Below are 109694 nucleotides of genomic sequence, written 5' to 3'. Positions count from 1 at the left end.
GTAGTACGGCGCGGGGCCGTCCGGGTACACGTGGGTGAACCGGCAGGTCACCACGCCCGCGCCGCAGATCTCGGCGATCGCCGCGTTCGCGGCCGTCGTGACCGCTTCGTGCAGGGACTCGAACGCGTCCCAGGTGCAGGCGGTCTCGAAGGTCTCGACCACCATCGACCGACGGGCGAGGGCGTCGCGCTGGTACGGCATGCGCAGGAACGCTGAGCGCCACGTCGAACCCGACTCGCCGCGGCGGGCGGTGACGGTGCCGCCGTGGTCGGCGGTCAGCTCGAGCGCGCGGTCCAGCCAGGCGTCCACCGGATGGTCGGCGGACTCGAACGCAAGCAGCAGCAAACCGTCCGCCTGGACGCCGGTGTTGAGGAACGCTTCGGCGGCGTCGAGGAGCCGGCAGTTCGCCGGGTACAGGCCGGACTGGGCGATCGCCCGGGTCGCTTGCACCGCGTCGGAGTACCGGGCGAAGCTGACTGACGCTTTCGCTTGCCAGCGAGGGCGTTCTTGCAGGCGCATCCAGGCTTCGGTGATCACGCCGAGGGTGCCTTCCGAGCCGAGGAACAACCGATCCGGCGACGGTCCGGCCCCCGATCCGGGCAGCCGCCGCGACTCGCTGACCCCGGCCGGGGTCACGACGCGCAGCGATTCGGCGAGGTCGTCGATGTGCGTGGCCAGCGTGGCGAAGTGGCCGCCGGCTCGGGTCGCGAGCCAGCCGCCGAGCGTGGAGTGCGTGAACGACTGGGGGTAGTGCCGCAGCGTCAGCCCGTGCGGGCGGAGCTGGTCCTCGAGCGCCGGTCCGTACACCCCGGCCTGGATCCGCGCGGCGCGGCTCGTCCGGTCGATCTCCGCGACCTGGTCGAGGCGGCCGAGGTCCAGCGACACCGCGGGCGCGGGGAACCGTGGCTCGATGCCGCCGACGACGGAACTGCCGCCGCCGTAGGGGATTACCGGCGTGCCGTCGGTGGAGCACCAGTCCAGGAGATCGAGCACGTCCTGCTCGGATTCCGGACGCGCGACGACGTCCGGCACCGCTTCGACCCGACCTTCCAGGTTCCGCACGACGTCGCGGAACGCCTTGCCGCGTGCGTGCGACAGCCGGTCGGTCTGGTCGGTTGAGCACAGCCGGGCCAGTGCGGCGGGTGGGCGGAGGCGAGACGGTGGCACCGGCAGGTCGTCTGGCGGGGGCGGGGCGTGGTCGGTGAAGTCGTGGGCGGGCAGGAAGGCGGCCGTGCGCGCGACCAGCGCATCTGTTTCTTCGGCGGTCAGTGCTTCCTCGACGTCGCCCCAACCCCACCAGGACCGTGTCATCCGTCTGCTCCCTTCCGAATTGACCCTTGAGTAACTTACTCTAGGGTAATAGGCATTGAGGAGGAAAGATGAGCGTGTTGACCGCTGCCGCGCCGTTCGTGGTGAACAAGCTGCTTCCTCGCTTCGACCAGCGGATCGAGGAGTCCGCGAAGCCGTTCGACCGGCCCGGCCTGCTGCGGCCGCATCCGGGCTCGCGGACCTGGGCGTGGACGCATTACGGCATTTTCGTGCCGGAGCTGCCGCGGCCGCACCGCTACCTCAACACCATGACCCTGATCGGCAGCACCGGCGCGGTCTGTTTCGACAACGACTACCTCGCGACCTCCGACGCCCGCCGCACCACGACCGTTCTCTCGTCCACCGCCGCGCCTGGGCATCATCACTACCGGGCTTACGACTCGCGCACTGAATGCCGGTTCGCCGAGGACGGTTCGCGGCTGGAGTGGGATTCGGATCTGGCTATCGAAGCAGCGCATCCGTCGTATCAGGTGCACGCGCGGTACGACGGGTTCTCGGCGGACCTGGAGATCACCGCGACGTCGCAGGTCTCGTGGTTCGTGCGCAATCCGGCTTACGACCACTTGAGCCTGCTCGCCACCTTCACCGGGATGATCACTGACGACACCGGTGAGACGGAAATCGGCGGTCTCTGCACTGTGGAGTACGCGCGATCTCTTTCGCCGCAAGCACTTCGGCGTTCGCCGTTGCCGCAGCGGTTCAAGCTGCCGATTGACTTCTTCACCTATCAGATCATCAATCTCGATGACCGGACGCAGCTTCTGCTCACCGATGTCCGCGCGGCTGGGGCGACGGCTTGCCGGCTGGCGCATCTGCGCACGCTCGACGGTGATGCGGCGGTGTTTCGGGAGGTGCGGGTCGAGGTGGAGCATCGGGCTGAGCCGGAGGTTGATCCGCGGGGGCGGGAGATGCGGGTTCCGGAGCGGTTCCGGTGGACGGTGCGGGACGGCGCGGAGGAGGTCGTGGCGGTGGAGGCGGTTGTGGACAGTCCGCTGCGGTACGGCCATGGGCGCGGTTATGTCGGTGCGTACACGTATTCCGGCGCGTTTCGGGGGCGGCCGGTTTCGGGGAGCGGGTACTTCGAGTGGGTGGATTGCGAGGTCAGCCGCGCAGGGAGGTGAGGATGCGGGCGCAGCGCTGAGTGGTGGTTTCGGCGGGTTCCTCGGGGTGCTCGAGCCACCAGTTGACGGTGGCGGCGACCGCGCCGTACCAGATGCGGGCGAACAGCGAGGCGTCGGCGGGGTCGGCGAAACCCGCTGAGGCCAAGGCTTCCTGGGTGCCTTCGGCACCGAGTGTGGAGAGTTTGCGGCGGTAGGAGCGGGCTGCTTCGTCCACTGCGGAGCCTGGGGGCAGCGTCGGGTCCCAGAGGACGGCCCAGTCCAGGCGACGGGGTTCCAGAGTGCGGAAGATCGCTTCCAAGGTGCCTAGGGCGCGGGTGAGGCCGGTGCCGGTTTGGGCTTCGGTGACGGCGTCGACCAGCGGGGCTGCGCCTCGGTGGAGGCAGGCCAGGTAGAGGCCGTCTTTGGACTCGAAGTAGCCGTATACCAGGGGTTTGGAGATTTCCGCTCGGCGCGCGATGGCGGCTACTGAGGCGTGGGCGTAGCCCTGGGTGCCGAACTCCTGGACGGCGGCGTCGAGGATCAGCCGCTCCCGTTCGGGGCGCGGCATTCCTTTGCTGCCTGCTGGGTTTGGCACGTTGTTGAGCATAGCTGATGGGGGCTTGGTCTATTGTGGACGGTTGGTTCGCCGGGGGGTTCGGCTCGTCGCCTGGCGGCGACATTGCGCTCGTTAGGGGGCCCGCCACCCCGAAGTTTTATTGTGCTGACGGTCGGTGGGTGCTTGTCAAGGCGGGAAAGATGCCTTGACAAGCACCCACCGACCGCAGTGGGGCTTCGGATCGGGGTTGGGGGCGGTGTGGGTGCCTCGACGTTGGGTGCATCGGTGCGGTTTCGTTGGTGGCGGGGCTTGCGCCCCAATGTGGCGTTGGGTGCATGTGATGCACCCAATGTGGCGTTCGGTGCGTTGAGCGCACCCAATGCCGCATTGGGGCGCATCCCGGTGGGTGCGGGGCGGGCGAGTGGGTCGTGAAGGGGTCCTTGAGGGAATCTGGGTCCGTGAAGGGGACCCTCACGTACCGGCCACTGGTCGTGAGGGGAACCTGAGGGAATCAGCGGCCGTGAGGGTGGCCCCACGAACCTCACCGGAGTGGGGGTGCGCGGATTGGCAAGACCTCTGCCTGCGATGACAAGGCCCTCAGCGTCTAGCAAGCGACACTGGGTCGCTGCGGGGCAAATGGGCGCCTTGTAGCGGATCGGGAGGCCTGGATGGCACAGCAGTCGACACCGGAGGCTGTCGGAGGGCAGCTGCGCGCTAACGCGCTTGGGACTGGCGGGATTGCGTTTCTCGTGCTCGCTGCGGTCGCGCCGTTGACCGGGATGGTGGTGATCGCGGGGCTCGGGATCGCGCTCGGCAATGGCGGCGGGATGCCTGCATCATTCCTGATCGCGGGGATTGTGTTGCTGTTGTTCGGGGTTGGCTATGCGCGGATGAGCCGGTACGTGTCCAACGCTGGTGGGTTCTACGCGTATCTTACTGCGGCCTTAGGGCGTCCGGCGGGGTTGTCCGGGGCGTTTGTGGCGTTGGCTGGCTACAACTGTTTCGTCGCGGGGGCGGTGGGGACCTCGGGTGCGTTGACGGGCGGGGTGGTCAACCGGGTCTTTCATTTGGACTTGCCGTGGGAGTTTTGGGCTGCGTTGTCCGTCGTCGCGGTGTTTTTGCTGAGTCGTCGTGGGGTGGACGTTTCGGCGAAGGTGCTTGCGGTGTCGCTGATTCTTGAGGTCAGCATTCTGGTTGTCTTCGACGTTGCGGTGCTCGTGAAGTCTGGGTATTCGCTCAGCGCGTTGTCGCCTGCCGTTGTCACGTCTGGGTCTATCGGGCTTGGATTGTTGTTTGCTGCCACGTGCTTTATCGGGTTCGAGGCGACTGCGTTGTTCAGCGAAGAAGCGCGCGACCCGAACAAGTCGGTGCCGCGCGCTACTTATATAGCGGTGATCGCGATTGGGGTTTTCGCTGCGATTACCTCGCTTGCGCTGGTCAGCGCGATCGGCGTGGGGAACGCGAAAGCCGTGGCGCAGGATCATCTCGCGGCGGGGGACCTGCTCTTGGCTACCTCGCAGGACGTGCTCGGGACCGTGCTTACCGATGTCATGCAGTTGTTGCTTGTGGTGAGTCTGTTCGCCGCATTGCTGGCTTTGCACAACTCCGCTAGTCGGTATATCTACGCGCTTGCTCGGGACGGTGTGCTGCCGAAGGTGTTGGGGCGTACGGTTTCTGGTACGCCGCGTAACGCCAGTGCGGCGCAGATCGGGTTCGCGACGGTTGTAGCGGCGATCTTCGCGGTGCTGGGGCTTGATCCGGTCGCGTTCTTGACGTCGTCGATGACTGGGTTCGGGACGTTGGCGATCCTCGTGTTGCAGGCGATGGCGTCGATCGCGGTGGTGGTGTTTTTCCGGCAGCGGCGGGATCCGCATTGGTGGAGCACGTTTGTCGCGCCGGGGCTTGGCGGGGCTGGGCTGATCGGCGTGATTGTGCTGGCGGTGCTGAATTTTCCGACGATGGCCGGGTCCGACGCGGCGTGGATCGGGTTGTTGCCGTGGCTGCTGCCGATCCTGATTGTCGCAGGGCTGGCGATGGCGGAGTATCTGCGACGCAAGCGTCCGGAGACGTATGCGGCGCTCGGGCCGGAGGTGCATTGAGTCCGCAGTGGACTCAGCTTTTCTCCTTGGTGCGGTCGTGCGCCCAGCCGGCGAGGACCACCCCGGCGAGGGTCAGCACTACCAGTGCGGCTAATTGTCCGCCCCAGCCGCCGGGGACCCAATCAAGTGCGCCCCACAATTGGCGCGCGTCGTGGTCGAAGAAACTGCGGATCGCGGCCTGTGCGGATACGACGGTGATCACCATGCCGACGATCTGCACTGCTGAGTAGCCGCCCTTGCTCATGTGTTCTCCCTGAGTCGTGGTGCTCCCAGTGTGTCGGCCGCGGCTACGGTGCGCATCGGACCTGCGGAGCGAACCGGGGCCGACCAAAGTCGAGGGGTACTACTTTGGTCTAGGGAGCGGGGTGTGCCGAGGGCGGCTGCACGGCGGGGGCGGATCGGCGAAGATGGGCTGGTGATCGTTTCGCAGGTCAAGCTCAAGCCGTGGCAGCAGGGGTGGCGGCTGGCCGTGGCCGCGCTGCTCGGCGTGGTTGCCTGGGTGGCGGTCGCGTCTCATCTGCCCGCGGGATCCGACGACCCGCGGATCGGGTGGCTGATCTTCGGCGACCCGATCGTCGGGCTCGGCTGTCTGGTCGCGTCGCTGTGGCGGCGGAAGTATCCGCTCTCGATCGCGACCGGGGTGATCATCGTCTCGGCGGTGTCGACGTCCGCCGGGGGAGCCGCGCTGCTGGTGCTCGGGTCGCTCGCCACTCGGCGCCGGCTGTTCGAGACCACCTTCATCGGGCTGGCGTGCGTCGCTACCGCGGCGGTCACCGAAGGGCTCTACCCGCGCGGTTCCGACCCGGACCCGTGGTGGTGGTCCATTTCGTTCATCGTGCTGGTCACCGGCATCGTCGTGGCGGTCGGAGCGGCGATCGGGGCGCGGCGCGAGGAGTTGCAGTCGCTGCGGGAACGCGCGGAGAGCGCCGAACGCGAGCAGGTCGCGCGGGCGGCCGAGGCGCGCATTGTCGAGCGGCACCGGATCGCGCGCGAGATGCACGACGTCCTCGCGCACCGGGTGTCGCTGGTCGCGATGCAGGCCGGCGTGCTGGGGCATCGCGCCGATCTGCCGCCTGACCAGGTGTCGCTGCTGGCCAGGGGGATCGCCGACGGTGCGCATCAGGCGTTGGAGGAGCTGCGGGAGGTGCTCGGGGTCCTGCGGGCCAGTCCGGGCGGGCTTGAGCCGCCGCAGCCGTCGCTCGCGAATCTGCCCGCGCTGGTCGCTGACGCGCGGGCGCTCGGGGTGCAGGTCAGCTATACCCCGGAGGCGGTCGGGAATCCGCCGGATCTGCTGGCGCGCACGGTGTACCGGATCGTCCAAGAAGGACTGACCAATGCCGGGAAACACGCGCCTGGCGCCGACGTGTGTGTCACCGTGGAGGGCGGGGAGGGCGAGGGGCTGCGCGTGACGGTGCGGGATTCCGGCGCGACCGAGAACGTGGCGCCGCCGCCGTCCGCCGGGTTCGGGTTGCTGGGGCTTGCCGAGCGGGTCGAGCTCGCCGGTGGCGACCTTGACCATCACGCGGACCCGGACGGCGGGTTCGTGCTGACCGCGTGGCTGCCGTGGCCTGCCCGCGGCGAAGGGAGCGAGTGAGTGGACCGGGTGCGGGTCGTGATCGTCGACGACGATCAGCTGGTGCGGATGTCGTTGCGGCTCATGCTCGACGGCGAAGCCGACCTGGAGGTCGCCGGCGAGGCCGCGGACGGCGACGCCGCGATCGCCGAGGTCCGCCGGCTCCGGCCGGACGTCGTGCTGATGGACGTGCGGATGCCCGGCCGCGACGGGCTGAGCGCGACCGAAGCCATCCTCAGCTGGCCGGACCCGCCGCGGATCCTCGTGCTGACCACCTTCGACTCCGACGAGATGGTGCTCGGCGCGCTGCGCGCCGGGGCGCTCGGGTTCGTCCTCAAGGACACCCCGCCGCCGGACATCCTGGCCGCGGTGCGCGCGGTCGCCGACGGGAACCCCGCGCTGTCCCCGACCGCCACCAGCCGCTTGATCACCGCGGCGATGGGGCCGCAGTCGTCGGGGAGCCGGCGTGCCGCGCGCGAGGCGGCGCGGGCGCGGCTGGCCGCGTTGACCGAACGCGAACGGGACACCGCACGGGCGATCGCGGAAGGGCTGTCGAACGCCGAGGTGGGCGCGCGGCTGCACATCAGCGTGGCGACGGTGAAGGCGCACACGAGCAGCCTGTTCGCGAAGCTCGGCGTGGTGAACCGGGTGCAGATCGCGCTCGTCGTGCGCGACAGCGAGGAATAACCGGAAATCCGCAGTGCCTGGCACGTATTCCGGAATGAATGCGCAGGATGCGAATCTATTCTCGTAATGAGGAATATTCCTGCGGCAATTTACGCTATTTGTCGGAGTGAATCACCTTCGCGCTTCGGTACCATCTTGGCGGCAAAGTCCTTTTTCGCGGACGAATGCAACGAAAGAGGAGCGATGACTTTCGCTGACAACACCGACCCGTTGACCACCGCGGCGGGCGCGCCGGTCACCGACAACCAGAACAGCCTCACCGCGGGCGCACGCGGTCCGGTTCTGCTCCAGGACCTCTGGCTGGTGGAAAAGCTCGCGCACTTCGACCGCGAGGTGATCCCGGAGCGGCGGATGCACGCCAAGGGGTCCGGTGCGTTCGGCAAGTTCACCGTCACCCACGACATCAGCCGCTACACCAGGGCCGCGCTGTTCAGCAAGGTCGGCAACGAGGTCGAAACGTTCGTGCGGTTCTCCACCGTCGCCGGGGAGCGCGGCGCCGCCGACGCGGAACGCGACATCCGCGGGTTCGCCGTCCGGTTTTACACCTCGCAGGGCAACTGGGACCTGGTCGGCAACAACACGCCGGTCTTCTTCCACCGCGACCCGCTGAAGTTCCCCGACCTGAACCACGCGGTGAAGCGCGATCCGCGGACAAACCTGCGCAACGCGGAGAACAAGTGGGGCTTCTGGACCAATCTTCCCGAGGCGCTGCACCAGATCACCATCGTGATGAGCGACCGCGGCATCCCGAAGACCTACCGGCACATGCACGGGTTCGGTTCGCACACGTTCAGCCTGATCAACGACGCGGGTGAGCGGCATTGGGTGAAGTTCCACCTGCGCACCCAGCAGGGCATCGAAAACCTGACAGACGCGGCGGCGGACGCGCTCATCGGCGAGGACCGCGAATCGCACCAGCGCGATCTGTACGACGCGATCGAACGCGGTGACTATCCTAAGTGGACGCTCTATGTGCAGCTCATGCCGGAGGCGGACGCGGCGACCTATCGGTTCCACCCGTTCGACCTCACGAAGGTCTGGAGCAAAAAGGACTATCCGCTCGTCGAGGTCGGCGAGCTGGAGCTGAACCGCAATCCGGAGAACTACTTCGCCGACGTCGAACAGGCCGCGTTCACCCCGGCCAACCTGGTGCCGGGGATCTCGGTCAGCCCGGACAAGATGTTGCAGGGCAGGCTGTTCTCCTACGGCGACGCCACCCGCTACCGGATCGGCGTGAACCATCACCAGGTTCCCGTCAACTGCCCGCGAGGCGCGGCGCTCGTCAACACCTACCACCGCGACGGCGCGATGCGCGTAGACGGCAACCAGGGCGGAGTGCCGGGCGTGCAGCCGAACTCCTTCGGGCGGTGGACGGAGCAGCCGCAGTACGCGGAGCCCGCCGGACCGGGCGGCGAGGTCGCGGACCGGTTCGACTATCGCGAGGACGACGACAACTACTACGAGCAGCCCGGAAACCTGTTCCGGCTGCTGGACGAGGGTGCGCGGCAGCGGCTGTTCGAGAACACGGCGCGAGGGATCAAGGGCGCGCGCAGGGAGACGGTCGAGCGGCATATCGACAATTGCGCCAAGGCGGATCCGGCTTACGGCGCTGGGGTGCGGAAGGCGTGCGAGGAGATCGGGGCGTTGTGACCGGTTGGCACGGCTGAGGCGGCGCAGTTGTCAGGCGTTTGCCTGCTCGCGCCGGTCGAGGCCGGGTTCGTGCGCGGGCATGCGTGCCGCCTCGAGGTGAGGGCTCCTTGTCACCAGGATAAGCGACAGCACGGAAGAAGGCCGGGACCAAACGGTCCCGGCCTCCTCCCTCGCCAGTTGGCTCAGACGAGTTTCTGCGCTTCGAGCAGCGTGTCTCGCAGGATCTGTTCGATCTCGTCGAACTCCGCCTGCCCGGCGATCAGCGGAGGAGCGAACTGGACGACGACGTCGCCCCGGTCGTCCGGACGGCAGTAGAGGCCGCGGTCGAACAGCGCGCCCGGCAGGAAACCGCGGACGAGGCGTTCCCGTTCGTCGGCGTTGAACGTCTCGCGGGTCGCCTTGTCCTTGACCAGTTCGACGGCCCAGAAGTACCCGTCGCCGCGGACGTCGCCGACGATCGGCAGGTCCAGCAGTTTGTCGAGCGTCGAGCGGAACGCGTCCTGGTTGTCCAGTACGCGCTGGTTGAGGCCCTCGCGTTCCATCAGGTCGAGGTTCGCGAGCGCGACCGCGGCCGACACCGGGTGCCCGCCGAAGGTGTACCCGTGCGGGAAGGCGACCTTCGAGGCGAGGAACGGCTCCATCACCCGGTCCGACGCGATCAGCGCGGCGATCGGGCTGTACCCGGAGCTGAGGCCCTTGGCGCAGGTCAGCAGGTCCGGCCGGAGCCCGAACTTCTCGCTGGCGAATGTCGCGCCGTGCCTGCCGAACGCGCAGATCACCTCGTCGGCGACCAGCAGGACGTCGTGCCGGTCGCAGATTTCCCGCACGCGCTCGAAGTACCCGGGCGGCGGCGTGAGGCAACCGCCGGAGTTCTGCACCGGTTCGAGCACGACCGCGGCGACCGTGTCCGCGCCCTCGAACAGGATCGCTTCCTCGATCCGGTCCGCGGCCCAGCGGCCGAACGCTTCGAGGTCGTCGGCGAACTCCGGATGCCGGTACAGGTTGGTGTTCGGCACGCGGAACCCGCCCGGCGCGAGCGGCTCGAAGTCCTTCTTCATCGCGGGCAGCCCGGTGATCGCGAGTGCGCCGTGCGGGGTGCCGTGGTAGGCCACCGCGCGGCTGATCACCTTGTGCTTGCCGGGTTTTCCGGTCAGCTTGAAGTACTGCTTGGCGACCTTCCACGCGGACTCGACCGCTTCGCCGCCGCCGGTGGTGAAGAAGACGCGGTTGAGGTCGCCCGGCGCGAGATGCGCGAGCCGTTCGGCCAGTTCCGCCGCGGGTTTCGTGGCATAGCCCCAAATCGGGAAGTAAGCCAGCTCGTTCGCCTGCTGCGCGGCGACCTCGACGAGCTCGCGACGGCCGTGTCCGGCCTGCACGACGAAGAGTCCGGCCAGGCCGTCGAGGATCTTGCGGCCGCGGTCGTCCCACACGTGCACGCCCTCGCCGCGGGTGATCACCGGGACCGGCGAGTCCGGGTAATTCCCCATGCGGGAGAAGTGCATCCACAGGTGCCGGGCTGCTGCCGACTGAGTGTCCATTGCAGATCCCTCTCAGACGTTCTGCGGGAAACCGAGGTCGAGCCCGCCCTGCTCCGGGCCGGGCCAGCGAGTGGTGACGACCTTGGCGCGGGTGAAGAAGTGCACGCCCTCGCCGCCGTGCGCGTGGGTGTCGCCGAACAGCGAGTTCTTGCGGCCGCCGAACGAGTGGTAGGCCACTGGGACCGGCACCGGCACGTTCACGCCGACCATGCCCGCCTCGACGTCGGCGGAGAACCGGCGGGCCGCGCCGCCGTCGTTGGTGAAGATCGCCGCGCCGTTGCCGTACGGTCCGGCGTTGATCAGCTCGATCGCGTCGGCGAACGTTTCCACCCGTACCACGGAAAGGACCGGGCCGAAGATTTCGTCGGTGTAGATCGGCATGTCCGGGCGGACGTGGTCGAACACCGTGGGGCCGACGAAGAATCCCTCGCCGTCCGCGTCGAACTCGCCTTCGCGGCCGTCCAGGACCAGCGTCGCGCCGGCTTCCGCACCGGCGGCGATGTAACCGGAGACCCGGTCCTTCGCGGCGGCGGTGACCAGCGGGCCCATGTCGCAGGAGCGGGTGCCGTCGCCGGTCACCAGCGTCTTCGCGCGGTCGGCGATCCGCGGCACCAGCGCGTCGGCGACGTCGCCCACCGCGACCACGACCGAGACCGCCATGCAGCGTTCGCCCGCGGACCCGAAACCGGCGCTGACCGCCTGGTCGGCGACCAGGTCGAGGTCGGCGTCGGGCAGCACCACCATGTGGTTCTTCGCGCCGCCGAGCGCCTGGACGCGCTTGCCGTTCGCGGTGCCGGTCTCGTAGACGTACTGCGCGATCGGCGTCGATCCGACGAACGAAACCGCCTCGATGTCCGGGCTGTGCAGCAGCGCGTCGACCGCGGTTTTGTTGCCGTGCAACACGTTGAACACGCCTTCGGGCAGACCGGCTTCGCGCCACAGTTCGGCGATCCAGTTCGCGGCGGTCGGCACCTTCTCCGACGGCTTCAGCACCACGGTGTTCCCGGCAGCGATCGCGATCGGGAAGAACCACATCGGGACCATGGCGGGGAAGTTGAACGGCGAGATGATCGCGACCGGACCGAGCGGTTCGCGCAGCGACGTGACGTCGATGTCGGTCGACGCGTTGGCCGTCGCCGCTCCCTTGAGCAGTTGCGGGATGCCGCAGGCGAACTCGACGACCTCCAGTCCGCGCGCGACCTCGCCCGCCGCGTCGGACAGCACCTTGCCGTGCTCGGCGGTGATGATCTCGGCGAGTTCTCCCGACCGCGCGTCGAGCAGTTCGCGGAATCGGAACAGCACCCGGCTGCGCTTGGCCAGCGACGTCTTGCGCCAGGCGGGGAACGCGGCCTTCGCGGCGGCGATCGCGGCCTCGGCGTCCGCGGCCGAGCCGAGCGGCACGCGCGCGGTGACCTTCCCGGTCGCCGGGTTCGTGACGTCCCCGTAGCCGTCCGGCGAGCCTGCTGTCTCGCCGCCGGCGATCCACTGGGACAGCGTCGGCACGGAATCGCTCATCGAGCCACCTTTCTTCCTGGTATTCGCCCTCTGAGGGTCCCTCTCGGACGGGTCTGGGGTAACCGACGGATCGTCACGTTGTTGACCCCTGGCTTTACATTTCGTCGGGTTATGCTGCGCAGGTGGACCTGACCCTGCGAGACGTTCTCGAGTTGCCCGTGATGGCCGCCGGGGTGCCGGTCGTCCGCTCCGCCGCGGACGCGGTCGACGTGCCGGTGCGGTCGGTGCACGTGAGCGAGCTGAGCGACGTCGCCGGGACGCTGACCAGCGACGTTCTGGTGCTCTCGATCGGGCGCGCGTTCGCCGAGCCGGGCTTCGACCCGGTGGCGTACGTGCGTTCGCTGCGCGACGCCGGCGCGATCGGGCTGGTCGTGGACCCGTGGGAGCGGCCGAAGGCGCTGCCGAGCGGGTTGGTGCAGGCCGCGCGGGCGGCCCGGTTCCCGCTGGTGGAGCTGCGGAGCACGATCCGCTTCATCGAGGTGACCGAGATCGTGCACGCGAGGATCGTCAACGCGCACTACGAGCGGTTGCGGCTGGCCGAGCGCGCGCACGAGGCGTTCAGCACGGTCGGTTCGGCGTCGCAGGCGCCGGACGCGGTCCTCGGGCACGCGGCGGACCTGATCGGGCTGCCGGTGGTGCTGGAGGACCGGACGCACCGGGCGCTCGCGTTCGCCGGGGCCGGTTCGGCGGAATCGCTGCTGCGCGACTGGCCTGCCCGGTCGCGCCGGGTGCCGTTTTCCGCGGCGACCGCGGTCGGCGGTCCGGAGGGCTGGATGTGCACGCCGGTGGGGCCGCCGCGCGAACGCTGGGGCCGGCTGGTCGTGCCCGCGCATTCGGCAGAGCAGCCGTCGGCGTGGATGGTGCTCGAACGCGCGGCGGAGGCGCTGACCGTCGGGAAGCTGCTGGAACGCTCGCCGTTGTCAGTGGAAATCGAGGCGCAGGGCGATTTGCTGCGGGACCTGCTGCATGGCGCGGACGAGGGTTCGGTCCGCGCGCGAGCGAGGGCGTTGGGGCTGGCCGCGGCGGCGTACTACACGGTGCTGGTGTGCCGTCCGGCTCGGGCCGGGCAGGAGCGGGCGCTGCTGGACGCGGTGCTGACCAGCGACGGAATCGGCGGGGTACTGGCGGAAGGCCGGGTGGCGGCGGTGTTCCCGTGTTCCTCGGTGGCTGCGGAGAAAGCGTTGCTGGAGCGCGTGGTCGCTGGGGTTCCGGCTGGCTTGGCGGCGGCGTTCGGGGCGGCCGGGCCGGTGCGCCGGCTCGGTGAGCTACCGGCGGCGCTGCAGGAGGCGGTGCACGTCGCGGATGTCGAATCGCCTGGTACGCCTGGACTTCGGCGGGCTGGCGACCTGGGTGTGCGGGGGTTGTTGTGGTGGCTGCGGGAGCATCCGCGGTTGCACGAGTTCACCGAGGCGCAGCTGCGGCCGTTGCTGACGTTGCCGGAACCGCGGGCCAGCCGGGCGTTTGCGACGTTGCGGGCGTTTGTCGAGTCGGGGTATTCGATGACGGAGTTCGCGAGGGCGTTGAATCTGAGTCGTCCGGCGGCGTATTCGCGGTTGGGGACGATCGAGCGGTTGCTGGGTGTGGATCTGTCTGATTCGGATACTCGGCTTTCGTTGCATTTGGCGGTTTTGGCGCACGGTGGCCGGGGTTTAGCTTCCGGCTCCCCAGCGCAGTGAGAGGCGGTCGGCGGCGCGTTCATGCTGCCGAGGATGGTTGCGCGGTCGATGACGACGATCGTGCGGTCCGGGGTGCTCGTGGTGCGCTCGCTGACCAGGACTGGGGTATTCGATGACGGAGTTCGCGAAGGCGTTGAACCTGAGTCGTCCGGCGGCGTATTCGCGGTTGGGGACGATCGAGCGGTTGCTGGGTGTGGATCTGTCTGATTCGGATACTCGGCTTTCGTTGCATCTGGCGGTTTTGGCGCACGGTGGTCGGGGTTCAGCTTCCGGCGCCCCAGCGCAGTGAGAGGCGGTCGGCGGCGCGTTCGGTGCTGATGTGCATCATGCTGCCGAGGATGGTCGCGCGGTCGATGACGACGATCGTGCCGTCCGGGGTGCTTGTGGTGCGCTCGCTGACCAGGACCGGGGTGGTGACCGGTTCGTCGAGCAGGCGGGCGAGCTTGTCGTCGAGCGCGTCTGGGCGGATGGTTTCGGCGGCGCGGTCCACCACGACGTCCAGTTCGGACAGTGCGGTGTAGAGCGACACGGCGGCGAAATCGGTGTCCCGCAAGCGTTCCCCGTGCGGGGGAGCGATCCACGACACCTGGTGGATTGCCCTCCGGCCGCCGAACTCGCGCACTCGTTCCAGCCGCAGGCCGGAATCGGTCGCCCGGGCCTGCAGTCGTGCGGCGACGCGAGTGGGCAACCGGCGTACTGCCTGGCTGACGACCTCGGTGCGCACGACGTAACCCTGATCGCGCAAGTCCTCGGTGAAGCTGCGCAAGGAGCCCAGCTGGTACGAGGCCGGCGTCGGCGCCACGAAGGTGCCTCGGCCGGGTTGTTGCACGATCAGGGCTTCGTCGCTGAGTTCGCGCAGCGCTTGTCGCAGCGTCATGAGCGTGACGCCGTAGGACGCGCTGAGCTCCCGCTGCGGCGGCAGGGCCTCGCCGGGCGCGTACTCCCCGGCGCGGATCTTCGCGGCGAGATCCGCGGCGATCGCTCGGTATCGGGCCATGCGCGTCCGTTCTGGTCCGGTTCTGCGGGGACCAGCGGATTCTAGTCCAGCGCGGCCCGCATGGTCGCGACGTACTCGCCGACCTCCGCTGGACCGGCACCGTCGAGCACCCGCCGCATGATCGCCGCGCCCACGATCACGCCGTCGGCCACGCGGGCGGCCTCGGCGGCGTGTTCCGGTCGCGAGATGCCGAAGCCGACCAGGACCGGCAGGTCGGTGGCGTTCTTCAGCCGGCGCGCCAGGTCGATCGCGGAGGCGGGTAGGTGGTCGCGTTCGCCGGTGGTGCTCATCGACGAGACGGCGTAGACGAAACCTCGGCTGCGCGCGGCGATCTCGTGTGCGCGGTCGGCTGGCGTCGCGGGGGAGACCAGGAGTGCCAGGTCGATTTCCTCCTCGATCGCGGGTACTTCCTCCAGCGGAAGGTCCGGCACGATCAGACCGTCGACTCCGGATTCCTTCAGTTCGGCGCAGAAACCCTTGCGGACGGCCAAGTTGGCGTAGGTGCTCACGATGACCGGAACGTCCACTGTGGTCTCGGACAGTGCATTGAGGACGCTGCGCGGAGTCGTTCCGTTGGCGAGAGCGACGTTGGACGCCTCCTGAATGGTCACGCCGTCCAGGGTCGGATCGGAGAAGGGGATACCGACTTCGATCGCGTCCGCACCGGCTTCGACCAGCGCCGGAAGATATTCTGTCCACTGTGGAGTAACGCCGCCGGTGATATACGGCATCAGGATTTTGCGGTCGGTTTTCATGCGCGGGACTCCTCGGCGCGGGCAATGAGCGTGGCGATGTCCTTGTCGCCACGACCGGACAGGGTGAGCAGCACCGTGGAACCCGCCGGAAGATCCGGCGTGCCAGCGGCTTCGGCCACCCAGGCAAGCGCGTGCGCGGATTCCAGCGCCGGGATGATTCCCTCGGTCCGAGCCAATTGCGCGGCCGCGGCGACCGCTGCTTCGTCGTTGACCGCGAAGTACTGCGCCCGGCCGAGGTCGCGCAGGTGCGCGTGTTCCGGCCCGACACCGGGATAGTCCAGCCCGGCCGCGATCGAATGGGCTTCGAGGATCTGCCCGTGCTCGTCCTGGAGGAACAGCGACCGCGAACCGTGCAGCACCCCGGCCTGGCCGGACGTCGCGCCCGATCCTCCGATCGCTTCCACTCCGACCAGCCGGGCGCTGGTGTCGGCGAATCCGGCGAACGTGCCCGCCGCGTTGGATCCGCCGCCGACGCACGCGACGACGAAATCCGGCACGGTCCCGTGCTGTTCGCGGGCTTCGTCGCCGATCACGCGCTGGAATTCCCGCACCATCCACGGATACGGATGCGGTCCGACGACCGAGCCGAGGCAGTAGTGCGCCTCCTCGGTCGAGCTGACCCAGTGCCGCATCGCCTCGCTGGTCGCGTCCTTGAGCGTGCGGCTGCCGGAGCTGACCGGGACGACCTCCGCGCCGAGGTAACGCATGCGGAACACGTTGTGCGACTGGCGTTCGACGTCCTGTTCGCCCATGAACACCGTGACCGGCAGGTCGAGCAGCGCGCCCGCGGTGGCCGTCGCGACGCCGTGCATCCCGGCCCCGGTCTCGGCGATCAGCCGCTGTTTGCCCATCCGCTTGGCGAGCAGCGCCTGGCCGACCGCGTTGTTGATCTTGTGCGACCCGGTGTGCGTGAGGTCTTCCCGCTTGAGCGCGACGGTCACGCCGAGTTCCGCGGACAGCCGTTCGGCGGGCGTCACCGGCGTGGGCCTGCCGACGTGCCGGGCGAGCATCGTCTGGAGCTGCTCGCGGAAACCGGGGTCGACCCAGGCCTTCTCGAACGCCTCGGCGACTTCGAGGCAGGCGGGCACCAGGGATTCCGGCACCCAGCGCCCGCCGTACTCCCCGAAGCGTCCTTCCTGGGGTGGGGTGCGCATGAGCGGCTCCTTAGAGTTCTATAACTGTCTCCACTGTTATAGAACTCTTGACGACGGAGCGCAAGCCCGTCAGCGCTGCCGCAGCACTTCGACCCCGTCGCCGTCCAGGTCGTCGAGGAACCGGGAGCGGCCGGTCATGGCCATGATCAGGGCGAGGGTCGGGCCCGACACGAGGGGTCCCGAGCCGCCGGAAAAGTCACTGTCGGTCGCTTCGAGACGGAGGCCGCGGACGCGTCCTTTGGCGAGCACGACGAGGTCGGAGCCGAGGTAGTAGCGGGCCACCGCGGTGAGCGTGTCGATCGGATACTCGCGGCGGATGCCGAGCGGACGGCGGATGTCTTCGCCGTGCACGACCGTCTCGCCGAGCATCGCCACGACCGGCAGCGGCGGTTTCGTCGTGCTGGTGACGACCCGGCGGAAGCGGGCCAACGTGTCGGCCGGGCTGTCGCCGAGGTGCTCGGCCAATCGCATCGCGACCTGCCGATCGAAGTCGAACCGGCAGCGGAGCACGCCCGCCATCCAGCGCAGCGGCGTGAGCGACGCGCCCGCGGTGAGGTGGGCCAGCACCTCGCGGACGGAGAGCCCCTCGCACAGCGAAGGCGTGCTCCATGCGGCGTCGGACAGATCGTCGGCCAGTGCGGCGCGTTCGGCGTGGATCTGCGGCCAAGTCGCGGTCATTCCAGGTCTCCTCGGTAGTCGTTGCCAGGTGAGACCGGCCGGATGCGGCAGAATCGTCGGTCGTGGGGGAATTTTCTTCAGAAGCCACGTTCACCCGTGCGGTGGCCCCGTTGCGGGTGGAATTGCGTGCGCACTGTTACCGCATGCTCGGCTCGATCCACGACGCCGACGACGCCGTGCAGGAGGCATTGCTGCGAGCGTGGCGCGGGCTGGCCGGGTTCGAGGGCCGCAGTGCGCTGCGCACCTGGCTGTACACAGTCGCCACGCGGACCTGCCTGGACCTCATCGAGCAGCGCGGCCGCCGCGCACTGCCGGTCGACCTGGGCCCGGCGAGCGAGCACGTCGTCCTCGACTCCGCCCCGCGTACCGACGTGGCTTGGCTGGGCCCCTGCCCCGATTTCCCCGCGGCCAGCTGCGAACAACGCGAGGCGGTCGAGCTGGCTTTCGTCGCCGCGTGCCGCCATCTGCCGGGCAACCAGCGGGCGGCGCTGCTGCTGTTCGACGTCCTCGGCTTCTCCGCCGCCGAGATCGCCGCGATGATGGAAACGTCCGTGACCTCGGTGAACTCCGCCCTGGCCCGCGCCCGCCGGACCGTCGCGGCGCACGTTCCCGCCCGGACTCAGCAGCAGATCCTCGGCGACTCCCGCCTTCAAGACCTGGCGACCGGGTTCGCGACCGCCCTTGCCGAAGGCGACGTCGACGGTCTGGTGAGCCTGCTGACCGAGGACGTCACCTGGTCGATGCCGCCGCTGCCGCACTGGTACCGCGGCCGTGCCGCCGTCACGGAGTTCGCCTTCCAAGTCCCGATGACGCGCTGCCCGAGCTGGCGCTTCCGGCTGACCAGAGCGAACGCCCAACCGGCCGTGGCGTTCTACCTCGGCGGTTCGGCGACTGTCCCGCACGAGGCGTGGTCGATCACCGTGCTGACCCTGCGGGACGATCGGATCTGCGACCTCACGTCCTTCCTCGGCGCGGAGCATTTCCCGGCCTTCGGACTGCCCGCCACGGTCACGCCTTAGGCGCGGCCCGCACGTGCGCGCGCTGCCCCTGCCGTCCGATCAGGCACAGGTACTCCACCGGTTCCGCCGACGCCGCGCCGAACCAATGCGGTAGCCGGGTGTCGAATTCCGCAGCCTCGCCCGGAGAAAGCGTCATGTCGTGCTCGCCGAGCACCAGTCGTAACTGTCCATTGAGGACATAGGTCCACTCGTAGCCCTCGTGCGTCCTGGGATCGGGTTCCTGCTTTTTCCGTTGTCCGGGCAGGATGAATTTGTACGCCTGGATCCCGCCCGGACGGCGCGTGAGCGGCAGGATCGTCACGCCGTCGGCACAGCTGATCGGGCGGAGGTGGATGCGCGGGTCGCCGGTTTGCGGGGCGTCGACCAGTTCGTCGAGGGTCACGCCGTGCGCGCGGGCCAGCGGCAGCAGTTGTTCCAGGGTGGGCCGCCGGTTGCCGGATTCCAGTCGCGACAGCGTGCTGGCCGCGATGCCGGTCTGCGCGGCCAGTTCGGCCAGCGTGACGTCCCGCTTCCGGCGCAGCTCGCGCAACCGGGGGCCGACTGCGTCCAGGGCTCGGTCGTCGTCCATTTCCCGAGTTTGACAGATTGGCAAGCTTCCTTGCCAGATGTGCCGGAGGGTTTGCAAGGTGGAACCGGGAACCCCAGGAAAGGAACCGTTGTGCCGCACGCATTCGATCAGTCCTATTGGGACGAGCACTGGCATGGTGCCGCCGGACACGCGCAGCTCGAACCGCATCCGCAGCTGGTCGAGGAGGCGGGGAAGCTGTCGCCGGGACGCGCGCTGGACGCTGGCTGTGGCGAAGGAAACGAGGCGATCTGGCTCGCCGGGCACGGATGGCAGGTGACGGCGGTCGACCTGTCCGAGGAGGTGCTGCGGCACGCGCGCGACCGGTCGAGCGAGGTCGAGTGGGTGTGCGCTGACCTGCTGAAATGGACCCCGGACGGGCAGTTCGACCTGGTCGCCACGCACTACGTGCACGCGGCGGGCCCGCTGTTCGAGCGGCTCGCGGAGTGGGTCGCGCCGGGCGGGACGTTGCTGGTGGTCGGGCATCACCACGGGGAGATGCATCCGCCGGAGTCGACGATCACCGTCCAGGACGTCGGTCTGGATCCTGGGCAGTGGGAGATCACGGTCGCGGAGAACCGGACGCGGAAGGTGCATGGCGGGGAATTGCACGACACGATTCTCTGTGCTCGCAAGGTTTCTTCGCCGAACGCGTAATCGGTGGCGGACGGTGGCGATTCGGTAGTGCACTGGAGTGGTGGCGGCGTATGACGCGATCGCGGACTGGTACGAGGAGGAGTTTCTCCGCGCCCAGCCGGTGAACCCCGGGGCGAGCGCGCTGCGGGATCTTCTCGGCGAAGGCAGCGGGGTGTGCCTGGAATTCGGCTGCGGTACCGGCGTGCACGCGGACCTGGTGCGGGAGTTGGGCTGGACACCGCTCGGAGTCGACCTGTCCCGCGGGATGCTGCGGCACGCCCGGGCTCGGCTGCCGACCGCCCGGGCCGATGCCGCCCGGTTGCCGATCGGGGACCGCAGCGTCGACGCGGTCGTTTCGGTGCTGGTGCACCGATCGTGCTGGCGGTGCGTGCGTTCATCGGCGCGGCAGAATCCGGAGAACAACCATCGCGCCGACAGTGAGCACCAGAATCCCTCCGCACGCCAGCGCGAGTGCGTGCAGTGGTGAGCCGGGCAGGGCGGAGTAGTAAACAGCGCCAATCACCGCGACTCCCAGTGCTCCGCCGATCTGTTGCCCAGTCGCCAGCACGCCGGAGGCCATCCCGGCGTCGGCGCGGGGGACGGCGGCCAGCACGTGGTTCAACAGCGGCGGGACGAGCAAACCCTGACCTGCGCCGATCAAGGCGAGCGCGGGAGCGAAGGACCAGGGGGTGGTCGAAAGCGTGATCAGCACGACGTAGCCGAGCCCGGCAGTCGCAGCCCCGAGGAGCGGCGCGAAGGGCACCCGGCTGCCGAGCAGGCTCAGCGCGAGGAAGGCGGCGGCGAACGGCAGGTACGTGAGCGCGGCGTCGAGCGGGCTGAGGCCCAGACCGTCTTGCAGGGCAAGGGAAAGCACGAGAAAGAAGGAATTGATCCCGGCGTAGGTCAGCAGGACGAGGCCCATGCCGAGACTGAATTCGCGCTGTCGCAGCAGTCCCGGGCGAACCAGCGGAGCGGGGACCCGGCGTTCGACGGCCGTGAAGACTCCGAGTGCGACGGCGCCGCCGGCGAGGCTGCACCAGGACCACAGCGGCCAGCCCGCTTCTCGGCCGGTGATGAGTGGCAGGACGAGCAGGGTGAGTGCGACGGTCAGCACGGCGGTGCCGCGGAGGTCCAGTCGTGCGGTGCCGTTCGGCTGGGTTCGCGGCAGGAAGCGGGCGGCGAGAGCGAGGGTCAACAGTCCGATCGGGACGTTGACCCAGAAGATCGCCCGCCACGGGCTGCCGAAGAGGTTCGCGGTCACGAGGATCCCGCCCAGCAGCTGGCCGGTGACGCCGGACAGTCCGATGACCGCGCCGAGCACGGCGAACGCTTTCGAGCGCTGTGGGCCGGGCACGACGACGTGGATCATCGCGAGGACCTGCGGGAACATCGCCGCGGCGCCGAGTCCTTGGACGAACCGCGCGGCGACCAGCCATCCCGCGCCGGGAGCGGCGGCGCACGCGGCCGACGCGCCGGTGAACAGCAGCAGCCCGGCCAGGAACACCGGTTTGCGGCCGCGGAGGTCGCCGAGCCGGGCGAACGTGATGAGTGCCACGGCGTACGCGAGCTGGTAACCGGCGAGCAGCAGCTGGAGTTCGGCGGGCGAGGCGCCGAGGTCGGACCGGATGGCGGGGGCGGCGACGAACACGATGAAGGTGTCCAGCACCGCCATGAAAACGCCGGCCAGCAGGATCGCGAGCGCGCGCCAGTGCGGGGAAACGGAGTGCATGGCTTGATCGTCGGCAGCGGGCCGGACGCGGGGGTAGCGGGCGAATATGCTGGTATCGCCACTACCAGGACCGGAAAGGAACGCATGTCGTCTGCATCGCGCCGGCGCGCGCTCGCGGACTTCCTGCGTTCGCGGCGCGATCGGCTCACCCCGGCAGAGGTCGGTCTTCCGGCGGGGCCGCGGCGGCGCGCGCCGGGGTTGCGCCGGGAGGAGCTCGCGCAGCTGGCCGGGGTCAGCGTCACTTGGTACACGTGGCTCGAACAGGCTCGGGACATCACCGTCAGCAGGCAGGTCCTGGCCAGTCTCGCGCGGGAACTGCGGCTCTCCGACACGGAACGGCAGCATCTGTTCGCTCTCGCCGAGGAGCCGCCAGACCATCCCGCGGAGTCCTCGCCGCTGATGCTGCAGGGCATGGTCGACGCACTGGACCCGAACCCGGCGTACGTGCTCGACCCGCATTGGGACTTCGTGGCGTGGAACCGCGCCGAGGCCGCGCTGATCGGCGATCCGGCGCTGTTGCCCGACGGCGAGCGGAACCTGCTGTGGCTGGTGTTCACCGTGCCGCGGATCCGCACGCTGCTGGTCGACTGGCCGGGGCAGGCTCGAAATCTCCTCGCGCAGTACCGCGCCGACGCCGCGACCCGGGCCGAGGACGCGCGTTCGGCTGAGCTGGTGCGGGCGCTGCGCGAGGCGAGCCCGGAGTTCGCCGAATGGTGGGCCGCCCACGACGTCGCGCCGTTCACCGGCAATCGGCGCGTTTTCGATCATCCGCGCGCCGGGGTGCTCGCCTTCGATTACGTGAAACTGTCCACTATGGACGACACCGGCCGGAAGCTGTTCACCTGCTTACCCGCGGATCCGGAGACCGCCGCGAAGCTCCCATCGCTCGTGGCGTGAAATTCGGATGCGCGCCTTCTCGCGGACGCCTACCCTGGTGATCGTGATACAGCACCAGCTCTACCTCTGAGGGATCACCGCCTCCACCGGTACCGCGCGCGTTCGCGGCACCGGCCCTCGTCCTTGTTGCTGATCACGTTTCATCGGAGGCATTTCCCTCATGACATCTCCGCTTTCGCCTGCGCTCGTGCGTACGGCGCATGTCCGGCTGTCCGACGTCCACGTCTCCTTCGGCGGCCGCCCGGTGCTCGCCGGGGTCGATCTGGTCGCGGCGGCCGGCGACCGGGTCGCCATTGTCGGCGAGAACGGTCGTGGCAAGACCACCTTGTTGCGCGTGCTCGCCGGGACGCAGCCAGTCGACCGCGGCGAGGTTCGCCGCGCGGGCCCGATCGGTGTTGCCGACCAGCAGATTCCCTGGGGAGACCAGGAAACCGTCGGCGATCTGATCGACCTCGAACTGGCGGCCGTGCGCAATGCGCTGGCCTGTTTGGAAGCCGCGACGACCGCGCTCGCCGAAGGGCAGCCTGGCGCGGACGACGCGTTCGCCGCCGCGCTCTCGGCCGCCGAAACGCTCGACGCGTGGGATGCGGACCGGCGGGTCGAGGTCTCGCTGGCCGCGCTGAACGCGGTCGACGACCGGAGCCGCCCGCTCGGCACGCTGTCGGTCGGGCAGCGGCATCGGGTCCGGCTGGCGTGCCTGCTCGGCGCGGGACATTCCGTACTGTTGCTGGACGAGCCGACCAACCACCTCGACGCGTCCGGGCTCGCGCACCTCACCGAACGGCTGCGCGCGTACCCGGGCGTGGTCGTGCTGGTGAGCCACGATCGTGCGTTGCTTGCCGACGTTGCCACGTCCGTGCTGGACCTCGACCCGTCGAGCGACGGTCGTCCGCGCGGCTACGGCGGCGGCTATTCGGCGTACGTCGAGGCCCGGCAAGTCGAACGGGCTCGATGGGAGGCGCTGCACGCCGAGCAACTCGTGGAACGGCAGCGGCTCGCGGACGACCTTTCCGCCGCACAGAACCGATTGCGCGACAACTGGCGTCCGGAAAAGGGCCACGGCAAGCACACCCGCGCGACCCGGGCACCCGGTCTGGTCCGTGCCGTGCACCGGCGGCAGGAGGAGTTGAACGCGCACGTCGTGGCGGTTCCGCCGCCGCCCGCGCGGTTCGCCATGCCGGAACTGCCGCAGCACCAAGGAACCGTCGCGTTGCGGGCAGCCGGGGTGACCGTCGCCGGACGGCTGGACCATCCGGTCGACCTGACCCTCGGCGGCGCGGACCGGCTCGTCGTCACCGGCCGGAACGGGGCCGGAAAGTCGACGCTGCTGGCGGTGCTCGCCGGAACGCTGGAGCCGACGTCGGGCACGGTCACGCGCGCCCGGTCGGTGCGGATCGGCTGGCTGGGCCAGGAATCCGCCCTGCCGGCCCGGCGGACCGCGGCCGAGCTCCTGGGCTCGGCCGACCTGGGCTTGCTCAGCGGCTACGACCGCCACCGCCCGATCGCCGAACTGTCGACCGGAGCCCGGCGGCGGCTGGATCTGGCGCTGGTGCTGGCCGCGCGCCCGCAGGTACTGCTGCTGGACGAGCCGACGAACCACCTGTCGGCAACGCTGGTCGACGAACTGACCGACGCCCTGCACTCGACTCCGGCGGCAGTGGTGGTGGCTACGCACGACCGGCAGTTGTTGCGCGACACGGCTTCCTGGCCGCGGTTGGCGCTCTGACGCGGTGGGCGCGAGGTAACAGCGGTGAAACATCCGCAGGGCAGTCTGGGGCAATGCCTCTGCTGATCGAGCGTGCTGACTTCGCGGACCCGCAGCTTCGGCGGTTCCTGCAGGCACACTTGGACGACCTCGCGCCCACCTCCCCGGCCGAGAGCAGGCATGCCCTCGACCTGGCCGCGCTCCAGCGTCCCCACGTCCGGCTCTGGACGGTCCGGGACGACCGGCACCTCGTCGGCACCGCCGCACTGGCGACGCTGGAGCCGCGGCACGAGGAACTGAAAAGCATGCGGACCGACCCCGCCCGACGCGGGCAAGGCATCGCTCGCACACTCCTGGACTACCTGCTCCAGGACGCCAAAGACCGCGGCATCGAGCGCGTCTCCCTGGAAACCGGCAGCATGGACTTCTTCGCCCCGGCCCGCGCCTTGTACACGCGAGCGGGCTTCACCCCGTGCGCGCCGTTCGGAAGTTACCGGGACGACCCGAACAGCACCTACCTGTCTCGCCGCCTCTGAAGCTGTCACAGATTTTCCGCGACCGGTGTCCATCCGCTGAAAACCCCGAAAGCGGAGGAGGACAGCATGACGACGACAGTGCTCGGTGCGGGATACGCCGGGGTCATGGCCGCGAACCGGCTCGCTGGGCGCGGCGAGGAAGTGGTGCTGGTCACGCTGAACGCGTGGTTCGTCGAGCGAATCCGGCTTCATCGCGTGGCCACCGGTCTCCGGGAGAACGCCCGGCTCGACCTGGAGACCGTGCTGAACCCGGTCGTCGAGGTCGTCCAGGACACCGTGACGAAGATCGGCGAAGACAAGATCCAGCTCGCCTCCGGCGAGAACCTGCCCTACGACACCCTCGTCTACGCGGTCGGATCCGGGACCAGCGTCCACAACGGCACCTACCGGATCGTCTCCGAGGAGGAGACCGACCGGCTCCGCACCGCCCTCGCCGAGGCACCGGACGCGCCGGTCATCATCGTCGGCGCGGGCCTGACCGGCGTCGAGCTGGCTGGGGCGCTGCGCGAAGCCGGACGCGCGGTAAAGCTGGTCTCCACCGCCCCGGACCGCCGCGCGATCCGCGCGCACCTGCGGTTTCTCGCCAAACAAGGCGTCGAGATCGAACTCGGCCGACGCGTCGATCCGGCCGAGCTCGACGGGCTCGTTGTGGACACCACCGGCTTCACCGTGCCGAGTCTCGCCGCCGATTCGGGACTTCCGGTCGACGAATTCGGCCGGTTGCTGGTGGACGAGCAGCTCACTGTCCCCGGGCACCCGAACATCCTCGGCGCGGGCGACGCCGTGCACACCTCCTTCCGCGCCGCGTGCGCGACGGCGCTGCCGATGGGCGCGCACGTCGCCGACGTCATCACCGCGCGCCGCGAAGGGCAGGCCGGGAAACCGTTCCGGATGGGCTACGTGCTCCAGTGCACCGACCTCGGCAGCGGACGCGGACGTGTCCAGTTCCTGCACCCGGACGACACCGAGCGCGCGATCGCGATCGACGGGCGCGCGGGCGGGCTCGTCAAGGAGACGATCTGCCGGATGACCGTGCGGTGGCTGAGCCAGGAACGGGATCGCGCGGGCCGGTACTCGTGGCCGGCCGGCGCCTAGACTTGGCCGCCATGGACCACGGCGACGTCTTCACCGCGCATCGGCCGACGATGCTCGCCGCCGCCTTCCACATCACCGGATCGCGGTACGACGCGGAGGACGTCGTGCAGGACGCGTGGGAAACCTGGTCCCGGGTGGACCTCGAGACGGTCCGCGTCCCGCACGCGTTTCTGTCGGTGATGGTCTCGCGCCTGGCGCTCAACGCGGTCCGCGCGCAGCGGCGCCGGCGCGAGAACTATCCCGGTCCTTGGCTGCCGGATCCGGTGGTCGAGGGGGATTCGCCGGAGTGGGAGGTGCTGCATCGCGACGGTCTGGGCCAGGCGCTCGACTTCGTGCTCAGCACGTTGACCCCGGAGCAGGCCGCGGCGTTTGTCTTGCGGAAGGTGCTCGACGTCGACTATCCGTCGGTCGCCGAGGTGCTGGAGACAACGCCCGCGGCGGCCCGCCAGCTCGTCTCGCGCGCGCAACGGGCGGTGACCTCGGCGATCGGGGATTCCTTGCCAGATCAGGGGAATCGTGACGCTGAGGCGCTGGCGACGCTCGCCGAGGCGGTGTTGTCCGGCGAGATCGACAAGGTGGCGGCGTTGATCGCGCCGGACGCGGTGCTGTACTCGGACGGTGGCGGCAAGGTGCTTGCCGCGCGCAAGCCGTTGTTCGGCCGGGACCGGATCGCGCAGTTCCTCATCGGGATTTCCACGATGGAGGAGGTGACGATCGTGCCCGCGATCATCAACGGCGGCCCCGGTGCGGTCTTCCTTCAGGACGGCAAGGCGACGACCACAGTCACTGTCCGCGCGGGCGATGCCGGTGTGTCGACGCTGTGTTTCGTGCGCAACCCCGACAAGCTGACCGAGATCACTCTCGCCTAGCCGCGATCCCGTCGTACATCATCCGCCGCACGGCCACGCTCACCCGGCGCTGCTCCTCGGGGTCGGGGTTGCGCAGCGAAGCGATCGCCGACGCCAGGATCATGCCGTTGATCGCCCGCGCGCTGTTCTCGATGTCGAGATCTGCGCGCAGGTACCCGAGCTCCACGCCGTGCGACAGATACGCCGCGGTCAGTTCCGTGGCCAGCTCGAAGAAGTCGAGTACGCGCGCGGCCATCGCTTTGTCGATACCGGCGGCCTCGAACAGCAGCAGCCGCGGCACGCGCGGGTCCTCGCCGAAGATCTGCGCCAGCGCGTCGCCGATCCGGGCGGTCTGCTCGCGGTAGGCGTCCAAAGTAGACACCGCGTCCGGCGCGTTTTCCGCGGTGAGCGCGGTGACGATGCGGGCGACCAGGTCGTCGATGACGTGGTCGACGATGTCGCGCTTGTTCTGGAAGTAGCGGTAGAAGGTGCCGTGCCCGATGCCGAGCTTCGTGGCGATGTCGGAGATCCCGGTGGCGTGGTAGCCGAGGTCGGCGAAGCAATCGAACGCCGCGTCGATGATCTCGCGGCGCAGTTCCTGCTTCTTGCGCTCGGCTCGGGTGGTGCGGGGGCTCTCCTGGGCTGTCACGCACTGCAGTGTATTGCCAAGTCCGGCCAAGTGACATACCGTTCCGTTACTGACAAGTAGTTCCGGACGAGAGGTCGGACATGGACGCGCAGTACGACGCAGTCATCGTCGGCGCGGGCTTCGGCGGCATGGGGGCGGCCATCCAGCTCCGCCGCCTCGGCTACCGCGACCTGCTGATTCTCGATCGCGAGGACGACCTCGGCGGGACCTGGCACGTGAACCGGTACCCGGGGCTGGCCGTCGACATCCCGTCGTCCACCTACTCCTACTCGTTCGAACCCAATCCGTACTGGTCACGGCTGTTCGCGCCGGGTGCGGAGCTGAAAAAGTACGCCGAGTGCGTCGCCGACAAGTACGGTCTGCGGGCCTCGATGCGCTTCGGCGCCGTCGTGACCGGCGCGACCTGGGACGGCTCCAGTTGGCGGATCAGCATCGAAGGCGGCGAGACGGTCACCGCGAAGTACCTGCTCACCGCCACCGGCTTCCTGTCGCAGCCGAAGATGCCGGACATCGAGGGCATCGACCGGTTCGCGGGCAAGGTCATCCACACCACGAAGTGGGACGACAGCTACGACCTGGCCGGCAAACGCGCCGCGGTGATCGGCACCGGCGCGACGGCCGTCCAGCTCATCCCGGAGATCGCCAAGGTCGCCGCGGACCTGACGGTGTACCAGCGCACGCCGATCTGGGTCAGCCCGAAGCCGGACTACGCCGTGCCGAAGCCGCTGCAGCAGGCGTTCGCGAAGCTGCCGCTGGTACAGCGCGCGGTACGGCTGGCGGGCAGCTCGGTGCTGGAACTGATGATGATCTCCGGCGTGGTGCAGTACCGGCAGTTCCGCGGCGCCAACCGGATCGCGGAACGCTGGTGCCGCGCGCATCTGTACCGCCAGGTCCGCGACCCCGAACTGCGCAGCAAGCTGACGCCGGACTACTCCTTCGGCTGCAAACGGCCGACGTTCTCCAACGACTACTTCCCGGCCTTCACCCGCCCGCACGTGCACCTCGAAACCACGAGCATCGAACGGATCGACGAAACCGGGATCGTCACCGCGGACGGCAAGCGCACCGAGATCGACACGCTCGTGCTGGCCACCGGCTTCAACCTCTGGGACGTGAACTTCCCGGCGATCGAGATCATCGGACGCGACGGCAAGAACCTCGGGAAGTGGTGGCGCGACAACCGGTTCCAGGCGTACGAGGGCGTGACCGTGCCCGGGTTCCCGAACCTGGTTTCGCTCAACAGCCCGTATTCCTACAGCGGGCTCTCGTACTTCACGACCATCGAATGCCAGATGAAGCACATCGACCGGCTGTTCAAGGGGATGCGCGCCCGCGGTTCGGACGTGTTCGAGGTGACCCAGCGGGCGAACGACGAGTTCCTCGGCCGGATGAAGCACAAGGTCGGGCACTCGGTGTTCGCCCTCGGCCAGTGCGCGACGGCCAACAGCTACTACTTCAACCAGCACGGCGAGGCGACCCTGCTCCGGCCGACCTCGACGATCAGCGCCCACCGCGAGGCGGCGCGGTTCCCGTTGGAGGACTACAGCTTCGCCTGAGCCGAGGGTGATTTACGTTCGCCAAGGGAACCCGCTGCTCGCGCGCGGCGTCAGTGTGGCGTGAAGACTGAGCAAGACGTCATGGCCAGCCTCCGCGCGCAGGCCGAACCCGTTCTCGGCAAGGGCGCGGCGGCGCGGATTCGTGCGTTCGAGAACGGCGACCTGTACGTCGAGGCGCGCACCGCTTCCACGCTCTGGGCATGGCTGGTCGACTTCCTCCTGGTCACCGGTCTGTCGGCGGCCGCGGCAGTGGCCTACTACTTCAAGTCGAACGCCTTCGACGCCGCCGTCGGGGCGAGCGTGATCGGGGTGGCGGGGCTGATCGTCGTGCCGCTGCTGTACGGCTGGTTTTACGGCAACGGACGCGGCCTCGGCGCGCTGTTCAACGGGATCCGCCTGGTCCGGCTCCGCGACGGCGGCCGGATCGGGCTCTGGAAGGCGGGCTGGGCGATGCTGATCCGCACGCTCGGTTTCGTGGTCATCGCGCTCGGGGTCCTGAACGGGGACACCACTGTGGGGAGCGGGGTGCGCACGCACCTCGACATCCGCGAGACCGAGCGGCTCCGCGCGGCCGGTTTCGTCCGGAAGCAGTGAGCGGGTATCAGGTTCGCGCGGTCGCGGACACTCCCGAGCAACGGCTGCGCGACTACACGACGCGGCTGCAGGCGATCGTCACCACCCGGCGGGTCTACCGGGTGATGACGGCCAGCCTCGCCGGGCTTTTCGGCGTCAGCGGGATTCTGGTCGGGGTGCTGGCTCATTCCGCGGCCGGAGGATTCAGCCTGGCGGGCGGCGGCGTCTTCTTCGCGGTGCTGTGGCTCGGCGGAGTTTTGATCTGGCGGGGCAGGCCCGCGACCGAACGCGCGTTGAACCCGGGTTCGCGCCCACCTGCTGGTCGTACGCCGGGGAATGTGCGGGGCGCTTTCTTTGCCGCAGCAGGGATGGGCTGTCTAGCCGCTGTCGTATGTGGACTGTCCTTTATGTCCTCCCCGCCGCCGGACGCTGAGTTGAAGCTGGCGATCATCGGGCTCGGCACCTTCGTGGTCTTCGCCGTTTTGTTCGTGCCGCCGGGATATGTCTACGCGCAGTCCGACCAGTACTTCGAGAAATGGCTCAACCGCAACCGCGCGGCTTACGAGGCGGCTCTAAGGCGTACGACGGCGCAGCGTCGCCGCTCCGAGACCTAGTGCCAGTACCGCGCAGCCGAGCACGACGAGGATGTTGCGGGTCAGCGTCATCGTCCAGTCCGCGCTGTGCGTCACCTGCGTGAGCGCTTCGACGGCGTAGGACAGCGGCATCACGTCGGACAGCCAGTGCAGCACCCAGCCCATCTGGTCGCGCGGCTGGAAAAGCCCGCACAGCAACGTTTGCGGCAGCACGAACAGCGGCATGAACTGCACGGCCTGGAACTCGCTCGTCGCGAACGCGCTCACGAACAGGCCGAGCGCCATGCCGAGCAACGCGTCGAGCACGGTGATCAGCAGCAGCGACCACACCGAACCGGCCACCGACAGCCCCAGCCACCACAGGCTGACCGCCGTCGCGACCGCCACCTGCAGCACCGCGACCAGCCCGAACGCCAGCGCGTACCCGGCGAGCAGGTCGAATTTCCCCAGCGGCAGCGTCATCAGCCGCTCCAGGGTGCCCGCGGTGCGTTCGCGCAGGGTCGTGATCGACGCGATCAGGAACATGATCACGAACGGGAACACGCCGAGCAGCGCGGGCGCGATCCGGCTGAACGTCTCGGCCGAGTTGAAGACGAAGCGCAGCAACACCATCAGCAGCGTCGGCACCAGAATGAGCATCACGACGGTGCGCGGATCGTGCCGCAGCTGGGCGAGGATGCGGCGAGTGGTGGCGAAAGTGATCGAGACAGTCATCGCTGGGCCTTCACCAGGTGCAGGAACGCGCGTTCGAGGTCTTGTTCGCCGGTGGCCGCGCGCAGGGCGTCCGGCGAATCGTCGGCGAGCAGCGCGCCGTCGCGCATCAGCAGCAACCGGGTGCAGCGGGCGGCTTCGTCCATGACGTGGCTGGACACCAGAAGCGTGGTGCCCTCGGCGGCGAGCCGATGGAAAACGTTCCACAAATGCTCGCGCAGCAACGGATCCAGCCCGACGGTCGGTTCGTCGAGCACGAGCAGTTCGGGCGAGCCGAGCAATGCGACGGCGAGGCTGGCCCGGCTGCGCTGGCCGCCGGAAAGCCGCCCGACCAGCGCGTCGGCGTGCGAACCGAGGCCGACCTGTTCGATCGCCTCGGGCACCGACCGGGACGGCGCGCCCAGCACGGAGGCGAAGTAACGCAGGGATTCGGCGACCGTGAGGTCGGCGTAGACCGCTGGCGCCTGCGTGGCGTACCCGATCCGCTTGCGCAACCGACGGCTCCCGGCCGGTTCGCCGAGCACGGTGACTGTGCCGCCGTGGGTCACCTGCACGCCGACGACCGCGCGCATCAACGTGGTCTTCCCGCAGCCGCTCGGCCCGAGCAGCCCGGTCACCGAACCGGGCTCGACGCGGAAGCTCACGTCGCGCAGCACCTCCCGGCCACCGCGGACGACCTGCAGGCCGTCGATGACCACCGCGGAATTAATCATGCGGTTAATTCTGCGCGCGCGGAATTTCGGTGTCAAGGCCGGGGAGGTCGGAAGGCGGAGCGCGGATCAGGCCTGGTCGACGTACTGCTGCACGGCAGGAGCGATCAACCCGACCACGTCCTCGTGCGCAGCCCGCGCGAGCGGCTCGACCTGCACGACGTACCGGACCATCGCGAGCCCGACGAGCTGCGCGGCGATGCCGGTGACCCGCAGCGGCGGGATGTCGAGTGCGTCGGCGATCTTGTCCAGCAGCGCGCCCTGGATGAAGCCGCGCAGCATGTCCGCGGCCTGTTCGGTGGTGGAGACCGAGCGCAGCACGCCGAAGAACGCGTCGCGCGAAGCCGGGGTTTCCCAGAGGGTCAGGAACAGCCGGACGAGCCGTTCGCCCACCTCGGAGCGAGGGCCGTCGAGGATCGCGGCGACTACGACGCCAGGGTCGGCCGGAAGGTGCAGCGCGGTCGCGAAGACCTGGTCCTTGCTGCCGAAGAAATGGTGCACGAGCGCGGGATTCACGCCCGCCTCCGCGGCGATCGCGCGGATCGTCGCGCCCTCGTACCCGTTCCGGCCGAACAGGTCCCGCGCGGCGGCCAGAATGGCCTCCCGCGTTTCGGTCTGCCCGGGGCGGCGTCCCGTCCGTGCCATCGGCGTCCTTTCGTCCGCTCCAGTATCGCGGGACCATGGGCGGTACAGCTGGCTGTACCTGATCTGTACCCCGCGCGGGATCGCCGGTCGTCCCGCCGGGGCCTTAGGTTCGGGCGACCGGGAGGGCAGGGGGGAGCGGGGATGGACGGGACGGCGGTGCACGAGACAGCGGTCCGGGTGCTCATTCGAGCCTCGGATCCCCTTACCGACAACGGGATCCGGAGCTGGCTGCAGGCGCGGCCGGAGTTTTCCGTCGTGACTGACGAGGTGGACGTGATCATCGTCGCGGCCGAGCTGCTGTCGGTGGAGGTGACGTCGGCGTTGCGCGGGCTCAAGGCCACTGTGGACGCTCCGGTGGTGCTGCTCGTCGACGAGCAGGCGGCGGGCTCGGCGGTGCTGACCGCGGTGGAGTGCAACGTGGTCGCCCTGCTGAATCGCGAGCGCACGTCGAGCGAGCAGCTGGCCGCCGCGGTGCTGACCGCTTCACGCGGCGGCGGGATCCTGCCCCCGGCGGCGCTGGGCACGCTGCTCAGCCATTTCCGCCGGCCGATCGAACCGCGGCCGAAGCACAGTTCCGGCCTGACGCAACGGGAAATCGACGTGCTGCGGCTGCTGGCCGAAGGCCTCGACACGGCGGAAACCGCGGAGAAAATCAACTTCTCCGAACGCGCGGTGAAGAAGGTGATCCACGATCTGTCGCAGCGCCTCGAGTTGCGCAACCGGACGCACGCGGTCGCCTACGCGCTCCGGAACGGCGCGATCTGAGGGGCGTTCAGATGATGCCCGTCCGCAGGGCGTACGCGACCGCGTGCGAGCGGTTTCGCAGATCGAACCGCACCAGCAGCGTGCTGATGATGTTCTTGATCGTCCGCTCCGAATACGCCATCCGGTCGGCGATTTCGACCGTGCCGAAACCGTCCGCGAGCAGGCCGAGGATTTCTACCTCGCGGCTCTGCAGCCGGTGCCGGTCGAGGAAGCCGCGCGGGTACCTGACCTCGCCCTCGCTGGTGTGGAACTCGTTCGTCAGCCGGGTCGCGCGGACGTCTTCCGGCTCGGCCGCCGGCACGCGGGCGGCCAGCGCTTCGAGGATCTTCTCGCGCGTCGCGGAACCGCGGTACAGCGCCGCGGACAGGCCGAATCCGCCGAGCCTGCCCAGTTCGGCCTTCTCGATCCGGTCCGCGACCAGCACCGCGCGCACGTCCGCGACGAGCGCGGTCCGCCGGATCCGCGCCAGGTCGGCCAGGGTTTTCTCGCGGACCTCCGGCACGATCACGAGCAGGACGTCCGCGCGCGGGACTTCGCTGGGAGCCATCACGGCGTACCGGGGCGTGCCGCGCAGGTAGGCGGCGGCTCCTTCGCCGCTGATCGGGTCGTTGGCGATGATCGCCACTCGCTCGGGCAATGCGCTCATGTCAGCTCACAGACCAGTCGTTCCGCGCCGCATCCTCCGCTGAGCCGAGGATCCGCGATCCAGCGCGCGAGGTCGATCCCCCGCGCTGCCCGGGCGCGGTAGTGCCTGCGGTACCTCAGCAGCAGTTAAGGACTTAATCGAACGTTAGTGCTTGTAACCTTAGTTGCACGATAGCACTAGACGGGAGTCCAGCGGTGGTAATTGCCCGCACGACCGGGTGGCGTTCACGCGATCCGGTCCTGCGGGCCGACCACGGGGTCAGGCGAGCGCCTGAGCAGGGGGAAGCCGCGCCGCCCGCATCGCCGGATACGCCCCGGCGATCGCGCCGACCGCGGCCGAAACCGCCACCCCGCCGGCGAGCGCGACCGGCGGCAGCACCGCGGGCCAGCCCTGGCTGAGCGCGTACCCGGCGGTCGCGCCGACCCCGAGCACCACCCCGACGAGCCCGCCCAACCCGGACAGCAGCACCGATTCGGCGAGGAACTGCCCGCGGACCTGGCCCCTGGTCGCCCCGAGCGCGCGGCGCAATCCGATCTCGCGTCGGCGCTCCAGCACCGAGATCACCATCGTGTTCGCCACGCCGACGCCGCCGACCAGCAGCGCCACCCCGCCGAGGCCGAGGAAGAGCGCGCCGTAGGTGTTCTTCGTCAGCTGCTGCGCGGCGAGCGCGTCGGACGGCCGCTCGACCGCCACCTCGTTCGGCGCGGCCGGGTTGATCGTCGCGGCGAGCACCGAACGGACCGCGTTGACCTGCGATTCCCGCGCGCGCAGGTACACCGTGCTCGGATGGCCGTCGAAGCCGAAGACCTGTTTGGCGACGTCCCAGCCGATCAGCACCGACCGTTCGACCTCAGGCGCGAGCGGCATCGGGGCGAGAATCCCGACGACGCTGAACCACGCCGAACCGATCAGGACCTGCGGCGGACGCGCCGGATCGAGGTGGTCGATGCCGAGCCTCGACGCCGCTTCCGACCCGAGCACGACCGCCGGGAAGCGCTGGTTCGCCGGGCCGAGGAACGTCCCGGTCCGGACCTTCCCGCCGAGCACCGGCAGCAGATCCGGCCGCGCGGCGAACACCGAAACACCCGCCGAATCGTCCTTGCCGACCCGGTCGTTGCGGTACACCTTGGCGTTGACCTTGCCGACCTCCACCGCCCCCTCGACCGGCGCGATCCGCCGCACCATCGGGACCGCCGAGTCGGGCAGCTTCGCCGAACCGCCCATGAGTGTCTGCCCGGCCTCGGCGCGGAGCAGATTGGTGCCCATCGCGGCGAGCTTGTCCTGCAGTGCTTGGTCCGCCGACGCCGGAATGGCCAGCACGGCGACCATCGCCGCGACCCCGATGGCGATGCCGAGCGCGGACAGCATCGCGCGCAGCGGGCGGGTGCGCATTCCGTGCGCGCCAAGGGAAAGCAGATCGGCGGGACCGAGCCGGGTTGGGCTGGGTGGGGCTGGTGCGGTCATTGGGGTGCTCCTGCCAAGTGGGTCGTGCTGTTGGCAGGGGGGTGCGGGGCTTTGGTGCGGGGTGGGGCGGGCTGTTTCGGGCTGGGTGCGGTCATTGCGGCGTTCCCGGCGGGTGCGGTGGTGGGGTCGGGTTGGGCGTCGGCGGGCGCGCGGGAGGTCGGCGGGGCCGGGCTGGGTGCGGTCATTGCGGCGTTCCGGCCGGGGCGGTGGTCGTGTCGGCGGCTGTGCGGCGGGTCGGCGGGACCGGGCTGTTTCGGGCTGGGTGCGGTCATTGGGATGCCTTTGCCGGGTGCGGTGGTGGGGTGGAGTTTGCGGTCGACAGCAGCGTGCAGCAGGTCGGCGGCACCGAGCCGATCCGCTCCGGGCGCGCTCATTGCGGCACCGCCAGGTCGGCCGCACCAGTGTCGAGGCGTAATTCCCCGTCGAGGATCTCGATTCGCCGCGGCATTCCGGCCGCGATTTCCCGGTCGTGCGTGATCAGCACGACCGTGGTGCCGCCAGCATTGAGCTCCGCGAGCAAGGACAGCACCGCCGCGCCATTGCCGGTGTCGAGGTTTCCGGTTGGTTCGTCGGCGAGCAGGATCGGCGGCGTGTTCACGACCGCCCGGGCGATCGCGACTCGCTGCCGTTCGCCGCCGGACAGTTCGCCTGGCAGGTGTCCGGCGCGATGTCCGAGCCCGACCCGGTCGAGGGCCTCCAATGCGCGCGTTCGGCGTTTTCGTTTCGGGACTCCGCTGTACAGCAGGCCGCTGCACACGTTGTTCACCGAGGTTTCGCCGTCGTCCAGGAAGAACTGCTGGAACACGAACCCGATCCACCGCGAGCGCAGTGCGGCGAGTTTGCGGTCGGACAGCTGAGCGACGTCGTGTCCGCGGATCTCGATCCGGCCTTCCGTCGGACGGTCGAGCGTGCCCATCAGTTGCAGCAGCGTGGATTTTCCCGAACCGGACGGTCCGACGATCGCCGCCATCTCTCCGTCCGAAAAGGACAGTGAGACATTCCGCAATGCAGGCACGTTACCGCCGTAGGTGCGCGACACCCGATACGCGGCCAGCACGGGGATCATGACGTCGTCACCACCCGCTGGCCCGCGTGCAGACCGGCGGCCTTGACCTCGACCTGCCCGCCCGAAAACAACCCAGTCTCGACGCCGACCAGCCGCCGCTTGCCCTGCTCGTCGACCTCGACCGCGTATCCGCCCTCGGCGAGCGCGACCAGCGCGCCGACCGGCACCACGAGGACGTCCTGGTGGACCTCCTTGGTGAACCGCACCGATACCGGGACATCGACGACGTCTCCGGCAGCAGCCGGGTCGTCCACCTGGATCTGGACAGTGACCTTCGCCTTGCCGGTTTCCTTGTCCTCCGCGGCGGTGTCGCCGAGATCGGTAATCGTGCCGGTCAGCGTGCGGCCGTTGAGCGAGACAGGCACCTTCGCGCCCTTGACCGCGACGCTCTGCTTGGTCGCGTCCAATTCGGCCTCCACGACGCGGGCCGTGCCGGTGTACTTGAAAACCTCGCCCGCGCCGGGGCCGCCGAGCTGACCGGTCACCGACGACACCCGGATCTCGCCGGGGGCCAGCACGACGTCGGCCGGATCGAAGGTCCCGGTCTGCGCCAGGCCGAGCGATTTCTGCCAGCGTTTGAGCGCGGTCGCGGTCGCGGAGGTGAACTTCTCGTCCGGAGTGCCGAAACCGCCGTATCCCAGTGCTTTCAGGTTCTCTTCAAGCTCTTTGACGTCCGGTCCTTTGTCCACGCCGTCGTTCAGCACGCGATAGAACGGCAGAGTTCCGTAGAACAGCGGCACCGGCTTGGCGTCCACTGTGTACGCCGTCTTGCCGCGGCCGAGCACGTCGCCCCGGCCGGGCAGCCAGGTCACCGTGCCGTTCTTCTTGCCGCTCAGCGCGGATTCCTTGCCGTAGCCGAGTTTTCCGGTCGCATTCTCCTCTTCCTTCAAGTCCGATTTGGTCACTTCGGCGGTCGCCACCGGCTTCGCCGCCGCGGCTGGTTCGCCGCCGGAGGCGACGTGGGTCAGCACGACCGCCGAGGTCGTGCCGAGCACGACGACCGTCGCTCCCGCGGCGATGAACCAGCGTCCTCGTTTCCCGGTCACTTTCCGGCCATTCCCATTCCGCACGCCTTGAGCGCTTCCTCGAATTTGGTCCCGTCGTCCTTCATCGGCAGCGCCTGTGCGCCGCCGTTCGCGTCCGGATCCGGCATGTCGACGCCATGCTCGCGCATGCATTTGGCGTCCTTCCGGGCCTTGTCCAGTTCCTCCGGCGTGAGCTTCTTCGGCATTCCGCCGCCCGGCAGCAGCTTCTTGCAGGCGTCGAGGGCCGCCATGGTCTTGGGATCGTTGGAGAAATTGATGGTCGGGGCTTCGTTCTCGCCCGGATCCGGTGTGTCGACGCCGTGTTCGCGCATGCATTTCGCGTAGGCGCGCATCGCGTCCCGGTCCGCCGCGGGATCGGCTTTTCCGGCGGCGGCGTCCTGCTGCGGGCTTGCCTTCGGACTGGAGATCGACGGCACCTGCGGCGCGGTTTCCCCGGACGAACACCCGGTGAGCAGCCCCAGCGCCAATCCGGCTCCGACAGCCGCCAGACGTGTTTTCCGCATCGGGATTCTCCTTGGCTCGGGCGGGTCGTTCCCGCCGGTGGCCCAGTAGTACCGACGCGGCGATACAGGCTCGTTAAGCGATCTTGTTTATCCTCTCCTTATGCCCGGATAGGACAGACTGTCGGCAGCCACGACCTGGGAGGACCCCTTGGCCGAGAAGAGCGCAGGCCCGCGCCGGGGGCCGCTGCGGCTGTCCGTGCGGACCCGGCTCACCGCGCTGTACGGCGGGTTCTTCCTGCTGGCCGGGCTCGTGCTGGTGGTGGTGACCTACACCGTCGTCAGCAATGAACTGCCCGCGCCCGCGCAGTATCTCGGCGACGGAGCCTCGCTGAAGCTGAGCCAGGTCGCCGCCGACGTCGAATCGGTCCCGATGGAGGCGACGACGATCCCGATGCAGACCGTCCCTGCCTCCGCGGAGAAAGTGGCGACTGCGGTGCTCACCGATTACCGCAGCTCGACAATGTCCACTTTGGTCCTCGCGTCGGCGATCGCGCTGGTGGTCACCGCCGCGCTGGCGTTGCTGTTCGGCTGGTTCATGGCGGGACGCGCGCTGCGGCCGTTGCACACGATCACCTCGACCGCGCGGCGGCTCGAAGCCGGGAAGCTCGATCAGCGCATCAACCTCGACGGCCCGCGTGACGAATTGAAGGAACTCGCCGACACTTTCGACAGCATGCTGGACCGTCTCGCCGGTTCGTTCGACAGCCAGAAACGGTTTGTAGCCAACGCTTCCCACGAGTTGCGCACTCCGCTCGCGGTGCAGCGGACGCTGATCGAAGTCGCGTTGGAAAACCCCGATGCCGGGCCGGTGCTGACCAAACTGGGTGCGCATTTGCTGCAGACCAACGAACGCAGCGAACGGCTGATCGAAGGGTTGCTGGTGCTCGCGCGCAGTGATCGCGGCCTGAGTGCCCGGGCTCCGGTGCGACTGGACAAAGTGGTCCGTTCCGTAGTGAAACTCACCGCCGCGCAAGCGAAAGAGGCTGGCGTGACCGTGGAGACCCGACTGCGCGCACGTACGGTGATCGGCGATGCCGTGCTGCTCGAACGCTTGGTGCTGAACCTGGTGAGCAACGCGATCAGCTACAACATTCCGGACGGCTGGGTGTCGATCACCATCGGCGCGACACCCGCCCTGAGTGTCCGCAATTCCGGGTCCAATGTGGACGAAAACCAGGTCGCGGGCTTGTTCGAACCCTTCCGGCGGGGAAAACCGGATCGGACCGGAGCGGCTGACCATTCCGGACTGGGGCTGTCGATTGTGCGTTCCGTCGCTCGCGCGCACGACGGGGACGTCTCCGCGCGGGCGAATCCGAACGGCGGTTTGACGGTCGAGGTGCGGCTGCCCGCTTGATCCTTATCTCGCCTTTATCGCCGTTCAGGGCATGATGATCGAATGCGGGTACTGATTGTCGAGGACGAGCCGCTCCTCGCGGATTCGATCGCCGAGGGGCTGCGCCGCTATTCCATCGCGGTGGACGTCTGTTACGACGGCGGCGAGGCCCTCGAACGCGTCGCCGTGCACGCGTACGACGTCGTCGTCCTGGACCGGGACCTGCCGACCGTGCACGGCGACGAGGTCTGCGCGGCGATCGTCGACGCGGGCGGCGAGACCCGGGTCCTCATGCTCACCTCGGCCGCCGACGTCACCGACCGCATCGAAGGACTCAACCTCGGCGCGGACGATTACCTGACCAAACCGTTCGTCTTCGCGGAGCTGGTCGCCAGGGTGCACGCGCTGGCCCGCCGGGCGCGTCCGGCGCTGCCGCCGGTGCTGGAGGCGGCCGGTCTGGTCCTCGATCTGCCCCGGCACCAGGCCTCCCGCGACGGCCGCTTCCTGCCGTTGTCGCCGAAGGAGTTCGCGGTGCTGGAGGTCCTGATGCGGGCCGACGGGACGGTGGTGAGCGCGGAGCAGTTGCTGGAAAAGGCGTGGGACGAGCACGCCGACCCATTCACCAACACGGTGCGGGTCACGGTGATGACGTTGCGGCGGAAACTGGGCTCGCCGCCGGTGATCGAGACGGTCGCCGGAGCCGGATACCGGCTGGCCGCCACACCCGCCTAGCCGCGCCGCCGTTCCGTGAAGGGCTCCTTGACGGAATCAGATTCCCTCAAGGAGCCCTTCACGGACGTTCCGGGACCGGTCCCCTCCGCGCCGGGCTAGGTTTGCCGCCTCGGTGGCGAAGGAGGGGCCTGGTGACGGAGCGAACGGTCGAGCGGACGAGGCGGTTACCGGCGGGCGCGGCACTCGCGATCGGGTTCGCGGTACTGGTCGCCGTCCGCGAAACGGTGTTCCTGATCTGGCCGTCCGCCACAGTGGACTCCGCCCAGCCGAGCGGCCGCTGGGACCCGGTCGACGCGCTGTCGTTGATCGCGATGTACGTGCCCGCCGACGACGGCACCCTTTCGGCCAGCATGCTCGGCGGACTCGTCAGCCAGGTCCTCTGCGGAGTGTGCTGCCTGGCCGGCGCGATGCTGCTGGCGCTGCGCAACCCGCTCGGCCGGACGCTCGTGCTGCTCGGCGCGGGCAGCAGGCTGCTGGTGGTCGCGGTCGCCATGGTCGTCGCGTTCGTGCCGATCGACGGCAGCCGGGTGCTCGACCCGGGCGGAGCGTCTCTGGTCTCGTTCTTCCTGATCGACGCGGACTGGGTGCTGCCGCTGCTGGTGTGCGCGTTCGCGACCGGCCGACGCGTCAAAACTTGGCTGCGTCCGGGCTAAACGGTCTTGAACGTGGCCATCATCCCCATGTCCTCGTGCTCGGCGTTGTGGCAATGGAACATGTACCGCCCGCGATATCCGTCGAATCGCGCGATCACCTCGACCGCTTCGCCGGGCCGAAGGTCCACAGTGTCCTTCCGGCCCGCGTCGTGCGGCGCGGGATCCTTGCCGCCGCGGGAAAGCACCTGGAAGTGCACCAGATGCAGGTGGATCGGATGGTGCAGATCCGCGACGAACCGCCAGATCTCGACGTCGCCGAGTTTCGGCTGAGCCGCGATCTTCGTCGGGGTGAAGGCCTCGCCGCCGATGGTCCAGCCGTGCCTGCCGTTGAACTGTCCACTTCGGAACGCGAACTCGCGGGTCACCGTCGCTTGTGCCCGGTCGAGTCGCTCCATTTCGGACAGTTTCGCCGGAATGCGGCTGTCGTCTTTCGTCCGGCGCGCGACGCGGAATCGCATTACCTGTGCGGTGGAACCGGTTCCGAGACGGTTGACCAGCGTCACCTCGGTACCCACCGGATAAGCGCCGAAGTCGACGACCATGTCGTACCGTTCGGCAGGCGCGATCGGCAGGTGCTCGTGGCCGCGCGGGGCGTCGAGCAAGCCTTGGTCCGACCCGATCTGCGTGAACGCGGGTCCGCTCGGCGGCGGCGGGTTGAGGGCGAGATCGTACCGGCGAGCGTTGGAACCGTTGAGGAATCGCAGGCGATACCGGGTCGCCGACACTTCCGCGACCGGCCACGGCGCGCCGTTCACCAGCAGTACGTCGCCGAGAACGCCTGCCGCGTAAGCGTCTTCCACTCCCGGCACGGTTCGCAACGAAGGATCCAGCGACGGGTATCGCATCGATCCGTCTTCGGCGAACGCGCGGTCGGTGATCATGAGCGGGATCTCTCGCTCGCCGCGCGGCAGTGGCAGCGCGTCTTCCTCGGCGTCGCGGACGATGTGCAGTCCGGCGAGTCCGCGGTACACGGCCGGTCCGGTGAAATCCATCCGGTGGTCGTGATACCAGAGCATCGCGGCCTTTTGCCGCAACGGATACGTGTACTCGCGGGTGCCGGTGGTGACGACGGCGTCCGGGTCGGCCATCCCCGAATGCCCGTGCCCAGCACCGGCGAGATACCGGCCGTCAGCGGGCAGCACGAGGTCAGTGGCGTAGCCGTCGGACTCCGGTGGCGTGCGCCCGCCGTGGAGGTGCACGACGGTCGGGACCGGAAGTTCGTTGCGGTGCCGGACAATCGTCGTCCGGCCGCTGCGGGACTCGATGGTCGCCCGGGGAAAGTGCCTTGGTAACCCCAGATCGGCGTGTGCAGTCCAGGCAGAATCTCCGCGGTGCTGGCTCGCTGCACGATTTCGTACCGGTCGACGCCGCCGTCGCGGGAGACCGGATTCAGCACCGGCGGCAGCGGCAACGGCACTTGAAACGGTTGCGGCAGCGGCACTTCGCTGGTCAGCAGCTCACCGGTGGCTGGGGTGGGCCGCAACAACCGCGGGGTGACGAACCCGGCTGTGAGCACCACTCCGGCACCGCCCGCCAGTCCGAGAAACCGGCGGCGCGACATCCCGCTCATCGCCGTGCCCCAGTCCGCCAGATGCCGAACAGCGTCCCGAGCGCGATCGCGACCAGTGCGACACCGAGCGGAATGTGCAGGTCAAGAGCACCGGCCTGCCCGGCGAAGTACTGCGCGGTCTCGCCGCCGGCCAGCAGCAAACTCGCCCAGAACGGCCACTGGACGCCGCCGCGCCACCAGTACAGCGCGGCGGGCACGAGCTGCACGAGCGCGACCGTCGACACGATGTTCGCGCCGAGTTCGTGCATCGCCAGCATGCTGTAGTCGCCGATCAAATACCGTCCGGCGAACACCGGCTGACCCAGGATCGCGACGGCGTGCACCGTCACGACAACCCGCATCACCACCAGCAACGTCCGCCCGCGTGTCCGGGCCGCTTCGGCCACCGTTCCCCCTAGTGCGCGTAAGAATTCCCCCGTTCAGACGCTAAGCTGAACTTCTCATGCCGTCCAAGACCAAAATCGCCATGTACTCATGACCTCGGAGCTATGAGATGGACCTGCTGCAGCTGCGCTACTTCCAGGCGGTCGCCTACCGCGGCCACCTCAGCCAGGCGGCGGCCGAGCTGCACATCGCGCAGCCGTCGTTGAGCCGGGCGATCGCGCGGCTGGAGGCGGATCTCGGCGTGCCGCTGTTCGAGCGGGCCGGGCGGGGGCTGCGGCTCAACCACTTCGGCACCACGTTCCTGCGCCGCGTCGACCGGGCCTTGCGCGAACTCGACGACGCCCGCCAGGAACTCGTCGATCTGGCCGGTCTGGACCACGGCCGGGTCGCCGTCGCGTCGGAAACCCTGCTCACCCTCACCGGTCTGATGAGCGCCTTCCGCGCGGAGTACCCCGGCGTCGAACTGCGGCTGTACCAATCCTCGGCGGAAACCATGGCGCAGCAGTTGTGCGCGGGCGAGGTCGATCTGTGCTTCGCCTCGCAGCCGCTGCAGCAGCCTGGCCTCCAAGCGCGGGAACTGCTGCGCGAGGAGGTGATCCTCGCCGTGCCGAGCACGCACCGGCTCGCGCGGCGCAAACGCGTGCGGATGGCGGACCTCGCGAACGAGCCGATGGTGACCACCCGCCCCGGCTACTGGCCGCGCACCCTCTCCGACCGCCTCTTCGCCGAAGCCGGGCTGGAACCGAACTACTCCTGCGAGAGCGACGAACCCGGCGCGACCGGCCAGCTGATCGCGAGCGGGCTGGGGATCGGGTTGGTGCCGGAGGTCGCCCGACAGGCCGCCAAGGACGAGGCGGCCGTCGGGCTGGAGCTGGACGCTCCGGATTGCTATCGGACCTTGACCGTGGTGCAGCGCGCGGACGCGTACCTTTCCGCTGCGGCACAACGGTTGACGGAGTTCGCGATGGACTACTTCGGCACGGGCAGGTACCGGCCCGCGGACTCGAGCGCGATCTGAATCCTCCCGTGCACGCGCGGATTCAGCAGTACCGTTCCGTCGAAATCCCCGCTGGACGCGAAGATCGCGACCGGCAGCGTGAGGGCCTGGAAGAACCCGAACAACGGCCGCAGCGCGTGCTCCAGCACGAGCGCGTGATGGTCGCCGCCGCCGGTCGCGGCCAGCAGGACGGGTTTGTCGGCGAGCGCGTACTGGTCGACCAGATCGAAGAACTGCTTGAACATCCCGGGGTACGAACCGCGGAACACCGGCGTCGCCGCGATCAGCAGGTCGGCTCCTTCGGCGCTCCGCAACGCGGCCTCGACCTCCGGCGGCGCGTCCGAGCGTTCGACGGTTTCGCCGAGCCCCAGCCGGTACACGTCGATCCGGGACGCCTCGACGGGGACCAGCTTGCCGAGCGTTTCCAGGATGACGTCCACCAGCCCCATCGTCTTGGACGGCCGGCTCGGGCTCCCGTTGACGACCACCACGCGCAGCCCGCTCACGACGCGATCTCCCGCCGCACGACCGGGGCGACCTCGGTGCCGAGCCGTTCGATCGCGGCGAGGTGCGCCTTCTGCGGCATCCCGCCGAACCCGAGCTGGATCAACGCCCGGTTCAGCCCGTAGACCTCGTGGTAGGCAAGCAGTTTCTCGATCAGCTCCGCCGGACTGCCCACCAGCAGCGCCGACCCGGGCGACGCCTGCGCTTCGAAGGCGGACCAGGAGATCCGCATCCCGACCCCGCGCTGATGATTGTTCTCCAGCATGCCTTGTGCGAAGTAGGGATACATGGTTTCGCGCGCCTCCTGACTGGTGCGCCCGACATACCCGTGCACGTTGATGCTGATCGACGCCGGCTCGTGCCCGGCTTCTCGCGCCGCCTGCCGGTAGAGCGCCGCGGTCTCCTCGTGCTGGGTCAACGGTCCCAGCAGAGCCGCCATCGCCATTGGCAGCCCGCGCCGTCCGGTGCTGACCGCCGATGCCGCGGACCCGCCGACACCCACCCAGATCGGCAGGCCGTCCGCGCGCGGCGCGATGTCGGCGTCATCGAGCGGTGCCCGGAACTTTCCCTTCCAGGTCAACGGGTTCTGCTCGCGGATGGCCAGCAGGAGGTCGAGCTTTTCGCGGAAGAGATCGGCGTAATCGGCGAGGTCGTAGCCGAAGAGCGGGAAGGATTCGGTGTACGACCCGCGGCCCGCGATGATCTCGGCCCGGCCCGCGGACAGCAGGTCGATCGTCGCGAACTGCTCCCACACCCGCACCGGGTCTTCGGAACTCAGCACGGTCACCGCGCTGGTCAGCCGGATCCGCTCGGTTCGCTCGGCCGCCGCGGTGAGCAGGACCGAGGGCGCGGACCCGACGAAGTCGGCGCGGTGGTGCTCGCCGGCGCCGAAGACGTCCAGCCCGACCTGGTCGGCGAGTTGTGCCTGCTCGATCGTCTCGCGCGCCCGCTGGCGCGGCGAGGGAAGCGCCCCGGTGACCGGGTCTTTGGTGAGTTCGGCGAACGTCAGGATGCCGATTTCGAACGGTCGCGACCCGGCGGTCTGCGGTTCAGCCATCGTCGGTGCTCCTTTCCGGTGCCCGCCCGCACGCCGCGGCCGAGCCTGCCGAAATAACCTGTCTGCGCAGACAACTATTTCCGGAGGTGGCCGTGGTCACCCGTTTGCCCGGGCCCGGTTACCGTGTCGGCATGGCGAGCGACGGGCTGCGAGACCTGGAACAGGAGGCGTGGAGCGGGTTCCTCTTCACGCACGAGCGGCTGTGGCGCGCGCTGGCGGACGGGCTCGCGCCGCTGAACGTGAGCATGGCGGAGTACAGCGTGCTGGCCCTGCTGGCGGAGGCGGGCGACGCGGGCATGCGGATGACCGACCTCGCTCAGCGCCGCCTGATGTCCACCGGCGGCTTCACCCGGCTGGCCGACCGTCTCGTCGGCCGCGGGCTGATCGAACGCCGCCAATCGGCGGTGGACGCCCGCAGCTTCGACGCGGTGCTGACCGCGCAGGGCCGCGCGCTGATGCGCAAAGCCCGCCGCCGTCATCACGAGGACCTGCGGACGCTGTTCTTCGACCGGCTGGACGACGAGCAGTTGCGCCTTCTGGCGGCCGTCTGGCGCGATCTCGAGGACCGCTGAGCCCTCGCAAGCGGGGGGATTTGTCCGATTCTCGACCATGGACGGTTGTTGCTCGCTCACGAACTGCTCATGCTGAACAGCTATTCGGCACGAGCAGGGGAAGCCAGATGCAGCAGCAGAGCTTGGCGGTCCGGTGGTCGGCGCGAACAGTCCGGTCCGGCCCGTTTCACCGTGCGTTGTCCGAGGCTGTCGACCGGCGCGGGTTGTCCCTGTCGCGGCTCCGCGCGCATCTCGCCGCGCACGGGGTGTCGGTCGCCGAGTCCACGCTGAGTTACTGGCAGCGCGGTCTGCGCAGCCCGTCCGCGCCCCGGTCGCTCGACGTCGTGCGCGCTCTGGAGTCGGTGCTGAACCTGCCGCCAGACAGTCTGGTGGTGCTGATCGGACCGCACCGGAGCGCGGACGCCGATCGCAGGCCGTCGCTGCCGGAACTCCAGCAGAGCTGGGCGGAGACGTTCGCGCTGCGTGACGAGTTGAGCGGAACGCCCGGCGTCGAGGAGAACGCGGACCTGGACGTCGCGACGGTGGTCGACGTGCTGACGCTCGGCGCGCAAGGCCGGACCGCGGAGATCTCGTCGACCATGGTGGTGCGCGCGCGAAGATCCGGTCCGGACAGCTTCCTGGTGACGCACCAGGACGAGGACGGCAGCGACGTCACGGCGACCGAGATCATCGCGGTCGACGGCTGCCGGGTCGGGCGGGTGCGGCGCAGCGCGCGGTCGGCCGGAATGGTGTTCGAGTTGCTCTTCGACCGCGGCCTCGCCGAGGGGGAGACGCACACGTTCGGGTTCACCCTCCGTCCCGCCGCCTCGGTCCGGCCGGGGAATTTCCACCGGGTCGTGCGCTCCCGCATGTCGGCCTACCTGCTGCGGCTGCGCTTCGACCCGGCCGCGCTGCCCGCGCGCTGCCTGCGGACCGTCCGGCCGAGGGAGGACCTGGAACTGCTGGTCCGCGAGCCGCTGTTCTGCGGGCCGGGGAACACGGTCAGCGCCTACTTCGAGGAACTCGGCGTGGGCATCGCCGGGGTCGACCTCATTTGGGACTGATCCGCCGCTTCCTCCAGCGCCACCCCAGGAACGCGCCCCCGAGCACCACCGCGGAGCCGAGCACGATCAGCCCGGCGACCAGCGAACCGGCCGGTCCGGTGTCGCGCTGGAGGGTCTGGGCGAACCCGAGCCCGCCGCCGCGCTGGTAATCCGAGCCGGGCTGCTTGTCGGCGTACCGGGAATGCACCTGCTGCTGGTACTCGGCGATCGGCATGAACTGGCCGACCGGCGATTGCGGGAGGCTGGCCTGGAGCAGCACGACGCCGTCGCGGCCGAGGTCGTACCACCCGTTGATCTGCGGTTCGTTCAGCAGCACCGAACCCGGGCGCAGCCGGGCGCTGAGCGCCTCCTCGTCGTTGCCGGACAACACGTTCCCGACCGACCAGCCGGTCGGCGCGGCGTGGTCGGGCGCGGCGCGGAGGGTGGCTTTCGCGCCGGTGGCCGCGGTGGCCGTCACCGCGATCGCCCGCAGCACCCCGGCCGGGGCTCCCGGCTTCGCGGCGACGAAGTCCGGGTTGAGCGTGTAGACCGGGAAACCCTTGTGCTCCAGGGTGATCCGGCCCGGATCGGCGTGCCCGACCTGCCGGAAGTTCGACTTGGCGAAACTGATCGCGCGCGTCGTTTCCGCGGCTTTGACCGCGGCCGCGACGTCCTGCTCCGACGGCGGCGCGACCCACGAGGCCCCGGCGGCCTCGACGGGACCGGCGGACAGGAGCGCCGCGACCGCGATCGCCGCGCCGGCGGCGAACTTCCGGCAGATCTCGCCCATGGCGGCTCGTCAGCCCTTCTTGATGTTGACGATGGTGTCGTTCCAGGTGAACTGGGCGTTGCTGCGGTAGGAGTTGTAGTCCCAGGTCTGGTACCGCTGGTAGCTCGGCCACGGGTCGCCGACCATCAGCGACTGGTTCGAACTGTCGTAGCCGTAGATCACCTCGGCGTGCCCGCCGCCGGAGGTCCAGTAGATGCCGGTCAGGTTCAGGATTCCGGAGTTGACCTGGTTCTGGATCGACGAGTAGCTGATCGGCCCGTTCGCGTTCTGCGCGGAGAACCCGGTGCCCTGGAAGCCCTGCACGATCTCGTCGATCTGTGCGGCCTGGTTCGGGCAGTAGCCAGACTGGGTGCCCTTGCCCGCCGCGCAGAAATCCTCCTGTGAGGCGGTGCCGCCCTGCGACTGCTCGATGCTGGAGCCGTCCGCGGCCCAGCACCACTCGTCGTTCTGCTGGACCTGCTGGTTGTATTCGAGCTGCTTCGACACGGGCAGCGCCGCGGCGCGCAGGCCGCCGCCGACCGGCTGGACCTCGCGCACCTGGGTGTGCGTGGCGGTCTTGACGAGGCCGTTCGGCTGGTGCGCGTCGTTGGTCGACTGGGCCAGCGCGGTGCCCGGCAGCAACGCCACGGCAAGCGCGGCTGCCCCGGTCGCCGCCGTGATCCGGACTGTCCTCCGGGTGGGTCGGTAATCCATCGAATCTCCTTGTGCCAGACGGGGAAGGGAGCTCGCCGGGATGCCCCGGCCGCGCATCACTGTGTGCTCGCCCACTCCCGCAGGGCAACGGCTCCGGCACGTGGTGTGAGTGTTCACAGCCGGTTCTGCGGGGAAATGACTGGCACCGCCGCGGTTTCGCTCACCGCGGCGGCAGGGAATTCGCAATATTCACAGCGCGTTCACAAGCGATGAATCGCGTTGCGGGGGTTGGTCCACAAGGGACCGGGGTTACGGCAGGCTTCGCCGCATCGCGGTGATGAGCAGTTCCGGCGGCGTCGATTCGGGGTGCAGCACCGCCTGCATGGTCAGTCCGTCGAGCAGCGCGGACAGGCGGACCGCCTCGACGGTCAGGTCCAGTTCCTCGGGAAGCCGGCCGAGCGCGACGGCCTCGCGCAGGATCCGCGTGATCAGGTCGCGCAGGTTCTGGTGCTGCGCGTCGGCACTCGCGCGAAACGCCGGACGGGTGCGCGCGGCGACGGTGAACGCCAGCCAGGCCATCGCCTCGTCCCGGCGTTCGTCGTCGAGCGGGAGGAACTCGGCGAGCAGGTCTTCGACCAGCGTCCGGCGGCCGGTTTCGGCGGCGAGCAGCCGGTCCGCGCGAACCGCGACGCGCTCGCCGATCCGGCGGCCGAGCTGGTCCATGGTGAAGATCATCATCGCTTCGTGGTCGGCGAAGTAATGCCGGATCGACCCGATCGCGAGGCCCGCTTCCTTGGCCACGTTGCCGAGCGTCGCGCCTTCGACCCCGGAGCGGCGCACTACCCGGACCACGGCTTCGCTGACAGCTTTGCGGCGGTCTTCCGGCACCACGATCTTGGGCATGGTTGCGTTTATAGCACGGTGGTGCCACGATGCATTTAGCATGATAGTGCTAAAATGCGTCCTGGGGAGGGTCCGCGATGAGCGGGTGGGTACTGGTGAGCTTGGTAGTCGGCGTCGTAGTGATGCTGGTGTTCAGGATGCTCGGGGAGCCGTTGAACTGGCGTGACACCGTCGCGCCGCCGATCGTGCTGATCGCGATCGGCGTCGCGGGGGTCGTCGGATTCAAGGGTCTGACCAGCGCTGACGTGTGGTGGATCGTCGGCAGCTGCGCGGTCGGTCTCGCCTTCGGAGCGGCGCGCGGCGCGACGATCCGGCTGTATGCGAAGAAGGGCGAACTGTGGCAGCGCTACCGGAAGTCGAGCCTCGCGCTGTTCGTGCTCGGCGTTACCGTCTCGATCGGATTCACTGTGCTGGCAGTGAAATGCGGCATGCACGAACAGGCGAGGCCCTACCAGTTGGCGATCGGGGTCAGCTTCGCCGGAGAAGCGCTGGTGCTCATCCCGCGCGGGCTGGCCTCGGAGGTGCCATTCGCGAGGGACAAAGAACGGCGATGGCTTCCGTCCCGATGAATCCGCTTAGGACAGTTCGGCCTGGCGTCGCATCAACTCGGCAATGACCTGGTCAAACACGGCGCGATGGGCTTCCAAACGCGAGAGCGTCAGGCTGATCGATTCCTGCACTTCTGGCACGTCCTCGGCGGCGATCTCCACGTGGTCCGCTCGCTCAGCAGTAGTCGTCCCAACGGTCAACGGACGGTCGGCTCGCGGAAGAAGCCGCCCTTGCGGTTCCCGATCGAGCCAGGACGCCATGTCCCGCATCTCGTCCTCCAGTCGCACCGTCCACGACTGCCGCTGCCGTTCGGTCCGGCCTGGATCGCGACGTTCCCAGCCCGCGACGACCATGTCCTCGATTGCCGCGGCGGCGGTGCGGCACGCGACTTCCAAGCGGGGCAACGGATCCAGCCCGACTGCCGAGATCTCCTCCAGGATCGGTTCGCCCGCGGTCCACACCCCGTCGACCGTGTGGGTTTCGGCGACGTCGTGCGCGGTGGCGAGCAACGCGCTGATCGCCTCGCGCACCTTCGCCACATCGGCCGGGTCCAGATCCTCGTCGGTCAGCCGATGCGGTGATTCGGTGCGCGGCGGGCGTTCCTTTGCTGGCCAGGAACGCGTCCCGCCGCGCCGCCGGTAGTGCTGCTGCATCGCCTGTTTGGACCGGTTGCCGTACTCCGCCCCCAGTTGTTCCCAGGTCCAGCTGCGGTCGAGGACCGATTCGATCAGCGTGACCTCGGCGCGGTCCAGGTCTTGCCGGACGTCCGGGACCAGGTGCAACGCTCCCGCCGCGTCCTCAGCGCTGAGGTCCTCGCCGGGCGGGCGGCCGGATCTCGCCGCGCGGACCAGTTCGGCGAGGAAGGGGTTCTCGCGTTGCCGGAAGTACCGGGTGGCCATTGCCTGCACGGAGTCCGTCATGGTCGTCAATGTATCGGTTGACGCAGGCACACGTCAACCGATACGTTGACGGCGGGTGTCACCAGGTCACGGGCAGCTCGTGAACGCCGTAGATGTTCATGCCGGTCCGCAGCGGCACCTCCTCCGGCGGGACGGCGAGGGCGAGCGTCGGGAAGCGCTGCAGCAGCCCGGCAAATCCCGCGCGCATTTCGATCCGGGCGAGCTGCTGTCCGAGGCATTGGTGCACGCCGTGGCCGAACGACACATGCGTGCGCGCATTCCGTTTGACGTCGAGCTCGTCGCCTTCGGGAAAACGCGAAGGATCGCGGTTGGCGGCCAGCATCGAAATGAGGACGGTCGATCCCTTGCTGATCTTTTCGCCGCCGAGTTCGAGGTCTTCGGACGCGTAACGGAACAGAACGTCGACCACCGCCAGATAGCGCAGCAGTTCCTCGACCGCGCCCGGAATCAGATCCGGGTCGGCGCGCAATGCGGCCATTTGCCCGGGATTTTCCAGCAGCGCGAAAGTGCCGAGCGCCAGCATGTTCGCCGTAGTTTCGTGCCCGGCGAGCAGCAGCAGGAAGCCGATGCCGACCAGCTCCTCGATGCTCAGGTCGTCGTCGCGGGCCAGGTCGGATAGGATGTCGGCCCCGGGGTCCGCGCGCTTGTCGGCCGCCAGCTTTCCGAGGTATGAAGTGAGCGCCGTCCAGGCGGCCATTTTGTCCTCGATGCTCTGGTCCCGGAGCATCATCTGCGTGGAGTTCTTCTGGAACGTCTCCCGGTCGGAATACGGGACGCCCAGCATTTCGCAAATCACCAGCGAAGGAACCGGAAGCGCGAATTCCTGCACCAGATCGGCAGGTCGCGGACACTCGGCGAGATGATCGAGCTGCCGCTGCGCGATTTCGGCGATGTGCTCCTCGAGCTGTTTCATCCGGTTGACGGTGAACGCGCCGGTGAGCTTCCGGCGCAGCCGGGTGTGGTCCGGCGGGTCCATCGTGATGAACAGGCCGGGCACCTGCGGCGACGGATCGAACTCCTGCTGCGCCTCGGGCATGCTCGGCGTTTCGTAGGGCACGTGCACCGCGCCGAGGTCCTGGCGCGAGCTGAACCGCGGGTCGGCGAGCGCCTGGCGGACCGCGTCGTAGCCGGTGACCAGCCAGCCGTCGTGCCCGTCCGGGAACTTCAGCGGGCTCACCGGCCGGGTCTCCCGCAGCCGGGTGATGGCGGACGGCGGGGCGAACGGGCCTGCGTCGCGTTCGAGCGGCAGGCCGGGCGGGCGGGTCATCTTCGGGTCCCCTCTCGGTGGTGGTGCGACCAGCGTCACCGCGGCGGCTGATATCCCGCTGACACGGCGCTGGCTCGACTACCATCCGCAGACATGCCGGACACGCAGTACGAAGACCTGCTTCAGCACGTGCTCGACACCGGAGCCGCGAAGGGCGACCGCACCGGTACGGGCACGCGGTCGATTTTCGGGCACCAGCTGCGCTACCGGCTGGCCGACGGATTCCCGCTGATCACCACCAAAAAGGTGCACTTCCGGTCCATCGCGTACGAACTGCTGTGGTTCCTGCGCGGAGAGTCGAACGTCAATTGGCTGCGTGACCACGGCGTCACGATCTGGGACGAGTGGGCGGCCCCGGACGGCGACCTCGGCCCGGTGTACGGCGTGCAATGGCGGTCCTGGCCGACCCCCGACGGCGGGCACGTCGACCAGATCAGCGACGTCCTGCGTACGCTGCGCGAAAACCCGGACTCCCGGCGAATCATCGTGTCGGCCTGGAACGTCGGGGACATCCCGCAGATGGCGTTGCCGCCATGCCACGCGTTCTTCCAGTTCTACGTGGCCGAAGGCGAACTGTCCTGCCAGCTCTACCAGCGCAGCGCGGACCTGTTCCTCGGCGTGCCGTTCAACATCGCGAGCTACGCCCTGCTGACGCACATGATCGCCGACCAGGTCGGCCTGCGCGTCGGCGATTTCATCTGGACCGGCGGCGACTGCCACATCTACGACAACCACGTGGACCAGGTGCGTAAGCAGCTTTCCCGGGAAGCGCGCCCGTTCCCGACGCTGAGCCTGAAGCCGGCGGAGAGCCTGTTCGACTACCGCTACGAGGACATCTCGCTCGAGGGCTACGACCCGCACCCCGGCATCAAGGCTCCGGTGGCCGTCTGATGATCGGACTCATCTGGGCGCAGGCGGCGAACCGCGTCATCGGGCGCGACAACGCGTTGCCGTGGCACATCCCGGAGGACATGAAGCACTTCCGCACGGTGACCGCGGGCGCGACGGTGCTCATGGGACGCCGCACCTGGGAGTCGCTGCCGGAGCGCTTCCGGCCGTTGCCCGGGCGACGGAACCTGGTGGTCTCCCGCACGCCGCAGGAGGGCGCGGAGACGTTCCCTGACCTGGAGCAAGCGTTTGCGGCCGCCGACGGCGACGTCTGGGTGATGGGCGGCGCGCGGATCTACCAGGAGTCGCTGCCGTTCGCCGACCGGATCGAGGTGACCGAACTCCGGGAGTCCTTCGAGGGCGACGTCTACGCGCCGGAGATCGGCCGGGAACCGGACACGGTCGGCGAGTGGCAGGAGTCGAAGAACGGGTTGTACTACCGGCACCTCAGCTGGGGCGCCCGAACCTCGTGAGTGGCGTTGCCGGTTCTAACCGGCAACGCCACTCACGAGGCGGTCGCTATCGGCCCGGCGGCGAGCGGCTTCGGGAAGCGCAGCTGCGGTTCGTGCCGCGGCACATGAGCGATGAGCGCAAACACGCGGCGGTCGAGCAGTTCGCTCAGGTGGCCGACGATGCCGGGCTTTCGCTGACGCATCTGGCGCTGGCGTTCGCGGTCAACCATCCCGCCGTCACGTCCCGCGATCCTCGGCCCCGGACGTTGCCGCAGCTCGACGACCTGCTGGCGGGCGCCGAGACCCGGCTGGACGACGATGTCCTGGACCGGATCGACGAGACCGTCGCGCCGGGCGCCGATGTGGGTCCGATCGACGTGTCGTACGTTCCGCCATCGCTTACCGACCCGAAGCTCCGCCGCCGCGGCTAATCCGTCCCTGAACCATCGGCGGCACGTAACCGGTCGCGACCACCTCACCGTCGAACCAGGCGGTGAGTTTCGCGGCCTCCTCTTCCAACGCGGCTGCGGCAGCGAGGGACAACGGTTCGATCGGGACGACCGCCACCGTCCCGTCCGGCTGCTGCGTCCAGGTCCCGACGATCCGCCCGTTCCACCACGCGGTCGGACCGGCGTTGCCCGCGCCGTCGAAAAGGTGCGGGCCGTGGGCGCCGAGGTAGAAGTCGCGGCGGCGCCAGCCCATCGTCGTCGGGTCGAGGGTCGGGAGAAGGGCCGCCCAGTCCTGGTCGAGGCGGACCTCCTCGGAATCGTCGGGGTGCAGCCACGCCGGGGTGCCGTCCTCCAGCAGGGCGGGCGTCGCGCCGACGTCGTCCAGCGCCCGGCGGACCGCGGTTTTCGTCGCGCCGAGCCACCACACCAGGTCGTCCTCGGTCCCCGGCCCGAACGACCACAGCCAGCGCCGCACCAGTTCCCGGTAGCCCTCGCGTTCGTCCAGGACACCTGGATCCTCACCGAGCCACTGTTCGACCGCCGTCCACACTGGACGGGAGACCTGCCAGCGTCCGGCGTTGTCCCCGCGGACTATCGAACCGCTCGACGCCAGCACGGAAAGCACCCGGGAGCCGACCGGGGCGAGCACCGCAGGCCGCCCCTCGGCGGCGATCCGCGCGTTCAGCTCGGGAACGCGATCACGCAGCTGTGCGGTAGTGCCGGGTTCTTCGCGGATCGCCTGCAACGCCTCGGCGCACCGGTCGGCGACCCACGCCGGGCCGTCGTCGATTCCGGCGAGTTCGGCGTCTTTGGCCAGCCGTGCGGTCATCTGCTTCTCAACTCGGGCCGACGCACTTCCCCTTGCCGCGGCGAGCAAATCGACCGGAAACGCGAAGACGGTCCGGCGCATCGCCAACTGCCGCACCACAGTCCGCTTGCCGAACAGAGCGTCCGAAATGGACTCTCGATCGGCGCGGGACCGGGCGTACGCGGACAGGTAGATGCTGCTGGCCTCAGTCGCGTGCAAGCACGTGACCGCGCGGACGGCGGCCTCCACTCCGGACGCGGCGGTCGCCAATGCGTGCCGCAGTCCGATCCGGTCGCGCCGCTCGGCGTCAGTCACCTTTCGCATGGTTTCGATCATGCCGGAAGTAGCGGTCACTGCCTGACCGCTACTGCTGCGAGTCTCGGTTCCAGCGCGGGAACGAGTCCGGCGCGGGAATCGAGGAGTCGAAATCATGGCAGTGCACGCCGTCGCCCACTTGAACTTCCGGGGCGAGGCCAGGGAGGCGCTCGAGTTTTACCGGTCAGTGTTCGGCGGGGAACTCCGGATCGCCACGTACGGCGACTTCGGCATGCCCCAGGACGCACCCGGTGCGGACCGCGTGGTGTTCGGTCAGGTGACGGGCGAGAACGGCTTCCAGGTGATGGCTTACGACGTGCCGGGCGTCGCGGCCGCCGCTCCGGTCGGCGAGACCACTCGCGAGAACGGGATGACCATCACCACGGAGAAGTTCTTCCTGTCCGTCAGCGGCGATTCCGTCGACGAGGTCGCCGAGTTCTGGAAGAAGCTGTCCGAGGACGCGACGGTCGTCGAGGCGTTCGGCCCGTCGCAGTGGGCCCCGGCGTTCGGGATGCTTCGGGACCGCTTCGGCGTCACCTGGATTCTGCAGGTCGCCGCCTGACTCGCGGGCCGGGCAATGGCGAATGTCCGTGAGGGGAACCCTGAGGGAATCAGCTTCCCCCAGGGTTCGCCTCACGTACTTCGCGCGGCCCGCGAGCCTGGCCCGCCGGTCTGCGGCCGGAGTCCTGCGCCGGCCGCAGACCGGCTTTCACACCGGGTGCGGCGAGAGACCCTGCTCGAACGCGAGCACCCCGCTCGGGTCGTACTTCGCCGCTGCCGCCCGGAGTGCCGGAAGGTTCACCCCGTAGTACGCGGTGGCCCAGTCCTGCTGGTCGTCGTTGATGTAGTTGACGTATGCGCCGCCGGTGGCGATCTCCGCCAGCCGTGCCTGGACGTCGTTCACCTCGTGCTTCGCAGTCTCCCGGTCGACATCCGGGGCGGCGCTGAGGTAAACCTGCACGTCACCGAAAACCCCGCGGTGGGCGAACGCGGTGTCGGTGGGCCGGACGTCGGAGACCGCCGCGTCGAGGGGGTTGACCTCCAGCGCGACCTTGGTCTCGCCGGTGACGAGCGCGCTCAGCCGCGCCGGATCGGCCTTCCTCGCCAGCACCCGGGAAGCGGCCATGAACCGGCGGCGCTCGAGGCTTCCGGACCAGAAATCCATCGCGCCCAGGTAGTCCGTCTCCTGGAAACCGCTGACGGTGCCTTTGACCCCGGCCCGGCGTTCCAGATCGGCGATGAGTTCGCGGGCCTGTTGTTCGCCGCCGAGGAGGCAGCCCGGGACGCCCGCCGCCGGGTTCGGGCCGCCGAGCACTGAGATGTTCGACCAGAATTCCCTTGGCGCGGCGGTGATCCAGTCCTGCCAGGCCCCGTAGACGTCGGTGCCGGAGCCCTCGGGGAAGTTCACCACGAACACCGTGACGCGCGGCGGCGCGGGAACCGTGCGGAAGGTGAACTCCGTGGTGACCCCGAAATTCCCGCCGCCACCGCCGGTGAGCGCCCAGCCGAGGTCCGAACCCGGGTCGACCGAATGCAGCCGGAAGTCGCGCGGCGTCACGACTTTCGCGCCGTCCAGGTGGTCGCAGGTGAGTCCGTACTTCCGCATCAGGACGCCGATCCCGCCGCCGAGCGCGAGCCCGGCGATGCCGACCGAGCCGCATGTGCCGCCCGGCAACGCGCGTCCTTCGGCGGCGAGTGCGTGATAGACGTCGAGCAACCGCGTGCCCGCCCCCACGACGACGGTGCCGTTCCGGCGGACCTCGACGCGGTTCATCTGCTTGAGGTCCGCGACCAATCCGTTGCCCGGAGTGGAATACGCGACGTAACTGTGCCCGCCGCTGCGGGCCGCGAACTTGACGGTGTTTTCCGCGGCGAACTCGAGGCACTTCCGGACGTCGTCGGCGTCGGCGCACCGGGCGATCGCCGGCGGATAGCGATCGTCGTAGAGAAGGTTGAACGGCGGGCGGATTTCCGCGTAGCCGGCGTCGTTCCGCTGCAGCAGCGCGCCGCGCAGCCGTCTGCGCAACCTGGCCCAGTCCGGCTCCTTTTCCGCTGCGTGGGCAACGGTTCCGGTCCCGGCGACGGCCGCGCCCGCCGCGACCGCGGACAACTGCAAAAGACGACGACGGCTCAACGTCATGGACGACCCCTCCACGGCTCGGCGGCCCGCGCGCACGAGAAGAAACCCGCCGGCCCGCCCCGAGATTCCCCTTGTCCGACGCCGCCAGCATAGACTAATCTTTCCGAAATAGAAGACGCATCTACGGTATTTCGAAAATGCGGGATTCGGGGGCGCTGGGGTCGAGGTCGACCGGCCTTGATCCACCATCGGATCAGGAGGTGCGGGCGACATGGGCGCAGACCGCTCCGGCTCGGCAGGCTCGGCCCCGGCACGCTCGGGGCTCCGGTCCGCGGTGCTGGCTTCCAGCATCGGCACGCTGCTCGAGTACTACGACTATTACCTGTTCGGCCTAGCCGCCGCCGTCGTGTTCCCGGCCGTGTTCTTCCCGTCCGAGGACCCGCTCACCGGGCAGCTGTCGTCGTTCGCCACTTTCGCCGTCGGGTTCGTGCTGCGCCCGGTCGGCGGCATCGTGATCGGGCACATCGCGGACCGGTTCGGCCGCAAGAAGGCCTTGATCCTCACCATCGTGCTGATGGGGATCGCCACGATCCTCATCGGGGCGCTTCCCGGATACCGCCAGATCGGCGTCGCGGCCCCGATCCTGCTCGTGGTCCTGCGGCTGCTGCAGGGCTTTTCGACCGGCGGCGAAATGGGCGGCGCGATCTCGCTGGCCGTCGAGCACGCCCCGCCGCGCAAACGCGGTCTCTACGGGGCCCTGCTCCTTTCCGGGGCAGGCGTCGCGCTGCTCATTTCCTCCGGGCTGATGGCGTTGTTCGCGACGCTTCCCGACCGGGATTTCCTGGCCTGGGGCTGGCGGATCCCGTTCCTGCTCAGCTTCGTGCTGCTGGTCGCGGGCTTGATCATCCGGATGCGCGTAGGCGAAACGCCGGAGTTCGAACGCGCGCGCAAGAAGGACGCCGGCGCGCGCATTCCGCTGGTTGCTGTGCTGCGCCGCCCGCGCAATTTGATCTACGGCGTTCTGTTCGGTTTCGCCAACAGCATCGGCGGCTACGTCATCACCACCTATGGCGCGTCGTATGTCAAAAAGGATCTCGGAATGCCCGCGTCCGTGGCGCTCACCGCGACCATGGTCGCCGCCGGCGCGCAGATCGTTCTCGCGCCGACGTGGGGTGCGCTGTCCGACCGGATCGGCCGGAAACCGGTCTTCCTCGGCGGCTGCATCGGGCTCGCCGTGGTGATCTTCCCGGTGTTCTGGTTGTTCGAGACGAAGAACCCGGTCCTCGTGGCGGTCGCGATGGTGCTCGGCTTCTCGGTGTTCGTGATGGCGATGTCCGCGCTGTCCCAGACGATTCTGTCCGAACTGTTCGACACTCGCTCGCGTGTCACCGGCGTCAACCTGGGATATCAGCTGACTGCGGTGCTCGGCGGCGGATTCGCGCCGTACCTCAGCGCGTTGCTGGTCGGCGCGACCGGCGCGGTGTGGGGCGTCGGCATCTACGTCATCGCCGGCTGCGTGCTCAGCGCGATCGCGATGCTGCTGTTGCCCGAACGCGCCGGGCAACCGCTGCCGGAACCGGCCGTCGAACCGAAAGCCACGACAGTATGACCTTGCTGGGATACGTCAGCGACGAACGCTATCTCGCGCTGCCCGATGTCGCGGTCGAGATCAACGCCGGCGATGCGCACTGGACCGCCCGCTCCACCGCGACCGGAGCGATCCACGCCGACGTTCCGCCCGGCAACTACCGCGTCACCCTCGCCAAGGACGGTTACGGCGCCAAACACGTCGACCTCGCGCTCGGAGCCGAACCGCACCAGTTCCGGCTGCTGTCCGACCAGATTTTCGGTTACCTGTGGCCGAAATGGGCCCGCAGCGGCGACGAAGGCGAATTCCGGATCCACAGTCCCGAGCCGTACCGCCTGAGCCTGTGGCGATACGGCGCGGCGGGCGAGGAGACCGCGCTGATCGGCTGGTTCGACGAACACGCGCCGCGCGCCACCGTCCAGGTCACTCCCGACGGCGACTACACGCAAACCGGCGTGCGGTTCAACGAAAAAGGATACGTCGACCCGTCCCACCGCCAGTACGTCACGGCTCCCGACCGCAGCGGCCTGTACTACTTCCACGTCGAAGGCGAATCCGGGGCCCGGTTTTCGTTTCCGTGGGTAGTCGCGCCGCGCCAGCCGACCGCGCCGATCGCCGTCGTCGCGTCCACGAACACCTGGAACGCCTACAACAATTTCGGCGGCCGCAGCAATTACATCAACGCCGCTGGTCTGCCTTCCGCGCCAGTTTTGGTGCCCCGCTTGGAAATGCCCCGCTACCTGGAATCAAGCTTCAGCGAACACGCCCTGCCCGACGACGCGTACCCGCCGCTCTCCTTCGAACGCCCAGAACCGCTGAACCAGCTCAGCGCCGACGCCCAGCCGGAGGACCCGATCCGCGGCAGGCAACCGTGTCACCTGGCCGCCGCCGAATGGCGGCTGCTCAGCTGGCTGGAACGCAACGGCTACGCGTACGACCTCTACTCCGACGCGCACCTGCACGACGGCACACTGCCGTTGGACAGCTACCGCACGCTGGTCCTGAGCACGCATCCGGAGTATTGGTCCCGCGAGATGTACTCCGCGGTCTATTCCTGGGTGCACGACCGCGGCGGAAAACTGGCCAACTTCGGCGGCAATGTCGCGGACTGCGAAGTGGTGTTCTCCTCGGACGCACTGCGCTTCCGCACCCAGGCGGTCGAGGCAGGTGCGGATGAGAGCCGGATGCACCGCACGTTCCGGCCGACGTCGGAGCTGTTCGGCGTCGTGTTCACCAGCGCAGGCGCGATGACCGGAGCGCCATACGAGGTCGTCGACCCCAGCCACTGGGCTTTCCGCGGCACCGGCTTGGACAAAGGAGACCTGTTCGGCGTCCGGAGCCTGCACGAACGATGCCCCGGCGGCGCTTCCGGGCACGAAACCGACAAGACCGGTCCGTACAGTCCACAAGGGACTCACGTACTCGCCCGCGGCCTGAACCCCGGCGACGGCGGCGGTGAAATCGCTTGCTACGCCACGGCCTGCGGCGGCGAGGTGTTCTCCGTCGGATCGATCGCCTGGACGTCCGCTGTGCTGGTAGACGACGGCGTCTCCGCGGTCACGGCGAACGTCCTCGACCGGTTCACCGGACGCTCCTGAACCCGGCAGCGATATCGTCGGCCACCTCGACGCCGAGTCCGGGCGCGTCGCCGAGCCGCACGGTCTGGCCGTCGCTGTTCAACGGCGTCTTGAGGATGTCGCGCTCGTAATAATGCGCGCCGATGATGTCAGACGGAATCCGGTCCGACAGCCCAGGCGCAGCACACGCCGCGTGCAGCTGGGCCGCCGCGCCAATACCAAGCTCCCCATTGGAACCGAGCACGACGTCGAGCCCGAACGCGTTCGCGAGCTGCGCCATCGCCACCACTCGGCCCGGCCCGCCCGATTTGCCGATGTACAGGCTGACCGCGTCCGCCGCTTCGGCCCGGATCATCGACACGAGGTCTTCCGTGCCGAACACACTTTCATCGGCCACAATGGACAACCCGCGTTCGCGCAACTCCCGCATCCCAGCCAGGTCGCCACGTGCCACCGGCTGTTCGAGAAACGCCGGATCCTGGTCGCGCATCAACTCAATCGCCCGGGCGGCGTCTCCGAGCCGGTAGCCGCCGTTCGCGTCCAGCCCGAGGAACGTATCTGCCCCGACAAGCTTTCGTGCCTCCGCGAGCCGACGCGCGTCGTCTTCGGGGTCGAAACCAATCTTGAGCTTATAACTGCGAAACCCGGCCGCGAAGGCTGACTGGTAGACGTCATGGAGCCGTTGCCCGTTGCCGCTGAGCGAACACTTCACCGGCACATCAGTCCTTAATGGACCCCCGAGTGCCACCGCGAGCGGGACTCCGAGCGTGCGCGCGTACGCGTCCCACAGCGCCGTCGAAATCCCGGCTTTGGTGAACGGCGCACCGGCCACCGCCTCGTCCATGCGCCGCTCAAGATCGGCGACCGGAACGAGCGGCCGGCCGAGGATCGCCGGGGCAAGCGCCTTCTTGACGAGATACTCCGCCGTGCCCGCGTCCTCGCCGCTCCACTGGAGCGTCGCACTGACCTCGCCCAGCCCGGTCGTACCGTCCGAAGTGGTCACCCGGACCAGCAGGAAGTCGGAATGGTCATGCGTCCCGCGAGCCCCGGCCACGACCAGTTCCGGCCGGACGACCGGGCTGATCGCGGTGACCTCGAGGTCGTCGACGGTGTTCACAGAAACTCGCGGAACTCGGCGAGAAACCGGTCGATCATCCGGATGTCCTCAGCGTCGAGCCGATGCGCGGGCGCGCGGCAGTACGGACTGCCGAAGAACCCACGGCGTACGGAAATCAGTTTCTCCGCCGCGATAATCCGCTCAGTGTCCAGCATCCAGTAGGAAATGTAGGGCAGCAGCCGTCGATGCAACTCGTCGCCGCCCGCTTCGTCGCCGTCCTCGAACCGCCGCCAGATCTCCACGTAGATCTCGGTGAACGAACACCCCGGCTGCGTCCCGACCGCCCCGCGCCGGATCGCGTCCGGCAACTGCACGCCCGCATACCCCTCGACCGCAGGTATCGGCGGATCCCCAGCGGCCAGCTCGGCGATCAACGGCCCGGGCGGGCTGGATTCGACCTTGACCAGCTGCAGATTGGCATGTTTGGCGGCGATCTTGCGCAGCACATCCGCGTCAAGACTGGTCCCGGTCTCCTCGGGCGCGTACTGCACCACCACTGGAGTCGGCGCGACCGCGTCAAGCACCTCCCGGATGTGCTTGACCAACGCTTTCCGGGACGGTTGCAGATAATGCGGCGGCAGAAGATTGATCAAGTCCGCGCCCGCCGCCACGACCTCCTTGGCCCGCTGCACCGCGAGCCGCGTCGCATGGTCTTGAACCGCGATAATGGCCAGAACATCCGCCCGCGGGTTCGTCTCCGCCAGCAACACCTCGGTCAGCGTGTGCCGTTCGTCCTCGGCCAACTTGTAGAATTCCGAGGCGAAGCCGGGAAACATCACACTGCCGACCCCGGTCCCGAGCACATGCCGGATGACCCGCCGGAAGCCGGAAACATCGATGTCGCCGTCATCGGTGAAAGGCACCTCGAGAACGGGAGACACTCCGCGAATAGGCGTCATCGAATCCCCTTCTGAAGGCCGAGCGCGGCGACCGCGTCCGCGTGAACGATTCCTTCGATCAGTTCGGCCGAGATCTTCGGCAACGCGGTGCCCGCGACGATGTCGTTGACCCGCCGGATCCCCGCGATCGCCTCCGCGGTGGTGGCGATCGGAAAGTCCGAACCAAGCAACAGCTTGTGCGGCACGCCCCACTCCTGTGCCGCGAGCAGTGATTCGTAGCAGACCCAAGGCCGGAGGTAAATCGAAGACACGTCCGCATACACGTGCGGATGCTTGCGGATGGTCACCACAGTCTCGCGTCCCCAGGGATGGCCCATGTGCGCCATGACGATCCGAAGCTCCGGGAACTGCAGCGCGACCTCGTCGGTGACCAGCGGATACGTGTACCGCAACGGGGCCTGCCGGATCGGCGACGCACCCTGATGAAACAAGATCGGCAACCCATGCCGCTCGCAATAACCGTAGAACTCCAACGCTTTCGGACCCAGCGGATCGAAATTCTGATAGTTCGGCCCGAGCTTCACCCCGACCAGTCCGAGCTCCCGGCACCGATCAGCCTCGTCGAACACGTCGGCCGCAGTGGGATTGACCGACATAAACCCCATCCGCCGCCCGGGGTCAGCCGTCACAAACGCCGCCGTAGCAGTATTGGTATCTTCCGCCCGATACGGCAACCCGGTGGCCTCTTCCGGCTTCTCGACCGCGATGTTGAACACAATGGACAGATCGGCTGCCTCGGTGGCCTTGTCGTAATCCGCCCAAGAATTCGTAGTGACCACGGCCCGGTCGGTCCGCCACCCCTCGTAAACGCGCCGCTCATCCTCCGGCACCGCGGCCTGGTGGGTGGGAGTGTGAGTGTGCACGTCCACGATCATGGCTTCACAACACCTCCGCCAGTTCGACGAACCGATCCGCGAGACCGCTGGTGATCCTCTCGAACCACCGCCTGCCCCGATCCATAGCAGCCAACTCAGGCCGGTCGGTATACCCGTCGATGCTCAGCCAAACCTGCTCGGAATGAATGTCCACATCAGACACCCTGATTGTCGCGGGCTGTTCCCTCGCCGCCGGTTCTTGCACCAGCTCCCCGCGAACCGCCATCATCATCGACGTCTCGAACTCGCCAGCATGCCCAGGCACGATGTCCTCCGGCTCAAGGACCCGCCAGTAATCAGTGTGCGCCACCGCAAGCCCGTGCCGAGTCGAGGCAGCACCAGCGAACGCATGACAGACGCCGACGTTGCCCCCGTGCCCATTGACGATGACCAGCCTCCGCCCACCCTGCACCGCGATCGACCGGGCGAGGTCGTCGAGCACCTGCAACAGGGTCTGCGCCGAAAGCGAAAGCGTCCCGTTGAACGGCAGATGATGATCGGAAGCCCCGTACGGAATGGTCGGCGCAAGCAACAACGCGCGCCCAGCCCTCGGCGCCGCCAACTCGGCCGCGCGCTCGCACACCGCAGCCGCGAGAAAGCCATCGGTCCCAGTAGGCAAGTGCGGCCCATGCTGCTCGGTCGCGCCGATGGACACCAGAACGAGCGCCTCGGAAAGCACCCCGCGCACCACGGCGCGATCGGCCTCCGCCCAGCGCAACAGTGCGCCCACGACGTCTCCCCGATACTCCGGTTGGCCTATCTTCCGGTATTTCGTAGAAGTCTTCCTGATTCAGGAAGATAGTCGATCGGAGAGGGAGACGCAATGCCGTTGGCGTGGCGACAAGAAGCGGCCCGGCCGGGCGCAGCACGCGCAACGCAGGTCCGGACCCGTCGCTTGTCGCATCCAAGATGTGCGACGAGGCCCGCATTTGGCACCAGGAAGTAGGGTACGGAGATGGCAGACGACAGATTCTTTGAAATGAGAGATATCGACTTCTATGAATACGATGATGATGCACGACGTTTGCTCGAGCAAGGCGTTGATCTAAATTATTTGGTAGCTGAACTGCGTAAGATGGGTTGCCCTAAGGGTGGCTGCGTGGATGTGGTGTCGAGGATTGCCGGAATTTCGCTCGGTGAAGCCAAGCTGCTTGTCCACAACTCGCCAGCGTGGGCGGATGCGAAGAAGCCTGACGAGCGCTTCCAGCGGAAAGCAGCGAAGGCGGCGCGAAAATTTGATCCTAAAGATTGATGGTTGCGAACCGTACGTGCCGCCGTACGACCGGCCGCATGCGGAGCTGACGAAGAGCCAGGCGCGCGAGTCTTATGAGCGCCTCATGAAGGCGGTGCCTGAGCGGGTCGAGCGCCTGCGGAGGTTGCTCCATCGCAACGGGATCGAGATTGGGGACGAGGACGAGTCGGTGCAGGAGCTCAACGACTGGTTCAGGGCGAACGTTGAACCGAACCCGGACAACCCGGATCGTCTCCGCAATCTTTGGTATACGGTGGTGAACGATGTGGCGGTGTTTCTAGGAAACCTTGTTGTCGCCAGATGCCCTAACTTGCACTGGCCGCTGCTGACGCCTAGGACTTCGGCCATTCACACCGCAAACCCCAACCGCCGTGAGACCTCCTGCCCAACCTGCACCACCCCACGCACCGCAGCCTTCCTCTTCTCTCCAACCAACTGCCGCGCAAACCCCGTCACTCCAACGGCCCCGGCCACAGCCCCCTCGGCGTCGAAGAACGGCGCAGCGAGGCAGGCGATCTCAGCCTGCTCCTCCTCGCTCTCAATCGCATACCCATCCGCCCGCACCTTCGCCAGCAACGCCAAAAACTGACCCGCATCCGGAGCCGCAGCCTTGGGCCCAACCCCGCGCGAAAGGCGAGACAGCAACGGCTTCAGCTCAGCCTCCGGAAGATGCGCCGCGATAGCCCGACCCAGGGCGGTCAGATCGAACGGCGCGACCTTCCCCCGATAAGTGTCGAACTGGACGAACCCAGGCGTGGATGCCTTGGCGACATAAACCACCGAAGCGTCCTCCAAGATCCCCACATGCGCGGGCATCCCTAGGCTCTCCGCAAGACGTCGCAGGTCGGCTTGGACGAGCGAAGGCAGGTCGACCTTCCGCACCAACTCGATGGCCAAACCGTAAAGCCGCAGGGTGGGACGCCAGAAGTGGCTGCGCCCGACGACCCGCCGCACGGCATACCCCCGCTGCTCCAGCGTGTACGCGATCGACGCGCAGGTGGCGAGCGGCACCCCGGCGGCCTTCGCGAGGGCGGTCAGCGTCAGCGGCTCCTCAGCCCGCACGAGGGCTTCCAACACGGTCAGCGTCCGGTCCGCGGCCGGCGACGCTGCTTTGCCCGATGCGTCGCTCATCCGGCATCAATCTTTCGGATACCTGTAGTCATCTTCGGAACACGGTAGCGTCCGGTCAGCCGGCTGGCTCGATTCGCGCGATGGTCTCTTCGGCCCATGATCGGATGGTGTCGGCCTGGTCGGGGGTCAATTCGTCGAGGAAATGGCGGCGAATGTTGCTGCCGTGCACCACCAACGCCTCCTGGATGACCGAGCGGCCATGTGCGGTGAGGGCGATTCCGGTGCGCCGTCCGCTGGGGCCGCTGCGGGTCGGGGCGACCAGGTCGCGCGACTCCATCCGCGTCAGCTGGTGCGAGACCCGGCTCTTCTCCCAGCCGAGCGCCTCGACCAGGTCGGCGACGCGCGTTTCGTGGCCGGGCGTGCGCCAGAGGCTCACCAAGACACTGAACTCGGCCTTCGAGATGCCGCAGTCACGCTGCAGTCCGCGATCCAGTTCGCGGGTGAGCAGGCGTTGTGCGTGCACCCAGGCGTTCCACAGCTCCCAGTCGTCGGGGGTCATGAACCGGAAGCGTACCCGGGGAGTTGACTCATCAACTCCAGCGGCTCTAGAGTTGATGTATCAACTTTGGGGAGGGTTCATGCGGACATTGCTCCAGAACGGGACCGTGGTCAGTCTTGACCCGGCGATCGGGGATCTCCCGCGCGGGGACGTGCTCATCGAGGACGGGCGGATCGCGGCGGTCGGGCCCTCGATCCAGGCCGACGCCCAGGTCGTGGACGCCTCGGGCAAGATCGTCCTGCCGGGATTCGTGGACACCCATCGGCACACCTGGCAGACGGCGTTCCGCGGGCTCGGCGCGGACTGGACGTTCGCCGAATACCGCGAGGTCATGCACGAACGGCTCCGGCCCCACTACCTGCCGGAGGACGTGTATCTCGGCAACCTGCTGGGGCGGCTCGAAGCGCTGAACTCGGGCGTGACGACGATGCTCGACTGGTTCCACTGCTCCGACCGGCCGGAGCACGCCGACGCGGCGATCGACGCGCTCCAGGAGGCTCCTGGGAGATCCATCTTTTGCTACAGCGCGATGGACCCAGCCGACACCGTCCGCGTGCGGAAGCGGCTAACCGGCGACGAAATGGCCTTCGGGTTGCGGGGGCCGATGCTGACCACAATGGACACGACGGCCGCCGACGTCGCGTTGGCGCGGGAACTCGGCCTCAGGGTGAGTGTGCACATCCACCGCGCGGCCGGTGACTCGATTCCCGAAATGCGCGAACGAAAACTGCTTGACGACCGGACGACGATAGTTCACGGCAACGGTCTCACCGACGCGCAGCTCGCGATCCTCGCGGACGCGGGCTGTTCGGTGACGGTCAGCCCGGACGTCGAGCTGAAGATGGGGATGGGATGGCCGGATACCGGACGGTTGCTGGCGGCTGGGATCCGGCCGTCGCTGTCCATTGACGACTGTCCGTCTGCTGGGGGTGACATGTTTTCGGCTATGCGTACGGCGTTTGCCGCGCAGCGCGGTCTCGACGGCGGTCTTGTCGCGCGCGACCTGCTCGAGTTCGCCACTGTGGACGGTGCCCGTACCTGCGGACGCGGTGACCGGGCGGGCAGTATCAGTGTCGGAAAGGACGCGGATTTGGTGCTCATCGACGCGGAAGATCTGTCGGTGTTCCCGGTCAACGACCCAGTGTCCACAGTGGTCACCGCTGCGCATCCGGGTGTCGTGGACAGCGTCTTCGTCGGGGGCAAGGCGGTCAAGCGGGACGGCCGGTTGCTGGGAGTGGATGTGCCGAAGCTCAGGACCAGGCTGCTGGAATCTCGCGACCGGATCGCGGCGGCGGCCGGATTGGTGGTCGGGTGATAGTTCTGGAGACGGATCGGTTGCTGCTGCGGCGGTTCACCGAAGCCGACTTGGACAATCTGGTGCAGCTCGACAGCGACCCGCAAGTGATGCGGTTTCTCACCGGCGAGCCGACGCCTCGCGCCGAGATCGAACAAAAGGTGCTGCCCGGAATTCTCGCCGATTACGAACGCGGGCCAGCCGGGCAATGGGCGGCGATCGAAAAGGCGACCGACGAGTTCATCGGCTGGATTTCCTTGCAGCCGCCGGAAGACGGCAGTGCGACGGAGCTGGAACTCGGCTACCGGCTGCTGGCGAAAGCCTGGGGTCGCGGGTATGCGACGGAAGGCTCCCGGGCGGCGATCCACAAAGGATTCACCGAGCTCGGCACGCGGCGGGTGTGGGCGCAGACGATGGCGGTGAACACCCCGTCGCGGCGGGTGATGGAGCGGTCCGGGCTGAGGTACGTCCGCACGTTCCACCTGCACTTCGACGATCCGTTGCCGGGCACGGAACACGGTGAGGTCGAGTACGCGTTGACCCGGGAAGAATGGGCCAACGGCCGCGGCTGAGCGCGGTGCGGGGGCAACACTCGTGCCCTGCCGTCCATACCGCCGGGCGAGCGCGTACGGCATTCTTTTCGTCCGGAATACACTCGCCGGGTGATCAACCTCCTGCGGGTCTCGCGGGCTCGGCACGCGGTGTGGTTCCCCCTGCTCGGGCTGGTGTTGTTCGCCGGATCGCTGCTGCCGTCCCTGCAGACGTTCGGCACGCAGTTCGGCGGGCTGCCGTCGCGGCCGTTCGACGCGCTGGCCGTCGGAGCGGTCGCGCTGCAGTCGTTGTCGCTCGCCGGTTGCCGCCGATGGCCGATCGCGGTGCTCGCGCTGGTGTCGGCCGGGTTCGCGATCGACCAGCTGTGCGGTTACCACTCGTTCGCGGGCTCGGCGTTGCCGGTCGCGGTGCTCAACGCCGGCTGGCGGGCGGATCGGGGACGGCGCGCGGCGGCGATCGGGTTCACCGTGGCATATCTGCTGTTCGTGGCCGCGTTTCCGCTGCGTGGCGGCGGGGAATCGGCGGCGGGAGTGGCCGCGTTCTACCTGTCGCTGGTCGTCGTGTGGGGGATCGGGGCGTGGCTGCGCTCCACCCGCGCCGCGGAGGCCGAACGGCGCCGCCGGGTCGCCGAGGAAACGCGCGCGGCGGAGCGGGCGCGGATCGCTCGCGAGCTGCACGACGTCGTGACCCATCACGTGACCGCGATGGTCGTGCAGACCGAATCCGCGCGGTATCTCACCGGCGAGCGGCTCGACCAGACCCTCGCCACGGTCAGCGGCACCGGCCGCCAAGCCATCGCTGAGCTGCGGAATCTGCTCGACGTGCTCAACCCCGGCGCCCAGCCCGCCCTCGGGCTCGACACGCTGGTCGAGCAGACGCGGCGAGCCGGGCAGCCGGTGGAGTTCACCGAGGTAGGCGCGCCCGCGAACTCGGAGGTGGCGTACCGGGTCGTGCAGGAAGCGCTGACCAACGCCCTCAAACACGCGCCCGGCAGCCCGACTTCGGTTGAGGTCCGGCACGGCGAGGAGGACATCACCGTGGAAGTCCGCACCGAGAGCGAGGTCGACCTGGCGGTCGGCGGCAGCGGGCGCGGGCTGGCGGGGCTCCGCGATCGGGTCGGCGACGTCGGGGGAGACTTCGCCGCGGGGCGCGGCGAAAGCGGCGGGTTCTGCGTCCGGGCCCGGATTCCGGCGTGAGCGCGCCGTTGCGGGTCCTCGTCGCCGACGACCAGGTGCTGGTCCGCACTGGGCTGGTGACGATCATCGACGCGCAGCCGGACCTGGAGGTCGCGGGCGAATGCGGCGACGGGCAGGCCGCGGTCGAGCTGGCTCGCGAGCTGAGCCCGGACGTCGTCGTGATGGACGTGCGGATGCCGGTGCTCGACGGCATCACCGCGACCCGTCTGCTGGCCGGCTCCGACGTCGCGGCACCGGTGAAAGTGCTGGTGGTGACCAACTTCAACCTCGACGAGAACGTCTACCAGGCGTTGCGCGCCGGGGCTTCCGGGTTCCTGCTCAAGGACGCTCCGCCGGACCAGCTGCTGCACGGGATCCGGACCGTCGCGTCCGGCGCGGCGCTGCTCGACCCCGAGGTGACGCGCCAGCTCGTCGGCCGGTACGCCACCCGGATCCGCCCCGCTGCCGCGGATCCGGGCGACGTCCCGCTGGCCCCGCGCGAGCTGGAAGTCCTCCGTCTGGTCGCGGAAGGCCTTTCCAACAGCGAAATCGCCGCGGCGCTCGTGCTCAGCCAGGAGACCGTGAAGACTTACGTTTCGCGCATGCTCGCCAAACTCGGCGTCCGCGACCGGGTGCAGGCCGTCGTTTACGCTTATCGGCACGGACTGGTCGATTAACCCGCGACTCGCGCGGCGACGTCCTCGATTTCCCGCACGGCGACGTCCGGCTGATCCTGGTAAATGTAATGCCCGCTGGTTTTCGCGACGGTCAGTTCGCTGCGGCTGGAAAGCGCGAGCCACTTCACCTGGCCCTCAGTCCACGCCCGCTCCAATCCCGGACCGTACTGCGGCAGTTGCGCGAGATATTCCTTCCCGTGCTTGATCACCTCGACCGGAATGTCCCCGGCGGATTTCACGTCCGCGTCGGCGACGACCAGTTTTTCCGGGCTTTCGCCGTTGAAGACCGCCAGGGTCTGCGCGCGGAGAGCGGCCGCGTCCCCGGTGGCGTCGGCGGGGATTTCCCTGGTCAGGTCCGCGCCCTGGGTCGGCGAGGTGGCGTCCATCAGCACCAGGCCCTTGACCTTGTCCTGGTGGTCCGGGGCGTAGCGGGCGGCGATCAGCCCGCCGAGCGAATGCCCGGCCAGCACGACCGGCGAATCCGCGGCGAGCTGGCCGAGGACGCCGGTCAGCACCTTTCCGGTGGTCTCGAACGTCTGCCGGTCGGCGGGCTGGTCGCTGCCGCCCGCGCCGAGCCGGTCGTAGGAGCACACCCGGTTCTTCTTGCCGAGCGTTTCCTGCAGACTGGCGAATTTGTCCAGCGCGTCGCCGCCTCCGTGCAGCAGAACGACGACCGGTTTGCCTTTCTCGAGCGTTCCCGAACACGATACGTTCACCGATTTGCCGTCCACGGTGATTTTCTTCGCGCCGGTGAACGCGGCCTGGCTGACCGGTGCGCTGCTCGGTGCCGAATCCGCTTCTGTTTCCTCGTCGCATCCCGCCAGAAGCAGACAGGCCGCGATCACCGCCGCGGTTCCCCCGGCCTTGTGCATCGAATACCCCTTCATGCCGGAAAACGCTACTGATCCGGTCGGGCTAAAACGTCCCCGCGCGGTGGACACCTGCGGGTAGCTCTCCTGGGGGACACCGGAGAGCTGCTTTAAACTCCCGGTATGTCGTCGGGCGCCGTGCGAACCGGCCGGGGAGGGGCGGAGCGCGAGCCCGGGTCCCGGCTGGAGTTCGCGGTGCTCGGGCCGGTCCGCGGCTGGTACGGCGGGCAGCCGCTGGAACTCGGGCCGGTGCTGCGGACGACGATGCTGGTCGCGCTGCTGCTGCGGCCGGACGTCACGGTCAGCCGGGCCGAGCTGGTCGACCGGGTGTGGGGCGAGCATCCGCCGGAGAGCGACGGCGTGCCCGGCTACATCTACCAGCTGCGGAAATCCCTGGCCGCGGCCGGCGCGGACGCGAAATCCGTGCTCCGGACCGATCCAGGCGGGTACCGGTTCGCCGGGGCCGGCGTCGGGGTGGACGCGGTGCGGGTCGACGAGATCGCCGCCCAAGCCAAGAAAGCCGCCGCAGCTGGCTCGCTCGCCGCGGCCGCCGACGGGTACGGGCAGGCGCTGGCGTTCTACGAGGGCGTTCCGCTGGCCGGACTGCCCGGCCCTTTCGCCGAACGGGAGCGAAGGCGGTTCGTCGAACGCCGCGTCGGGCTGGTCGAGGGCCGGACGGACGCGTTGATCCGGCTGGGCGACTACGCGTCGGCGATCGGCGAGGTGACGGCGCTGCTCGCCGAGCATCCGGACCGTGAACCGCTGACCGGCCTGCTCATGCGGGCCCTTTACGGGGCCGGCCGGCAGAGCGACGCGCTCGACACCTGGCGCGAGTTCCGTGTCCGGATGCGCGATGAGCTGGGGCTGGAACCCAGCGAAGATCTGCGTCGCGTGCACGAGGCGGTGCTGCGCGGCGATGACGGAGCGCTCGGCGTCGCGGCGCGGCCAGCCACGGCGCCCAGGATCCGGGACGAACTGCCGCACGACGTCGGGGAACTATCCGGCCGCGACGACGAACTCGCCCGGCTCGTCGCGCCCGGAAGCGCAGTGTCCGCAGTGGACGGAGTGCCCGGGTCTGGGAAAACGGCGCTGGCGGTGCGCGCGGCCCAACTGCTGCGCGAGGAACATCCCGACGGCTGCCTGTTCGTCGCACTGCACGGGCACAGCACCAGCCGCGCTCCGCTCACGCCGGTGCGGGTGGTGCGCCGATTGCTGCGTTCGGCGGGTGTCAACGAGCAGAACATTCCGGACGACCTGGACGAATTGTCCGCGAACTGGCGCGCCGCCACCGCTCCGCTGCGCCTGGTTCTGGTGCTGGACGACGCGATCAGCGCCGAGCAGGTTCGCCCGCTGCTGCCCGGCGGAACCGGAAACCGGGTGCTGATCACCAGCCGTCGCCGACTGCCCGGTTTGGACGTTGAACGCCGGATTTCCCTGGGCCCCTTGACTTCCGACGCCGCCGCGGGCTTGCTGGGCCGGATCGTCGGCCCGGCGCGGGCGAGCCAGGAACGCGCGGCCGTGCGCGAACTGGCCAGCCTGTGCGGACGCCTTCCGCTCGCCCTGCGCATCGCGGGCGCCCGGCTGCAAAACCGTCCGATGTGGACCTTCCGCGACCTGGCGGACCGGCTCGCCGACGACACTGACCGGCTCGGCGAACTGACCGCGGAGGAACGCAGCGTCGAGGCCGCGTTCCGGCTTTCCTATGACCAGCTTCCGCCTAAAACTCAACGTGCCTTCCGCACCCTGGGCCGCGCGCCCGCGCCTGAATTCGACGAACTCGTCCTCGCCGCGATGCTCGGCTGTCCCCGGCGCGAGGCGGAAAGCGTGCTCGAAGACTTGGTCGACGCGAACCTGGTGCAAGCGCCCGCCGCGGGCCGGTACCGGATGCACGACCTGGTCGCCGTCTACGCGCGCCGCCTCGCCGCGGACGAACCCGACGTCGCCAGCGGACTAGGTGTCTACCTGCACGCCTGCCGCGCCGCGAGCGAATGGGGCGAACCCGGTTTCCCCAGCGGCCCGGCACCCACCGACTCACCTTTCACGGGACTCGTCGACGCGTCGGCGTGGCTGGACCAGGCGGGCGACCTGGTGGAAGTCGTCTCGTCCGCAGTCGCCGCGGGCCATCCGGACTACGCGTGCTGGATCGCCGAAGGAGCCGTCGACTACCTCGTGCGCCGCATCCGGTACCGGGAATGCGTTGCCCTGCTGGAAGTTGCTCTGTCCGAAGTAGACAACGTGGCGGACCAGCGGATGAGCACGGCACTGCGGTTCGGGCTCGGCTGGGCATATCTCGGGCTGGGCGATCCCGTCCAGGCGAGGCAATGGTGCGAGGAAGGACTGCGGATCAGCCGGGAAAACGGCGACCGGCGGGAAACCGCACGGGGCTTGTGCGGACTGGGAATGGTCACGATGTTCGCCGGACCGCTGGACGAAGCGGAACAAGTGCTGACCGACGCCCGGACGCTGGCCGAAGAAGTGGCGGACAGCTGGTTAGTCGAACGAGCGGTCTCGGGCCTAGGGTACGTGCATTTCAAGCATGGCGAATACGAACGCTCGCTCGTCCGTTTCGCCGAATCGCGAGAAGTCGCGGTCGCAACGGGAAATCCGGCGATGCTGGGCCGGGCGTCCAGCCACATCGGCAGCGTCCGCCTGCATCTGGGCCGCCCGGACGCGGCGGAACCCTTGCGCGAGGCAGTCGAATTGGCTGAGCGACTCGACGACCGGTTGTTGCTGGTGAGTTCGCTTTCGCGGCTCGGTTCTGCGGAACAGGAATGGGGGAATTTGGAGCTGGCTCTTTCATATCATCTGCGGGCACTGGGCGCGTTGACCGACCAGATGTCCCCGTGGGCAGAGATCGAAGTCCGGAACCGGCTTGGGGCTTGCCACCAGGCGCGGGGCGAGGACGAGGCGGCGCGGGAGCAGTTCGCTCGCGCCGCGGTCCTCACTGAGGCGAACTGAGCGGCCGGGTTGGCGCGGCGGCCAACCCGGCCGGTCCACTGTCCACTCAGGAAGCGCGAATCGCCTCGATCTCAAGGACGAGTTCGATTTCCTTCGAGACCAGCAGTCCTCCCGATTCCAGCACCATGTTCCAGACCAGCCCCCAATCCTCGCGGTTGATTTTGCCGCGAGCGGAGAACACCGCGCGGTTGTTTCCCCACGGATCGCGCGCGTGGCCGAGATACTCGACGGCGAGGGTGACCGGACGCGTAACGCCCTTGATGATCAGGTCTCCGACCATGGTCGCCTCGGTGCCGGTCGCGGTGACCGAGGTCGATTCGAAAGTGGCGCGCGGATGCTGTTCCACGTCAAAGAAATCGCCGGAACGCAGATGGTCGTCCCGGGTCTGATCTCCACTGTCCACAGTGGCCATTTCGATGACCGCGCGCACCGTGGTGTCCTCGATCTTCTCGCCGATTTCCACCGTGGCGTCCACCCCGGTGAACCGGCCGCGGACCTTGGTCAGCAGGAAATGTCTGCCCACGAAACCGACCTCGGCGTGCCCGGGGTCGACCTTCCAGGTCCCGGCGGCGGGAAGTTCCGTTCCGGCGACCACGCGGGTTGCGTCTGTCATGTCGTTTCCCTCCTTCGCTCTCAACGGCCGGATTCGGTCGGCAGTCCGGCCGCGATCCAGTCGGCTTTGCCCTCGTCGTAGTCGAAGACCTGGCTGTACCCGAGTTCCGCCAAGTGCTTCGCGACGGTGGCGGAGTTCTGGCAAGGGGAGTCGGCGCAGTAGACGATCACCGCGGAGTCCTTGTGCGGCAACAAGGTCGGCGCGAGTTGCTCGACGTCGTCGACCGGCAGGTTGAGCGCGCCGGGCAGATGCGCCTTCGCGTAGTAGTCGGCGGGCAGCGCCTCGACGACGATCGCCGATCCGGCGTCGATGTGCTTCTTGACCTCGTCGCGCGTGATGGGTTCGACCATCAGTGCCTCCTCAGGATTTAAGTGCGTACGCACGCACCTTACTCATTAAGTGCGCCCGCACGCAATGACCTACACTGGGAGGCGTGAGCGACCCGAAAATCGGCCTGGACGCGTGGCGGGCGATGCTGCTCGCGCACAGCGCCGCGGTGCGAGCCATCGAAACCGACGTGCAACGGGGCGGGACCGTGCCCCTGGCCTGGTACGACGTCCTGCTGGAACTGAACGCGGCGGGAAAGAAGGGGCTGCGGATGGCGGAGGTCGCCGAACGCGTGGTGCTCAGCCGGACGCGGGTGAGCAGGCTGGTCGACGAGATGGTCCGTGCCGAGCTGGTGACGAAGCGCCCGGAGCCGGACGACCGCCGGGTCAGCTGGGCGGTGATCACCGACGAGGGCGTCCGCGCGCTGGGCAAGACCGCACCGGTCTACCTGCAGAGCATCGAGCGGCATTTCTCGGCGCACCTCAGCGATGAGGAAGCCGCGGTGATCGGGAAGGCGCTGCTGCGGGTCGCCGAAAGCGGGAAACCTGGACGGCCGAGCTAGCGAAATAGCTGCCGGGCACCGTGGTGAGGGGAGTCCCTGCGGTTCAGGTGCCGCCTGACATCGACCGAGAGAGGCCTGGCGTCAGAAACCGGAAAAAGAAGTGAAGAAGATGTGCCCTCGGCAGGATTCGAACCTGCGACACCTGCCTCCGGAGGGCAGTGCTCTATCCCCTGAGCTACGAGGGCTCGCTTGCGCGACTGGACAGAGCCTAGCGCATGCCCCTTTCCGGCTGTGCACAGGAGGGGGCTTAACGCGGTAGCGTCGGATCGTCGACGCGGAGGGAGGCGGCGGTGGGCGCCGAGCCGTTCCAGGTCAGGGTGGCTGAGCAGGACATCGAGGACGTGCGGGCGCGGTTGCGGCGCACGAGGTGGCCGGAGGCGGAGACCGTCGGCGACTGGGCGCAGGGAGTGCCGCTCGGCTATGCCAAGGAGCTCTGCCGCAGCTGGGCCGACGATTACGACTTCGGGTTCGCCGACCGGCTCAACGTCTTCCCGCAGTTCCGTCAGGAGGTCGACGGTCTCGGGATTCACTTCGTGCACCTCCGTTCGCCGGAGCCGGACGCGTTTCCGCTGGTGATCACGCACGGCTGGCCGGGTTCGGTGCTCGAATTCCTCGACATCCTCGGGCCGCTGACCGACCCGCGGGCGCACGGTGGCGATCCGGCGGACGCGTTTCATGTCGTCGCGCCTTCGTTGCCGGGGTACGGCTGGAGCGACAAGCCGAGCGAAACCGGTTGGGGCGTGCGGAAAATCGCGACCGCTTGGGATCAGCTGATGGTCTCGCTCGGCTACGACCGCTATGGCGCGCAGGGCGGCGACTGGGGTTCGGCGGTCTCGGGGGCGCTCGGCGAAGTGGCGCGGGAGCGGGTCGCGGGGGTGCACGTCAACATGGCGGCCGCGCCGCGAGGCGAGTTCGCGGACGAGACCGACGAGGAGCGTGAAGGGGCGCAGGCGGCGGCGGAGTTCCGGCGCACCGGCCAGGGGTATTCGGGGCAGCAGGGCACGCGGCCGCTGACTCTGGGCTACGGACTGACCGACTCGCCGGCCGGGCAGGCGGCCTGGATCGCCGAGAAGTTCTGGGCCTGGACCGACAACAACGGTCACCCGGAGGACGCGGTCACCCGGCAGCAGCTGCTCGACGCGATCTCGGCGTACTGGTTCACCGCGTCGGCGACGTCGTCCGCGCGGCTGTACTGGGAGAGCTACCGCAGCTTCGGCGATCTCGTCACGGCGCCGTCCGGCATCTCCGTCTACCCACGCGACATCATCCGCCCGTCGCGGCGGCAGGCGGAGCTCAAGTACACCGATTTGCGCTGGTTCGAGCGGCTGCCGCGCGGCGGGCACTTCGCCGCCATGGAACAACCGGCGTCGCTCGTCGAGCAGATCCGCGGGTTCTTCCGGCTCGTGCGCTGATCTTTCCCACCTCGCGGAACAGGGCTGGGGGAAACGCGTCACCAGGCGTTAGGGTGAAGTTAGGCTACCCTGTATTGCACATATGCGCATGTCACTATATATTCCTCTCGACACCGAATCTTGGGAGGCGAGCGATGGGACACGGGCACGGCCACGGGCACACCGCCGCTCCGGCGAGCGCGTCCGGCCGCTACGTCCGCGCGCTGCTGATCGCTCTCGCGGTCGGTGCCGGGTTCATGGTGCTGGAGTTCGCGGTCGGCTTCGCCACCGGTTCCCTCGCGCTGATCTCCGATGCCGCGCACATGTTCACCGACGTTCTCGGCGTCGGAATGGCGCTCGCCGCGATCGTGCTCGCCCGGCGCAGCGGACCGACGCCCAGCCGCACGTTCGGCATGTACCGGGCGGAAGTCCTTGCCGCGCTGGCGAATGCGGTCCTGTTGTTCGGTGTCGCCGGGTATGTGGTGGTGGAGGCGATCGGCCGGATCACCGACCCGCCGGAGGTGCCGGGCTTGCCGGTGCTGCTCGCCGCGGCCGCGGGTCTGGTCGCCAACATCGTGTCGTTCCTGGTGCTGCGCTCGGGCGCGAAGGAGAGCCTGAACGTCCGCGGCGCGTACCTCGAAGTGCTGGCTGACCTCATCGGCTCGGTCGGCGTCCTGCTCAGCGGCGCGATCACGCTCACCACCGGCTGGCGCTACGCCGACCCGATCATCGGTGTCGCGATCGGCCTGTTCGTGCTGCCGCGCACCTGGACGCTCGCCCGCCGCGCGCTGCGGATCCTGTTCCAGCACGCGCCGGCCGGCGTGGACGTCGGCGAGATCAGCACCGAACTCGCCGCGCTGCCGGGTGTCGCGGACGTGCACGACCTGCACGTGTGGACGCTGACCTCGGGCATGGAGGTCGCGTCGGCGCACCTGACGGTGAAGGCCGACGCCGAACAGTCCACTGTGCTCACCAAGGCGCAGGACCTGCTCTCGGTCCGCTACGAGATCAAACACGCGACGCTGCAAGTCGAGGGACCGCAATGCGCCCGCCGGTGCACGGAGCTGTCCTGGTAGACCGGGGGCTATGCGCAAGGACTTCGACCCCGCACAGCTGGCCCCGAACGCGTTCTACCACCTGATGACCGCGACCGTCGTGCCGCGGCCCATCGCCTGGGTCTCGAGCGTTTCCCGCGACGGAGTGGACAACCTCGCGCCGCATTCGTTCTTCACCGTCGCCTCGGCCGCGCCCGCGGTCCTGCAGTTCACCTCGGTCGGCCGCAAAGACACCCTGCGAAACGTCGAGGCGACCCGCCAGTTCGTGGTCAACCTCGCGCCCGAGCCGCTGTTCGAGCAGATCAACACCACCGGCGCGGATTTCCCGCCGGAGCTGAGCGAATTCGACGAGGCCGGGCTGACCCGCGAGCCGAGCCTCAAGGTCCGCCCGCCGCGAGTGGCGGAATCACCGGTGGCGTTCGAATGCGAACTGCACAGCACGGTCGGTTTCGGCCGCTCGACGGTGGTGTTCGGCCGGGTCGTGCACCTGGCGGTCAACGAGGACGTCCTCGACGGCGACCACCCGCTGATCGAGCGCCTGCGGCCGCTGTCCCGGCTGGGGCGCGACGAATGGGGAACGCTGGGCGACATCAAGGAACTGGCGAGGCCCACGTACAAAAGCTCGTGAGTGTTGATCACGGTTAGAACCGTGATCAACACTCACGAGAAGGGCAGCGGCTGCGCGCCCCGCCCCTTCAGCATGAGCTTCATCTGGTCCATTTCCGCGCCTTGGGACACCAGCATGCTGCGGCACAACGCCTTCACCGCGTCGTTGGACGTGTGGTCCTGCGCGTACTCGGCCATCGCGACGCCGCCCTGGTGATGCCGCAGCATCAGCTGCAGGAACTCGACGTCCAGCGCGCGGCCGGACAGCGAGCGCAGTTTCGCGAGGTCCGCGTCGGTGGCCATGCCCGGCATCGGCGCGCCGCCCGCCGGGCTGCTGGTCGGCATCCGCATGCCCGCGTGGCCCATCGGCTCGGTCATCCACGTCATGTACGCGCCGGTCGCCTGCTCGGGCTGGTCCCACAGCATGAGCCAGCCCTTCATGCGCCCGACCTGCTCGGTCTGCGTGCGCTCGATGTCGAACGCGAGCTGGCGGATCTCCGGGTCGGTCGAGTGGTCGCGCGCCCAGCCTGCCATGGTGACCGCCTGCAGGTGGTGCACCGACATGTCCTGGGCGAACCCGACCTCGACCGAACCCGCGCCCGGCGTCGCGGGCACCGCGTCGCTGCCGTCGGTGAGCCGCGTCGCGAAGACCCCGATCGCGGCCCCGACCAGCAGCACCGCGATCAGCGTCCCGCCGATGACCACCCACCGCGACCACCCGGTCCGTTCCGCCGGAGCGGACTCTTCGGCGAAGTCAGGGGAGGCGGAACGGGCGGTTTCGACGCCGCCCGTCTCGGCCTGGTCAGCGTGGTCTTCGGAGCCCACGGTCACTGCCCGGCCGGCGGCGTCCCCGGCATGCCCGGCTGCTGCTCGGTCTGGGCCCCGGTGCTGCCCTTGTAGTCCATCGGCTTCGCGTCCTTGCCCGGCTTGCTCGGGTCGAACTTCGGCGGGTTGCTCGGGTCGAACATGCCCTTGCCGAGCGCGTCGCACGAGGCGCCGATCTCCGGGTACACGCCGTTCGGGTTGGTCCGCAGCGCGGCGATGAACTGGTCGATGCGCGGGTCGTCGGCGCTGTCCAGCTTCAGCTGGTGACCCCACGACTGCAGCGAGATCGGCTTGTCCAGGCCCGGGTACGGCGACATCATCATGTACGGCTTGCCCTTGACCCGCGCCTCGAGCAGCGGGATCTGGTCGCCCTTCACCTTGTCCGGGTTGTAGGCGATCCACACCGTGCCGTGCTCGAGCGAGTGCACCATGTTCTCGTTGCGCACCGCTTCCGGGTACACGACGCCGGTGCAGGTGGCCCAGTAGCCGTCGTGCGGGCCGCCGAACGGCGGGCTCTGGTCGTAGGCCACCCGTTCGGTGGGCAGGATGTGCACCGATCCGGTGTATTGCTTGATGACGACGCCGGGGATCTTCTTCGACGGGTCCGGATTGCTCGCGGTCGGCGCGAAGGAGGCGGCCGCCTCGTCCCGGGCGGCCTGGTCGCGCTTGGGCGCGGAGGCCTGCAGGTAGTAGACGATGACGCCGGCCAGCAGGGCGACCACCACGACGACGCCGATGATGGTGCCCCAGGGCGTGCGCTTGCCCGCGACGACCGAGCGGTTCTTCGCCGCCTTCACCGCGGACGCGGACGAGCCCTTCTTCTTGGTGGTCCCGTTGGCCATGATTGCCGAGATCTCCTCGTGAGAGCGGGGGAGGGATCCGGACGGACCCTGCCGGTAGCCCAGTGTAGAGACCGGGCGTTCGATCACCGTGAACGCCCGCGAGGCGCCCCGGCGAGCGGAACATCCGCCTCCGGTGTGCCCGCCGTCTCGCCAGCCTGTACCGCCGGAGGCGCGCGGCGCGAGCGCACCTAGAATTCGGCGAGTGACTCCCGCCGCTCTCGCCGATCTGGTCCGCAGCTCCGCCGAGCAGGTCCTCGCCGCACGCGGCGTCGACGCCGCCGTGCTGCCGGAGACCGTGACCATCGAACGCCCGCGCAACCCGGACCACGGAGACTACGCGACCAACCTCGCGCTGCAGGTGGCCAAGAAGGCGGGACTGAAGCCGCGCGAGTTCGCCGACGCGCTCGCGGAGGTCGTCGCGGGGACCGGCGGCGTGGCCGCGGCCGAGGTCGCCGGACCGGGCTTCCTGAACTTCCGGCTCGCCGCGGACGCACAGGGCGAGGTCGTGCGCCAGGTGCTGGCCGCGGGCGCGGAGTACGGCCGCGGCGACGCGCTGGCCGGGCGCCGGATCAACCTGGAGTTCGTCTCCGCGAACCCGACCGGCCCGATCCACCTCGGCGGGACGCGCTGGGCCGCGGTCGGCGACGCGCTGGGCCGGGTGCTGGACGCGCAGGGCGCGGACGTGATCCGCGAGTACTACTTCAACGACGCCGGCGCGCAGATCGACCGTTTCGTGCGTTCGCTGATCGCCGCCGCGAAGGGCGAGCCCGCGCCGGAGGACGGCTACGCGGGCGGCTACATCAGCGACATCGCGGCCGAGGTGCTCAAGGCCGAGCCGAGCGCGCTGAGCCTGCCCGAGGACGAGCGGAACGAGACGTTCCGGCGCATCGGCATCGACCTGATGTTCAGCCAGATCAAGCAGAGCCTGCACGAGTTCGGCACCGATTTCGACGTCTACTTCCACGAGAACTCGCTGCACGAGTCCGGCGCGGTCGAGGCGGCCGTGCAGGAGCTCAAGGACTCCGGCAACCTCTACCTCGCCGACGGCGCCTGGTGGCTCCGCTCCAGCGAGTACGGCGACGACAAGGACCGGGTCGTCCTCAAGAAGGACGGCAACCCGGCCTACATCGCGGGCGACCTCGCCTACTTCAAGGACAAGCGCAACCGCGGCGCCGACCTGTGCATCTACATGCTCGGCGCGGACCACCACGGCTACATCGCCCGGCTCAAGGCCGCCGCGGCGGCGTTCGGCGACGACCCGGCGACGGTCGAGGTGCTGATCGGCCAGATGGTGAACCTGGTCAGCGACGGCAAGCCGGTGCGGATGTCCAAGCGCGCGGGCACCGTGATCACGCTCGAGGACCTCGTGGAGGCGGTCGGCGTCGACCCGGCCCGCTACGAGCTGATCCGCTACTCCGTCGATTCCTCTTTGGACATCGATTTGGACTTGCTGCGCAAGCATTCCAACGACAACCCGGTCTACTACGTGCAATACGCGCACGCCCGGCTGTCGTCGCTGCGGCGCGGCGCGGCGGACCTCGGCCTGAAGGTCGGCGAGTCCGGCGAGGACGTCGATTTCGGACTGCTCACCCTGCCTGCTGAAGGCGACCTGATCCGCACCATCGGCGAATTCCCCGCCGTGGTGCGCCGGGCGGCGGAGATGCGCGAACCGCATCGCGTGGCCCGCTACCTCGAGGAACTGGCCGGCGCGTACCACAAGTTCTACACCGTGGGCCGGGTCCTCCCGCAGGGCGACGAGGAGGCCACTCCCCTCACGTACGCCCGGCTCGCTCTGTGCGAAGCCGCGCGCCAGGTCCTGGCGAACGGCTTGTCGCTGCTCGGTGTCTCCGCTCCGGAACGGATGTAAACCATGGCGCACCCCGCGGGCCCCCGCCACGCCGACGTCTACCCCCATGCCGACGCCTCCGGGTTCCCGCCCGCGAGTGCGGGCGAACTCGACCAGCTGCCCGCGAAAGTGTGGCCGCGCAACGTTTACCGCGCCGCGGACGGCGTCGTCCGGATCGCCGGCGTCGACGTGCGCGACCTCGCGCAGACCTACGGCACGCCGCTGTTCGTGGTCGACGAGGCGGACTTCAAGTCCCGCTGCGCCGACTACGCCGAGGCGTTCGACGACCCGGCGCTCGTGCACTACGCGTCGAAGGCGTTCCTGTCCGTCGAGGTCGCCCGGTGGGTGGCCGAACAGGGACTGAGCCTCGACGTCTGCAGCGGCGGCGAACTGGCCGTCGCGCAGCGCGCGAACTTCCCCGTGGAGCGGATCACGTTCCACGGCAACAACAAATCGGTCGCCGAACTGGACGCGGCGGTCGAGGCAGGCGTCGGCACCGTGGTGGTCGACTCGTACTACGAGATCGCCCGGCTCGCCGAAATCGCCGCCGCGCACGGGATCGAGCAGAAGGTGCTCGTCCGGGTGACGGTCGGCGTCGAGGCGCACACCCACGAATTCATCGCGACCGCGCACGAGGACCAGAAGTTCGGGTTCTCGCTGGCTTCCGGCGATGCCGCCGAGGCGGTCCGCCGGGTGCTGAACGCGCCGTCGCTCAAGCTGGTCGGCCTGCACAGCCACATCGGTTCGCAGATCTTCGACGCCGACGGTTTCGAGGTCGCCGCGCGCCGCGTCGTCGGGCTGCTCGCGGACCTGGCCAAGGAGCACGGCCGGGATCTGCTCGAGCAGATGAACGTCGTCGACCTCGGCGGCGGTTTCGGCATCGCCTACACCGAAAAGGACAACCCGCCGCCGCCCTCGCAGATGATCACGCAGATCCGCGAGATCGTCCGCAAGGAATGCGCGTACGCGGAGCTTCCGGTGCCGCGCATCGCGGGCGAACCCGGCCGCGCGATCGCCGGTCCGGGCACGTTCACCCTGTACGAGGTGGGCACGATCAAGGACGTCGCGCTCGGCGACGAGACCGCCCGCCGGTACGTCAGCGTCGACGGCGGGATGAGCGACAACATCCGCACGGCGCTCTACGACGCGGTGTACGACTGCCGGGTGGTTTCGCGCTCCGCCTCCGACGGAAACGAGCCGGTGACCCCTGCGTTGTCTCGCGTGGTGGGAAAACACTGTGAGTCCGGCGACATCGTCGTCCGAGACTGCTGGCTGCCAGACACGCTGGCTCCCGGCGACCTGCTGGCCGTCGCGGCGACCGGCGCCTACTGCTACGCGATGGCCAGTGGTTACAACCGGCTGCCGCGGCCCGCGGTGGTCGCCGTGCGCAACGGCGCCGCCCGGCTGCTGCTGCGCAGGGAGACGACGGACGACATGCTGCGCCTGGAGGTTTGAGAAGTGTCCACTGTGTCTCCGAAAGGCCTGTCTCCCACGGATCGGTCACCCATCCGGGTAGCGATGCTCGGCTGCGGCACGGTCGGCAGCGAGGTCGCCCGGCTGCTCACTGAACAGGCCGGCGAGCTGGCGGCCCGCGCGGGCGCGCCGGTGGAACTGGTCGGCATCGCGGTGCGGCGTCCGGACAAGCACCCGGAACTGCCCGCCGAACTGCTCACTGACGACGCCGCGGCGCTCGTGGCCCGCGACGACGTCGACGTCGTGGTCGAGCTGGTCGGCGGGATCGACCCGGTGCGCAGCTGGCTGCTCACCGCGCTGAACGCGGGCAAATCCGTGGTCACCGCCAACAAGGCGCTGCTCGCCGAGTGTTCGGCCGAGCTGTTCGAGGCGGCCGACGCCAGCGGTGCGGACCTCTACTTCGAGGCCGCCGTCGCCGGGGCGATCCCGCTGCTGCGCCCGCTGCGCGAATCGCTGGCAGGCGACCGGATCACCCGCGTGATGGGGATTGTCAACGGCACCACCAACTACATCCTCTCCGCGATGGACGCCACCGGCGCGGGCTACGCCGAAACGCTCGACGAGGCGAGCCGGCTCGGCTACGCGGAAGCGGACCCGACGGCGGACGTCGACGGCTACGACGCCGCGTCGAAGGCCGCGATCCTTGCCTCGCTGGCGTTCCACTCCCGGGTCACCGCGAAAGACGTGCACCGCGAAGGCATCGCGGACGTCACGGCCTCCGATCTGGCCGCGGCGCGCACGCTCGGCCGCACGGTGAAGCTGCTGGCGATCTGCGAACGCGTGACCGCGGACGACGGCACGGAATCGGTGTCCGCCCGCGTGCATCCGGTGATGATTCCGCGCAGCCACCAGCTGGCCGGCGTCGGCGGCGCGTTCAACGCGGTCTACGTCGAGGCGGACGCGGCCGGCGAGCTGATGTTCTACGGCCAGGGCGCCGGCGGCGCACCGACCGCCAGCGCGGTGCTCGGCGACCTCGTCGCCGTAGCACGCAACCAGGTGCACGGCGGCCGCGGCCCGCGCGAATCGGCGCACGCCGCGCTGCCGGTGCGGCCGATGGGCCAGACGCCGACGCGCTACCACGTGAGCCTCGACGTCGCGGACCGCGCGGGCGTGCTCGCCCAGGTGGCGCAAGCGTTCGCCGCGCACGGCGTGAGCATCGCCGCGGTGCGCCAGCGCGACGCGAACGACACGGCGAGCCTCGTCGTGGTCACTCATCTCGCACCCGACGCGGCTTTGCAGTCCACTGTGGACGAAATCGCGAAACTCGATGTGGTGCACGAGGTTGTCAGCGTGATGCGGGTGGAAGGCGAAGACGCATGAGCGCAGCTTGCAAGCGAATCATGGATATTCATGCTTCCGCCTCCCCGATGAGCATGGTGAAACTCCGAATCGAGGCGGCAGCATGAGTGGTTGGCCGGGAATCATTGAGGCGTATCGCGACCGGATTCCGGTCCCGGACGGAGCGCGCGTGGTCACGCTCGGCGAAGGAAACACGCCGCTGCTGCCCGCCGCGCACCTGTCGGAGCTGACCGGCGCCGAGGTGTACCTGAAGGTCGAGGGCGCGAACCCGACCGGCTCGTTCAAGGACCGCGGGATGACCGTGGCGATCACGCACGCGCTGGCGAGCGGCCTCAAAGCGGTGATCTGCGCGTCCACCGGCAACACCTCCGCGTCGGCCGCCGCGTACGCCGCGCGGGCCGGGCTCACCTGTGCGGTGCTGGTGCCGCAAGGCAAGATCGCGATGGGCAAGCTCGCCCAGGCGGTGCTGCACGGCGCGCGGATCCTCCAGGTCGACGGCAACTTCGACGACTGCCTCGAACTCGCCCGCAAGACCGCGGCGGACTATCCGGTCACGCTGGTCAACTCGGTCAACCCGGTGCGCATCGCCGGGCAGAAGACCGCCGCGTTCGAGATCTGCGACGTGCTCGGCGAGGCCCCGGACGTGCACTGCCTCCCGGTCGGCAACGCGGGCAACATCACCGCGTACTGGAAGGGCTATTCGGAGTACGCGGCGGACGGTGTGGTCAAGAACACCCCGCGGATGTTCGGTTTCCAGGCCGCCGGCGCCGCGCCGCTGGTACATGGCGAACCGGTCGCCGACCCGGACACCATCGCGACCGCGATCCGCATCGGCAGCCCGGCTTCGTGGGACGGCGCGGTGCACGCGCGCGCCGAATCGAACGGGCTGTTCGACGCGATCACCGACGAGAAGATCCTTGAGGCGTACCGGCTGCTGGCCCGTCGCGAGGGCGTTTTCGTGGAGCCGGCGTCCGCGACGAGCGTGGCGGGCCTGCTGGCCACCGCGGCGGACGGACGGCTGCCGAAGGGCTCGAAGGTGGTCTGCACGGTCACCGGGCACGGCCTGAAGGACCCGGCGACGGCGTTGGAGGGCAACGTCGAGGTGGAACCGCTCGCGGTCGACCCGACGGCCGTCGCGGCGGCGCTGGACCTGCGATGACGGCGCTGCCCGCGTTCCGCGCGACGGTCCCGGCGTCGACGGCGAACCTCGGCCCGGGATTCGACGCGCTCGGCCTCGCGCTCGCCCGCTACGACGTGGTCGACCTGCAGGTCACCGAGGGCGGCTTGAAGATCGAGGTGCTCGACGCGGGAGCGGGCGGCGTCGAGGACGTGCCGACCGACGAATCCCACCTGGTGGTCCGCGCGCTGCGGCGAGCCTGCGAGCACCTCGACGTGCGGCCGCCCGGCCTGCATCTCCGTTGCCACAACAGCATTCCGCACGCGCGCGGCCTCGGGTCGTCGGCCGCCGCGGTGGTGACCGGCGTGGCGCTGGGCTACGCGCTGGCGGAGCGTCCGCTCGACGCCGACGCGCTCCAGCTCGCGGCCGAGTTCGAGGGCCACGCGGACAACGCGGCGGCGAGCCTGTTCGGCGGGCTCGTGGTGGCGTGGGCGGAGGACGGCCGGTTCCGTGCCGAACGCGTGGAGCCGAACGCGGCGATCCGGCCGGTAGTCGCGGTGCCGGGGGAGAAGTCGTCCACCAACACGACGCGCGGGCTGCTGCCGGCGCAGGTGCCGCACGCCGACGCGGCGCACAGCGCGGGACGGGCGGCGCTCGCGGTGCTGGCTGTCACCGAGCGGCCCGAACTGCTGCTGGCCGCCACCGAGGACCGGCTGCACCAGGATTACCGCGCCGAGGCGTACCCGGCGAGCACGGAATTGGTGCGCACGCTGCGTGCCCAAGGCGTTCCCGCGACCATTTCCGGCGCCGGCCCCACTGTGCTCGCTCTCACGCTCACGGGAATACTCCCGGCGGGCGTGGACGTTACGGGCTTCGACGTCGCCGAATTGCCCGTGGACCGCGATGGCGTGCAGGTTGTGGCCAGGTGACGACCTGGTCACAGGCTGGACGGCAGCGTGCGCCACGCGGGGGGTGGTTGTTGCACCCGGACAGGGCGCGGTCTACCCTCGGGGGCGTTCGATCACCGTGCGTTTCCGCACCCGATGCCGGGCCTGTTCGCCCCTAGCGGCGGCTCCGGTCCGCATCCTTCGTCGATCCGCCGATTCCGCACCGCCCGGCACGCGGGAGGCGGAGGGACGCAGGCGGGTTTCCGGTTCCGGCGGTGCCGAATTCCGCTTTCTCCGTCCGGAGGGGGCAAACACCCTGTGCTGGCGGCGCTTCGCTGTGTCTCGCACGGCTGGGCGCGAGCCGTCCGCATCGGAGGCAGAAGCCGTCTCGCTACCGGCGGCAGTCCGCTGATCCACCTGGAACGTGGATCGGTCAGGAAGGACATGTGTGAGCAACACCGATCTGTTGAGCGGCGACGTGGAGACCCCCGCCGCGGCCGCTGAGACCAATGGGGCCGCGGCCGCTCCGAAGCGCCGCACCGGGGGCCTGTCCGGAATGGTCATCGCCGAGCTCCGCCAGCTGGCGGGCGAACTGGGTGTGGGCGAGACCACCGGCATGCGCAAGGGGGACCTGATCGCCGCGATCCGCGAGCGCCAGGGCAAGAGCAAGAAGCGCACCGCCGCGGCCGACACGCTGCCGCTCGAAGGCGTCGGCGAGCCTGCCAAGGCGGAGAAGGCCGAGAAGCCCGCCCGCCGGGCCAAGGCCGACGCGCCGAAGGCGGACGCGGCTGCCAAGACCGAGGCGCCCAAGGCGGAGCCGGTCCAGGCGGAGGCTCCCAAGGCCGAGGCCCCGAAGGCGGAGACCGCGCAGGACGGCAAGCCCGCCGCGCAGGAGCGCCCGGAGCGCCACGACCGTTCCGAGGGCCAGTCCGACGGCCAGTCCGAGGAAGGCGGCCGCAACCGCCGCCGCCGCGGCGGCGCGAACCGGGGCGACGGCCAGCGCGACCAGCGCGGCGACCGCCAGGGCGGCAACCGCGACAACAACCGCGACAACCGCGACAACCGGGACAACGGCCGCGACAACCGCGACAACCGCGACGGCAACCGGGACAACCGCGGCGGCCAGGACAACCGTCAGGACCGCCAGGACAACCGGCAGCGGAACCAGCAGGACAACCGCGACAACCGGAACAACGGCCCGCAGGACGACGACGAGGAAGGCGGCCGCCGCGGGCGCCGCTTCCGCGACCGTCGCCGCCGGGGCAGCGGGGGCGGCCAGCGCGAGGGCGGCGCTCCGGACACCGAGATCCGCGAGGACGACGTCCTGCTGCCGGTCGCCGGCATCCTGGACGTGCTCGACAACTACGCGTTCGTGCGCACCTCGGGCTACCTGGCCGGGCCGAACGACGTGTACGTGTCGCTGTCGCTGGTCCGCAAGTTCGGCCTGCGCCGCGGCGACGCGATCACCGGTGTCGTGCGCCAGCCGCGCGAGGGCGAGCAGCAGCGGCAGAAGTTCAACCCGCTGGTGCGCGTCGACTCGATCAACGGCCTGGAGCCGGACGAGGCCAAGCGCCGTCCCGACTTCACCAAGCTGACCCCGCTGTACCCGAACGAGCGGCTGCGCCTCGAGACCGAGCCGCACAAGCTCACGACCCGCGTGATCGACCTGATCATGCCGGTCGGCAAGGGCCAGCGCGCGCTGATCGTGTCCCCGCCGAAGGCCGGCAAGACCACGATCATGCAGGACATCGCGAACGCGATCACGACGAACAACCCTGAGGCCCACCTCATGGTCGTGCTGGTCGACGAGCGTCCGGAAGAGGTCACCGACATGCAGCGGTCGGTGAAGGGCGAGGTCATCGCCTCCACCTTCGACCGCCCGCCGTCCGACCACACCTCGGTCGCCGAGCTGTCCATCGAACGGGCCAAGCGCCTGGTCGAAATGGGCCACGACGTGGTCGTCCTGCTCGACTCGATCACCCGTCTCGGCCGCGCCTACAACCTGGCCGCGCCCGCGTCCGGCCGGATCCTGTCCGGTGGTGTCGACTCGACCGCGCTGTACCCGCCGAAGCGTTTCCTCGGCGCCGCGCGCAACATCGAGAACGGCGGCTCGCTCACCATCTTCGCGACCGCGATGGTGGAGACCGGGTCCACGATGGACACGGTGATCTTTGAGGAGTTCAAGGGCACCGGCAACGCGGAGCTCAAGCTCGACCGCAAGATCTCCGAGCGCCGCGTGTTCCCGGCGGTGGACGTCAACCCGTCCGGCACCCGCAAGGAAGAGCTGCTGCTCTCGCCGGACGAGCTGGCCGTCACGCACAAGCTGCACCGCGTGCTGCACGCGCTGGACTCGCAGCAGGCCATCGACCTGCTGATCTCGCGGCTGCGCAAGACGAAGACCAACATCGAATTCCTGATGCAGGTCTCGAAGACCGCCCTCGGCGGCGGAGACGACGACTGAGTCTCGCCTCGACGCGAACCGGCCCGCCCCCATCACCTCGGGGGCGGGCCGGTTCCTTTTTCCAGCGGTCCTTCTCCCCGCACCGGGGAGGTGGCGCGGGGCGAAAGCTCAGTGGCGGGGGACGGCGGCCGGGGTCCAGCCGCGGTAGTTGTTGAAGTAGCTCGTGGAGCTGCCGTGGCCGATCTTGCCGCCGACGCTGGTGGCGTAGAAACCGCCGTTGCCGTCCGCGATGCCGACGTGGCCGTAGGCGCTGATGTTCCAGTACACGAACGAACCGGCGGGCGGTTTGCCGCTGGTGTGCTTCGGGCTGGCGCCGTTCCAATGTGCGTTGGCCGACGCCCACACCCCGGTGACGCCGTACGAATTCTCCGCGGCCTTCTCGCAGTAGTGCTCCCACCCGGTGCTTCCGGCGTGCGCCTTGTACCAGGCGACCGCACCGGCCGGGGTGCCGTCGCCCGCCCCGGTCAGGTTCGCCTCGGAAAGCTCCGAGAACGTTCCGGCGGCGGGGTTCACGTCCGCCGCGGTGATGCCGCCGGAAGCATTCGCGGCAGGCGCGAAGACCGCGGCGGAAGCGGCGAGGGCGAGCGCCGCGGCCGGCTTCGCGAGCCGGGTGAGCAGGTCGGTCGTGCGCATGTCCGGACCTCCAGAAAGTGAGCGATTCACGAACTCGGCCAGCTTCACGCCAGCGGGTACAAAATCCGTACAATGCGAATGTCCTTCACTACCCACGGTCGCGACCGGCGGCGGAATACCTGGTCACCGGGGTGTGTTGAAGCCCTTGTCGGCACGTCTGGCAGAATGACCCGCTGAAGTCCGGCACCGGTTCACCCCGTACTGGGGACCCGGGGCCAACGAGAGAGGACACCATGAAGAGCGGTATTCACCCCGAATACGTGACCACGACCGTCACGTGCAACTGCGGGAACACCTTCGTCACCCGCAGCACGAAGGAGTCGGGTCAGATCCACGTCGAGATCTGCTCGAACTGCCACCCCTTCTACACCGGCAAGCAGAAGATCATGGACACCGGTGGCCGGGTTGCCCGGTTCGAGAAGCGCTACGGCAAGCGTCAGCAGAAGACCGACGCCAAGTAGCTTGTCCAACGGCGCCCACCCGCACGCCCGGGTGGGCGCCGTTGTTCTGTCCGGGCCTGTTCGCGAGAGGGAGACGGCGAAGTGGATTCGAGTTCGCTCAAGGGGCTGCTCGACGAGCACGCACAGCTGGAACAGCAGCTCGCCGACCCCGCGGTGCATGCCGACCAGGCCAGGGCCCGCAAACTGGGCCGCCGCTACGCCGAGCTGAGCCCGGTCGTGCGTGCGGTGCGCGAGCTGGACCAGACCCGCGACGACCTGTCCGCGGCGAAGGAGCTGGCGACCGAGGACGCGGCGTTCGCCGCCGAGGCCGAGGAGCTGTCGGCGAAAATCCCGCAGCTCGAAGCGAAACTCACCGAACTGCTGCTGCCGCGCGACCCGTACGACGGCTCCGACGTCGTCATGGAGATCAAGTCCGGCGAGGGCGGCGAGGAATCCGCGCTGTTCGCCGGCGACCTGCTGCGGATGTACCTGCGCTACGCCGAGCGGCACAACTGGAAGGCCGAGGTGCTCGACTCGACGGAGTCGGACCTGGGCGGCTACAAGGACGTCACGCTGTCGCTCAAGAGCAAGACCGCGGACGTCGAAGGCGTCTGGGCGAGGCTGAAGTTCGAGGGCGGCGTGCACCGGGTGCAGCGCGTGCCCGCGACGGAATCGCAGGGCCGCATCCACACGTCCGCGTCCGGCGTGCTGATTTATCCGGAACCGGAAGAGGTCGAGGTCGAAATCGACCCGAACGACCTGCGCATCGACGTGTTCCGCTCGTCGGGCCCCGGCGGGCAGAGCGTCAACACCACCGACTCGGCGGTGCGGATCACCCACCTGCCGACCGGGATCGTCGTGTCGTGCCAGAACGAGAAGTCGCAGATCCAGAACCGCGCGCGGGCGCTGCAGGTGCTGCAGGCCCGGCTGCAGCAGGTCGCCGAGGAAGAGGCCGCGGCGAAGGCGTCGGACGCGCGCCGTTCGCAGGTCCGGACGGTGGACCGTTCGGAGCGGGTGCGGACGTACAACTTCCCGGAGAACCGGATCTCGGACCACCGGGTGAACTACAAGGCGTACAACCTGGACCAGGTCCTCGACGGCGAACTGGACGGGGTGCTGGACGCGCTGGCCTCGGCCGACCGGGAGGAACGGCTCGCCGCTCAGTCGGGCTGACCAGCACCGAAATCGGTGCCAGGCCAAGCAATCCGAGCGGCGCGCTGTCCGTCCACAATGGAATCGGCGGCCGCGGTTTTCCTTGGGTCAGGCACTCACGAGGTCGCCGCGGCGAACGCCGTCATCCGTTCCTCGTATCCCTTGTCATCCCCGAAATGCACGGCCACCGCGTCCGCCCCGGCGTCCCGGTACGCACGGTAGGTCTCGACGGCAGTTTCTTCGTCGTACTGCTGCCTGGCGATCCGCCGCACGCGCCGCTCCGGGTCGAGCTGGGACAGCTTCGCGACCCGCTCCGCGAAAACCTCCGGTGAGAGGCCCGCGCTGAGCCATTGGTCTCCGGCCCGGACAGCTCGGCGCAGCGCGACCGTCGAATTCCCGCCGACCAGAATCGGGATCCGGCCCTCCGGCCGTGGTTCGAAATACCCGCCGGATCGGCCTCGTCCGGTGGTGAACAGCTGATCCAGCAACGAAAGCGTCTCGTCCAGCGTCGCGCCGCGGCGGGGGAAATCCGCGCCGATCTCCGCGAACTCCGGCTCGTTCCACCCCGCGCCGACGCCCAGCACCAGCCGGTGCCCGGACAGCCGGTCGATCGTCGCGGCCTGTTTGGCCAGCAGGTGCGGTTCGCGCAGCGGCACGATCACCACGGACGTGCCCAGCTGCACGCGTTCGGTCGCCGCGGCCAGATAGGCGAGCGTCGCCAGCGGTTCGTACACGCCGCCGAAGACCTCGCCGAACGGCTCGGGCGGCAGCACGTGGTCCGGCAGCCACACGGATTCGTACCCCAGCTCCTCAGCCAGCCGGGCGAGATCGGCGAGGCGGCGCGGGGTCAGGTCGGGGGACTCGTTCGGCAGGACCACCTGGCGGCTCATCGCAGCACCTTCCGGATCGCGGTGAGCCAGGCTTCCGGCGCTTCCTCGCCGATGCCGTGCCCGGATGCGATTTCGACCAGCTCCGCGCCGGGAATTCCGGCGGCCAACTCCTGCGAGTGCTTTGGCGGCACGAGGGAGTCCAGCGTCGTGGCGATCACCAGCGTCGGGACCGCGATCGACGCCAATTCCGCCCGGGTGTCGACCTTCCGGACCAGCTCGACCTGCTTCGCCGTCCCCGCGGGCACCGACGCGGCCAACCCGGCGACCGCCTCGGCGACCTGCTCCGGCGTCAGCGCGGCGAGGAACGGCTCGCTGACCGCGGTCAGCATCAAGTACTTGGCGAGCAGAGTGCGGTCGCCTTTCAGCAGCTCTGCCCACACATCCAGCGCCAGTTCCATCCGCGCGTCCGGCCGGGCGAAGCCCGCGGTGAGGATGAGGCCGGTCACGCGCTCGGGATGCCGGGTCGCCACGCGGACCGCGACGGCCGTGCCGAGCGAGTAGCCGAGCACGGCGAACTTCTCGACCCCGGCGTCGACGGCGGTCGCGACCAGTCCGTCGGCGAGTTCGTCGAGTGTGCCGCCCGCGACCGGGTAATCGGCCCCGACCACGGTGTGCGTGCGGGCGAGATCGTCCAGCAGCGGACCGAAATTGGCGGTCACGCCGCCGCCCGCGCCGTGGGCGAGCAGCAGGCCGGGGCCCTGTCCGGCGACGAAGGGCGCGAAATGTTCTGTCATGTTCGCGACGTTAAGGATTGACACCAGTGTGAAGGCCAGAAGCAGGAGAAAATCGGATGCTGATCGGCGAACTCGCGCAGCGCACCGGCGTCGCGCCGCGGCTGCTGCGGTACTACGGCGAGCAGGGCCTGCTGGCCTCGGAGCGCAACACGAGCGGGTACCGGGTGTACGACGAGGAGGCCGTCGTCCGGGTGTGCCAGATCCGGAAACTGCTGGCCGCGGGCCTGACCACGGAGATGATCGCCGGGATGCTCGACTGCGCGAGCGGACCCGCCGCGCACCTCGACCTGTGCCCGGAACTGGTGCGCAGGCTGCGCGGGGAACTGGCCGAGGTGGACCGCCGGATCGGGGATCTCGCCCAGCGACGCGAAGTCCTGTCCGGATATCTCGGCCAGGCGTGACCCCCGCGCGGCCGGGGGTCGATACGCTGGGCAGCACCCCCTCCGGGGGCAGTTTCGACGAGTGAAGGACGACCAGTGAATCGGCAGCCGCTGCGCCTGGCCATCATGGAGGCCACCCGGATCCTCACCGAGGCGGGCGTGGAATCGCCGCGGTCGGACGCGGATCTCATCGCCGCGCACGTGCTCGGCGTCGAACGGGGCAGGCTGCCGATGGTGCCGCTGGTCGACCCGCCGGTGATCGACGCGATCGGCCAGCTCGTCGCGCAGCGCGCCAAGCGGATCCCGCTGCAGTACCTCACCGGCTGGGCCGCGCTCGGCAACATCACGGTCAACGTCGGCGCGGGCGTGTTCGTCCCGCGCCCGGAAACTGAATTGCTCCTCGAATGGGGCGTGAAGTTCCTCCAGGGCCGCGAATACCCGGTGGTGGTCGACCTGTGCACCGGGTCCGGCGCGCTGGCGCTGGCGCTCGCGCACGAACGCCCGGACGCGGTGGTCTACGCGGTCGACGTCGACCCGCAGGCGCTCGCCTGGGCCCGGCACAACGCCGACGTGCACACCGCGGCGGGCAACACCCCGATCCGGCTCTACTCCGGCGACATCGCGGACCCGACGATGTTCGCCGAACTCGACGGTCTCGTGGACCTGGTGCTCTGCAACCCGCCGTACGTCCCGGAGGGCACCCCGGTCCCGCCGGAGGTAGGCGAACACGACCCGGCCCGCGCGGTCTTCGCGGAGGAAAGCGGGCTGGCAGTGATCCGGCACGCGATCGCGGCCGGCGCGCGACTGCTGCGCCCGGGCGGCGGACTGGCGATCGAACACGACGACACCCACGGTTCGGCAGTGCCCGCGCTGGTTCGGGCGCGCCGGGTGCTGACCGGCGTCGAAGACCACCCCGACTACAGCGGCCGCGCACGATTCGTCACCGCCCGCCGACTCGGCTGAGCCCCGCTTCGCCCAACGTCCGTGAAGGACTCCTTGAGGGAATCCAAGTCCGTGAAGGAGCCCCTCACGTACCGCTGGCGTGCGTGAGGGGAACCCTGAGGGAATCAGAGTCAATGAGGGTGGCCCTCACGTACTTCCCGCGGCGCTGCCCGGCCCCCGCACTGGGCCATTCGCACCTTTGCCCTGCTCCTGCCCGACTTTCGTCGTGCGGCAGCGGGGTGGATTTCGTTCGCTCGCCTAACGATCACCGTTAGCGTCGGGCCTCGGGACCGCCGGGCGGACCGGCGGAGAAGTGAGGAGCGACGATGAGATCCCCCTTACCCCGCCGGAATCACCGCACTCGCACGAGGCGCGGCCGGGTCGCTGTCGTCGTGGCGGTCGCGGCGCTGGCTCCCGCGTTGCTCGCCGGGACCGCCGCGGCTGATCCGATCGCGCAGGGCTGGCCCGCGCCGCTGGACTCCGCGCACTGGGCCGACCAGGCGAGCATGACCTGGCAGGACTACCGCCACGTCCCGGGCACCAACTGGGCCGACCCGTCGCTCAAGCCGACCGTGCGCAAGTTCAAGGGCGCCGTCGTGCTCGCCGACTACCCGGATGCCGATTTCGTCGTCACGAAGCCGCCGCATTCGACCGTCTTCGGCAATCCGTCTCCGTCGGCCAGCAATCTGCCGCGCGAGAAAGTCGCGCAGCATTACCAGGATTTCCTCAACAAACCCGAAACCCTCAACCACGGCCACACCATCAACGAGTACTGGATGGAGGACTCCGGCGGCCGGTTCGGCGTCGACCTCACCGCGTTCGGCCCCTACCGGATGCCGGGCAAATCCTTCGAGTACGGCATGGAAATGCAGCCGCAGGACTGTCCGGCGGACGCCGACTGCACCCGGGACCTGCGCAAGGACGCGGGCGACGCGTGGCGCGCCGACGTCGGTCCGGTCGCCGACCAGTTCGACTTCGTCTTCTTCCTTTCCGCGGGCCAGGACGAAAGCTCGACGTGGCAGGAATTCGGCGAGATGAAATTCGGCTCGAAGGAGAACGTGTCCGCCGAATTCGGCCCGCCGGGCAGCAAACCGGGCGACCAGAACTGGGCGCACACGCGGTACGTGCCGTGGACGTCGTGGGCGTCGGCGTCGACCATCTGGCCCAACGCGGCCAACGGGTCCTCGACGCAGGCGGAAAGCTCCGGCCAGGGCGTGTTCGCGCACGAGTTCAGCCACATCCTCGGCATCGGCGACAACTACAACAACCCGTTCGGCGATCCGCCCCGCCGGTCCTACACCGGACCGTGGGAAATGTTGTCGCGCGGCAGTTTCAACGGTCCCGGCGGCCCGCACACGCGCTGGCAGATCCCGGCGACCGAAGGCGGTTCGATGGGCGCGCACCACATGCTGCGCAACAAACTCAAGCTCGGCATCGTCGATCCGAAGTCCGTCCTGAACCTCGACCGGAACCAGCTCGCCACGACCGGTCCGGTCACCGCCCGCGTGACCGCCCGGGAGGCGGTGCCGGAGCAAGGCGCGTACGCGGGCATCACGATCGCGCTCACCGGCGGGGACCGTTCGCCCAAGTGCGATCCCGCGAAGGACCCGAAGTGCGACGGCGGCGGATATGACCACTACAGCGTGGAGGTCGTCGACCGGATGGGTTCGGACTCGTTCGCCCCGGACTCCGGTGTCCTGCTGGCCAAGACCAAGAGCCGCGACGCCGCGCCGTTCGAATGGATCGTGGACGCGAACCCGCAGGACATCGGCCTGACCGATTACGTCCGCCCGGACGGCACCCCGGTCAAGATCACCGTCGGCGACTACCGGCAGCTCAACGACGCCACGTTCAAGGCGGGCACCGGCGCGTCCAGCGGTTACGAGTACACCGACGAGGCCAACCGGTTGCGGTTCCTCGTCACCGACCTCGACCGCGACAGCCGCGGCGTGCTGTCGTACACGGTCACCGTCGCGTCGCTCGACGGCTCCGGACCGCAGGCGCGCGGCGCGTGGTTGTGGCCCGCACTGCCCGCGTTCGCCCGCGGTGGCCTCGCTACCTGCGACTTCCGCCTGTCGAACCAGGGTTCGGCACGCGGCGCGACAGCCCCGTACGACCAGGACACCTACCGGCTGACCGCGTCGACCGACACCCGCGGCTGGGAAGTCCGGCTCCCGAACGCGTTGGCCACCGCCAAGTTCGGCGGCTCGACGCAAATCCAGGCGTACGCGAAACGCTCGGCGGGCGCACCGCACACCGCTCGCGTGCGGCTGACCGCGACGTCGATCGCCGACCCGGCGAAGACCACGACGACCGCCTGTACCGCGATCGGGTTCTGAGCCACGAAAGGCGCCATCCGTCCGAACGGCGGATGGCGCCTTTCGACCGGGTTGCCCTGAATCGAGCGACCCCCTACCTTGAGGCGGCCGAACAATCAGACTTCTGGGGGAGTCCATGTTCTTGCGTCATCGCATCACCGCCGGCTGCGGAGCGGCGCTCATCGCCGCCAGCGCGCTCACCGCGAGCGCCACCAGCGCGTCCGCCGCCGCCGGACCGACCACCCTCCCGGCCAGCGAATACACGCTGACCTCGGACTACCACAAGTACGACGCGGTCTACTCCGGCCTCGCGGGGAAGCTGCACACCGTGCCGGTGCACACCGTCATGGACAACGCGAACCACGACCGCCAAGCGCTGCCGTCCACCTTCAAACCGGCCGGGCTCACCGGCGGCTTCCGGTTCGACGACGGCGACAACAGCGACTGCACCAACTACCCGCAGGGCATCACCACCAGCCGCGACGCGGTCGGCGGCGACAACGGCGGCAACTACGACGGGCACCAGCTCGTCGCGGTCAGCTGGTACACGCGCGACAAATGCGGCGGCAAACAGGTCCGCAGCCGGATCACGCTCGCCGACTGGGACGCGACGTACCCGAACAAGTACCGCAAGATCCTGCTCGTCGAACCGACCGGCACCAACGCATCGCCGAACTACAAGGACATCCCGATCCATGCCGGCGGCGTCTCCTGGTACGGCGACTATCTGTACGTCGCCGACACCGGCGGCGGCATGCGGGTCTTCGACATGCGCAAGATCCTCGAGGTCAACTCGGGCGGCACGGCGGACCAGATCGGCCTGTCCGGCGGCCAGTACTACGCGCACAACTACCGCTACGTGCTGCCGCAGGTGGGCACGGTCGCCGCGCACACGACGTCCGGCACGAACCTGGTCTGGTCGAGCATCTCGCTGGACCGGGTCAGCAAGTCGATCGTGATGACCGAGTACACCTGCAAGGCCGACTGCACCGACTACCCGAACCGCGCCCCGCGCGCGGTGCGCTTCCCGTTCGCCTCGGGCGCGACGACGTTCGCCGCCTCCACGACGGCGAGCCAGGCGCTGAAGCTGCCCTGGTACAACCTCAACGGCGTCGCCTCGCACAACGGCCGCTGGTGGTTCAACTCGTCCGCCGCGAAGCAGCTCTACTACTGGACCCCGACCGCAGGCCCGGCCACGCACTCCTGGGTGAGCAGCGGGGAGAGCATTTCGTACTGGGAGGACCCGAAGGACGCGGATCTGCTGTGGTCGCTGCAGGAGGGCGCGGGAAACCGCAACGTGTTCGCGGTGAAGCAGGCCAGTTACGGCGCCTGACCGCTGACTGTCCGTGAGGGGAACCCGCATTGACTCCGATTCCCCATGCCAGGAACTTAAGGCGGCGCTGCAGGTGCGTTCGAGCCGTGTCCGCCCAGGTCGAAGGTCTCGCCTGGCCTGGGACGCAGGACGTGCGGGCCGTGCGGGCCACCCTGAGGGAATCAGATTCCCTCAGGGTGGCCCTCACGACCCCAAGACACGGGCATATGAGGATAAATCGGGTATTTCGGCGGTGGTGGCGTCTCTTGCGGACGGTGAGCGGGACTGCGGCCACTCCGCTTAAGTTCCTGGCATTGGACTCTGATTCCTTCGGGGTTCCCCTCACGTACCTCGGCAGCGCCTGCCCGGGGTGGCGGGGGATAGGCTTCGCGGCATGAGTGCGGTCTACGACTGCGGCAAGCGCGAATCCCGAGCCGAAGGCCTGTCCGCGGCGGCCGCCGCGGTGCGGTCGAGCCGGCTGGTCGTCCTGCCGACGGACACGGTGTACGGCATCGGTGCGGACGCGTTCGACTCCGGCGCCGTCCAGGCGTTGCTGCGGGCGAAGAACCGCGGCCCGGACATGCCGGTCGGCGTCCTCGTCGGCTCCTGGTCCACTGTGGACGGTCTGGTGCTCGGCGTTCCGCCGCAGGCGCGGGCGCTCATCGAGGCGTTCTGGCCGGGCGACCTGTCGATCGTGCTGCCGCACGCGCCGAGTCTGCAGTGGAATCTCGGCAACTCGCGCGGCACGGTGATGCTGCGGATGCCGCTGCATCCGGTCGCGCTCGAGCTGCTGCGCGACGTCGGCCCGATGGCGGTGTCGAGCGCGAACGTCTCCGGGCGTTCGCCCGCTTCGACCGTCGAAGACGCGCAGGAGCAGCTCGGCGATTCGGTGTCGGTGTACCTCGACGGCGGGTCGAGCGGGGAAACAGTAGCTTCGTCCATCGTGGACCTGACCGGCGACAAGCCGCTGGTGCTGCGCGAGGGCGCGGTCACGAAGGCCGCCATCGCCGAGGTGATCGGCGTCGCCGAGGAGACGCTGGACTGAGCCGCGGAAGTGACTGCCGTTCACCGTGGCCGCACGCGGGCGCGGTAGCGTGGCGCGGTGACTCCGACCTCCCGGCGGGCGTGACGCGGTCATGCCTGTAGTCCAAGGACTTCTCCCGATCCGGGAGTACTTGCTCGTCGCGCTGACCGCGACCGCGGTGACCTATCTGCTGACCGGCGTCGTGCGGCGCGTGGCCATCCGGATCGGCGCGATCGCCAACCCCCGCGCGCGCGACGTGCACGTCAAGCCGATCCCGCGGATGGGCGGCGTCGGCATCTACCTCGGGATTGCCGCCGCGATGGGCCTCGCGCACCAGCTTCCCGCGCTCAGCCACGGTTTCGACGTCTCCTACGACGCGGTCGGCGTGCTGCTCGCGGCGGGCGTCATCTCGCTCATCGGCATCCTGGACGACCGGTTCGAACTCGACGCGTGGACGAAGCTCGCCGGACAGGTCATGTGCGCCGGGATCCTCGTCATCTTCGGCGTGCAGTGGGTGTCGTTCTGGGTGCCGTGGGGCGGCAACGGCGATTCCATCGGCTCGGTGCTGGTGCTGGACAAGAACCAGGGCGCGCTGCTGACCGTCGTGATGGTCGTGGTGATGGTCAACGCGATGAACTTCGTCGACGGCCTCGACGGGCTGGCCGGCGGGCTCGGCTTCATCGCCGCGGCGGCTACCTGCGCGTTCTCGATCGGCCTGCTCGACAACGCGGGCGGCGACTTCGGCGCCTACCCGCCCGCGCTCATCGCCGCCGCGCTCGCCGGGGCCTGTCTCGGTTTCCTTCCGTACAACTTCCAGCCGGCCAAAATTTTCATGGGCGACTCCGGATCGATGATGATCGGGCTGATGCTCGCCGGGGCCACCACGTCGGCGAGCGGACGGGTCAACTACACCCGGTTCTCCGCCTCGGACGCGCTCGCCCTGCTGTCCCCGCTGGTGGTCGTCGTGGCCGTGCTTTTCGTGCCGGTGCTCGACCTCGTGATGGCCGTCGTCCGGCGCACGCGGCGCGGGCAGAGCCCGTTCGCCGCTGACAAAATGCATCTGCACCACCGGCTGCTGGAAATCGGCCATTCGCAACGGCGCGCGGTGCTGCTGATCTATTTGTGGGCCGGAATTCTCTCTTTCGGAGCGGTCTCCATCACGATTTTCGACAGCCCGGTCGTGTTCTGGGCGATTGCCGCCGCACTGGTGGTCGCGGTGCTCGTTTCTCTCGTGCCGCGACTGCGTTCCCGGCACCGCCACGGGGTCTGAGCCCGCGGGCGGTCTATACTGGCGGGTCGAACCGAACGAGGAGCGATTGCAGTGAGCGACACCGAGACGCCGGAGACGACGCCCGAGACGTCCCAGGCCACGGCTCAGGCCAAAGCTGCGTCCTCCGCGGAGAACCCGCACGCCGCTCCGGTGCGCCAGCTCGCGCGCTCGATGACGCGCGCCTCGCTGCTGTTCACTCCGCCGTTCATCCTGGTCTGCATTGTGCTTTTCACCGTCCTCAACGGACTGCACGGCTTCCTCGGCGCCCTGGTCGGCGGCGTGCTGGCGATGGTCGCCTCGCTGTCGACGCTGGGCATGATGAAGGTATCCGCCGGACAGGACCCCTCGCTGGTGATGCTCATCGCTCTCGGCGGCTACGCGGCGAAGGTCATCCTCCTGTTCCTCGCGCTCACTCTGCTCAAGGGCGTCACCGTGCTGCACCCGCTTTCCCTCGGGATCACGATGATCGTCGCCATTCTCGTGGCGGCCGCTGTGGAGTTCGCGACATTCCGCAAAGCGCGTATCCCGACCATCATTCCCGCCTCGAATTGACGGATTCGGGACAAGGGTCCCAGCCGGATCCGGGACTTAGGTCCTGGACCGTTCGGCTGGTAAGGAGTACGCCTGTACGGCAGTGATTGACCTGCTGGTATGGTCCGCGTCATGGGTGGCGGCCTCGGCCGCGCACTCCCGACGACGAACCGCGATCAGCAGTGTGGCGACCGGATGGTTCCGCCTCTCTCACCGGCTGGTCCGAAGTAGACCGCAGGGCAGTGTTCACGCGAGACATCCCTCGAGCGCAGACCGGTGTTTGGCTCCGCGCACGGTGGGTACCGCCGCCTCCGGCGTCCCGATGCGTATCGGGTACGTTAAGTCCAGATCGTGACGATTCCCCCGGCGGAGTGAACGCCGGCCGGGAGAACCGGGAGGAGCCCAGTGGCCGCGCTGGTACTGACCGAGGGTGCGACCTTCGTACCCCCTGGCGCCGAAAGCTTTGAGCTGCCGCCGTTGTTCGGCTTCGTCACGAAGCCGATGCTCCTGGTGGTGCTCTCGGTGATCATCATCGCGGGGTACTTCCTGCTGGCGACGCGCAAGCTGAAGGTCGTTCCGACCAAAGGCCAGTTCGTGGCCGAGGGCATCTACGACTTCGCGCGCAACAACATCGCCCGCGAGCAGATCGGCTCGAAAGACTTCCAGCGCTTCGTGCCGGTCATCTTCGCGTTGTTCACCTTCATCCTGCTGAACAACCTCTACGGGGTCATCCCGTTCCTGCAGTTCCCCACCATGGCGCGGTTCGGGTTCCCGATCGCGTTGTCGGTGCTCGTGGTCTACCCGATGTACCACTACGCCGGGATCAAGAAGCACGGCCTCGGCCGGTACTTCAAGAAGGAGCTCGCGCCCGCCGGGGTCCCCGGTCCGGTGCTTCCGCTGTTCGCGGTGATCGAGTTCGCGGAAAAGTTCTTCCTCAACCCGCTCACGCTCGCCATCCGTGTTTTTTCCGCCATGTTCGCGGGTCACCTGATCCTGGCGGTCTTCACCCTCGGCGGCACCTTCCTGCTGACCGAGACCTCAAGCATCGTGCTGAAGCCGGCGTCGCTGGTGGCGTGGGTCGTCGCCATCGGCCTGACGTTCCTGGAGGCCTTCATCCAGGTGCTTCAGGCGTACATCTTCGCCCTGCTGTCCGCGGGGTACATCGGCGCCGCGCTGGCGTCGGAGCACTGAGAACACACACAGACCCCGATCCGCGTGAGTGCGCGGACCGAAGTGAAGGGAAACGCACGTGAGCAACATCGTTCTGGCCCAGCAGGCCGCCGAAGCCGTCAGCATCAACAAGGGCCTCGCCGCGATCGGCTACGGCCTGGGCGCGATCGGCCCCGGCATCGGCGTGGGCCTGATCTTCGCCGCGGTGATCAACGGCACCGCGCGCCAGCCGGAGGCCCAGAGCAAGCTCCAGGGCATCGGTTACGCCACCTTCGTGCTCACCGAGGTGCTGGCCCTGATCGGTATCGTCATCTACTTCATCGCCTCCGCCTGAGTCGTTCGCTCTCGCGTAAGGAGACGTTGTGCTGAAGACCGAAATGGTGCTCGCATCAGAAAGCCCGATCGTTCCGGACATCTCGGAGCTGATCCTCGGCATCGTCGCCTTCCTGATCCTGCTGTTCATCCTCAAGAAGTACGTCGTCCCTCGTTTCGAGAAGGCGTACGAGGAACGGGCGCAGAAGATCGAAGGCGGGATCGAGAAGGCCGAGAAGGCTCAGGCAGAGGCCGAGAAGGCGCTGTCGGAGTACAAGGCGCAGCTGGCGGACGCCCGTTCCGAAGCCGCGAAGATCCGCGACGACGCCCGGCTCGAAGCCGAGCAGATCAAGGCGGAGCTGCGGGAGCAGGCCGAGGCCGAATCCCAGCGGATCGTGGCGCAGGGCCACGCCCAGCTGCAGGCGCAGAAGGCGCAGATCGTCGCCGAGCTGCGGGCCGAAATGGGCCGCAACGCGGTCGAGCTGGCCGGCCGGATCGTCGGCGAGTCGCTCGAGGACGAGGCGCGCCGTCGCGGCACCGTCGACCGGTTCCTCGCGGAGCTGGACACCGCCGGTGCCACTAACGGAGCGGGGAAGTAACCAGAGATGACGCTGCATGCTGCGAGCCGTGAAGCGCTCGACCTCGCCGAGCGCTCGCTCGGCGAGGTGCTGGCCGGAGCGGGCGCCGATCCCGCGAAGGTCGGGGACGAGCTGCTCTCGGTCGTCGACCTCCTTGACCGCGAAATCGGCCTGCGCCGCGCGGTCGGCGATTCTTCGGTCGCTCCGGAGAGCCGCCAGGGCCTGGTCCGCCGCCTGTTCGACGGAAAGCTGAGCGAGCAGGCCCTGAAGGTGCTCGACACCGTGGCGGGCAGCCGCTGGTCCAGTCCCCGCGAGCTGGTGGACGGGCTCGAATCGATCGGTCGTTCGGCGCTGCTCACCGCCGCCGAAAAGGCCGGGAACATCGAAACCGTCGAGTCTCAGCTGTTCCAGGTCGCGCGGATCGTCGCGGGCGCCCCGGAACTCGAGGCGGCGCTGTCCGACCTGAGCGCTCCCGCCGACGCGAAGCGGACCCTGGTCCGCGGGCTGTTCGCGGGCAAGGTCGACGCGGTCGTCGAGACCCTGGTCGAGCAGGCCGTGCAACGCGCCAAGGGGCGCGGCATCGGCAACGGGCTCGACAAGCTGGTCGCGCTGGCCGCCGAGCGGCGCGAGCGCTCGGTCGCGTACGTGACCTCGGCGAACGCGCTCACCGACGAGCAGCGGGCCCTTCTCGGGACCAAGCTCGACGGCATCTACGGGCGGCCGATCGCGCTGCACGTCGAGATCGACCCGGCACTCGGCGGCGGACTCGTCGTCCGCGTCGGGGACGAGGTCATCGACGGCAGCACCTCCGGGCAGCTGGCGGCGGTGCGCCGCACGCTGAGCCGGGCCTGAGCGGCACAACAGACTTTGCACACTGGACAGAACAGAAGCGAGAGCGGGAACGAAATGGCGGAGCTGACGATCTCCTCGGACGAGATCGCCCACGCGATCGAGAATTACGTCTCGAGTTACGCCCCTTCGGTGGAGCGGGAAGAGGTCGGCGTCGTCGCCGACGCCGGTGACGGCATCGCCCACGTCGAAGGGCTGCCCTCGGCCATGGCCAACGAGCTGCTCGAGTTCCCGGGCGGCGTCCTTGGCGTGGCGCTGAACCTGGACGCGCGCTCCATCGGCGCGGCGATCCTCGGCGACTTCGAGAGCATCGAAGAAGGCCAGCAGGTCAAGCGGACCGGCCAGGTCCTCTCGGTGCCGGTCGGCGACGGCTACCTCGGCCGGGTCGTCAACCCGCTCGGCCAGGCCATCGACGGCCTCGGCGAGATCGAGACCACCGGCCGCCGCGCGCTGGAGCTCAAGGCCGCCTCGGTGGTCGAGCGCCAGCCGGTGTCCGAGCCGCTGCAGACGGGCATCACCGCGATCGACGCGATGACCCCGATCGGCCGCGGCCAGCGCCAGCTGATCATCGGCGACCGCAAGACCGGCAAGACCGCGGTCGCGGTGGACACGATCATCAACCAGAAGGCCAACTGGGAGACCGGCGACCCGAAGAAGCAGGTTCGCTGCATCTACGTCGCGGTCGGCCAGAAGGGCTCCACGATCGCCTCGGTGAAGTCGGCGCTCGAGGACGCGGGCGCGATGGAGTACACCACCATCGTCGCGGCCCCGGCCTCGGACTCGGCGGGCTTCAAGTGGATCGCCCCCTACACCGGCTCGGCCATCGGCCAGCACTGGATGTACGAGGGCAAGCACGTCCTGATCGTGTTCGACGACCTGACCAAGCAGGCCGACGCCTACCGCGCGATCTCGCTGCTGCTGCGCCGCCCGCCGGGCCGCGAGGCGTTCCCCGGCGACGTCTTCTACTTGCACTCCCGTCTCCTCGAGCGGTGCGCGAAGCTCTCGGACGAGCTGGGCGCGGGCTCGCTGACCGGGCTGCCGATCATCGAGACCAAGGCCAACGACGTGTCGGCCTACATCCCGACGAACGTCATCTCGATCACCGACGGCCAGTGCTTCTTCCAGTCGGACCTCTTCAACGCCGGTCAGCGCCCGGCCATCGACGTGGGCATCTCGGTGTCCCGCGTGGGTGGCGCCGCGCAGGTCAAGGCGATGAAGAACGTCGCGGGCTCGCTGCGCATCGACCTGTCCCAGTACCGCGAGCTGGAGGCGTTCGCCGCCTTCGCCTCGGACCTGGACGACGCGTCGAAGGCGCAGCTGGAGCGCGGCGCCCGGCTGTACGAGGTGCTCAAGCAGCCGCAGTACTCGCCGGTCCCGGTCGAGGAGCAGGTCGCCACGGTGTACCTGGGCACGAACGGCTACTTCGACTCGGTCCCGACCGAGGACGTGCGCCGCTTCAACCTCGAGTTCCTCGACTCGGCGAAGCGCAAGCACGCCGAGGTGCTGGGCGCGATCCGCGACACCGGCAAGTTCGAGGACGACACCCGCGACGCGCTGATCGCGGCGGTGAACGAGTTCAAGAAGGAGTTCACCACCTCCGAGGGCAAGCCGCTCGAGTCGAACGCCGACGCGATGGCCGCCGAGAAGGTCGGGCAGGAGACCGTCAAGGTCAACAAGCCCGCCCCGAAGAAGTGAGCTGGTAGCCCATGGCCGCACAACTCCGGGAGCTTCGCTCGCGCATCAAGGCGACGAAGTCGATCGGCAAGATCACCAAGGCGATGGAACTCATCGCCACCGCGCGCATCACCAAGGCGCGCGCGAAGGTCGCCGCTTCCCGGCCGTACGCGGACGAGATCACCAAGGTGCTCTCGGCGCTGGCCGGCGCGGCGGCCAACCTCGACCACCCGCTCCTGGTCGAGCGCCCGAACCCGAAGCGCGCCGCCGTCCTGGTCGTCACCAGTGACAAGGGCCAGTGCGGCGGTTACAACTCCAATGTGCTGAAGGCGACCGAAGAGCTGCTTGCCCTCCTGAAGAAGGAAGGCAAGGAGGTCGACGTCTACACCACCGGCAGCAAGGGCCTGAACTACTACCGGTTCCGCAACCGCAAGGTGGCGGGCAGCTGGACGGGCTTCTCCGACCAGCCTGCCTACCCGGACGCGGTCGCGGCGGCCGAGACGCTGGTGCAGTCCTTCAACGCGGGTGTCGACGACGCCTCCGGCAACGCGGACGGCATCACGGGCGTGGACGAGATCCACGTCGTCTACACCGAGTTCGTGTCGATGCTGACGCAGCGCCCGGTCGCCAAGCGCGTCGCGCCGCTGGAAGTCGAGTACTCCGACGGCGAGGACGAGAAGCCTGCCGGTCTGCTGCCGAGCTACGAGTTCGAGCCCAGCGCCGACAAGCTGCTCTCCGCGCTGCTGCCGAAGTACATCAACACCCGGCTGTACTCCGCGCTGCTCGAGTCCGCGGCGTCCGAACTGGCCGCCCGCCGCACAGCGATGAAGGCCGCGTCGGACAACGCGAACGAACTGGTGAACACGCTGACGCGGGAGGCGAACCAGGCCCGGCAGGCGCAGATCACCCAGGAGATCTCCGAAATCGTCGGTGGCGCGAACGCGCTCACCGCAGCAGGAAGTGATGACTGATGACCAGTACTGAAGCCCCGCGCGCCAAGGGGCGCATCGTCTCGGTGACCGGGCCGGTCGTCGACGTCGAGTTCCCGCGCGGTTCCGTTCCCGAGCAGTTCAACGCGCTCAAGGTCGACATCGAGTTCGAGCAGCTGCGCAAGACGGTGACCCTCGAGGTGGCCGCGCACCTCGGCGACAACCTCGTGCGCACGATTTCGCTGCAGCCGCAGGACGGCCTCGTCCGCGGCGCGGAGGTCACCGACACCGGCGGCCCGATCACCGTCCCGGTGGGCGACAAGGTCAAGGGCCATGTCTACAACGCGCTCGGCGAGTGCCTCGACGAGCCCGGCTACGGCGAGGACCTCGAGCGCTGGGGCATCCACCGCAACCCGCCGCCCTTCGACCAGCTCGAGGGCAAGACGGAGATGCTGGAGACCGGCCTGAAGGTCGTCGACCTGCTGACCCCGTACGTGCAGGGCGGCAAGATCGGCCTGTTCGGCGGCGCGGGCGTGGGCAAGACGGTGCTGATCAAGGAAATGATCACCCGTGTCGCCCGGAACTTCGGCGGTACGTCGGTGTTCGCCGGCGTCGGCGAGCGCACCCGTGAGGGCAACGACCTCTTCCTGGAGATGTCCGAGGACGGCGTCATCAACGACACCGCCCTCGTGTTCGGCCAGATGGACGAGCCGCCGGGCACGCGTATGCGCGTCGCGCTGTCCGCGCTGACCATGGCGGAGTACTTCCGCGACGTCCAGAACCAGGACGTGCTGCTGTTCATCGACAACATCTTCCGGTTCACCCAGGCCGGTTCCGAGGTGTCGACCCTGCTGGGCCGCATGCCTTCGGCCGTGGGCTACCAGCCGACGCTGGCGGACGAGATGGGCCAGCTGCAGGAGCGGATCACCTCGACCCGAGGCCGTTCGATCACCTCGATGCAGGCGATCTACGTGCCCGCGGACGACTACACCGACCCGGCCCCGGCGACGACGTTCGCCCACCTGGACGCCACCACCGAGCTTTCCCGGTCGGTGTTCCAGAAGGGCATCTTCCCGGCGGTGGACCCGCTGGCGTCGACGTCGACGATCCTCGACCCGGCGATCGTCGGCGAGGACCACTACCGCGTCGCCTCCGAGGTCATCCGGATCCTGCAGAAGTACAAGGAGCTGCAGGACATCATCGCGATCCTCGGCATGGACGAGCTTTCCGAAGAGGACAAGCTGACCGTGCAGCGGGCGCGCCGGATCGAGCGGTTCCTGTCCCAGAACATGCTGGTGGCCGAGGCCTTCACGCAGATCCCGGGCTCCACGGTGCCGCTGGCCGAGACGATCGAGTCGTTCGACCGCATCACCAAGGGCGACTTCGACCACTACCCGGAGCAGGCGTTCCTGGGCATCGGCGGGCTCGAGGACCTCGAGAAGAAGTACCACGAGATCACCGGCAAGTGAGTGCGTGAGACCGGCGGGGGCACTGTCCATTGTGGACATCGGCCCCCGCCGTTCTCGTAACCGAAGCAAGACCTATTACACTCGGTGGTGACACCCCGAGCGAAGGAGTGCTACGTGGCTGAGATGTCCGTGGAGCTGGTTGCCGTCGAGCGCCGGCTCTGGTCGGGTACCGCCGCCTTCGTGGTGGCGCAGACCACCGAGGGCGAGATCGGCATCATGCCCGGACACGAGCCGGTGCTGGGCCAGCTCGTCGAGGGTGGCGTGGTGAAGGTGACCACGACGGACGGCGACGTGCTGACCGCGGCGGTGCACGGCGGGTTCCTGTCCGTGACCGCGACCGGGGTGAGCGTGCTCGCGGAGAGCGCGGAACTGTCCGACGAAATCGACGTGGCCGCCGCGAAGGCAGCCCTCAGCACCGGCGACGAGGCCGAGCGGACGAGGGCCTCGGCCCAGCTCCGCGCGGCTGGACAATCGGTCTGAGCGGACTAGACGGGCAGGAGCCGGGCCGTGCAGATCGCTGTGGTGGTGCTAGTGCTCCTGATCGTGCTCGTCGTCGTGGTCGGCTGGTACGGCCAGCGGTGGATCCGGATGCGCCGCGGCGGCGGCGTCAGCGTGGCGCTGCGGTGGCGTCCGGACAGCCCGCGGTCGAGCTGGCATCTCGGCCTCGGCCGGTACGAGGGCGAGAAGTTCGTCTGGTACCGCGTGTGGAGCCTGCGCACCGGCCCGGACCGCGTGTTCCAGCGGGAAAGCATGCAGATCGCCGACCGGCGGGACCCGTCGGGTTCGGAGGCGTACGCGGTGCCTGAGGGCTCGACGGTGCTGCGGTGCGAATCCTCGGACCAGGAAGCGATCGAGATCGCGATGGGACCGGGCGCGCTGACCGGGTTCCTGTCGTGGCTCGAATCGGCCCCGCCTGGTCGAAGGCTGCCGCGGGCTTCGTGAGTTTGCCGGCCCGCCATCGTGTCTCCACGATGGCGGGCCGTTTGCTTCTCGTGCAGCGGGTTGACCGGCGCTACGCTGGGAACATGGACGCCCGAGAACGGGAAGACCGCGCGCGCCGGTGGCAGACCCTGCCTAAGCCGGTGCGGCTCGAGGAGCTGACGGTGGCCCAGGCTGTCGAGCCGGGCCGCGATTCGACGTGGGACGTCGATTACGAGCGCTACTGGGCTGCTCAGGAAGCTAACTGGGCCCGGTAGTCAGAGCACGGAGCGGACGATTCCCGCGAACCGTGCTGGCTTCTCGCCGTGCACGTTGTGTCCGCTGTCCACCCGCACGACCTCGACGTTGCCGATCAACGAGGCGATCCGCTGCGCGTCCTCCGCGTCGATCGCGCCCTGAAGGACGCCGTCCTCGCCGTACTTCCAGTTCGCGTGGATCAGGACCGTCGGCGCTTCGATCTTGCGCAGCGTCGCCTCGTGGTCGAAGCCCTCGTCCCAGGCGCCGGTGTAGAACGCGTCCCCGAACCGCGGGTCGTAGTGCTCGATCGCGCGCTGCATGTCGTTCCAGCTCGGCGGCATGAAGAACACCGTGATAGGCCGCTCCGGATGCTTCTTCCGCCGCTTGAGCCCGGAGCGGATGATGCGTTCCGCGCCGTCGCCGAAGAAGTCCCACAGTTTCTGGTGCGCGAAGAGGTAGGCGCCCCAGTCGGATTCGCCGGACTGCAGGTACGTGTGGCAGGCCGTGGCGAGGTCGACCCAGTTCCAGGTCTTCTCCGCCCGCGGCAGCAGGGTGGTGAACAGCGGGGGGTCCTCCAGCACGACTGCCCTCACCAGGTCCGGCCGGTTCCCGGCGAGCCAGGCCGCCAATTGGCCGCCCGACGAATGCCCGGACACGACGACCCGCGTGCCGATGACCTCCTCGACGAACCGCACCAGATCGGTGCCGACGGCGGTCGCCGTGTACTTCTCCGGCGTCCGCGCGGACTGGCCGTGCCCGTGGACGTCGACCGCGTAGACCGTGAAGTCCCGCGCCAGGTCCGGCAGCACGCGCGCGTAGCTCTGCCAGTCGACGGCCTGGCCGTGGATCAGCAGCAGCGGCGGTTTGTCGCCCGCCGGGCCTTGGGCGTAGTGCAGTTTTGAGCCGTTGACCACCACGTCGTGTTCGGTGAATCCGGCTCGCCGGGTGCGGGCAAGCGCCCAGTCGTACGTCTTGCGGTTGCGTACGGCCCAGCCGCCCGCGGCGAGGCCTGCCGTCGCCAGGACGGAGGCGCCTGCCGCGATCAGCCGCCCGGCTGCCACAGCACGTCGCCTTCGGGGTTGGCCAGGCGGGCGAGGATGAACAGCAGGTCCGAGAGCCGGTTCAGGTACTTGGCCGCGATCGGGTTGGACGTGTCCGGCTCGGCCTCCATCAGCGCCCACGCGGACCGTTCCGCGCGGCGGGAGACCGTGCGCGCCTGGTGCAGGAACGCCGCGCCCGGGGTGCCGCCCGGGAGGATGAACGACGTGAGCTTCGGCAGCCGCTCGTTGAACTCGTCGCACCAGCCTTCGAGCCGCTCCAGGTACGCCTCGGTGATGCGCAGCGGCTCGTACGGCGGGTCTTCCTGGATCGGCAGGCACAGGTCCGCGCCGACGTCGAAGAGGTCGTTCTGGATCCGGCGCAGCACGGCGGCGATCTCGTCGGTGAGCCCGCCGAGCGCGATCGCCAGGCCGAGCACGGAATTGGCCTCGTCGGTGTCGGCGTAGGCGGACAGCCGGGCCGAAGTCTTGGGCACCCGGGAACCGTCGCCGAGCGCGGTCGTGCCGCTGTCGCCGACCTTCGTGTAGACCCGGTTGATACGAACCACCATACGTTCGACTCTACCGGCCCGGGTTCGGGCAAAACTGGGCGAGAGGGCATGATTGGCGGCCATGAGCGAGCACTTCGACGTGCATGGCGGAGCCCGGCTGGTCGGCGAGGTCGACGTGGTCGGCGCGAAGAACAGCGTGCTGAAACTGATGGCCGCGGCACTGCTGGCCGAAGGCACCACGACCATCACGAACTGCCCGCAGATCCTGGACGTCCCGCTGATGGGCGACGTCCTGCGCAGCGTCGGCTGCGAGGTGGAGATCGAGGGCGACACGGCGCGCATCACGACGCCCGCGGAGCTGTCGCACCGCGCCGATTCGGCGGCGATGGGCAAGCTGCGCGCCTCGGTGTGCGTGCTGGGCCCGCTGGTCGGCAGGCTGAAGCAGGCGGTCGT

114 protein-coding genes, 1 tRNA gene and 1 pseudogene (2 of these 116 running past the window's edge) are annotated in these 109694 nt (G+C 68.9%); 68 read left to right on the top strand and 48 right to left on the bottom strand.

Translation table 11 applies throughout. The annotated features are described in order from the left end of the window. Positions 1 to 1311: the 5' portion of an FAD-binding oxidoreductase gene (locus EIZ45_RS31415; protein WP_134667206.1), read on the bottom strand. Its footprint begins 240 nt before the window's first position; only the first 1311 of its 1551 coding nucleotides appear in the window; its start codon is at positions 1309 to 1311; its stop codon lies beyond the left edge, outside the window. A gap of 68 nt (positions 1312 to 1379) precedes the next feature. On the opposite strand from EIZ45_RS31415, the gene EIZ45_RS31410 reads away from it, so the two are divergent. Next, entirely contained in the window at positions 1380 to 2450 is a 1071-nt protein-coding gene (locus EIZ45_RS31410; RefSeq protein ID WP_134667208.1) for a DUF6670 family protein, read from the top strand. Here EIZ45_RS31410 and EIZ45_RS31405 read toward each other — a convergent pair. Next, positions 2431 to 3024 (bottom strand): TetR/AcrR family transcriptional regulator, encoded by a 594-nt coding sequence (locus EIZ45_RS31405; protein ID WP_240690824.1) that lies wholly within the window; start codon positions 3022 to 3024, stop codon positions 2431 to 2433. The genes EIZ45_RS31410 and EIZ45_RS31405 overlap by 20 nt on opposite strands. 629 nt (positions 3025 to 3653) lie before the next feature. Here EIZ45_RS31405 and EIZ45_RS31400 point away from each other — a divergent pair. Beyond that, on the top strand, positions 3654 to 5084 hold the full coding sequence (locus tag EIZ45_RS31400; protein ID WP_037817032.1) for an APC family permease: 1431 nt from the start codon (positions 3654 to 3656) through the stop codon (positions 5082 to 5084). Between the two features lie 13 nt (positions 5085 to 5097). Here EIZ45_RS31400 and EIZ45_RS31395 read toward each other — a convergent pair whose 3' ends face one another. After that, the gene (locus EIZ45_RS31395) at positions 5098 to 5328 is read right to left on the bottom strand and encodes a hypothetical protein (RefSeq protein ID WP_037817030.1); all 231 of its coding nucleotides are present in this window, start codon (positions 5326 to 5328) and stop codon (positions 5098 to 5100) included. A gap of 171 nt (positions 5329 to 5499) precedes the next feature. Between EIZ45_RS31395 and EIZ45_RS31390 the strand changes: the two genes are divergently transcribed. The 3 genes from EIZ45_RS31390 (at position 5500) to EIZ45_RS31380 (ending at position 8994) form a co-directional block, all read left to right on the top strand. Then, complete coding sequence (locus EIZ45_RS31390; RefSeq protein ID WP_238604404.1) at positions 5500 to 6678, top strand: sensor histidine kinase; 1179 nt, start codon at positions 5500 to 5502, stop codon at positions 6676 to 6678. Further along, positions 6679 to 7344 (top strand): response regulator transcription factor, encoded by a 666-nt coding sequence (locus tag EIZ45_RS31385; protein ID WP_134667210.1) that lies wholly within the window; start codon positions 6679 to 6681, stop codon positions 7342 to 7344. Positions 7345 to 7527: 183 nt separating this feature from the next. Continuing rightward, positions 7528 to 8994 carry a catalase gene (locus EIZ45_RS31380; protein ID WP_134667212.1) on the top strand — a complete coding sequence of 489 codons (1467 nt, stop codon included), beginning with the start codon at positions 7528 to 7530 and terminating at the stop codon, positions 8992 to 8994. A 182-nt stretch (positions 8995 to 9176) separates the two neighbouring features. On the opposite strand, the gene EIZ45_RS31375 is transcribed toward EIZ45_RS31380, so the two are convergent. Together EIZ45_RS31375 and EIZ45_RS31370 are read right to left on the bottom strand one after the other, a co-directional pair. Then, positions 9177 to 10532 (bottom strand): aspartate aminotransferase family protein, encoded by a 1356-nt coding sequence (locus EIZ45_RS31375; RefSeq protein WP_134667215.1) that lies wholly within the window; start codon positions 10530 to 10532, stop codon positions 9177 to 9179. A 12-nt stretch (positions 10533 to 10544) separates the two neighbouring features. Further along, positions 10545 to 12047, bottom strand: coding sequence for a CoA-acylating methylmalonate-semialdehyde dehydrogenase (locus tag EIZ45_RS31370; protein WP_134667217.1), 1503 nt, complete (start codon positions 12045 to 12047; stop codon positions 10545 to 10547). Positions 12048 to 12169: 122 nt separating this feature from the next. On the opposite strand from EIZ45_RS31370, the gene EIZ45_RS31365 reads away from it, so the two are divergent. Beyond that, positions 12170 to 13723 (top strand): PucR family transcriptional regulator, encoded by a 1554-nt coding sequence (locus EIZ45_RS31365; protein ID WP_134667219.1) that lies wholly within the window; start codon positions 12170 to 12172, stop codon positions 13721 to 13723. Between the two features lie 112 nt (positions 13724 to 13835). Continuing rightward, positions 13836 to 14012 carry a helix-turn-helix domain-containing protein gene (locus tag EIZ45_RS31360; protein WP_134667221.1) on the top strand — a complete coding sequence of 59 codons (177 nt, stop codon included), beginning with the start codon at positions 13836 to 13838 and terminating at the stop codon, positions 14010 to 14012. Here EIZ45_RS31360 and EIZ45_RS31355 read toward each other — a convergent pair. The 4 genes from EIZ45_RS31355 to EIZ45_RS31340 form a co-directional block, all read right to left on the bottom strand. Then, a complete protein-coding gene (locus tag EIZ45_RS31355; RefSeq protein ID WP_134667223.1) occupies positions 13986 to 14720 on the bottom strand; it encodes a GntR family transcriptional regulator in 735 nt (244 codons plus the stop codon). The genes EIZ45_RS31360 and EIZ45_RS31355 overlap by 27 nt on opposite strands. Before the next feature lie 41 nt (positions 14721 to 14761). After that, positions 14762 to 15475, bottom strand: coding sequence for a tryptophan synthase subunit alpha (gene trpA / locus EIZ45_RS31350; RefSeq protein ID WP_134667225.1), 714 nt, complete (start codon positions 15473 to 15475; stop codon positions 14762 to 14764). Beyond that, the gene (gene trpB, locus EIZ45_RS31345) at positions 15472 to 16629 is read right to left on the bottom strand and encodes a tryptophan synthase subunit beta (RefSeq protein WP_037817014.1); all 1158 of its coding nucleotides are present in this window, start codon (positions 16627 to 16629) and stop codon (positions 15472 to 15474) included. The genes trpA and trpB overlap by 4 nt, the downstream gene beginning before the upstream one ends. Before the next feature lie 69 nt (positions 16630 to 16698). Beyond that, positions 16699 to 17307, bottom strand: coding sequence for a maleylpyruvate isomerase family mycothiol-dependent enzyme (locus EIZ45_RS31340; protein ID WP_134667227.1), 609 nt, complete (start codon positions 17305 to 17307; stop codon positions 16699 to 16701). A 62-nt stretch (positions 17308 to 17369) separates the two neighbouring features. Here EIZ45_RS31340 and EIZ45_RS31335 point away from each other — a divergent pair, with 62 nt between their 5' ends. After that, complete coding sequence (locus EIZ45_RS31335; RefSeq protein WP_134667229.1) at positions 17370 to 18326, top strand: sigma-70 family RNA polymerase sigma factor; 957 nt, start codon at positions 17370 to 17372, stop codon at positions 18324 to 18326. Here EIZ45_RS31335 and EIZ45_RS31330 read toward each other — a convergent pair. After that, positions 18316 to 18894, bottom strand: a complete 579-nt coding sequence (locus EIZ45_RS31330; protein WP_134667231.1) for a helix-turn-helix domain-containing protein — start codon at positions 18892 to 18894, stop codon at positions 18316 to 18318. The genes EIZ45_RS31335 and EIZ45_RS31330 overlap by 11 nt on opposite strands. A 90-nt stretch (positions 18895 to 18984) precedes the next feature. On the opposite strand from EIZ45_RS31330, the gene EIZ45_RS31325 reads away from it, so the two are divergent. Next, on the top strand, positions 18985 to 19548 hold the full coding sequence (locus EIZ45_RS31325) for a trans-aconitate 2-methyltransferase (protein ID WP_134667233.1): 564 nt from the start codon (positions 18985 to 18987) through the stop codon (positions 19546 to 19548). Positions 19549 to 19588: 40 nt separating this feature from the next. Next, positions 19589 to 20014 (top strand): class I SAM-dependent methyltransferase, encoded by a 426-nt coding sequence (locus EIZ45_RS31320; protein ID WP_205670167.1) that lies wholly within the window; start codon positions 19589 to 19591, stop codon positions 20012 to 20014. Here the strand turns inward: EIZ45_RS31320 and EIZ45_RS31315 are convergent. Next, positions 19922 to 21256: an MFS transporter gene (locus EIZ45_RS31315; protein ID WP_134667237.1), complete on the bottom strand. Its 1335-nt coding sequence runs from the start codon at positions 21254 to 21256 to the stop codon at positions 19922 to 19924. The genes EIZ45_RS31320 and EIZ45_RS31315 overlap by 93 nt on opposite strands. An 84-nt stretch (positions 21257 to 21340) precedes the next feature. Between EIZ45_RS31315 and EIZ45_RS31310 the strand changes: the two genes are divergently transcribed. The 5 genes from EIZ45_RS31310 to EIZ45_RS31290 all read left to right on the top strand — a co-directional run bounded on the left by EIZ45_RS31310 (position 21341) and on the right by EIZ45_RS31290 (position 26358). After that, on the top strand, positions 21341 to 22153 hold the full coding sequence (locus EIZ45_RS31310; RefSeq protein WP_134667239.1) for a helix-turn-helix transcriptional regulator: 813 nt from the start codon (positions 21341 to 21343) through the stop codon (positions 22151 to 22153). 160 nt (positions 22154 to 22313) lie between these two features. Further along, on the top strand, positions 22314 to 23879 hold the full coding sequence (locus EIZ45_RS31305; protein WP_134667241.1) for an ABC-F family ATP-binding cassette domain-containing protein: 1566 nt from the start codon (positions 22314 to 22316) through the stop codon (positions 23877 to 23879). A gap of 53 nt (positions 23880 to 23932) precedes the next feature. Continuing rightward, the gene (locus tag EIZ45_RS31300; protein ID WP_134667243.1) at positions 23933 to 24394 is read left to right on the top strand and encodes a GNAT family N-acetyltransferase; all 462 of its coding nucleotides are present in this window, start codon (positions 23933 to 23935) and stop codon (positions 24392 to 24394) included. Between the two features lie 66 nt (positions 24395 to 24460). Then, on the top strand, positions 24461 to 25489 hold the full coding sequence (locus EIZ45_RS31295; protein ID WP_134667245.1) for an NAD(P)/FAD-dependent oxidoreductase: 1029 nt from the start codon (positions 24461 to 24463) through the stop codon (positions 25487 to 25489). An 11-nt stretch (positions 25490 to 25500) separates the two neighbouring features. After that, positions 25501 to 26358 carry a sigma factor gene (locus EIZ45_RS31290; RefSeq protein WP_134667247.1) on the top strand — a complete coding sequence of 286 codons (858 nt, stop codon included), beginning with the start codon at positions 25501 to 25503 and terminating at the stop codon, positions 26356 to 26358. On the opposite strand, the gene EIZ45_RS31285 is transcribed toward EIZ45_RS31290, so the two are convergent. Beyond that, complete coding sequence (locus EIZ45_RS31285; protein ID WP_134667249.1) at positions 26345 to 26986, bottom strand: TetR/AcrR family transcriptional regulator; 642 nt, start codon at positions 26984 to 26986, stop codon at positions 26345 to 26347. The genes EIZ45_RS31290 and EIZ45_RS31285 overlap by 14 nt on opposite strands. An 80-nt stretch (positions 26987 to 27066) precedes the next feature. Here EIZ45_RS31285 and EIZ45_RS31280 point away from each other — a divergent pair, with 80 nt between their 5' ends. From EIZ45_RS31280 to EIZ45_RS31270, 3 genes are all read left to right on the top strand, one after another. Further along, positions 27067 to 28542, top strand: coding sequence for an NAD(P)/FAD-dependent oxidoreductase (locus EIZ45_RS31280; protein ID WP_134667251.1), 1476 nt, complete (start codon positions 27067 to 27069; stop codon positions 28540 to 28542). 81 nt (positions 28543 to 28623) lie between these two features. After that, on the top strand, positions 28624 to 29136 hold the full coding sequence (locus EIZ45_RS31275) for an RDD family protein (protein ID WP_134667253.1): 513 nt from the start codon (positions 28624 to 28626) through the stop codon (positions 29134 to 29136). Then, positions 29133 to 29729 (top strand): hypothetical protein, encoded by a 597-nt coding sequence (locus tag EIZ45_RS31270; protein ID WP_134667255.1) that lies wholly within the window; start codon positions 29133 to 29135, stop codon positions 29727 to 29729. The genes EIZ45_RS31275 and EIZ45_RS31270 overlap by 4 nt, the downstream gene beginning before the upstream one ends. Here EIZ45_RS31270 and EIZ45_RS31265 read toward each other — a convergent pair. From EIZ45_RS31265 to EIZ45_RS31255, 3 genes are all read right to left on the bottom strand, one after another. Continuing rightward, positions 29688 to 30422, bottom strand: coding sequence for an ABC transporter permease (locus EIZ45_RS31265; RefSeq protein WP_134667257.1), 735 nt, complete (start codon positions 30420 to 30422; stop codon positions 29688 to 29690). The genes EIZ45_RS31270 and EIZ45_RS31265 overlap by 42 nt on opposite strands. Then, positions 30419 to 31132: an ABC transporter ATP-binding protein gene (locus EIZ45_RS31260; RefSeq protein ID WP_134667259.1), complete on the bottom strand. Its 714-nt coding sequence runs from the start codon at positions 31130 to 31132 to the stop codon at positions 30419 to 30421. The genes EIZ45_RS31265 and EIZ45_RS31260 overlap by 4 nt, the downstream gene beginning before the upstream one ends. 66 nt (positions 31133 to 31198) lie before the next feature. Then, positions 31199 to 31774, bottom strand: coding sequence for a TetR family transcriptional regulator (locus tag EIZ45_RS31255; RefSeq protein ID WP_037816986.1), 576 nt, complete (start codon positions 31772 to 31774; stop codon positions 31199 to 31201). Positions 31775 to 31915: 141 nt separating this feature from the next. On the opposite strand from EIZ45_RS31255, the gene EIZ45_RS31250 reads away from it, so the two are divergent. Beyond that, a complete protein-coding gene (locus EIZ45_RS31250; protein ID WP_134667261.1) occupies positions 31916 to 32539 on the top strand; it encodes a response regulator transcription factor in 624 nt (207 codons plus the stop codon). A gap of 7 nt (positions 32540 to 32546) precedes the next feature. Here EIZ45_RS31250 and EIZ45_RS31245 read toward each other — a convergent pair whose 3' ends face one another. The 5 genes from EIZ45_RS31245 to EIZ45_RS31225 all read right to left on the bottom strand — a co-directional run bounded on the left by EIZ45_RS31245 (position 32547) and on the right by EIZ45_RS31225 (position 37264). Next, positions 32547 to 33185: a LuxR C-terminal-related transcriptional regulator gene (locus EIZ45_RS31245; RefSeq protein WP_134667263.1), complete on the bottom strand. Its 639-nt coding sequence runs from the start codon at positions 33183 to 33185 to the stop codon at positions 32547 to 32549. Positions 33186 to 33443: 258 nt separating this feature from the next. Further along, a complete protein-coding gene (locus EIZ45_RS31240) occupies positions 33444 to 34649 on the bottom strand; it encodes an ABC transporter permease (protein WP_134667265.1) in 1206 nt (401 codons plus the stop codon). A gap of 370 nt (positions 34650 to 35019) precedes the next feature. After that, the gene (locus tag EIZ45_RS31235; protein WP_134667267.1) at positions 35020 to 35715 is read right to left on the bottom strand and encodes an ABC transporter ATP-binding protein; all 696 of its coding nucleotides are present in this window, start codon (positions 35713 to 35715) and stop codon (positions 35020 to 35022) included. Beyond that, positions 35712 to 36761, bottom strand: a complete 1050-nt coding sequence (locus tag EIZ45_RS31230) for a peptidoglycan-binding protein (protein ID WP_134667269.1) — start codon at positions 36759 to 36761, stop codon at positions 35712 to 35714. The genes EIZ45_RS31235 and EIZ45_RS31230 overlap by 4 nt, the downstream gene beginning before the upstream one ends. Beyond that, positions 36758 to 37264 (bottom strand): hypothetical protein, encoded by a 507-nt coding sequence (locus EIZ45_RS31225; RefSeq protein ID WP_134667271.1) that lies wholly within the window; start codon positions 37262 to 37264, stop codon positions 36758 to 36760. The genes EIZ45_RS31230 and EIZ45_RS31225 overlap by 4 nt, the downstream gene beginning before the upstream one ends. A gap of 148 nt (positions 37265 to 37412) precedes the next feature. Between EIZ45_RS31225 and EIZ45_RS31220 the strand changes: the two genes are divergently transcribed. The 3 genes from EIZ45_RS31220 (at position 37413) to EIZ45_RS31210 (ending at position 39982) form a co-directional block, all read left to right on the top strand. Further along, complete coding sequence (locus EIZ45_RS31220) at positions 37413 to 38618, top strand: HAMP domain-containing sensor histidine kinase (protein WP_134667273.1); 1206 nt, start codon at positions 37413 to 37415, stop codon at positions 38616 to 38618. Positions 38619 to 38660: 42 nt separating this feature from the next. Further along, positions 38661 to 39329 carry a response regulator transcription factor gene (locus EIZ45_RS31215; protein WP_134667275.1) on the top strand — a complete coding sequence of 223 codons (669 nt, stop codon included), beginning with the start codon at positions 38661 to 38663 and terminating at the stop codon, positions 39327 to 39329. 131 nt (positions 39330 to 39460) lie between these two features. After that, positions 39461 to 39982 (top strand): hypothetical protein, encoded by a 522-nt coding sequence (locus EIZ45_RS31210; RefSeq protein ID WP_134667278.1) that lies wholly within the window; start codon positions 39461 to 39463, stop codon positions 39980 to 39982. Here EIZ45_RS31210 and EIZ45_RS31205 read toward each other — a convergent pair. Together EIZ45_RS31205 and EIZ45_RS31200 are read right to left on the bottom strand one after the other, a co-directional pair. Beyond that, positions 39979 to 41552: pseudogene (locus EIZ45_RS31205) on the bottom strand (multicopper oxidase family protein). The gene EIZ45_RS31210 and the pseudogene EIZ45_RS31205 sit on opposite strands and share 4 nt — an antisense overlap. Next, complete coding sequence (locus EIZ45_RS31200; protein ID WP_205670168.1) at positions 41549 to 41938, bottom strand: hypothetical protein; 390 nt, start codon at positions 41936 to 41938, stop codon at positions 41549 to 41551. The pseudogene EIZ45_RS31205 and the gene EIZ45_RS31200 overlap by 4 nt, the downstream one beginning before the upstream one ends. Positions 41939 to 42045: 107 nt before the next feature. On the opposite strand from EIZ45_RS31200, the gene EIZ45_RS31195 reads away from it, so the two are divergent. Next, entirely contained in the window at positions 42046 to 42954 is a 909-nt protein-coding gene (locus tag EIZ45_RS31195) for a LysR family transcriptional regulator (RefSeq protein WP_037816965.1), read from the top strand. Here the strand turns inward: EIZ45_RS31195 and EIZ45_RS31190 are convergent. Then, positions 42906 to 43439: an NAD(P)H-dependent oxidoreductase gene (locus EIZ45_RS31190; protein WP_205670169.1), complete on the bottom strand. Its 534-nt coding sequence runs from the start codon at positions 43437 to 43439 to the stop codon at positions 42906 to 42908. The genes EIZ45_RS31195 and EIZ45_RS31190 overlap by 49 nt on opposite strands. Then, positions 43436 to 44494 (bottom strand): LLM class flavin-dependent oxidoreductase, encoded by a 1059-nt coding sequence (locus EIZ45_RS31185; protein WP_134667280.1) that lies wholly within the window; start codon positions 44492 to 44494, stop codon positions 43436 to 43438. The genes EIZ45_RS31190 and EIZ45_RS31185 overlap by 4 nt, the downstream gene beginning before the upstream one ends. Before the next feature lie 131 nt (positions 44495 to 44625). Between EIZ45_RS31185 and EIZ45_RS31180 the strand changes: the two genes are divergently transcribed. Next, complete coding sequence (locus EIZ45_RS31180) at positions 44626 to 45066, top strand: MarR family winged helix-turn-helix transcriptional regulator (protein WP_205670170.1); 441 nt, start codon at positions 44626 to 44628, stop codon at positions 45064 to 45066. Between the two features lie 107 nt (positions 45067 to 45173). Beyond that, positions 45174 to 46109 carry a helix-turn-helix transcriptional regulator gene (locus EIZ45_RS31175; RefSeq protein ID WP_051729262.1) on the top strand — a complete coding sequence of 312 codons (936 nt, stop codon included), beginning with the start codon at positions 45174 to 45176 and terminating at the stop codon, positions 46107 to 46109. Here the strand turns inward: EIZ45_RS31175 and EIZ45_RS31170 are convergent. The 3 genes from EIZ45_RS31170 to EIZ45_RS31160 all read right to left on the bottom strand — a co-directional run bounded on the left by EIZ45_RS31170 (position 46096) and on the right by EIZ45_RS31160 (position 48414). Next, positions 46096 to 46878, bottom strand: coding sequence for a hypothetical protein (locus EIZ45_RS31170; protein ID WP_134667282.1), 783 nt, complete (start codon positions 46876 to 46878; stop codon positions 46096 to 46098). The genes EIZ45_RS31175 and EIZ45_RS31170 overlap by 14 nt on opposite strands. A 9-nt stretch (positions 46879 to 46887) precedes the next feature. After that, complete coding sequence (locus EIZ45_RS31165) at positions 46888 to 47571, bottom strand: papain-like cysteine protease family protein (RefSeq protein ID WP_134667284.1); 684 nt, start codon at positions 47569 to 47571, stop codon at positions 46888 to 46890. A gap of 249 nt (positions 47572 to 47820) precedes the next feature. After that, positions 47821 to 48414 carry a TetR/AcrR family transcriptional regulator gene (locus tag EIZ45_RS31160; RefSeq protein WP_205670171.1) on the bottom strand — a complete coding sequence of 198 codons (594 nt, stop codon included), beginning with the start codon at positions 48412 to 48414 and terminating at the stop codon, positions 47821 to 47823. 77 nt (positions 48415 to 48491) lie between these two features. Here EIZ45_RS31160 and EIZ45_RS31155 point away from each other — a divergent pair, with 77 nt between their 5' ends. Beyond that, positions 48492 to 48983, top strand: coding sequence for a DUF1453 family protein (locus EIZ45_RS31155; RefSeq protein ID WP_134667288.1), 492 nt, complete (start codon positions 48492 to 48494; stop codon positions 48981 to 48983). 6 nt (positions 48984 to 48989) lie between these two features. Here EIZ45_RS31155 and EIZ45_RS31150 read toward each other — a convergent pair whose 3' ends face one another. Both EIZ45_RS31150 and EIZ45_RS31145 read right to left on the bottom strand, forming a co-directional pair. After that, positions 48990 to 49883: a hypothetical protein gene (locus EIZ45_RS31150; protein WP_134667290.1), complete on the bottom strand. Its 894-nt coding sequence runs from the start codon at positions 49881 to 49883 to the stop codon at positions 48990 to 48992. A 58-nt stretch (positions 49884 to 49941) separates the two neighbouring features. Beyond that, complete coding sequence (locus EIZ45_RS31145; protein ID WP_134667292.1) at positions 49942 to 51150, bottom strand: cytochrome P450; 1209 nt, start codon at positions 51148 to 51150, stop codon at positions 49942 to 49944. Between the two features lie 93 nt (positions 51151 to 51243). Between EIZ45_RS31145 and EIZ45_RS31140 the strand changes: the two genes are divergently transcribed. From EIZ45_RS31140 to EIZ45_RS31130, 3 genes are all read left to right on the top strand, one after another. After that, positions 51244 to 52041, top strand: coding sequence for a thymidylate synthase (locus EIZ45_RS31140; RefSeq protein WP_043832691.1), 798 nt, complete (start codon positions 51244 to 51246; stop codon positions 52039 to 52041). Next, positions 52041 to 52511 carry a dihydrofolate reductase gene (locus tag EIZ45_RS31135; RefSeq protein WP_134667294.1) on the top strand — a complete coding sequence of 157 codons (471 nt, stop codon included), beginning with the start codon at positions 52041 to 52043 and terminating at the stop codon, positions 52509 to 52511. The genes EIZ45_RS31140 and EIZ45_RS31135 overlap by 1 nt, the downstream gene beginning before the upstream one ends. A 104-nt stretch (positions 52512 to 52615) precedes the next feature. Beyond that, a complete protein-coding gene (locus EIZ45_RS31130; protein ID WP_134667362.1) occupies positions 52616 to 52921 on the top strand; it encodes an aldo/keto reductase in 306 nt (101 codons plus the stop codon). Here EIZ45_RS31130 and EIZ45_RS31125 read toward each other — a convergent pair. After that, positions 52890 to 54071, bottom strand: coding sequence for a winged helix DNA-binding domain-containing protein (locus EIZ45_RS31125; RefSeq protein ID WP_134667296.1), 1182 nt, complete (start codon positions 54069 to 54071; stop codon positions 52890 to 52892). The genes EIZ45_RS31130 and EIZ45_RS31125 overlap by 32 nt on opposite strands. A 106-nt stretch (positions 54072 to 54177) precedes the next feature. Here EIZ45_RS31125 and EIZ45_RS31120 point away from each other — a divergent pair, with 106 nt between their 5' ends. Then, complete coding sequence (locus EIZ45_RS31120) at positions 54178 to 54624, top strand: VOC family protein (RefSeq protein ID WP_043832689.1); 447 nt, start codon at positions 54178 to 54180, stop codon at positions 54622 to 54624. A gap of 147 nt (positions 54625 to 54771) precedes the next feature. On the opposite strand, the gene EIZ45_RS31115 is transcribed toward EIZ45_RS31120, so the two are convergent. Further along, positions 54772 to 56202: an FAD-binding oxidoreductase gene (locus EIZ45_RS31115; RefSeq protein WP_167756602.1), complete on the bottom strand. Its 1431-nt coding sequence runs from the start codon at positions 56200 to 56202 to the stop codon at positions 54772 to 54774. 211 nt (positions 56203 to 56413) lie between these two features. On the opposite strand from EIZ45_RS31115, the gene EIZ45_RS31110 reads away from it, so the two are divergent. Together EIZ45_RS31110 and EIZ45_RS31105 are read left to right on the top strand one after the other, a co-directional pair. After that, positions 56414 to 57751 (top strand): MFS transporter, encoded by a 1338-nt coding sequence (locus EIZ45_RS31110; protein WP_134667300.1) that lies wholly within the window; start codon positions 56414 to 56416, stop codon positions 57749 to 57751. After that, positions 57748 to 59328: a carboxypeptidase-like regulatory domain-containing protein gene (locus EIZ45_RS31105; RefSeq protein ID WP_134667301.1), complete on the top strand. Its 1581-nt coding sequence runs from the start codon at positions 57748 to 57750 to the stop codon at positions 59326 to 59328. Before EIZ45_RS31110 ends, EIZ45_RS31105 begins: the two co-directional genes overlap by 4 nt. Here the strand turns inward: EIZ45_RS31105 and EIZ45_RS31100 are convergent. From EIZ45_RS31100 to EIZ45_RS31085, 4 genes are read right to left on the bottom strand one after another with little or no spacing between them, the layout of a single operon-like run. After that, complete coding sequence (locus tag EIZ45_RS31100; protein ID WP_134667302.1) at positions 59312 to 60424, bottom strand: mandelate racemase/muconate lactonizing enzyme family protein; 1113 nt, start codon at positions 60422 to 60424, stop codon at positions 59312 to 59314. The two genes, EIZ45_RS31105 and EIZ45_RS31100, sit on opposite strands and share 17 nt — an antisense overlap. Beyond that, on the bottom strand, positions 60421 to 61323 hold the full coding sequence (locus EIZ45_RS31095; protein WP_134667303.1) for a dihydrodipicolinate synthase family protein: 903 nt from the start codon (positions 61321 to 61323) through the stop codon (positions 60421 to 60423). The genes EIZ45_RS31100 and EIZ45_RS31095 overlap by 4 nt, the downstream gene beginning before the upstream one ends. Then, positions 61320 to 62198, bottom strand: a complete 879-nt coding sequence (locus EIZ45_RS31090; protein ID WP_043832679.1) for an amidohydrolase family protein — start codon at positions 62196 to 62198, stop codon at positions 61320 to 61322. Before EIZ45_RS31090 ends, EIZ45_RS31095 begins: the two co-directional genes overlap by 4 nt. Before the next feature lie 4 nt (positions 62199 to 62202). Next, positions 62203 to 62928: a creatininase family protein gene (locus tag EIZ45_RS31085; protein ID WP_134667304.1), complete on the bottom strand. Its 726-nt coding sequence runs from the start codon at positions 62926 to 62928 to the stop codon at positions 62203 to 62205. A gap of 225 nt (positions 62929 to 63153) precedes the next feature. On the opposite strand from EIZ45_RS31085, the gene EIZ45_RS31080 reads away from it, so the two are divergent. Beyond that, the gene (locus EIZ45_RS31080; RefSeq protein ID WP_134667305.1) at positions 63154 to 63450 is read left to right on the top strand and encodes a hypothetical protein; all 297 of its coding nucleotides are present in this window, start codon (positions 63154 to 63156) and stop codon (positions 63448 to 63450) included. A 348-nt stretch (positions 63451 to 63798) separates the two neighbouring features. Here the strand turns inward: EIZ45_RS31080 and EIZ45_RS31075 are convergent, their stop codons facing one another. Together EIZ45_RS31075 and EIZ45_RS31070 are read right to left on the bottom strand one after the other, a co-directional pair. Next, entirely contained in the window at positions 63799 to 64581 is a 783-nt protein-coding gene (locus EIZ45_RS31075; protein WP_037816931.1) for an IclR family transcriptional regulator, read from the bottom strand. Between the two features lie 55 nt (positions 64582 to 64636). Further along, the gene (locus EIZ45_RS31070; RefSeq protein ID WP_134667306.1) at positions 64637 to 65080 is read right to left on the bottom strand and encodes a MarR family winged helix-turn-helix transcriptional regulator; all 444 of its coding nucleotides are present in this window, start codon (positions 65078 to 65080) and stop codon (positions 64637 to 64639) included. Positions 65081 to 65159: 79 nt separating this feature from the next. On the opposite strand from EIZ45_RS31070, the gene EIZ45_RS31065 reads away from it, so the two are divergent. The 4 genes from EIZ45_RS31065 to EIZ45_RS31050 all read left to right on the top strand — a co-directional run bounded on the left by EIZ45_RS31065 (position 65160) and on the right by EIZ45_RS31050 (position 68778). Further along, positions 65160 to 66395, top strand: a complete 1236-nt coding sequence (locus EIZ45_RS31065) for an amidohydrolase family protein (protein WP_167756601.1) — start codon at positions 65160 to 65162, stop codon at positions 66393 to 66395. Continuing rightward, positions 66392 to 66946: a GNAT family N-acetyltransferase gene (locus tag EIZ45_RS31060; protein ID WP_134667308.1), complete on the top strand. Its 555-nt coding sequence runs from the start codon at positions 66392 to 66394 to the stop codon at positions 66944 to 66946. Before EIZ45_RS31065 ends, EIZ45_RS31060 begins: the two co-directional genes overlap by 4 nt. 90 nt (positions 66947 to 67036) lie before the next feature. Next, positions 67037 to 68122: a sensor histidine kinase gene (locus tag EIZ45_RS31055; RefSeq protein ID WP_134667309.1), complete on the top strand. Its 1086-nt coding sequence runs from the start codon at positions 67037 to 67039 to the stop codon at positions 68120 to 68122. Continuing rightward, on the top strand, positions 68119 to 68778 hold the full coding sequence (locus EIZ45_RS31050; protein ID WP_134667310.1) for a response regulator transcription factor: 660 nt from the start codon (positions 68119 to 68121) through the stop codon (positions 68776 to 68778). The genes EIZ45_RS31055 and EIZ45_RS31050 overlap by 4 nt, the downstream gene beginning before the upstream one ends. Here the strand turns inward: EIZ45_RS31050 and EIZ45_RS31045 are convergent. Continuing rightward, entirely contained in the window at positions 68775 to 69665 is an 891-nt protein-coding gene (locus EIZ45_RS31045; protein WP_240690828.1) for an alpha/beta fold hydrolase, read from the bottom strand. The genes EIZ45_RS31050 and EIZ45_RS31045 overlap by 4 nt on opposite strands. A gap of 105 nt (positions 69666 to 69770) precedes the next feature. Between EIZ45_RS31045 and EIZ45_RS31040 the strand changes: the two genes are divergently transcribed. Next, on the top strand, positions 69771 to 72605 hold the full coding sequence (locus EIZ45_RS31040) for a BTAD domain-containing putative transcriptional regulator (protein ID WP_134667311.1): 2835 nt from the start codon (positions 69771 to 69773) through the stop codon (positions 72603 to 72605). A gap of 46 nt (positions 72606 to 72651) precedes the next feature. Here EIZ45_RS31040 and EIZ45_RS31035 read toward each other — a convergent pair whose 3' ends face one another. Next, positions 72652 to 73218, bottom strand: a complete 567-nt coding sequence (locus tag EIZ45_RS31035) for a YceI family protein (protein ID WP_167756600.1) — start codon at positions 73216 to 73218, stop codon at positions 72652 to 72654. 20 nt (positions 73219 to 73238) lie between these two features. After that, positions 73239 to 73568 carry a rhodanese-like domain-containing protein gene (locus tag EIZ45_RS31030; protein WP_134667312.1) on the bottom strand — a complete coding sequence of 110 codons (330 nt, stop codon included), beginning with the start codon at positions 73566 to 73568 and terminating at the stop codon, positions 73239 to 73241. Positions 73569 to 73651: 83 nt separating this feature from the next. On the opposite strand from EIZ45_RS31030, the gene EIZ45_RS31025 reads away from it, so the two are divergent. Then, positions 73652 to 74107: a MarR family winged helix-turn-helix transcriptional regulator gene (locus EIZ45_RS31025; protein ID WP_240690829.1), complete on the top strand. Its 456-nt coding sequence runs from the start codon at positions 73652 to 73654 to the stop codon at positions 74105 to 74107. A 112-nt stretch (positions 74108 to 74219) separates the two neighbouring features. On the opposite strand, the gene EIZ45_RS31020 is transcribed toward EIZ45_RS31025, so the two are convergent. After that, positions 74220 to 74292: transfer RNA gene (locus EIZ45_RS31020), tRNA-Arg, on the bottom strand. Positions 74293 to 74397: 105 nt separating this feature from the next. Here EIZ45_RS31020 and EIZ45_RS31015 point away from each other — a divergent pair. The 3 genes from EIZ45_RS31015 (at position 74398) to EIZ45_RS31005 (ending at position 77181) form a co-directional block, all read left to right on the top strand. Continuing rightward, positions 74398 to 75519 carry an epoxide hydrolase family protein gene (locus tag EIZ45_RS31015; RefSeq protein WP_134667313.1) on the top strand — a complete coding sequence of 374 codons (1122 nt, stop codon included), beginning with the start codon at positions 74398 to 74400 and terminating at the stop codon, positions 75517 to 75519. A 134-nt stretch (positions 75520 to 75653) separates the two neighbouring features. Next, entirely contained in the window at positions 75654 to 76574 is a 921-nt protein-coding gene (locus tag EIZ45_RS31010) for a cation diffusion facilitator family transporter (RefSeq protein ID WP_134667314.1), read from the top strand. A 10-nt stretch (positions 76575 to 76584) separates the two neighbouring features. Then, a complete protein-coding gene (locus EIZ45_RS31005) occupies positions 76585 to 77181 on the top strand; it encodes a flavin reductase family protein (RefSeq protein WP_134667315.1) in 597 nt (198 codons plus the stop codon). Positions 77182 to 77213: 32 nt separating this feature from the next. Here the strand turns inward: EIZ45_RS31005 and EIZ45_RS31000 are convergent, their stop codons facing one another. Further along, the gene (locus EIZ45_RS31000; RefSeq protein ID WP_235146715.1) at positions 77214 to 77864 is read right to left on the bottom strand and encodes a DUF305 domain-containing protein; all 651 of its coding nucleotides are present in this window, start codon (positions 77862 to 77864) and stop codon (positions 77214 to 77216) included. 122 nt (positions 77865 to 77986) lie between these two features. Then, positions 77987 to 78826: a DUF3105 domain-containing protein gene (locus EIZ45_RS30995; RefSeq protein ID WP_134667316.1), complete on the bottom strand. Its 840-nt coding sequence runs from the start codon at positions 78824 to 78826 to the stop codon at positions 77987 to 77989. 202 nt (positions 78827 to 79028) lie between these two features. Here EIZ45_RS30995 and argS point away from each other — a divergent pair, with 202 nt between their 5' ends. From argS to rho, 6 genes are all read left to right on the top strand, one after another. Next, positions 79029 to 80693 carry an arginine--tRNA ligase gene (argS, locus tag EIZ45_RS30990; RefSeq protein WP_134667317.1) on the top strand — a complete coding sequence of 555 codons (1665 nt, stop codon included), beginning with the start codon at positions 79029 to 79031 and terminating at the stop codon, positions 80691 to 80693. 3 nt (positions 80694 to 80696) lie between these two features. Then, positions 80697 to 82127: a diaminopimelate decarboxylase gene (lysA, locus tag EIZ45_RS30985; RefSeq protein WP_134667318.1), complete on the top strand. Its 1431-nt coding sequence runs from the start codon at positions 80697 to 80699 to the stop codon at positions 82125 to 82127. 12 nt (positions 82128 to 82139) lie between these two features. Continuing rightward, positions 82140 to 83465, top strand: a complete 1326-nt coding sequence (locus tag EIZ45_RS30980; RefSeq protein ID WP_275293018.1) for a homoserine dehydrogenase — start codon at positions 82140 to 82142, stop codon at positions 83463 to 83465. An 82-nt stretch (positions 83466 to 83547) separates the two neighbouring features. Next, positions 83548 to 84603 (top strand): threonine synthase, encoded by a 1056-nt coding sequence (gene thrC, locus EIZ45_RS30975; RefSeq protein ID WP_134667320.1) that lies wholly within the window; start codon positions 83548 to 83550, stop codon positions 84601 to 84603. Then, complete coding sequence (gene thrB / locus EIZ45_RS30970) at positions 84600 to 85490, top strand: homoserine kinase (protein WP_167754044.1); 891 nt, start codon at positions 84600 to 84602, stop codon at positions 85488 to 85490. The genes thrC and thrB overlap by 4 nt, the downstream gene beginning before the upstream one ends. Before the next feature lie 406 nt (positions 85491 to 85896). Continuing rightward, the gene (gene rho, locus EIZ45_RS30965; protein WP_134667321.1) at positions 85897 to 87909 is read left to right on the top strand and encodes a transcription termination factor Rho; all 2013 of its coding nucleotides are present in this window, start codon (positions 85897 to 85899) and stop codon (positions 87907 to 87909) included. Between the two features lie 108 nt (positions 87910 to 88017). On the opposite strand, the gene EIZ45_RS30960 is transcribed toward rho, so the two are convergent. Then, the gene (locus EIZ45_RS30960; RefSeq protein WP_037817404.1) at positions 88018 to 88542 is read right to left on the bottom strand and encodes a hypothetical protein; all 525 of its coding nucleotides are present in this window, start codon (positions 88540 to 88542) and stop codon (positions 88018 to 88020) included. A gap of 233 nt (positions 88543 to 88775) precedes the next feature. Here EIZ45_RS30960 and rpmE point away from each other — a divergent pair, with 233 nt between their 5' ends. Together rpmE and prfA are read left to right on the top strand one after the other, a co-directional pair. Then, a complete protein-coding gene (gene rpmE, locus EIZ45_RS30955; RefSeq protein ID WP_037817406.1) occupies positions 88776 to 89003 on the top strand; it encodes a 50S ribosomal protein L31 in 228 nt (75 codons plus the stop codon). 81 nt (positions 89004 to 89084) lie between these two features. Then, the gene (prfA, locus tag EIZ45_RS30950) at positions 89085 to 90155 is read left to right on the top strand and encodes a peptide chain release factor 1 (RefSeq protein ID WP_037817408.1); all 1071 of its coding nucleotides are present in this window, start codon (positions 89085 to 89087) and stop codon (positions 90153 to 90155) included. Positions 90156 to 90250: 95 nt separating this feature from the next. Here the strand turns inward: prfA and EIZ45_RS30945 are convergent, their stop codons facing one another. Both EIZ45_RS30945 and EIZ45_RS30940 read right to left on the bottom strand, forming a co-directional pair. Further along, positions 90251 to 91024: a TIGR03619 family F420-dependent LLM class oxidoreductase gene (locus EIZ45_RS30945; RefSeq protein WP_037817409.1), complete on the bottom strand. Its 774-nt coding sequence runs from the start codon at positions 91022 to 91024 to the stop codon at positions 90251 to 90253. Next, entirely contained in the window at positions 91021 to 91758 is a 738-nt protein-coding gene (locus tag EIZ45_RS30940) for an alpha/beta fold hydrolase (RefSeq protein ID WP_134667322.1), read from the bottom strand. The genes EIZ45_RS30945 and EIZ45_RS30940 overlap by 4 nt, the downstream gene beginning before the upstream one ends. A gap of 56 nt (positions 91759 to 91814) precedes the next feature. On the opposite strand from EIZ45_RS30940, the gene EIZ45_RS30935 reads away from it, so the two are divergent. The 17 genes from EIZ45_RS30935 to EIZ45_RS46255 all read left to right on the top strand — a co-directional run bounded on the left by EIZ45_RS30935 (position 91815) and on the right by EIZ45_RS46255 (position 107712). After that, positions 91815 to 92159, top strand: a complete 345-nt coding sequence (locus tag EIZ45_RS30935; RefSeq protein WP_037815386.1) for a MerR family transcriptional regulator — start codon at positions 91815 to 91817, stop codon at positions 92157 to 92159. Positions 92160 to 92234: 75 nt separating this feature from the next. Beyond that, complete coding sequence (gene prmC / locus EIZ45_RS30930) at positions 92235 to 93101, top strand: peptide chain release factor N(5)-glutamine methyltransferase (protein ID WP_037815384.1); 867 nt, start codon at positions 92235 to 92237, stop codon at positions 93099 to 93101. A gap of 305 nt (positions 93102 to 93406) precedes the next feature. Next, a complete protein-coding gene (locus EIZ45_RS30925; RefSeq protein WP_134667323.1) occupies positions 93407 to 95419 on the top strand; it encodes a M6 family metalloprotease domain-containing protein in 2013 nt (670 codons plus the stop codon). A gap of 115 nt (positions 95420 to 95534) precedes the next feature. Then, entirely contained in the window at positions 95535 to 96731 is a 1197-nt protein-coding gene (locus tag EIZ45_RS30920) for a hypothetical protein (RefSeq protein WP_037815381.1), read from the top strand. Between the two features lie 373 nt (positions 96732 to 97104). Beyond that, positions 97105 to 97755, top strand: coding sequence for an L-threonylcarbamoyladenylate synthase (locus EIZ45_RS30915; protein WP_037815380.1), 651 nt, complete (start codon positions 97105 to 97107; stop codon positions 97753 to 97755). 91 nt (positions 97756 to 97846) lie between these two features. Then, positions 97847 to 99004, top strand: a complete 1158-nt coding sequence (locus tag EIZ45_RS30910) for a glycosyltransferase family 4 protein (RefSeq protein ID WP_037815379.1) — start codon at positions 97847 to 97849, stop codon at positions 99002 to 99004. 51 nt (positions 99005 to 99055) lie between these two features. Beyond that, positions 99056 to 99556 carry a hypothetical protein gene (locus tag EIZ45_RS30905; protein ID WP_037815377.1) on the top strand — a complete coding sequence of 167 codons (501 nt, stop codon included), beginning with the start codon at positions 99056 to 99058 and terminating at the stop codon, positions 99554 to 99556. Positions 99557 to 99940: 384 nt separating this feature from the next. Beyond that, the gene (gene atpB / locus EIZ45_RS30900) at positions 99941 to 100726 is read left to right on the top strand and encodes a F0F1 ATP synthase subunit A (RefSeq protein ID WP_043832099.1); all 786 of its coding nucleotides are present in this window, start codon (positions 99941 to 99943) and stop codon (positions 100724 to 100726) included. A gap of 58 nt (positions 100727 to 100784) precedes the next feature. Further along, positions 100785 to 101039 carry an ATP F0F1 synthase subunit C gene (locus tag EIZ45_RS30895; RefSeq protein WP_037815373.1) on the top strand — a complete coding sequence of 85 codons (255 nt, stop codon included), beginning with the start codon at positions 100785 to 100787 and terminating at the stop codon, positions 101037 to 101039. A 28-nt stretch (positions 101040 to 101067) separates the two neighbouring features. Continuing rightward, entirely contained in the window at positions 101068 to 101616 is a 549-nt protein-coding gene (locus EIZ45_RS30890) for a F0F1 ATP synthase subunit B (RefSeq protein ID WP_043832101.1), read from the top strand. 6 nt (positions 101617 to 101622) lie between these two features. Beyond that, entirely contained in the window at positions 101623 to 102447 is an 825-nt protein-coding gene (locus tag EIZ45_RS30885; RefSeq protein ID WP_134667324.1) for a F0F1 ATP synthase subunit delta, read from the top strand. 54 nt (positions 102448 to 102501) lie between these two features. After that, on the top strand, positions 102502 to 104139 hold the full coding sequence (gene atpA, locus EIZ45_RS30880; RefSeq protein ID WP_043832102.1) for a F0F1 ATP synthase subunit alpha: 1638 nt from the start codon (positions 102502 to 102504) through the stop codon (positions 104137 to 104139). Positions 104140 to 104150: 11 nt separating this feature from the next. Then, positions 104151 to 105089, top strand: a complete 939-nt coding sequence (locus EIZ45_RS30875; protein WP_134667325.1) for a F0F1 ATP synthase subunit gamma — start codon at positions 104151 to 104153, stop codon at positions 105087 to 105089. Next, entirely contained in the window at positions 105089 to 106516 is a 1428-nt protein-coding gene (gene atpD, locus EIZ45_RS30870) for a F0F1 ATP synthase subunit beta (RefSeq protein WP_134667326.1), read from the top strand. The genes EIZ45_RS30875 and atpD overlap by 1 nt, the downstream gene beginning before the upstream one ends. Positions 106517 to 106630: 114 nt before the next feature. Next, positions 106631 to 106996, top strand: coding sequence for a F0F1 ATP synthase subunit epsilon (locus tag EIZ45_RS30865; protein WP_037815362.1), 366 nt, complete (start codon positions 106631 to 106633; stop codon positions 106994 to 106996). A 27-nt stretch (positions 106997 to 107023) separates the two neighbouring features. Continuing rightward, on the top strand, positions 107024 to 107458 hold the full coding sequence (locus tag EIZ45_RS30860; protein WP_037815359.1) for a DUF2550 domain-containing protein: 435 nt from the start codon (positions 107024 to 107026) through the stop codon (positions 107456 to 107458). Positions 107459 to 107541: 83 nt separating this feature from the next. Beyond that, positions 107542 to 107712 (top strand): hypothetical protein, encoded by a 171-nt coding sequence (locus EIZ45_RS46255; RefSeq protein WP_167756599.1) that lies wholly within the window; start codon positions 107542 to 107544, stop codon positions 107710 to 107712. Here EIZ45_RS46255 and EIZ45_RS30855 read toward each other — a convergent pair whose 3' ends face one another. Together EIZ45_RS30855 and EIZ45_RS30850 are read right to left on the bottom strand one after the other, a co-directional pair. After that, a complete protein-coding gene (locus EIZ45_RS30855; RefSeq protein ID WP_134667327.1) occupies positions 107713 to 108753 on the bottom strand; it encodes an alpha/beta fold hydrolase in 1041 nt (346 codons plus the stop codon). Continuing rightward, positions 108735 to 109301 carry a cob(I)yrinic acid a,c-diamide adenosyltransferase gene (locus EIZ45_RS30850; protein ID WP_037815354.1) on the bottom strand — a complete coding sequence of 189 codons (567 nt, stop codon included), beginning with the start codon at positions 109299 to 109301 and terminating at the stop codon, positions 108735 to 108737. The genes EIZ45_RS30855 and EIZ45_RS30850 overlap by 19 nt, the downstream gene beginning before the upstream one ends. A gap of 61 nt (positions 109302 to 109362) precedes the next feature. Here EIZ45_RS30850 and murA point away from each other — a divergent pair, with 61 nt between their 5' ends. Then, positions 109363 to 109694: the 5' end (the start) of a UDP-N-acetylglucosamine 1-carboxyvinyltransferase gene (gene murA, locus EIZ45_RS30845; protein WP_043832113.1), read on the top strand. Its footprint extends 943 nt past the window's final position; the window shows 332 of its 1275 coding nt (coding positions 1-332); its start codon is at positions 109363 to 109365; its stop codon lies off the right edge, out of view.

Origin of the sequence: Amycolatopsis sp. CFH S0740, assembly GCF_004522315.1 — a bacterium.
Taxonomy (GTDB): Bacteria; Actinomycetota; Actinomycetes; order Mycobacteriales; family Pseudonocardiaceae; genus Amycolatopsis; species Amycolatopsis nivea.
Note: the sequence above shows the minus strand (reverse complement) of the source record. Positions and strands in the feature narration are given on the sequence as shown.

What these genes read in the sequence shown, in the direction of transcription:
- EIZ45_RS31410 (WP_134667208.1), top strand. Translation starts at nt 1,380, where the DNA reads ATGAGCGTGTTGACCGCTGCCGCGCCGTTCGTGGTGAACAAGCTGCTT.
- EIZ45_RS31400 (WP_037817032.1), top strand. Translation starts at nt 3,654, where the DNA reads ATGGCACAGCAGTCGACACCGGAGGCTGTCGGAGGGCAGCTGCGCGCT.
- EIZ45_RS31395 (WP_037817030.1), bottom strand. Translation starts at nt 5,328, where the DNA reads ATGAGCAAGGGCGGCTACTCAGCAGTGCAGATCGTCGGCATGGTGATC.
- EIZ45_RS31380 (WP_134667212.1), top strand. Translation starts at nt 7,528, where the DNA reads ATGACTTTCGCTGACAACACCGACCCGTTGACCACCGCGGCGGGCGCG.
- EIZ45_RS31375 (WP_134667215.1), bottom strand. Translation starts at nt 10,532, where the DNA reads ATGGACACTCAGTCGGCAGCAGCCCGGCACCTGTGGATGCACTTCTCC.
- EIZ45_RS31370 (WP_134667217.1), bottom strand. Translation starts at nt 12,047, where the DNA reads ATGAGCGATTCCGTGCCGACGCTGTCCCAGTGGATCGCCGGCGGCGAG.
- EIZ45_RS31360 (WP_134667221.1), top strand. Translation starts at nt 13,836, where the DNA reads ATGACGGAGTTCGCGAAGGCGTTGAACCTGAGTCGTCCGGCGGCGTAT.
- EIZ45_RS31355 (WP_134667223.1), bottom strand. Translation starts at nt 14,720, where the DNA reads ATGGCCCGATACCGAGCGATCGCCGCGGATCTCGCCGCGAAGATCCGC.
- trpA (WP_134667225.1), bottom strand. Translation starts at nt 15,475, where the DNA reads ATGAAAACCGACCGCAAAATCCTGATGCCGTATATCACCGGCGGCGTT.
- trpB (WP_037817014.1), bottom strand. Translation starts at nt 16,629, where the DNA reads ATGCGCACCCCACCCCAGGAAGGACGCTTCGGGGAGTACGGCGGGCGC.
- EIZ45_RS31340 (WP_134667227.1), bottom strand. Translation starts at nt 17,307, where the DNA reads ATGACCGCGACTTGGCCGCAGATCCACGCCGAACGCGCCGCACTGGCC.
- EIZ45_RS31330 (WP_134667231.1), bottom strand. Translation starts at nt 18,894, where the DNA reads ATGGACGACGACCGAGCCCTGGACGCAGTCGGCCCCCGGTTGCGCGAG.
- EIZ45_RS31315 (WP_134667237.1), bottom strand. Translation starts at nt 21,256, where the DNA reads ATGCACTCCGTTTCCCCGCACTGGCGCGCGCTCGCGATCCTGCTGGCC.
- EIZ45_RS31310 (WP_134667239.1), top strand. Translation starts at nt 21,341, where the DNA reads ATGTCGTCTGCATCGCGCCGGCGCGCGCTCGCGGACTTCCTGCGTTCG.
- EIZ45_RS31305 (WP_134667241.1), top strand. Translation starts at nt 22,314, where the DNA reads ATGACATCTCCGCTTTCGCCTGCGCTCGTGCGTACGGCGCATGTCCGG.
- EIZ45_RS31300 (WP_134667243.1), top strand. Translation starts at nt 23,933, where the DNA reads ATGCCTCTGCTGATCGAGCGTGCTGACTTCGCGGACCCGCAGCTTCGG.
- EIZ45_RS31295 (WP_134667245.1), top strand. Translation starts at nt 24,461, where the DNA reads ATGACGACGACAGTGCTCGGTGCGGGATACGCCGGGGTCATGGCCGCG.
- EIZ45_RS31290 (WP_134667247.1), top strand. Translation starts at nt 25,501, where the DNA reads ATGGACCACGGCGACGTCTTCACCGCGCATCGGCCGACGATGCTCGCC.
- EIZ45_RS31280 (WP_134667251.1), top strand. Translation starts at nt 27,067, where the DNA reads ATGGACGCGCAGTACGACGCAGTCATCGTCGGCGCGGGCTTCGGCGGC.
- EIZ45_RS31275 (WP_134667253.1), top strand. Translation starts at nt 28,624, where the DNA reads ATGGCCAGCCTCCGCGCGCAGGCCGAACCCGTTCTCGGCAAGGGCGCG.
- EIZ45_RS31265 (WP_134667257.1), bottom strand. Translation starts at nt 30,422, where the DNA reads ATGACTGTCTCGATCACTTTCGCCACCACTCGCCGCATCCTCGCCCAG.
- EIZ45_RS31260 (WP_134667259.1), bottom strand. Translation starts at nt 31,132, where the DNA reads ATGATTAATTCCGCGGTGGTCATCGACGGCCTGCAGGTCGTCCGCGGT.
- EIZ45_RS31255 (WP_037816986.1), bottom strand. Translation starts at nt 31,774, where the DNA reads ATGGCACGGACGGGACGCCGCCCCGGGCAGACCGAAACGCGGGAGGCC.
- EIZ45_RS31250 (WP_134667261.1), top strand. Translation starts at nt 31,916, where the DNA reads ATGGACGGGACGGCGGTGCACGAGACAGCGGTCCGGGTGCTCATTCGA.
- EIZ45_RS31245 (WP_134667263.1), bottom strand. Translation starts at nt 33,185, where the DNA reads ATGAGCGCATTGCCCGAGCGAGTGGCGATCATCGCCAACGACCCGATC.
- EIZ45_RS31240 (WP_134667265.1), bottom strand. Translation starts at nt 34,649, where the DNA reads ATGACCGCACCAGCCCCACCCAGCCCAACCCGGCTCGGTCCCGCCGAT.
- EIZ45_RS31235 (WP_134667267.1), bottom strand. Translation starts at nt 35,715, where the DNA reads ATGATCCCCGTGCTGGCCGCGTATCGGGTGTCGCGCACCTACGGCGGT.
- EIZ45_RS31225 (WP_134667271.1), bottom strand. Translation starts at nt 37,264, where the DNA reads ATGCGGAAAACACGTCTGGCGGCTGTCGGAGCCGGATTGGCGCTGGGG.
- EIZ45_RS31215 (WP_134667275.1), top strand. Translation starts at nt 38,661, where the DNA reads ATGCGGGTACTGATTGTCGAGGACGAGCCGCTCCTCGCGGATTCGATC.
- EIZ45_RS31195 (WP_037816965.1), top strand. Translation starts at nt 42,046, where the DNA reads ATGGACCTGCTGCAGCTGCGCTACTTCCAGGCGGTCGCCTACCGCGGC.
- EIZ45_RS31185 (WP_134667280.1), bottom strand. Translation starts at nt 44,494, where the DNA reads ATGGCTGAACCGCAGACCGCCGGGTCGCGACCGTTCGAAATCGGCATC.
- EIZ45_RS31180 (WP_205670170.1), top strand. Translation starts at nt 44,626, where the DNA reads ATGGCGAGCGACGGGCTGCGAGACCTGGAACAGGAGGCGTGGAGCGGG.
- EIZ45_RS31175 (WP_051729262.1), top strand. Translation starts at nt 45,174, where the DNA reads ATGCAGCAGCAGAGCTTGGCGGTCCGGTGGTCGGCGCGAACAGTCCGG.
- EIZ45_RS31170 (WP_134667282.1), bottom strand. Translation starts at nt 46,878, where the DNA reads ATGGGCGAGATCTGCCGGAAGTTCGCCGCCGGCGCGGCGATCGCGGTC.
- EIZ45_RS31165 (WP_134667284.1), bottom strand. Translation starts at nt 47,571, where the DNA reads ATGGATTACCGACCCACCCGGAGGACAGTCCGGATCACGGCGGCGACC.
- EIZ45_RS31160 (WP_205670171.1), bottom strand. Translation starts at nt 48,414, where the DNA reads ATGCCCAAGATCGTGGTGCCGGAAGACCGCCGCAAAGCTGTCAGCGAA.
- EIZ45_RS31155 (WP_134667288.1), top strand. Translation starts at nt 48,492, where the DNA reads ATGAGCGGGTGGGTACTGGTGAGCTTGGTAGTCGGCGTCGTAGTGATG.
- EIZ45_RS31150 (WP_134667290.1), bottom strand. Translation starts at nt 49,883, where the DNA reads ATGACGGACTCCGTGCAGGCAATGGCCACCCGGTACTTCCGGCAACGC.
- EIZ45_RS31145 (WP_134667292.1), bottom strand. Translation starts at nt 51,150, where the DNA reads ATGACCCGCCCGCCCGGCCTGCCGCTCGAACGCGACGCAGGCCCGTTC.
- EIZ45_RS31140 (WP_043832691.1), top strand. Translation starts at nt 51,244, where the DNA reads ATGCCGGACACGCAGTACGAAGACCTGCTTCAGCACGTGCTCGACACC.
- EIZ45_RS31135 (WP_134667294.1), top strand. Translation starts at nt 52,041, where the DNA reads ATGATCGGACTCATCTGGGCGCAGGCGGCGAACCGCGTCATCGGGCGC.
- EIZ45_RS31130 (WP_134667362.1), top strand. Translation starts at nt 52,616, where the DNA reads ATGAGCGATGAGCGCAAACACGCGGCGGTCGAGCAGTTCGCTCAGGTG.
- EIZ45_RS31125 (WP_134667296.1), bottom strand. Translation starts at nt 54,071, where the DNA reads ATGCGAAAGGTGACTGACGCCGAGCGGCGCGACCGGATCGGACTGCGG.
- EIZ45_RS31120 (WP_043832689.1), top strand. Translation starts at nt 54,178, where the DNA reads ATGGCAGTGCACGCCGTCGCCCACTTGAACTTCCGGGGCGAGGCCAGG.
- EIZ45_RS31115 (WP_167756602.1), bottom strand. Translation starts at nt 56,202, where the DNA reads ATGACGTTGAGCCGTCGTCGTCTTTTGCAGTTGTCCGCGGTCGCGGCG.
- EIZ45_RS31110 (WP_134667300.1), top strand. Translation starts at nt 56,414, where the DNA reads ATGGGCGCAGACCGCTCCGGCTCGGCAGGCTCGGCCCCGGCACGCTCG.
- EIZ45_RS31105 (WP_134667301.1), top strand. Translation starts at nt 57,748, where the DNA reads ATGACCTTGCTGGGATACGTCAGCGACGAACGCTATCTCGCGCTGCCC.
- EIZ45_RS31095 (WP_134667303.1), bottom strand. Translation starts at nt 61,323, where the DNA reads ATGACGCCTATTCGCGGAGTGTCTCCCGTTCTCGAGGTGCCTTTCACC.
- EIZ45_RS31090 (WP_043832679.1), bottom strand. Translation starts at nt 62,198, where the DNA reads ATGATCGTGGACGTGCACACTCACACTCCCACCCACCAGGCCGCGGTG.
- EIZ45_RS31080 (WP_134667305.1), top strand. Translation starts at nt 63,154, where the DNA reads ATGGCAGACGACAGATTCTTTGAAATGAGAGATATCGACTTCTATGAA.
- EIZ45_RS31075 (WP_037816931.1), bottom strand. Translation starts at nt 64,581, where the DNA reads ATGAGCGACGCATCGGGCAAAGCAGCGTCGCCGGCCGCGGACCGGACG.
- EIZ45_RS31070 (WP_134667306.1), bottom strand. Translation starts at nt 65,080, where the DNA reads ATGACCCCCGACGACTGGGAGCTGTGGAACGCCTGGGTGCACGCACAA.
- EIZ45_RS31065 (WP_167756601.1), top strand. Translation starts at nt 65,160, where the DNA reads ATGCGGACATTGCTCCAGAACGGGACCGTGGTCAGTCTTGACCCGGCG.
- EIZ45_RS31045 (WP_240690828.1), bottom strand. Translation starts at nt 69,665, where the DNA reads ATGAAGGGGTATTCGATGCACAAGGCCGGGGGAACCGCGGCGGTGATC.
- EIZ45_RS31040 (WP_134667311.1), top strand. Translation starts at nt 69,771, where the DNA reads ATGTCGTCGGGCGCCGTGCGAACCGGCCGGGGAGGGGCGGAGCGCGAG.
- EIZ45_RS31035 (WP_167756600.1), bottom strand. Translation starts at nt 73,218, where the DNA reads ATGACAGACGCAACCCGCGTGGTCGCCGGAACGGAACTTCCCGCCGCC.
- EIZ45_RS31030 (WP_134667312.1), bottom strand. Translation starts at nt 73,568, where the DNA reads ATGGTCGAACCCATCACGCGCGACGAGGTCAAGAAGCACATCGACGCC.
- EIZ45_RS31010 (WP_134667314.1), top strand. Translation starts at nt 75,654, where the DNA reads ATGGGACACGGGCACGGCCACGGGCACACCGCCGCTCCGGCGAGCGCG.
- EIZ45_RS31005 (WP_134667315.1), top strand. Translation starts at nt 76,585, where the DNA reads ATGCGCAAGGACTTCGACCCCGCACAGCTGGCCCCGAACGCGTTCTAC.
- EIZ45_RS30995 (WP_134667316.1), bottom strand. Translation starts at nt 78,826, where the DNA reads ATGGCCAACGGGACCACCAAGAAGAAGGGCTCGTCCGCGTCCGCGGTG.
- lysA (WP_134667318.1), top strand. Translation starts at nt 80,697, where the DNA reads ATGGCGCACCCCGCGGGCCCCCGCCACGCCGACGTCTACCCCCATGCC.
- thrC (WP_134667320.1), top strand. Translation starts at nt 83,548, where the DNA reads ATGAGTGGTTGGCCGGGAATCATTGAGGCGTATCGCGACCGGATTCCG.
- thrB (WP_167754044.1), top strand. Translation starts at nt 84,600, where the DNA reads ATGACGGCGCTGCCCGCGTTCCGCGCGACGGTCCCGGCGTCGACGGCG.
- EIZ45_RS30960 (WP_037817404.1), bottom strand. Translation starts at nt 88,542, where the DNA reads ATGCGCACGACCGACCTGCTCACCCGGCTCGCGAAGCCGGCCGCGGCG.
- rpmE (WP_037817406.1), top strand. Translation starts at nt 88,776, where the DNA reads ATGAAGAGCGGTATTCACCCCGAATACGTGACCACGACCGTCACGTGC.
- EIZ45_RS30945 (WP_037817409.1), bottom strand. Translation starts at nt 91,024, where the DNA reads ATGAGCCGCCAGGTGGTCCTGCCGAACGAGTCCCCCGACCTGACCCCG.
- EIZ45_RS30940 (WP_134667322.1), bottom strand. Translation starts at nt 91,758, where the DNA reads ATGACAGAACATTTCGCGCCCTTCGTCGCCGGACAGGGCCCCGGCCTG.
- EIZ45_RS30935 (WP_037815386.1), top strand. Translation starts at nt 91,815, where the DNA reads ATGCTGATCGGCGAACTCGCGCAGCGCACCGGCGTCGCGCCGCGGCTG.
- EIZ45_RS30925 (WP_134667323.1), top strand. Translation starts at nt 93,407, where the DNA reads ATGAGATCCCCCTTACCCCGCCGGAATCACCGCACTCGCACGAGGCGC.
- EIZ45_RS30920 (WP_037815381.1), top strand. Translation starts at nt 95,535, where the DNA reads ATGTTCTTGCGTCATCGCATCACCGCCGGCTGCGGAGCGGCGCTCATC.
- EIZ45_RS30915 (WP_037815380.1), top strand. Translation starts at nt 97,105, where the DNA reads ATGAGTGCGGTCTACGACTGCGGCAAGCGCGAATCCCGAGCCGAAGGC.
- EIZ45_RS30910 (WP_037815379.1), top strand. Translation starts at nt 97,847, where the DNA reads ATGCCTGTAGTCCAAGGACTTCTCCCGATCCGGGAGTACTTGCTCGTC.
- EIZ45_RS30885 (WP_134667324.1), top strand. Translation starts at nt 101,623, where the DNA reads ATGACGCTGCATGCTGCGAGCCGTGAAGCGCTCGACCTCGCCGAGCGC.
- atpA (WP_043832102.1), top strand. Translation starts at nt 102,502, where the DNA reads ATGGCGGAGCTGACGATCTCCTCGGACGAGATCGCCCACGCGATCGAG.
- EIZ45_RS30875 (WP_134667325.1), top strand. Translation starts at nt 104,151, where the DNA reads ATGGCCGCACAACTCCGGGAGCTTCGCTCGCGCATCAAGGCGACGAAG.
- atpD (WP_134667326.1), top strand. Translation starts at nt 105,089, where the DNA reads ATGACCAGTACTGAAGCCCCGCGCGCCAAGGGGCGCATCGTCTCGGTG.
- EIZ45_RS46255 (WP_167756599.1), top strand. Translation starts at nt 107,542, where the DNA reads ATGGACGCCCGAGAACGGGAAGACCGCGCGCGCCGGTGGCAGACCCTG.
- EIZ45_RS30850 (WP_037815354.1), bottom strand. Translation starts at nt 109,301, where the DNA reads ATGGTGGTTCGTATCAACCGGGTCTACACGAAGGTCGGCGACAGCGGC.